This window comes from Glaciecola sp. MF2-115 (assembly GCF_047250385.1).
In the GTDB taxonomy this organism is placed as follows: Bacteria; Pseudomonadota; Gammaproteobacteria; order Enterobacterales; family Alteromonadaceae; genus Glaciecola.
Genome location: NZ_JBLBVM010000055.1, coordinates 115343 through 230685, shown reverse-complemented (window position 1 = coordinate 230685; position 115343 = coordinate 115343). Strand labels below are relative to the sequence as shown.

Annotated in this window: 109 protein-coding genes, 2 tRNA genes, 1 other RNA gene, 1 pseudogene and 1 riboswitch (2 of these 114 running past the window's edge); of the genes and pseudogenes, 38 read left to right on the top strand and 75 right to left on the bottom strand. The window is 41.0% G+C overall.

From position 1 onward, the window contains the following. Window positions 1-664: the 3' end of an asparagine synthase B gene (asnB, locus tag ACKLNX_RS14240; RefSeq protein ID WP_412972848.1), read on the top strand. The gene continues 1013 nt to the left of window position 1, outside the view; only the last 664 of its 1677 coding nucleotides appear in the window; its start codon lies beyond the left edge, outside the window; it ends in the stop codon at window positions 662-664. Between the two features lie 33 nt (window positions 665-697). Here asnB and ACKLNX_RS14235 read toward each other — a convergent pair whose 3' ends face one another. From ACKLNX_RS14235 to queE, 3 genes are read right to left on the bottom strand one after another with little or no spacing between them, the layout of a single operon-like run. Further along, window positions 698-1633 (bottom strand): amino acid ABC transporter substrate-binding protein, encoded by a 936-nt coding sequence (locus tag ACKLNX_RS14235; RefSeq protein ID WP_412972847.1) that lies wholly within the window; start codon window positions 1631-1633, stop codon window positions 698-700. Then, window positions 1623-2006: a hypothetical protein gene (locus tag ACKLNX_RS14230; protein ID WP_411694063.1), complete on the bottom strand. Its 384-nt coding sequence runs from the start codon at window positions 2004-2006 to the stop codon at window positions 1623-1625. The genes ACKLNX_RS14235 and ACKLNX_RS14230 overlap by 11 nt, the downstream gene beginning before the upstream one ends. 44 nt (window positions 2007-2050) lie before the next feature. After that, entirely contained in the window at window positions 2051-2725 is a 675-nt protein-coding gene (gene queE, locus ACKLNX_RS14225; RefSeq protein ID WP_412972846.1) for a 7-carboxy-7-deazaguanine synthase QueE, read from the bottom strand. A gap of 89 nt (window positions 2726-2814) precedes the next feature. Between queE and queC the strand changes: the two genes are divergently transcribed. After that, window positions 2815-3474: a 7-cyano-7-deazaguanine synthase QueC gene (gene queC / locus ACKLNX_RS14220; RefSeq protein WP_412972845.1), complete on the top strand. Its 660-nt coding sequence runs from the start codon at window positions 2815-2817 to the stop codon at window positions 3472-3474. A 94-nt stretch (window positions 3475-3568) separates the two neighbouring features. Here queC and ACKLNX_RS14215 read toward each other — a convergent pair whose 3' ends face one another. From ACKLNX_RS14215 to ACKLNX_RS14205, 3 genes are all read right to left on the bottom strand, one after another. After that, entirely contained in the window at window positions 3569-4498 is a 930-nt protein-coding gene (locus tag ACKLNX_RS14215) for a LysR family transcriptional regulator (RefSeq protein WP_411694066.1), read from the bottom strand. 488 nt (window positions 4499-4986) lie between these two features. After that, window positions 4987-7002: an excinuclease ABC subunit UvrB gene (uvrB, locus tag ACKLNX_RS14210; protein WP_412972844.1), complete on the bottom strand. Its 2016-nt coding sequence runs from the start codon at window positions 7000-7002 to the stop codon at window positions 4987-4989. Further along, on the bottom strand, window positions 6999-8357 hold the full coding sequence (locus ACKLNX_RS14205) for an MATE family efflux transporter (RefSeq protein WP_411694256.1): 1359 nt from the start codon (window positions 8355-8357) through the stop codon (window positions 6999-7001). The genes uvrB and ACKLNX_RS14205 overlap by 4 nt, the downstream gene beginning before the upstream one ends. A gap of 876 nt (window positions 8358-9233) precedes the next feature. On the opposite strand from ACKLNX_RS14205, the gene ACKLNX_RS14200 reads away from it, so the two are divergent. From ACKLNX_RS14200 to nth, 8 genes are all read left to right on the top strand, one after another. After that, window positions 9234-9310 (top strand) — tRNA-Asn (locus ACKLNX_RS14200). Between the two features lie 266 nt (window positions 9311-9576). Beyond that, a complete protein-coding gene (gene rsxA, locus ACKLNX_RS14195; RefSeq protein WP_411694068.1) occupies window positions 9577-10155 on the top strand; it encodes an electron transport complex subunit RsxA in 579 nt (192 codons plus the stop codon). Beyond that, window positions 10152-10724, top strand: a complete 573-nt coding sequence (gene rsxB / locus ACKLNX_RS14190; protein ID WP_411694069.1) for an electron transport complex subunit RsxB — start codon at window positions 10152-10154, stop codon at window positions 10722-10724. Before rsxA ends, rsxB begins: the two co-directional genes overlap by 4 nt. A gap of 4 nt (window positions 10725-10728) precedes the next feature. Further along, complete coding sequence (gene rsxC, locus ACKLNX_RS14185) at window positions 10729-12681, top strand: electron transport complex subunit RsxC (RefSeq protein ID WP_411694070.1); 1953 nt, start codon at window positions 10729-10731, stop codon at window positions 12679-12681. Continuing rightward, on the top strand, window positions 12678-13766 hold the full coding sequence (rsxD, locus tag ACKLNX_RS14180) for an electron transport complex subunit RsxD (protein WP_411694071.1): 1089 nt from the start codon (window positions 12678-12680) through the stop codon (window positions 13764-13766). Before rsxC ends, rsxD begins: the two co-directional genes overlap by 4 nt. Continuing rightward, window positions 13763-14440 (top strand): electron transport complex subunit RsxG, encoded by a 678-nt coding sequence (rsxG, locus tag ACKLNX_RS14175; protein ID WP_411694072.1) that lies wholly within the window; start codon window positions 13763-13765, stop codon window positions 14438-14440. The genes rsxD and rsxG overlap by 4 nt, the downstream gene beginning before the upstream one ends. Further along, window positions 14433-15134, top strand: a complete 702-nt coding sequence (locus tag ACKLNX_RS14170; RefSeq protein WP_411694073.1) for an electron transport complex subunit E — start codon at window positions 14433-14435, stop codon at window positions 15132-15134. Before rsxG ends, ACKLNX_RS14170 begins: the two co-directional genes overlap by 8 nt. Next, entirely contained in the window at window positions 15131-15763 is a 633-nt protein-coding gene (gene nth, locus ACKLNX_RS14165; RefSeq protein WP_411694074.1) for an endonuclease III, read from the top strand. Before ACKLNX_RS14170 ends, nth begins: the two co-directional genes overlap by 4 nt. A 204-nt stretch (window positions 15764-15967) precedes the next feature. Here the strand turns inward: nth and ACKLNX_RS14160 are convergent, their stop codons facing one another. The 4 genes from ACKLNX_RS14160 to ACKLNX_RS14145 form a co-directional block, all read right to left on the bottom strand. Next, window positions 15968-17305, bottom strand: a complete 1338-nt coding sequence (locus ACKLNX_RS14160; protein WP_411694075.1) for a serine hydrolase domain-containing protein — start codon at window positions 17303-17305, stop codon at window positions 15968-15970. Between the two features lie 127 nt (window positions 17306-17432). After that, complete coding sequence (locus ACKLNX_RS14155) at window positions 17433-18029, bottom strand: hypothetical protein (RefSeq protein WP_411694076.1); 597 nt, start codon at window positions 18027-18029, stop codon at window positions 17433-17435. Window position 18030: 1 nt separating this feature from the next. Next, a complete protein-coding gene (locus tag ACKLNX_RS14150) occupies window positions 18031-18486 on the bottom strand; it encodes an RNA polymerase sigma factor (protein ID WP_411694077.1) in 456 nt (151 codons plus the stop codon). Between the two features lie 109 nt (window positions 18487-18595). Then, on the bottom strand, window positions 18596-19090 hold the full coding sequence (locus ACKLNX_RS14145; RefSeq protein ID WP_411694078.1) for a hypothetical protein: 495 nt from the start codon (window positions 19088-19090) through the stop codon (window positions 18596-18598). Between the two features lie 164 nt (window positions 19091-19254). On the opposite strand from ACKLNX_RS14145, the gene ACKLNX_RS14140 reads away from it, so the two are divergent. After that, window positions 19255-20304 (top strand): helix-turn-helix domain-containing protein, encoded by a 1050-nt coding sequence (locus tag ACKLNX_RS14140; RefSeq protein WP_411694079.1) that lies wholly within the window; start codon window positions 19255-19257, stop codon window positions 20302-20304. A gap of 63 nt (window positions 20305-20367) precedes the next feature. On the opposite strand, the gene ACKLNX_RS14135 is transcribed toward ACKLNX_RS14140, so the two are convergent. From ACKLNX_RS14135 to ACKLNX_RS14125, 3 genes are all read right to left on the bottom strand, one after another. Further along, a complete protein-coding gene (locus tag ACKLNX_RS14135; protein ID WP_411694080.1) occupies window positions 20368-21069 on the bottom strand; it encodes a DUF4386 domain-containing protein in 702 nt (233 codons plus the stop codon). A 214-nt stretch (window positions 21070-21283) separates the two neighbouring features. After that, a complete protein-coding gene (locus tag ACKLNX_RS14130) occupies window positions 21284-22138 on the bottom strand; it encodes a CPBP family intramembrane glutamic endopeptidase (RefSeq protein ID WP_411694081.1) in 855 nt (284 codons plus the stop codon). 1 nt (window position 22139) lies between these two features. Next, window positions 22140-22331 (bottom strand): hypothetical protein, encoded by a 192-nt coding sequence (locus tag ACKLNX_RS14125; RefSeq protein WP_411694082.1) that lies wholly within the window; start codon window positions 22329-22331, stop codon window positions 22140-22142. Window positions 22332-22515: 184 nt separating this feature from the next. Between ACKLNX_RS14125 and ACKLNX_RS14120 the strand changes: the two are divergent. Both ACKLNX_RS14120 and gloA read left to right on the top strand, forming a co-directional pair. Then, window positions 22516-22761, top strand: a pseudogene (locus ACKLNX_RS14120) (endonuclease III); the annotation flags it as partial. Window positions 22762-22832: 71 nt separating this feature from the next. Then, the gene (gloA, locus tag ACKLNX_RS14115; protein ID WP_412972843.1) at window positions 22833-23216 is read left to right on the top strand and encodes a lactoylglutathione lyase; all 384 of its coding nucleotides are present in this window, start codon (window positions 22833-22835) and stop codon (window positions 23214-23216) included. A gap of 3 nt (window positions 23217-23219) precedes the next feature. Here gloA and ACKLNX_RS14110 read toward each other — a convergent pair whose 3' ends face one another. Next, window positions 23220-24083: a flagellar protein MotY gene (locus tag ACKLNX_RS14110; protein ID WP_412972842.1), complete on the bottom strand. Its 864-nt coding sequence runs from the start codon at window positions 24081-24083 to the stop codon at window positions 23220-23222. Window positions 24084-24322: 239 nt separating this feature from the next. Here ACKLNX_RS14110 and rnt point away from each other — a divergent pair, with 239 nt between their 5' ends. Then, entirely contained in the window at window positions 24323-24964 is a 642-nt protein-coding gene (gene rnt / locus ACKLNX_RS14105; protein ID WP_411694085.1) for a ribonuclease T, read from the top strand. A gap of 71 nt (window positions 24965-25035) precedes the next feature. Further along, window positions 25036-25230, top strand: a complete 195-nt coding sequence (locus ACKLNX_RS14100) for a bacterioferritin-associated ferredoxin (RefSeq protein WP_412972972.1) — start codon at window positions 25036-25038, stop codon at window positions 25228-25230. 108 nt (window positions 25231-25338) lie between these two features. Here ACKLNX_RS14100 and ACKLNX_RS14095 read toward each other — a convergent pair whose 3' ends face one another. Then, window positions 25339-25665: a Grx4 family monothiol glutaredoxin gene (locus ACKLNX_RS14095; protein ID WP_411694088.1), complete on the bottom strand. Its 327-nt coding sequence runs from the start codon at window positions 25663-25665 to the stop codon at window positions 25339-25341. A gap of 294 nt (window positions 25666-25959) precedes the next feature. Between ACKLNX_RS14095 and ACKLNX_RS14090 the strand changes: the two genes are divergently transcribed. Next, a complete protein-coding gene (locus tag ACKLNX_RS14090; protein ID WP_411694089.1) occupies window positions 25960-26541 on the top strand; it encodes a Fe-Mn family superoxide dismutase in 582 nt (193 codons plus the stop codon). Between the two features lie 189 nt (window positions 26542-26730). On the opposite strand, the gene ACKLNX_RS14085 is transcribed toward ACKLNX_RS14090, so the two are convergent. From ACKLNX_RS14085 to prmB, 4 genes are all read right to left on the bottom strand, one after another. Then, window positions 26731-27699, bottom strand: a complete 969-nt coding sequence (locus ACKLNX_RS14085) for a TolB family protein (RefSeq protein WP_412972841.1) — start codon at window positions 27697-27699, stop codon at window positions 26731-26733. A gap of 21 nt (window positions 27700-27720) precedes the next feature. Next, a complete protein-coding gene (locus ACKLNX_RS14080) occupies window positions 27721-28932 on the bottom strand; it encodes an MFS transporter (RefSeq protein WP_412972840.1) in 1212 nt (403 codons plus the stop codon). A gap of 140 nt (window positions 28933-29072) precedes the next feature. Next, the gene (aroC, locus tag ACKLNX_RS14075) at window positions 29073-30170 is read right to left on the bottom strand and encodes a chorismate synthase (RefSeq protein ID WP_412972839.1); all 1098 of its coding nucleotides are present in this window, start codon (window positions 30168-30170) and stop codon (window positions 29073-29075) included. Between the two features lie 110 nt (window positions 30171-30280). Next, window positions 30281-31210 (bottom strand): 50S ribosomal protein L3 N(5)-glutamine methyltransferase, encoded by a 930-nt coding sequence (gene prmB, locus ACKLNX_RS14070; RefSeq protein WP_412972838.1) that lies wholly within the window; start codon window positions 31208-31210, stop codon window positions 30281-30283. Between the two features lie 99 nt (window positions 31211-31309). Here prmB and smrB point away from each other — a divergent pair, with 99 nt between their 5' ends. Beyond that, window positions 31310-31897 (top strand): endonuclease SmrB, encoded by a 588-nt coding sequence (gene smrB, locus ACKLNX_RS14065; protein WP_412972837.1) that lies wholly within the window; start codon window positions 31310-31312, stop codon window positions 31895-31897. Between the two features lie 2 nt (window positions 31898-31899). On the opposite strand, the gene ACKLNX_RS14060 is transcribed toward smrB, so the two are convergent. The 4 genes from ACKLNX_RS14060 to ACKLNX_RS14045 form a co-directional block, all read right to left on the bottom strand. Beyond that, window positions 31900-32019, bottom strand: a complete 120-nt coding sequence (locus ACKLNX_RS14060) for a DUF3149 domain-containing protein (RefSeq protein WP_412972971.1) — start codon at window positions 32017-32019, stop codon at window positions 31900-31902. A 144-nt stretch (window positions 32020-32163) separates the two neighbouring features. Then, on the bottom strand, window positions 32164-32805 hold the full coding sequence (locus ACKLNX_RS14055) for a hypothetical protein (protein WP_412972836.1): 642 nt from the start codon (window positions 32803-32805) through the stop codon (window positions 32164-32166). A gap of 198 nt (window positions 32806-33003) precedes the next feature. Next, the gene (gene gshA, locus ACKLNX_RS14050) at window positions 33004-34581 is read right to left on the bottom strand and encodes a glutamate--cysteine ligase (protein ID WP_412972835.1); all 1578 of its coding nucleotides are present in this window, start codon (window positions 34579-34581) and stop codon (window positions 33004-33006) included. A 113-nt stretch (window positions 34582-34694) separates the two neighbouring features. Next, window positions 34695-37547, bottom strand: coding sequence for a M16 family metallopeptidase (locus ACKLNX_RS14045; RefSeq protein WP_412972834.1), 2853 nt, complete (start codon window positions 37545-37547; stop codon window positions 34695-34697). Window positions 37548-37782: 235 nt separating this feature from the next. Here ACKLNX_RS14045 and ACKLNX_RS14040 point away from each other — a divergent pair, with 235 nt between their 5' ends. Genes ACKLNX_RS14040 through ACKLNX_RS14030 form a run of 3 tightly spaced genes read left to right on the top strand, consistent with a single transcriptional unit; the run spans window position 37783 to window position 40045 of the window. Then, on the top strand, window positions 37783-38349 hold the full coding sequence (locus tag ACKLNX_RS14040; protein WP_412972833.1) for an Hpt domain-containing protein: 567 nt from the start codon (window positions 37783-37785) through the stop codon (window positions 38347-38349). 8 nt (window positions 38350-38357) lie between these two features. Continuing rightward, a complete protein-coding gene (locus tag ACKLNX_RS14035; protein ID WP_412972832.1) occupies window positions 38358-39089 on the top strand; it encodes a pseudouridine synthase in 732 nt (243 codons plus the stop codon). Continuing rightward, window positions 39071-40045, top strand: coding sequence for a ketopantoate reductase family protein (locus ACKLNX_RS14030; protein WP_412972831.1), 975 nt, complete (start codon window positions 39071-39073; stop codon window positions 40043-40045). Before ACKLNX_RS14035 ends, ACKLNX_RS14030 begins: the two co-directional genes overlap by 19 nt. A gap of 213 nt (window positions 40046-40258) precedes the next feature. Here the strand turns inward: ACKLNX_RS14030 and lysS are convergent, their stop codons facing one another. From lysS to ACKLNX_RS14015, 3 genes are all read right to left on the bottom strand, one after another. Further along, on the bottom strand, window positions 40259-41800 hold the full coding sequence (gene lysS, locus ACKLNX_RS14025; RefSeq protein ID WP_411694101.1) for a lysine--tRNA ligase: 1542 nt from the start codon (window positions 41798-41800) through the stop codon (window positions 40259-40261). 26 nt (window positions 41801-41826) lie between these two features. Beyond that, window positions 41827-42925, bottom strand: a protein-coding gene (prfB, locus tag ACKLNX_RS14020) for a peptide chain release factor 2 (protein WP_412972830.1) whose coding sequence is annotated in 2 segments (ribosomal slippage) — window positions 41827-42849 and window positions 42851-42925 — 1098 coding nt in all. Because the reading frame shifts where the segments join, the coding sequence is not laid out codon by codon here. A gap of 147 nt (window positions 42926-43072) precedes the next feature. Then, complete coding sequence (locus ACKLNX_RS14015; protein WP_412972829.1) at window positions 43073-43645, bottom strand: NADPH-dependent FMN reductase; 573 nt, start codon at window positions 43643-43645, stop codon at window positions 43073-43075. A gap of 327 nt (window positions 43646-43972) precedes the next feature. On the opposite strand from ACKLNX_RS14015, the gene ACKLNX_RS14010 reads away from it, so the two are divergent. Then, window positions 43973-44536: an energy transducer TonB gene (locus ACKLNX_RS14010; protein WP_412972828.1), complete on the top strand. Its 564-nt coding sequence runs from the start codon at window positions 43973-43975 to the stop codon at window positions 44534-44536. Window positions 44537-44653: 117 nt separating this feature from the next. Here ACKLNX_RS14010 and argS read toward each other — a convergent pair whose 3' ends face one another. From argS to ACKLNX_RS13985, 5 genes are all read right to left on the bottom strand, one after another. Beyond that, window positions 44654-46387 carry an arginine--tRNA ligase gene (gene argS / locus ACKLNX_RS14005; protein WP_412972827.1) on the bottom strand — a complete coding sequence of 578 codons (1734 nt, stop codon included), beginning with the start codon at window positions 46385-46387 and terminating at the stop codon, window positions 44654-44656. A gap of 12 nt (window positions 46388-46399) precedes the next feature. After that, window positions 46400-47986 (bottom strand): peptide chain release factor 3, encoded by a 1587-nt coding sequence (gene prfC, locus ACKLNX_RS14000; RefSeq protein ID WP_412972826.1) that lies wholly within the window; start codon window positions 47984-47986, stop codon window positions 46400-46402. Window positions 47987-48149: 163 nt separating this feature from the next. Next, window positions 48150-49064: a nucleotidyl transferase AbiEii/AbiGii toxin family protein gene (locus tag ACKLNX_RS13995; protein ID WP_412972825.1), complete on the bottom strand. Its 915-nt coding sequence runs from the start codon at window positions 49062-49064 to the stop codon at window positions 48150-48152. 2 nt (window positions 49065-49066) lie between these two features. Next, complete coding sequence (locus ACKLNX_RS13990; RefSeq protein ID WP_412972824.1) at window positions 49067-49996, bottom strand: type IV toxin-antitoxin system AbiEi family antitoxin domain-containing protein; 930 nt, start codon at window positions 49994-49996, stop codon at window positions 49067-49069. A 264-nt stretch (window positions 49997-50260) separates the two neighbouring features. After that, window positions 50261-50776, bottom strand: a complete 516-nt coding sequence (locus ACKLNX_RS13985; protein ID WP_412972823.1) for an antirestriction protein ArdA — start codon at window positions 50774-50776, stop codon at window positions 50261-50263. Between the two features lie 529 nt (window positions 50777-51305). Between ACKLNX_RS13985 and ACKLNX_RS13980 the strand changes: the two genes are divergently transcribed. Then, window positions 51306-51479 (top strand): hypothetical protein, encoded by a 174-nt coding sequence (locus ACKLNX_RS13980; RefSeq protein WP_412972822.1) that lies wholly within the window; start codon window positions 51306-51308, stop codon window positions 51477-51479. Between the two features lie 32 nt (window positions 51480-51511). Here the strand turns inward: ACKLNX_RS13980 and ACKLNX_RS13975 are convergent, their stop codons facing one another. The 10 genes from ACKLNX_RS13975 to ACKLNX_RS13930 form a co-directional block, all read right to left on the bottom strand. After that, complete coding sequence (locus tag ACKLNX_RS13975; protein ID WP_412972821.1) at window positions 51512-53062, bottom strand: DNA polymerase; 1551 nt, start codon at window positions 53060-53062, stop codon at window positions 51512-51514. Further along, complete coding sequence (locus tag ACKLNX_RS13970) at window positions 53055-54707, bottom strand: RNA-directed DNA polymerase (RefSeq protein WP_412972820.1); 1653 nt, start codon at window positions 54705-54707, stop codon at window positions 53055-53057. Before ACKLNX_RS13970 ends, ACKLNX_RS13975 begins: the two co-directional genes overlap by 8 nt. A gap of 74 nt (window positions 54708-54781) precedes the next feature. After that, window positions 54782-54994, bottom strand: coding sequence for a hypothetical protein (locus ACKLNX_RS13965; RefSeq protein ID WP_412972819.1), 213 nt, complete (start codon window positions 54992-54994; stop codon window positions 54782-54784). Between the two features lie 38 nt (window positions 54995-55032). Then, on the bottom strand, window positions 55033-58059 hold the full coding sequence (locus ACKLNX_RS13960) for a type I restriction endonuclease subunit R (RefSeq protein WP_412972818.1): 3027 nt from the start codon (window positions 58057-58059) through the stop codon (window positions 55033-55035). An 8-nt stretch (window positions 58060-58067) separates the two neighbouring features. Continuing rightward, window positions 58068-59231: a DUF4268 domain-containing protein gene (locus ACKLNX_RS13955; RefSeq protein ID WP_412972817.1), complete on the bottom strand. Its 1164-nt coding sequence runs from the start codon at window positions 59229-59231 to the stop codon at window positions 58068-58070. Window positions 59232-59243: 12 nt separating this feature from the next. Beyond that, window positions 59244-60533: a restriction endonuclease subunit S gene (locus tag ACKLNX_RS13950; RefSeq protein WP_412972816.1), complete on the bottom strand. Its 1290-nt coding sequence runs from the start codon at window positions 60531-60533 to the stop codon at window positions 59244-59246. Further along, window positions 60533-62920, bottom strand: a complete 2388-nt coding sequence (locus tag ACKLNX_RS13945; protein ID WP_412972815.1) for a type I restriction-modification system subunit M — start codon at window positions 62918-62920, stop codon at window positions 60533-60535. The genes ACKLNX_RS13950 and ACKLNX_RS13945 overlap by 1 nt, the downstream gene beginning before the upstream one ends. Further along, window positions 62920-63099 (bottom strand): methylation-associated defense system helix-turn-helix domain-containing protein MAD1, encoded by a 180-nt coding sequence (mads1, locus tag ACKLNX_RS13940; protein ID WP_412972814.1) that lies wholly within the window; start codon window positions 63097-63099, stop codon window positions 62920-62922. The genes ACKLNX_RS13945 and mads1 overlap by 1 nt, the downstream gene beginning before the upstream one ends. Window positions 63100-63221: 122 nt before the next feature. Next, on the bottom strand, window positions 63222-64574 hold the full coding sequence (locus tag ACKLNX_RS13935) for a relaxase/mobilization nuclease domain-containing protein (RefSeq protein ID WP_412972813.1): 1353 nt from the start codon (window positions 64572-64574) through the stop codon (window positions 63222-63224). Continuing rightward, window positions 64564-65082: a plasmid mobilization protein gene (locus ACKLNX_RS13930; protein WP_412972812.1), complete on the bottom strand. Its 519-nt coding sequence runs from the start codon at window positions 65080-65082 to the stop codon at window positions 64564-64566. The genes ACKLNX_RS13935 and ACKLNX_RS13930 overlap by 11 nt, the downstream gene beginning before the upstream one ends. Window positions 65083-65725: 643 nt before the next feature. On the opposite strand from ACKLNX_RS13930, the gene ACKLNX_RS13925 reads away from it, so the two are divergent. Further along, window positions 65726-65911, top strand: coding sequence for a hypothetical protein (locus ACKLNX_RS13925; protein WP_016390411.1), 186 nt, complete (start codon window positions 65726-65728; stop codon window positions 65909-65911). A gap of 349 nt (window positions 65912-66260) precedes the next feature. Then, window positions 66261-67559, top strand: coding sequence for a DUF6538 domain-containing protein (locus tag ACKLNX_RS13920; RefSeq protein WP_412972811.1), 1299 nt, complete (start codon window positions 66261-66263; stop codon window positions 67557-67559). A 121-nt stretch (window positions 67560-67680) separates the two neighbouring features. On the opposite strand, the gene ACKLNX_RS13915 is transcribed toward ACKLNX_RS13920, so the two are convergent. Both ACKLNX_RS13915 and ACKLNX_RS13910 read right to left on the bottom strand, forming a co-directional pair. After that, window positions 67681-68142, bottom strand: a complete 462-nt coding sequence (locus tag ACKLNX_RS13915; protein WP_412972810.1) for a hypothetical protein — start codon at window positions 68140-68142, stop codon at window positions 67681-67683. 67 nt (window positions 68143-68209) lie between these two features. Then, window positions 68210-68932, bottom strand: coding sequence for a hypothetical protein (locus tag ACKLNX_RS13910; protein ID WP_412972809.1), 723 nt, complete (start codon window positions 68930-68932; stop codon window positions 68210-68212). A gap of 195 nt (window positions 68933-69127) precedes the next feature. Between ACKLNX_RS13910 and ACKLNX_RS13905 the strand changes: the two genes are divergently transcribed. The 5 genes from ACKLNX_RS13905 (at window position 69128) to ACKLNX_RS13885 (ending at window position 72546) form a co-directional block, all read left to right on the top strand. Then, a complete protein-coding gene (locus ACKLNX_RS13905; protein WP_412972808.1) occupies window positions 69128-70813 on the top strand; it encodes a type IV secretory system conjugative DNA transfer family protein in 1686 nt (561 codons plus the stop codon). Between the two features lie 182 nt (window positions 70814-70995). Continuing rightward, window positions 70996-71427 carry a hypothetical protein gene (locus ACKLNX_RS13900; RefSeq protein WP_412972807.1) on the top strand — a complete coding sequence of 144 codons (432 nt, stop codon included), beginning with the start codon at window positions 70996-70998 and terminating at the stop codon, window positions 71425-71427. Window positions 71428-71431: 4 nt separating this feature from the next. Beyond that, a complete protein-coding gene (locus ACKLNX_RS13895) occupies window positions 71432-71827 on the top strand; it encodes a hypothetical protein (RefSeq protein ID WP_412972806.1) in 396 nt (131 codons plus the stop codon). Window positions 71828-71839: 12 nt separating this feature from the next. Then, on the top strand, window positions 71840-72103 hold the full coding sequence (locus tag ACKLNX_RS13890) for a hypothetical protein (protein ID WP_412972805.1): 264 nt from the start codon (window positions 71840-71842) through the stop codon (window positions 72101-72103). A 128-nt stretch (window positions 72104-72231) separates the two neighbouring features. Next, the gene (locus ACKLNX_RS13885; protein ID WP_412972804.1) at window positions 72232-72546 is read left to right on the top strand and encodes a hypothetical protein; all 315 of its coding nucleotides are present in this window, start codon (window positions 72232-72234) and stop codon (window positions 72544-72546) included. 45 nt (window positions 72547-72591) lie between these two features. Here ACKLNX_RS13885 and ACKLNX_RS13880 read toward each other — a convergent pair whose 3' ends face one another. The 9 genes from ACKLNX_RS13880 to ACKLNX_RS13840 form a co-directional block, all read right to left on the bottom strand. Continuing rightward, on the bottom strand, window positions 72592-73866 hold the full coding sequence (locus ACKLNX_RS13880; protein WP_412972803.1) for a tyrosine-type recombinase/integrase: 1275 nt from the start codon (window positions 73864-73866) through the stop codon (window positions 72592-72594). A 346-nt stretch (window positions 73867-74212) separates the two neighbouring features. After that, the gene (gene rimI / locus ACKLNX_RS13875; protein ID WP_412972802.1) at window positions 74213-74707 is read right to left on the bottom strand and encodes a ribosomal protein S18-alanine N-acetyltransferase; all 495 of its coding nucleotides are present in this window, start codon (window positions 74705-74707) and stop codon (window positions 74213-74215) included. Continuing rightward, entirely contained in the window at window positions 74698-75129 is a 432-nt protein-coding gene (locus ACKLNX_RS13870; protein ID WP_412972801.1) for a hypothetical protein, read from the bottom strand. The genes rimI and ACKLNX_RS13870 overlap by 10 nt, the downstream gene beginning before the upstream one ends. A 134-nt stretch (window positions 75130-75263) precedes the next feature. Then, a tRNA-Trp gene (locus ACKLNX_RS13865) sits at window positions 75264-75340 on the bottom strand. A gap of 75 nt (window positions 75341-75415) precedes the next feature. Continuing rightward, window positions 75416-76204 carry a phosphotransferase gene (locus ACKLNX_RS13860; RefSeq protein WP_412972800.1) on the bottom strand — a complete coding sequence of 263 codons (789 nt, stop codon included), beginning with the start codon at window positions 76202-76204 and terminating at the stop codon, window positions 75416-75418. 14 nt (window positions 76205-76218) lie between these two features. Then, window positions 76219-76812 (bottom strand): nicotinamide riboside transporter PnuC, encoded by a 594-nt coding sequence (pnuC, locus tag ACKLNX_RS13855; protein WP_412972799.1) that lies wholly within the window; start codon window positions 76810-76812, stop codon window positions 76219-76221. Between the two features lie 60 nt (window positions 76813-76872). Further along, window positions 76873-77130: a YkoF family thiamine/hydroxymethylpyrimidine-binding protein gene (locus tag ACKLNX_RS13850; RefSeq protein WP_411694111.1), complete on the bottom strand. Its 258-nt coding sequence runs from the start codon at window positions 77128-77130 to the stop codon at window positions 76873-76875. 11 nt (window positions 77131-77141) lie between these two features. After that, complete coding sequence (locus ACKLNX_RS13845; protein ID WP_412972798.1) at window positions 77142-79301, bottom strand: TonB-dependent receptor; 2160 nt, start codon at window positions 79299-79301, stop codon at window positions 77142-77144. 52 nt (window positions 79302-79353) lie between these two features. Continuing rightward, window positions 79354-79456: riboswitch (TPP riboswitch) on the bottom strand. 84 nt (window positions 79457-79540) lie between these two features. Continuing rightward, the gene (locus ACKLNX_RS13840) at window positions 79541-79957 is read right to left on the bottom strand and encodes an acyl-CoA thioesterase (RefSeq protein WP_411694113.1); all 417 of its coding nucleotides are present in this window, start codon (window positions 79955-79957) and stop codon (window positions 79541-79543) included. A 65-nt stretch (window positions 79958-80022) separates the two neighbouring features. Here ACKLNX_RS13840 and ACKLNX_RS13835 point away from each other — a divergent pair, with 65 nt between their 5' ends. Next, window positions 80023-82389 (top strand): GNAT family N-acetyltransferase, encoded by a 2367-nt coding sequence (locus ACKLNX_RS13835; RefSeq protein ID WP_412972797.1) that lies wholly within the window; start codon window positions 80023-80025, stop codon window positions 82387-82389. 61 nt (window positions 82390-82450) lie between these two features. Here ACKLNX_RS13835 and ACKLNX_RS13830 read toward each other — a convergent pair whose 3' ends face one another. The 8 genes from ACKLNX_RS13830 to ACKLNX_RS13795 form a co-directional block, all read right to left on the bottom strand. Further along, window positions 82451-83719, bottom strand: coding sequence for a tetratricopeptide repeat protein (locus ACKLNX_RS13830; RefSeq protein ID WP_412972796.1), 1269 nt, complete (start codon window positions 83717-83719; stop codon window positions 82451-82453). Beyond that, the gene (locus ACKLNX_RS13825; RefSeq protein ID WP_412972795.1) at window positions 83720-84331 is read right to left on the bottom strand and encodes a TonB family protein; all 612 of its coding nucleotides are present in this window, start codon (window positions 84329-84331) and stop codon (window positions 83720-83722) included. A 1-nt stretch (window position 84332) separates the two neighbouring features. Beyond that, window positions 84333-84731, bottom strand: coding sequence for an ExbD/TolR family protein (locus tag ACKLNX_RS13820; protein WP_411694117.1), 399 nt, complete (start codon window positions 84729-84731; stop codon window positions 84333-84335). An 11-nt stretch (window positions 84732-84742) separates the two neighbouring features. Further along, a complete protein-coding gene (locus ACKLNX_RS13815; protein WP_411694118.1) occupies window positions 84743-85267 on the bottom strand; it encodes a MotA/TolQ/ExbB proton channel family protein in 525 nt (174 codons plus the stop codon). A gap of 1 nt (window position 85268) precedes the next feature. Next, window positions 85269-86633 carry a MotA/TolQ/ExbB proton channel family protein gene (locus ACKLNX_RS13810; protein ID WP_412972794.1) on the bottom strand — a complete coding sequence of 455 codons (1365 nt, stop codon included), beginning with the start codon at window positions 86631-86633 and terminating at the stop codon, window positions 85269-85271. Between the two features lie 5 nt (window positions 86634-86638). Beyond that, entirely contained in the window at window positions 86639-87403 is a 765-nt protein-coding gene (locus ACKLNX_RS13805) for a DUF3450 domain-containing protein (protein WP_412972793.1), read from the bottom strand. A 336-nt stretch (window positions 87404-87739) separates the two neighbouring features. Further along, window positions 87740-89395 carry a sulfotransferase gene (locus ACKLNX_RS13800; protein ID WP_412972792.1) on the bottom strand — a complete coding sequence of 552 codons (1656 nt, stop codon included), beginning with the start codon at window positions 89393-89395 and terminating at the stop codon, window positions 87740-87742. 132 nt (window positions 89396-89527) lie between these two features. Further along, the gene (locus ACKLNX_RS13795) at window positions 89528-92386 is read right to left on the bottom strand and encodes a TonB-dependent receptor domain-containing protein (protein WP_412972791.1); all 2859 of its coding nucleotides are present in this window, start codon (window positions 92384-92386) and stop codon (window positions 89528-89530) included. Window positions 92387-92847: 461 nt separating this feature from the next. On the opposite strand from ACKLNX_RS13795, the gene ACKLNX_RS13790 reads away from it, so the two are divergent. Further along, window positions 92848-93120, top strand: a complete 273-nt coding sequence (locus ACKLNX_RS13790; protein ID WP_412972790.1) for a late competence development ComFB family protein — start codon at window positions 92848-92850, stop codon at window positions 93118-93120. Between the two features lie 62 nt (window positions 93121-93182). Here ACKLNX_RS13790 and ffs read toward each other — a convergent pair. Further along, window positions 93183-93279, bottom strand: an RNA gene (ffs, locus tag ACKLNX_RS13785) — signal recognition particle sRNA small type. 82 nt (window positions 93280-93361) lie between these two features. After that, window positions 93362-94408, bottom strand: coding sequence for a Glu/Leu/Phe/Val family dehydrogenase (locus ACKLNX_RS13780; RefSeq protein WP_412972789.1), 1047 nt, complete (start codon window positions 94406-94408; stop codon window positions 93362-93364). A 273-nt stretch (window positions 94409-94681) separates the two neighbouring features. On the opposite strand from ACKLNX_RS13780, the gene ACKLNX_RS13775 reads away from it, so the two are divergent. Then, complete coding sequence (locus tag ACKLNX_RS13775; RefSeq protein ID WP_411694125.1) at window positions 94682-95149, top strand: Lrp/AsnC family transcriptional regulator; 468 nt, start codon at window positions 94682-94684, stop codon at window positions 95147-95149. Window positions 95150-95166: 17 nt separating this feature from the next. Here ACKLNX_RS13775 and maiA read toward each other — a convergent pair whose 3' ends face one another. The 7 genes from maiA to pspA form a co-directional block, all read right to left on the bottom strand. Continuing rightward, window positions 95167-95820: a maleylacetoacetate isomerase gene (gene maiA, locus ACKLNX_RS13770; protein ID WP_412972788.1), complete on the bottom strand. Its 654-nt coding sequence runs from the start codon at window positions 95818-95820 to the stop codon at window positions 95167-95169. A gap of 13 nt (window positions 95821-95833) precedes the next feature. Beyond that, window positions 95834-96850 carry a fumarylacetoacetate hydrolase family protein gene (locus tag ACKLNX_RS13765; protein WP_412972787.1) on the bottom strand — a complete coding sequence of 339 codons (1017 nt, stop codon included), beginning with the start codon at window positions 96848-96850 and terminating at the stop codon, window positions 95834-95836. Window positions 96851-97002: 152 nt separating this feature from the next. Beyond that, on the bottom strand, window positions 97003-98556 hold the full coding sequence (gene tyrR / locus ACKLNX_RS13760) for a transcriptional regulator TyrR (protein ID WP_411694128.1): 1554 nt from the start codon (window positions 98554-98556) through the stop codon (window positions 97003-97005). A 193-nt stretch (window positions 98557-98749) separates the two neighbouring features. Then, window positions 98750-99562, bottom strand: a complete 813-nt coding sequence (gene phhA, locus ACKLNX_RS13755) for a phenylalanine 4-monooxygenase (RefSeq protein WP_411694129.1) — start codon at window positions 99560-99562, stop codon at window positions 98750-98752. Window positions 99563-99778: 216 nt separating this feature from the next. Further along, entirely contained in the window at window positions 99779-100258 is a 480-nt protein-coding gene (locus ACKLNX_RS13750; protein ID WP_411694130.1) for a PspC domain-containing protein, read from the bottom strand. Beyond that, window positions 100255-100494, bottom strand: a complete 240-nt coding sequence (pspB, locus tag ACKLNX_RS13745; protein WP_411694131.1) for an envelope stress response membrane protein PspB — start codon at window positions 100492-100494, stop codon at window positions 100255-100257. The genes ACKLNX_RS13750 and pspB overlap by 4 nt, the downstream gene beginning before the upstream one ends. A gap of 123 nt (window positions 100495-100617) precedes the next feature. Continuing rightward, a complete protein-coding gene (pspA, locus tag ACKLNX_RS13740) occupies window positions 100618-101310 on the bottom strand; it encodes a phage shock protein PspA (protein WP_411694132.1) in 693 nt (230 codons plus the stop codon). A 201-nt stretch (window positions 101311-101511) separates the two neighbouring features. On the opposite strand from pspA, the gene pspF reads away from it, so the two are divergent. The 6 genes from pspF to ACKLNX_RS13710 are packed head-to-tail and all read left to right on the top strand — an operon-like array spanning window position 101512 to window position 107967. Next, window positions 101512-102621: a phage shock protein operon transcriptional activator gene (gene pspF, locus ACKLNX_RS13735; RefSeq protein WP_412972786.1), complete on the top strand. Its 1110-nt coding sequence runs from the start codon at window positions 101512-101514 to the stop codon at window positions 102619-102621. Then, window positions 102621-104252, top strand: coding sequence for an ABC transporter substrate-binding protein (locus tag ACKLNX_RS13730; protein ID WP_412972785.1), 1632 nt, complete (start codon window positions 102621-102623; stop codon window positions 104250-104252). Before pspF ends, ACKLNX_RS13730 begins: the two co-directional genes overlap by 1 nt. After that, entirely contained in the window at window positions 104249-105280 is a 1032-nt protein-coding gene (locus tag ACKLNX_RS13725) for an ABC transporter permease subunit (RefSeq protein ID WP_412972784.1), read from the top strand. The genes ACKLNX_RS13730 and ACKLNX_RS13725 overlap by 4 nt, the downstream gene beginning before the upstream one ends. Then, window positions 105267-106160, top strand: coding sequence for an ABC transporter permease subunit (locus ACKLNX_RS13720; protein ID WP_412972783.1), 894 nt, complete (start codon window positions 105267-105269; stop codon window positions 106158-106160). Before ACKLNX_RS13725 ends, ACKLNX_RS13720 begins: the two co-directional genes overlap by 14 nt. Next, the gene (locus ACKLNX_RS13715) at window positions 106160-107176 is read left to right on the top strand and encodes an oligopeptide/dipeptide ABC transporter ATP-binding protein (RefSeq protein ID WP_412972782.1); all 1017 of its coding nucleotides are present in this window, start codon (window positions 106160-106162) and stop codon (window positions 107174-107176) included. Before ACKLNX_RS13720 ends, ACKLNX_RS13715 begins: the two co-directional genes overlap by 1 nt. Next, the gene (locus tag ACKLNX_RS13710; protein ID WP_412972781.1) at window positions 107173-107967 is read left to right on the top strand and encodes an ATP-binding cassette domain-containing protein; all 795 of its coding nucleotides are present in this window, start codon (window positions 107173-107175) and stop codon (window positions 107965-107967) included. Before ACKLNX_RS13715 ends, ACKLNX_RS13710 begins: the two co-directional genes overlap by 4 nt. A gap of 114 nt (window positions 107968-108081) precedes the next feature. Here the strand turns inward: ACKLNX_RS13710 and ACKLNX_RS13705 are convergent, their stop codons facing one another. The 6 genes from ACKLNX_RS13705 to ACKLNX_RS13680 all read right to left on the bottom strand — a co-directional run. Further along, entirely contained in the window at window positions 108082-108699 is a 618-nt protein-coding gene (locus ACKLNX_RS13705; protein ID WP_412972780.1) for a hypothetical protein, read from the bottom strand. Window positions 108700-109053: 354 nt separating this feature from the next. Next, window positions 109054-109857, bottom strand: coding sequence for a molecular chaperone (locus ACKLNX_RS13700; protein ID WP_412972779.1), 804 nt, complete (start codon window positions 109855-109857; stop codon window positions 109054-109056). 13 nt (window positions 109858-109870) lie between these two features. Further along, window positions 109871-110338 carry a DUF4402 domain-containing protein gene (locus tag ACKLNX_RS13695; protein ID WP_412972778.1) on the bottom strand — a complete coding sequence of 156 codons (468 nt, stop codon included), beginning with the start codon at window positions 110336-110338 and terminating at the stop codon, window positions 109871-109873. Further along, window positions 110338-111300, bottom strand: coding sequence for an SPOR domain-containing protein (locus ACKLNX_RS13690; RefSeq protein WP_412972777.1), 963 nt, complete (start codon window positions 111298-111300; stop codon window positions 110338-110340). The genes ACKLNX_RS13695 and ACKLNX_RS13690 overlap by 1 nt, the downstream gene beginning before the upstream one ends. A gap of 84 nt (window positions 111301-111384) precedes the next feature. Further along, window positions 111385-114297: a hypothetical protein gene (locus ACKLNX_RS13685; RefSeq protein WP_412972776.1), complete on the bottom strand. Its 2913-nt coding sequence runs from the start codon at window positions 114295-114297 to the stop codon at window positions 111385-111387. Between the two features lie 85 nt (window positions 114298-114382). Continuing rightward, window positions 114383-115343: the 3' portion of a sodium ion-translocating decarboxylase subunit beta gene (locus tag ACKLNX_RS13680; protein ID WP_412972775.1), read on the bottom strand. 173 nt of this gene lie beyond the right edge of the window; 961 of the gene's 1134 nt are visible here — the last part of the coding sequence; its start codon lies off the right edge, out of view — the gene reads right to left on this strand; its stop codon occupies window positions 114383-114385.

The following is a 115343-nucleotide window of genomic DNA, read 5'->3' as shown; positions in this document are numbered from 1 at the left end:
AGCCATGGGAATTAAGATGGTGTTATCTGGCGAAGGTGCCGATGAAATATTTGGTGGCTATTTGTATTTCCACAAAGCACCAAACGCTAAAGAATTTCATGAAGAAACTGTTCGTAAATTAGATAGGCTTCACATGTTTGACTGCGCTCGCGCAAATAAATCAACCTCAGCTTGGGGCGTTGAAGCTCGAGTACCATTCCTTGATAAGAATTTCATGGATGTCGCAATGCGATTGAATCCTCAAGATAAGATGTGTCTTGATGGACGCATGGAAAAATGGATATTACGCAAGGCCTTCGATGACGAAACTTATCTTCCTGCGGAAGTTTTGTGGCGCCAGAAAGAACAGTTTGGTGACGGTGTCGGTTATTCATGGATTGATTCAATTCGTGAGTTTGTTGAGCAGGAAGTGTCTGATCAACAAATGGCAACGGCAGAGTTCCGTTTCCCGATAAACACACCTGACACGAAAGAAGGTTACTTCTACCGCACAATCTTTGAAGATTACTTCCCTCAAGAAAGTGCAGCTAAATGCGTACCCGGTGGAAAATCAATTGCATGTAGTACCGTTGAGGCACTCGAGTGGGATGAAAGCTTTAAAGCATCCGCAGACCCCTCTGGTAGATCAATGAAGTCTATCCACAGTGGTGAATTCAAAGCGTAGTATCAGCTCATGGTAGTTTCAATAAAAAAGCGACTATTTGTCGCTTTTTTTACTTGCTTCGTAATCGCCTTTTTTATACCAATACTTAGACTCAAGAATTGGAGTCTTCAAGGGAAGTAAAGGGTTGTCTAACTCATAGTAAGTTATGTTGTCTAAGGAAAGTTGTTCAAAGATATGATTATGATATTGGTAGAATAGCTCATCAAAACTCCCATCCTCGATGGCTCGTTCTAAACCTACTTCAATTAAGCGAGATAGCGTGATATTGCTTTTGTTTACGAAGAAGTACATCGCTGCTTTATATTGTAATGCAATTCCCTGCTTCAATTTAATATCGGGATCGGCTCCCTCTTGCGCTAATTCATGTAGCACTTCAATCACTGAACGTGGGTAAAAATCGGCCTGCTGACGTGATAATAACTTTAGGGCTTCGGAATGATTCTGAGCACCGAGTACATTAAAACCATTGGCTTGAAGTATTTTGGTATCTGGCCAATCAATACCTTGCACGGCAGAATATACAAGTAAGTCTGACAAGTCGCTCATTGTCTTACTAAAAAATGGTTTGTTTTTATGGCTTAGAAATACGCGCCATCCAATTAATCCTTTAGCTAAGGGGATTCGGATAGGTAACAAATCATCTTCGCGTTGACGGTCAGTCATACTCCAAACAACGTTAACTTCAATATTTTCTTTTAACTGGCGCAGTGCTTTCGATTGATATTTCAAACGAGTAGACGCAACCATTTTATAGCGCACACCTGTCTTCTCAAGAGCCAACTTCAATAAAGCCTCTTGGTATGCATGGCTTTGATCACCTTCATACAAAGGACCCGGATAAGTGACTACCCATGTCGCGGCACTCGCAAGCCCATTGAAAGCTAACAGACTTCCAGCCAGTATAAGTAAGGCAAAAGGCTTTACTAAAGAACTTATGTTTCTTTGCGAACAAGTTTTCTTAAATAACATCTATCACCACCACGACTATTTTGAGCGTTTCGTCTACGTCATTAGATAAAGTAAAAGTAATATCTAACTTTTTCATATTTTCAAGCAAACCCAAGCCTAGCAAATTAACTTTAGAAAACTTGACTGTAGATGACATAGTAACTGTTTTATTCAAAGTAAACTTAAGATTCTCACGAGATTCAAGGTGCAGTTTTTTACAATAATTACTTAACCAAAGTTGAAGTTCTTTGTCATTGTTAAAAACAAACTTATGCTGGTTATAAATAACAACACAAGGTAGATGGAAATATGTATTACTTGACTCGAATTTACCTGCGATAAGCGTATCGCACAATTCATTCAAAAACCGGTCTTCATCTGGGTGCATTTCCATAGATTCTCCGCTTTAGTGTCAAAATTACAATTGAAAAGGAAGATTTACTCTAAACCTATATATTTGTGCATCTGCAGTGAAAGTCGCCAATTGCGCTCAATGCAAGTTTTTACAGCTAAATCCGTGGCTCGCTTTTGCTGACTAATTGGTTGCAGGTAAATTAAAGGAAGATTTTTTTCATCCATCTTAGATAATAATGAATCTAACTCATCAACGTGTTTTTGCATAGCGACAGGGTGTTTAATTTCGTTTGCTCTGGCTAAGGCATCATCACGCATTTTGTAACCACCCTGCATATTGACTTTAGGTGAGACTGTCACCCAAGTTTTTTCATTTGTGTGGATTTCAAACGTACCACTGGTCTCAATCTGCGTTGAAAATCCTTTGCTGTGGGCTAAGTCCGTAAAACTATTTAAATCATACATGCACGGCTCGCCGCCTGTTAAAACGATATGCTTCGCCTTATAACCGTGCTTTTCAAAAAGTTCGAATAATGAAGCTTCAGTTGCCGTAAACCACTGTGAAGACTCAAAGTCTTGCTGCATTACGTCATTAGCATCCGTTTCATCATCTAAGCTAATTTCCCATGTATGTTTGGTATCACACCACGAGCAACCAACAGGACAACCTTGAAGCCTGACGAAAATAGAAGGCACACCAGTAAACGAACCTTCCCCTTGAAGTGATTCAAAAACTTCGTTTACTTTTAAGTTCTGCACTATAACAACCTAATTCTTATTCAAATACAGTTGGGATTTTAACAGGGATCGCTTAGAATCAGCACCGTTTTTTTAAAGGAGATTGGCAAATGTCAGCGAAAGTCGTCGTTATCTATTCAGGTGGTATGGATTCATTCACAGTACTCAACAAAGCTATGCAACAGGGATATGACGTTCATGCAGTCTCGTTTAACTATGGGCAACGTCACAGCAAAGAATTGCTTTTCGCTAAACGCGTTTGCGAGCAACACAATATCGAACACAAAATAGTCGACATCAGTTCTATAAATCAGCTTATCGGTGGTTCAGCACTGACAGATGATATTGAGGTACCTGAAGGCGGCTATGAAGAAGAAAGTATGAAAACGACTGTCGTGCCCAATAGGAATATGATCATGCTATCAATGGCTGTAGGTTATGCTGTATCCATTGAGGCTGAAGCAGTATATTTTGGCGCGCATTCAGGTGATCATGCCATTTATCCGGACTGCCGAACAGAATTTGTAGATGCAATGAATGCGGTTTGTAAAATAGCAAACTATCAGTCAGTTGAAATTAGAGCGCCCTATTTAGCGGCTAGTAAAATTGATATTTTAAGAGAGGGTTTAGCTATGGGCCTTGATTACGATGACACTTGGACATGCTACAAAGGACAAGAACAAGCCTGTGGTCGCTGTGGTGCATGCCAAGAAAGGCTTGAAGCATTTACGGAAAACAACGCAACAGACCCTATCAGATACCAAGACTAATGAAAAAACCTCTGCTAGTCACAATTACTAGCAGAGGTTTCGTTTATACTTTTCGTTTCTTTTTATTATGTGTTAAAGCTCTATTCGGCTTTGACTATTTTTGGCTCTCGGAGATGAAATATTCAAGCTCTTTGATACAGTGCCTTAACACTGGGTTAAGTCTCGTATTCTTGCCGTTCATGACAAATAGTTCATGGCTAAACTCGAACAATGAGCCTTTACAAATAGGCACGAGTCCGGTCGCTGCGCCCTGCTCTCTTGCGATGTAGTCGGGTAACAGGCCTACATACTCGCCCGTCATCACTGCAGCCATACAAACATCATATGAATCTGAGAAGGTTTGAATTGCTAATCTTCTTTCATTACTGATGTAATTGACCGACGACAAACCTGACATACCAATTGCTGGGAAGTCCTCAATTCTTACATTATCAGGAAGCGCATCTGCTTCACGATACTTAGCTAGCGGATGTGTAGGCGCGCAATACAGACGACCAGTACAATGTACGCCTGTTGAGTGGAATGTTACCGATTCAGGCTTAACCATGTCGTATGTAGATAAAACTAAATGACATTCGCCCGACAACGCGACATGTTCCACTTCATTATATAAACGGGTTTGAATATTGACGTGAATGTCGTCAAATTTCTTCATCGTGCTTTTTACAGCTTTACTCACTGCTAACTGCATGGAAGTTGCCAAACCAGCCATAAGCACTAGCGTGATATGCCCACTATAATCATCATGCAAACTTTTTAGATTGAAAACAAAGTTATCGAAAGCGTTAAATATACGTTTTGTTTCTTGGAAGACAACTTCGCCTTCCTTCGTCATCTGAAACCCACCTCGACCACGGTGACAGAGTACTAGGTCTAGTCTTTCTTCCAGCTTTTTGATAGCAGCACTGATATTAGGACGTTGCATTCTTAGAACAGGCTCGGCTGCCGTAAAACCATTGCAAGACGCAACAGCATAGAAAACACGTAATAATTTGATATCAGATTCTTGTAAACGATTTAACATATATTCACCGCATTAGGTATATTTGCTCATACTACTTATCGACATACTATTCAAAGTCTGAGAGTTTTACAATCAATTTGTTATCAATTTGTATAACTTCTCTTTTTTGAGAATACTAGTCCGTGTAAATATCGTATAAATATGAGCAAAATCAGCTTATGAGCGACATACTAAGAAGCTCATATTTATCCGTAAAACGCAGTTTTAAGATTCAAAACTGCTTAACATCCTTGGTTTCGCCGACGCACCTTCAATGCTGTTTGTGGCTAGGTGCCAATAACAAGACCTTGATTTGTGACGTTTTAAATAGATACTTTATGAATTATAGTTCGTAGTCTCTATTCGTATTACTTTGGAACCTTAAGTATAATACATCAAACACTTTAAGTTTCAAACGTCTTGCACCTTTAAGCCCTTACTTTGAGATACTTGAAAGCATTCTAAACAACAAAACCACGTCGCAAACTGCGTGAGCGAGAGGTTCGTCGTCATGACAGTTTCAAAATCTCAGCTCTTAATGTTTCTACTTCGTCTCGCAATGATGCCGCTTTTTCAAATTCAAGATCGCGAGCAGATTCAAACATCTGTTTTTCTAGTTCGCTTACTTTTACCATCAATTGCGCCGCATTCATTGTTTGATAGGTTTTCTCTTTTTCCGCAATTTTACGTAAACGCACTTTGCCGGATGCAGGATGATTCGTGTCGCCAAGATCCATAATATCGGTAATAGGCTTGTCAAGGGCCTGAGGAGTGATACCAAATTTCTCGTTGTGCGCTACTTGTTTTGCCCGCCTCCGGTCCGTTTCATCCATTGCTCGTTGCATTGAACCAGTGATCTTATCGGCGTATAAAATTGCCTTACCATTAATATGACGCGCAGCTCGTCCCATTGTCTGAATTAATGATTTTTCAGCGCGCAAGAACCCCTCTTTGTCCGCATCGAAAATAGCGACAAGTGACACTTCAGGCATATCCAAGCCTTCTCTAAGCAAATTGATCCCGACTAGTACATCAAACTTCCCAATACGTAAATCACGAATAATTTCAATTCGTTCAACTGTATCTATATCTGAGTGTAGATAACGGACTTTTACGCCATGCTCATTTAAGTACTCACTCAGGTCCTCTGCCATTCGTTTGGTCAAAGTAGTAATGAGTACCCTTTCGTTCAACGCGACTCTTTTCGCAATTTCAGATAAGACATCGTCAACTTGGGTTGCAACCGGCCTCACTTCAATAGGAGGATCGATCAGTCCCGTCGGTCTGACAACTTGTTCAATGATGTCGCCTTCACACTTCTCTAATTCGTAATTACCTGGTGTCGCCGATACGTAAATCGTTTGCGGGGAAATATGTTCAAATTCTTCAAACTTCAGTGGTCTATTATCCATTGCAGATGGTAAGCGGAATCCGAATTCAACTAATGTTTCCTTCCTTGAACGGTCACCTTTATACATTGCGCCAATTTGCGAGACAGTCACGTGGGATTCATCAATAAAGATTAATCCATCAGACGGAAAGTAATCTAATAAAGTGGGTGGTGGTTCGCCTGGCGCTCTTCCGGACAGATATCGACTGTAGTTCTCAATACCCGAGCAATAACCGAGCTCCAGCATCATTTCAATGTCGAATTGCGTTCGCTGACTTATTCGCTGCTCTTCAATAAGTTTATGGTTCGCTTTTAAATTCTCTCTTCTTTCTTTTAATTCTTCTTTTATACGATCTATTGCAGCGACGATTTTTTCACGTGGCGTTACGTAGTGAGTTTTAGGAAACACAGTAGTACGAGCCACTTTTTTCTCTACAGCGCCAGTGAGTGGATCGAATAAACTGATAGTTTCGATTTCTTCGTCAAATAACTCAACTCGAACAGCTTGCTTCTCAGAGTCAGCTGGAAAAATGTCAATTACGTCACCGCGCACACGAAAACTGCCTCGCTCAAAGGCGATATCATTTCTTTTGTACTGGAGTTCAGCGAGCCGTCTTAGAATGTCGCGCTGGTCCATGATGTCGCCTTGGCGCAAATGTAACAGCATTTTCATGTAGCTTTCAGGGTCACCTAAGCCGTATATAGCAGAAACAGATGCAATAATGATTACGTCGCGGCGCTCCATAAGCGCTTTAGTCGCTGACAATCGCATCTGCTCAATATGGTCATTAATCGATGCATCTTTCTCAATGAAGGTGTCGGTACTTGGAACATAAGCTTCTGGCTGATAATAATCATAATAAGATACAAAATATTCCACTGCATTATTAGGGAAAAACTCTTTCATTTCTCCATACAGCTGCGCCGCAAGCGTTTTATTGTGCGCCATAATTAAAGTAGGACGTTGCACCTGCGATATGACATTGGCCATTGTGAAGGTTTTACCCGAGCCAGTCACACCTAAGAGGACTTGCTTCGCCAGACCTGACTCTAAACCTTCAACAAGCGCGGCAATTGCTGTTGGCTGATCACCCGCAGGTTCGTAATTTGATTCTAAGGTAAAGCCTTTACTCATTCGTTAATACCAACTACTTGCTTACTATCTGCTAATGCCATTTCATTCCTTAAATTCCGAGTGAACCAAACGTAGGCCAAAATACTAGTGACGAGGTTTGCGATAACGCAACCCCAGAATAGACCTTCCAAACCATAAAAGTAACTGCCCAAAGAGGCTATAGGCACATAAAATACAAAAAGCCTAAGAATACTCAGTAGTAATGCGGACATAGGTTTATGCATCGCATTGAAAGATGAGTTTGTTAGGATGATGATTCCTTGAACGCCATAAGCTAAAGGAACAATGTAAAGAAATAATGTAATGTCTCGAACTACACTGGCTTCCTGTGCAAATAAACTCGCAATAAAGTTAGACGACAAGGCCAAAATAACAAAAACGACCAATTGCCAAACCAATACGAATTTCGCAACCAAATTAAACGCCGTCTTTATTCTAATGAGCTTATTCGCTCCATAGTTTTGACTGATGAAAGGAGGCAGTGACATGGACAAAGCAAGCACGACAATACTAGCGATTGATTCTAAGCGATTACCGACACCCCATGCCGCAACGGCCTCAGCACCGTATGTTGCAACAACAGCGGTCATAACACCCCCCGCAATTGGCGTTAACATATTCGCTCCGGCGGCAGGTAAACCTATTTTCAATACTCCGCGAGATGCGGCTATGAATTCAGGCATACTTAACAATCGAGGCTCTATCAATTGTCGTTTCACCGCTAACAAATACAAGATCCATACACAACCGATACCCCAAGCAATTGCTGTTGCTATGGCTGCGCCTTGAATCCCCAAAGCTGGAATAGGACCCCAGCCGAAAATAAGTATTGGGTCTAAGATAGCATTAATGCCACCACAAGCAGCCATAATAATACTTGGCGTACTTGTGTCTCCGAAAGCCCTTAATACTGAATTTCCTACCATAGGCACGGCTAGAAAAACGCCCCCTAAATACCAAGGGATCATATAAGCCGTAATATAAGGCATGAGCGTGTCATCAGCTCCCATCAAGGAAAAAATAAACTCAATCGTAATTATGCCCACGACGGCTAATAAGCCAACCAACAATGCTGAAAGCATCAAGGCGCCAGTGGCAATAGACTTGGCATGTTGCGAATCACCCGAACCAATGTACTTTGCAATAATGGCTGAAGTACCTATTCCTAATCCAATATTCAGGCTAATAAGCGTAAATGTTACGGGAAAGGTAAAACTAATTGCGGCTAATTGCTCTGTTCCGAGCATACTGACAAAAAACGTATCTACAATACTAAACGTCATTAGCATAACCATTCCCAAAATCATTGGAATAGTCATGCTTTTGAGGGTCTGTTTAATATCGCCGTTCAGCATGTCTCGATGCTTATTATTATTTTTGTTCACGAATAGCCGTCATTTAATTCTCAATTGGATCTGCATCATAAAAGATATTTGTATTGTTTACTTAATTTAAGCAACTTTAGTTTGTTTTAAACTACGACTCTTGCAGCACATCAATTAGTGCCATCAAAAAGTAGGTATTAGCTTAATGATAACAAAATTTGCCAAGCTGTTGATTATTGCCTAAAAAACGTCAAAAAACCGTCATATTTTCTAACTAAAGTATAAAAAAAGGAATTAATACACAGGCAATTAAAAATCAACAAGCTGTCAATAAAAAAATCACACGAATGGCATTAATTAATTAAACAATTGTTTTAATTGACTTTATTTATTTTTGCCATTTTAGAGTTATTTCTGTTGACAAAAATTGAACAATCTAATCTTTAAAACTTACAATTTAATTCACATAGTTATCCACAGATCTAGTGGATAACTAGGCGCGCCCTAATAATGACGCTCGTTATGGGCTTTTTAGTAAATTTAAATGTAAGTCACTACTAACCTTGTGAGTATTTCACTTAGGGTTAGCAAGTTAGAAATACTGGTTATAATAACAGTAGTCAAAGTAATTTTAATAACTTTTTGAACTATGAAAACAAACAAAAAACACAATAAGTAATAAAACCTAGCCTCAGTTAAATTCTGACCATAATGCCTGAAGTTTATTCCGATAATTATCATGACTTTAGTGTGTAAGCGTACTATTTTTAAGCGATCACATGGCGGCGAAATAAAACGCAATTACTGCCTACTTTATAAGCAAACAAAAATTAAACGTAAAAAACCATAGATCTTGGTTGACACAAGCGCGTTCGGTCATTAATATCCGCATCCGTTAAAAGCAGGTCCCCCTTAGCTCAGTTGGTTAGAGCGACGGACTGTTAATCCGCAGGTCCCCCGTTCGAGTCGGGGAGGGGGAGCCATCTCCTTCAGGTGTTATCTTTTATTTCCATTAATGCAAATCCAATCTCAAAAACAATTAAACTTTTAAACAGATATCCCCTATAAACCCTTGATTCAAGTTGTTTATTGCGCGGGAAAAAGCGATAATATTTGTCTAATTCATGAAAGTTTTCGTTTTACGACAAGAATCTCCAATTAGAAAGTAAAAACCAGAATAAAAACCACTGATTGGAAATCGAAAAACTTTATTTAAGTCAACTGCATAAGCCGACAGAACGATAGGTAAATGACCGAAATAATACTTTTACTCATTGGAACAGTACTAGTGAACAACTTCGTGCTTGTTCAATTCTTGGGACTCTGCCCTTTTATGGGTGTCTCAGGAAAACTAGAAACAGCAATTGGTATGTCAATGGCAACAACCTTTGTGTTAACCATTGCTTCAATGTCCAGTTATCTAGTCGAGGCTTATATTCTAACTCCATTGGGTATTGAATATTTACGTACATTGAGCTTCATTCTTGTGATCGCTGTGGTAGTTCAGTTTACCGAAATGGTGGTTCACAAAACTAGCCCAACTCTCTATCGCCTGCTTGGCATATTTCTCCCGCTAATTACGACAAACTGTGCGGTTTTAGGTGTTGCCCTTCTGAACATCACTGAGCAACACAATTTCATCGAATCAATCATTTATGGTTTTGGTGCCGCGCTTGGTTTCTCTTTAGCCTTAGTCTTGTTTTCCGCAATGCGAGAAAGATTAGCGGCAGCCGATGTTCCGGCGCCATTTAAAGGTGCCTCTATTGCTATGATTACTGCAGGCCTTATGTCCCTTGCCTTCATGGGCTTTACAGGGCTTGTAAAATGACGCTTACATTTTTTGCTTTAGCTGCAATAGTATTTTTAGCCCTTATATTCGGAGCCTTACTTGGTTTTGCTGCCATTCGCTTTAAAGTGGAAGGCGACCCGCTAGTTGAACAAATTGATGCCATATTACCTCAAACCCAATGTGGTCAGTGTGGTTATCCTGGCTGTAAGCCGTATGCTGAAGCGATCGCTAATGGTGATGACATCAACAAATGCCCTCCAGGTGGAGAGGCTACGATAAAAGAACTTGCCGATCTCATGGGGGTTGAAGCAAAACCTCTAGACGCGGCACACGGTGTAGAAGACATTAAGAAAGTGGCTTACATTCGTGAAGACGAATGTATCGGTTGCACGAAATGCATTCAAGCATGTCCTGTCGACGCTATCTTAGGCGCGGCAAAACAGATGCACACTATCATTATCGACGAATGCACTGGCTGCGACCTATGCGTAGACCCCTGCCCTGTAGATTGTATCGATATGGTCCCCGTTGAAGTGGATTCGAGCCATTGGGAATGGAAATTCAATAAAGTGCCGGTAGGTAACATACCTATCAAGCAAGTGTCCTAGGGGTATGACAATGTTTGCCGATTATGACCAAATACTAGAGCGATTAAGCCTCAATCAATTGTGGAATTTCCCTGGTGGGATTCACCCTCCACAACAGAAGACTTTGTCTAACCAAACCAACATTGAGTTTTCCCCTCTTGACAAAACATACTACGTGCCAGTTAAACAACACATTGGCGTAAATGGTAAAATCTTGGTTTCTGAGGGAGACAAAGTATTAAAGGGTCAAGCCTTAACACGCAGTGAACTTGCTTTTTCCGTGCCCGTTCATGCGCCGACTTCTGGCATAGTGAGCAAAATCACTGAACATGTTTCGGCTCATCCTTCAGGCATACCAGAATTAACAATTATCATCGAGTCTGATGGACTTGATACTTGGACCGAATTACACCCATTCCCCGATTACACCAAAGTAAAAGCATCCGATCTAGTTGAACGGATATGTGATGCAGGTATCAGCGGCATGGGTGGTGCCGGTTTTCCAACTCATATAAAAACCAATAGCAGCAAACCCATCGAGTTCCTCATTATCAATGGCATTGAGTGTGAGCCTTACATTTCCTCTGATGATCGAATCATGCGTGAGCATGCGTGGCAAATCCGACAAGGTATCGATATTCTGGTGCATATCCTTGGCCCCAAACAAGTCATTGTCGCTGTAGAAAACAACAAGCCAGAAGCATTAGAAACAATGTCGATTGCGTGTCAGCAGAAGTCGAATTATCAAGTTGTTAGCGTCCCTACAAAGTATCCTGCAGGCGGTGAAAAACAACTCGTTCAAGTGCTTACATCGAGAGAAGTCCCATCCAACGGATTACCCATTGATGTGGGTTGTATCATGTATAACGTGGGTACTTGTTATGCCATTGCGGATGCCATTGTTGAAGGCAAACCATTGTTAGAACGTGTAGTTACTCTGACTGGTCAAGGGCTGAAATCACCTAAAAATGTGTGGGCTCGGCTTGGTACTCCCATTGAGTCACTTTTGAAATTAGGCAATTACGACAGTTCAAGCCAAAAGACGCCAAGATTCATTATGGGCGGTCCTATGATGGGCTTTACCGTTACTTCAATATTAACTCCAATAGTTAAAATTTCTAATTGCCTGCTTGTTCCAGCAGAAGATGAGCTACCTCATCCAGAAGATGAGCGAGCATGCATAAGATGTTCCGCATGCTCTGATGCGTGTCCGGCCTCTTTGTTACCTCAGCAACTGTTTTGGCATAGTAAAGCGAAGGAACTTGAAAAAGCCGAAGAATACAACCTGTTCGATTGTATTGAATGTGGGGCCTGTGCATACGTTTGCCCAAGCGAGATCCCACTAGTGCATTATTATCGACAAGCCAAAGCAGATATTCGCAATCAAAAAGAAGAAAAAGAAAAGTCAGATAAAGCGAAGATACGTTTTGAAGCGCGAACTGCCCGTTTACAAAGAGAAAAAGAAGAGCGTGAAGAAAAACACAGATTGGCAGCAGAAGCACGCAAAGCATCATTAAGCAAAGATGGCGGTGCCGCAAAAGACAAAATTGCAGCTGCTCTTGCTCGTGCTAAAGCGAAGAAAGCGGCAATGGCAGATAAAAGCGCTTCTTCGACAGGATCAACTCAAACGCAGAAAGACCAAGAGAAACCTGTTTCAAAAGATGAAATTTCAGCAGTGACTGCAAACACTGAGGCTCAACTAGTGGATAAACAGGCTCTTGACGAAGCAAGCAGTGAAGCAGCTATTGAAGCAAGTACGGATAACGCAGAAGCACTCAAAAAGAAACGAGTCGCTGCAGCTTTAGCCAAAGCAAAGGCAAAGAAACAAGCTGCGGAAAACAAAAAAGAAGAAACGAACAGTGCATCTACAGAAAAAGCAGTCACCGCAAAGAAGGAACGCGTAAGCGCTGCAGTGGCCAAAGCGAAAGCCAAGAAACTAGCTGCTGAGAAAGCAAAAAAAGAGAATAACGAATCATGACTATGCTGAGTTTATCTAGCTCGCCTCACAATCACAATCGACGCGATACTGGTCAAGTAATGCGCCTCGTTTGCTATGCGGCCATACCCGGTATCTTATGTAATATCTGGTTTTTTGGTTTCGGCATTCTGATTCAGATTGTGCTGGCTATCATCACCGCGTTAGTTACTGAAGGCGTCATTTCAGAGTTAAGAAAGAAAAAAACCGAACGTATTTTAAAAGACTATAGCGCTGTTCTAGCCGCTTTGCTTTTGGCTATTTCTATTCCTCCACTTGCACCATGGTGGGTAATTGTCATAGGAACATTTTTCGCGATTGCGGTTGTAAAGCAACTATACGGTGGCTTGGGTTATAACATGTTCAATCCAGCAATGGCGGCTTACGTGATGTTATTAATTTCATTCCCTGTACAAATGACTTCTTGGTTGCCACCGCAGTCAATTGCTGAGCAATCCTATTCATTGTGGGATGCTGTGAATACAGTAATGACAGGGTTTACAAACACTGGGTTCAGCGTTGAGCAACTCAAAGTTGGCATAGATGGTACTACAATGGCCACGCCATTGGATGTGGTTAAAACGTCTCTGCTTCAAGGCTACACAGTCACCGAGGCACAATCACATATCATTTTTGATGGTCAGTATGGCAAAGGCTGGTTTTGGGTCGCCATGGCTTATTTGGTAGGTGGTATATTCCTCGTAAAATCTAAAGTAATCAGTTGGCATATACCAGGTAGCATGTTGGCCTCTGCAGCGTTATTAAGCTTAGTTTTATTTTTAGTCGATAGCGATCAGTATGCCTCCCCACTATTTCACTTTTTCAGTGGTAGTTTGATTATTGGTGCCTTCTTTATTGCTACCGACCCGGTTTCGGCATCCACAACAATCAAAGGCAGATTAATATTTGGTGCCGCGATTGGCTTATGGGTCATCATCATACGAAACTGGGGGGGCTACCCTGATGCTGTGGCTTTCGCAGTGTTGATAATGAACATGGCAGTGCCCTTAATTGATTACTACACTCAGCCTCGAACCTATGGTCATAAAAGTAAAGCATCGAAAAAAGAAGCGAGTAAAAATACATGATCGTAAACTACATGGGGAAAAATGGCGCGATTTTAGCCGCATTTGCTTTAGTCACGACGGGGCTGATTGCATTAACCTATGAAGGGACAAAAGAACGCATTCAGTATGCTCAAGAGAAGCAACTGCTGTCCGTTTTGAATAAATTAGTGCCCGAAGACAAGCACGATAACGAATTACATTTAGATTGCCTTGTCGTCAATTCACCAGAATTCCTTGGTTCGAATGCTGACAAACGCGTATTTCGAGCAAGAATGAATGAAGAAAACGTCGCAGCCGTTATCGAAACTAGTGCACCTAATGGATATAGCGGTGAAATTAAAATGGTTGTCGCCGTCGATTACTCTGGAAAATCTCTAGGTGCAAGAGTGATCGAGCATAAAGAAACGCCTGGCTTAGGCGATAAAATTGATACCCGTATCAGTGACTGGATCTTATCATTTAACAACGTCGCACTTACCAGTGAAAATGACAACCGTTGGAAGGTGAAGAAGGATGGCGGTCAATTCGATCAGTTTACCGGTGCAACAATTACGCCACGAGCTGTTGTGCAAGCTGTGAAGAACACTCTTATTTATTACAAAGAAAACCGCGACATGATTTTCTCTAGCGCGAGCAATTGTCCAAGTTCGCTCGAAAGCACGTCCTCTGAAACGGAGGTTCCAAGCGATGAATGAATATCAAAATTTAAGCTTGCAAGGAATTTGGAAAAACAACCCTGCCTTAGTGCAATTACTTGGTTTGTGCCCACTTCTTGCCGTTACCGCCACCGTTATAAATGGCTTAGGCCTAGGTATTGCTACAACCCTAGTATTATTAGGTTCGAACATTACGGTGTCGTTAGTTAGATCATACGTTCCCAACGAAATTCGAATTCCTATTTTCGTGATGATCATTGCTGCATTTGTAACTATTGTGCAATTGCTCATGAATGCATTCACATTTGAGCTATACCAAGCGCTAGGAATTTTTATCCCATTGATCGTAACCAATTGCGCCATTATTGGCCGAGCTGAGGCTTATGCGTCGAAAAACCCCGTTCAGTTAGCGGCATTTGACGGATTAATGATGGGTTTAGGCTTCACTTTGATTTTAGTTGTTTTAGGCGCTATGCGCGAGTTGTTGGGCTATGGCACATTGTTGTCAGGTGCGGACTTACTTTTAGGTGCTTGGGCCAAAGATCTAACCATTATTGTGTTTACTGCAGATAATCCATTTTTATTGGCTATCCTGCCTCCCGGCGCATTTTTAGGAATGGGCTTACTAATTGCCATTAAGAACATGATAGACAAGCTAATTGAACAACGCACAGCCAGCGCTCAACACGAAAAAGTAGTACAAAGAGCAAGAGTAACGGGAACCGACATATGAACAAAGAGAAACGTTATGAGATGCTATCTCGATTGCGCGCCAATAACCCTCACCCCACTACTGAACTAAACTATTCAAATCCGTTTGAATTGCTAATAGCAGTGATTCTTTCAGCTCAAGCTACTGACGTTGGTGTAAATAAAGCAACAGATAAACTTTATCCAGTCGCTAATACGCCAGAAGCGATATACGCGCTTGGCGTTGAAGGCCTTAGCCAATACATTAAAACCATTGGCTTGTATAACTCAAAGGCAAAGAATGTCATTGAAACCTGTCGAATTTTGATCGAAAAGCATAATTCCGCAATACCAGAAAATAGAGAGGCACTTGAGGCCTTGCCTGGTGTTGGAAGAAAGACAGCAAATGTTGTGCTCAACACGGCGTTTGGCTGGCCGACCATTGCTGTCGACACGCATATTTTTCGAGTCAGTAATCGAACAAAATTTGCTATGGGTAAAAATGTGGACAAAGTCGAGGAAAAACTACTAAAAGTGGTACCAAAAGAGTTTAAAGTGGATGTGCACCACTGGCTGATCCTGCATGGACGCTACACCTGTATAGCACGCAAGCCGCGCTGTGGGTCATGTATAATTGAGGATTTGTGTGAGTTTAAAGATAAGACAGAATAGCTCTAGAACTGTCTCAAGCGATAAGCAGAATGTCACAAGCTCAGCTTTGGTAGTCGGCTCCACCGACAACGCTGTCATTCGTCATCCGACATTGATATTACCGAATGCGCGAAATACAACTAGTATTGTCTCACACTAAAAATCCTTTTGGGCGGGCCATTTTCATCCGTACATCAACGGACTTTTTGCTTAATTCAACTAGCGTTAAATAAATGTCGGCAAGACTTTTTCAGTGATAAGTTGTATATATGACTGCATTGCGTGGCCAGTGACAACTACCACTACATCGAGTTCATCAATAACAAGAATAGTGACACCTCCCGCACCTTGCGCTGAGTGCGATGAATACACTTTCTCACCAACCTTCACATCTGTTTGCCACCAAAAATATCCATAAGCAGTAGTTAATACTTTATCGCCGGACGAAAATACCTGCTCTTCCGTTAGTGTGGGGGTATGTTTTTCTGTCATCTTTTCAATATACGCTTTGGGAATTAAATGCTCATTTCCCCACTTACCGTTATTAATAATCAATGTACCAATTTTTAACATATTGCGAGAGGTGACACTTGAACCACTTTCGGGTGTTAGTATACCGACTTCCCTTGTACGCCAGTCGTAATTGGCAATATTCATTTTATGGAATAGTTCATTTTTCGCAAAATCCTCTACTGAGCCTGGTACAGCGGTGCTAAGCACATTCATTATGATAATTGGATTAAAACTTTGATAACTAAATGTCTTCGCTGACTTAACTATTGGCGCGGTATCTTCAAAATAGGCTTGGACTTGAGCTATTCCGTAATACTTTTGTGGATTGCCTCGATAATCGTCCACTTTTTCTTTACTAATTTCCAATCCCGATGACATTGTTAAAGCATCATGCAGCGTAATAGTCTCTACGCCCCTTGCAAATTTGGAATGATCTAAGCCTTTTAAAAGCGTCACTACGGGCTTGTCTAAGTCCTCTAGGGATAGGTAGCCCAATTTAATAGCACGACCAACTAACAAAGCTGTATAGGCCTTAGTAGCTGATGATTGAGGATGAGATAAATTTATTCGGCCTCTTGCGTAGTATGACTCAAATACCATTTTTCCGTTGTGTGCAATGAGTAAACTATCCACTTCTGCATGCTCTTTATTTGCTATTTGCCTTGCTAGCTCCAAAATCACTGTTTTGTTACGACCTTCGTCATCGAGTTTCCCAACAGAAATTCCGTCATCAAGAAAAGCCGGGGCCGTGTTCACATATGCGTTTTTAAGTTTGGCTAGATCCCAGAACTCCTGTTTGGTTTCAGGTATATTCCAGTGCCTAAGGTTTACTTCCTCTTCTGCTGCCATTGGAGGCAAAAGGTTCTCGCTTATAACGTTTTCTAGTTCAGCTCCGGCTATTGCAGCTTCTGAGTTACCAGAGGCTATCGCAATCATTAATGTGATCAAGACGACAATAATCGCCGAAGAAGAAGCCTTCTTATTACTTTGTTGTTTGCTGATTGTTTTTTTGTTGTTTGTTTTCTTGTTGTTTGTTTTTTTGTTGTTCATAGTCTAAATTCCTTAGTAAGTTTTGGCTGCATTTGCCCGAAGCGACTTGCTCAAAAAGTCGCTCAAAGCGCCCTTAAAAGGGGTGTGAATAAAAAGGGTTAGAAACGAATAGGCTGTCTGTGGTTAGTTAGCTCATTTCTGCCAATCGTTGCTCAATGTTCTTTAGCAATGGGGCAAACTTATTTTTGGCCGCGCGTTTATTTAGAAAGTACACCCCAACCATTAGCAAACCAACACTAGCGTAATACCAATACATGCCCGACGATATTTGAGGAATACCTTGTTCGTTCACCTTTGCCCCTAACGTGATGAGGAAAATGGCAACCGTCAGCGGCGCTATGTACCACCATACAACCGACTCCAACATCTGTTTTTGTTGCTGAATTTTTTGTTTTTCTTGGACTAAAAAGTCCTTAACGCTAGCGCTTTTTTTGGCGTCTACTTTTTTCGCAGATATCAGTCGATATGGGATATAAACACAGGCGGCAATCGCAATGACGTAACCGATGCTTTGCATCGTGCTTGCAGAATTTAACCAGCCCCATATCCAAACCGGGATAAGAAATACTGCGATTCCAATTTCGAGAAAATCGCGACGTTTAATCTCTTTATCAATCTTAGTGGTTTGTTGCTCAATCATGTCTATCACCTCAGTTAAATTATCAGGAGTTGATTCGGTTTCAATGGCTTGTTGCCAGTCTTGCTTTAAATCATCTAGCTTCACATCAATCTCCTATGTAGTTGGTTTCAAATTCATTTTTAATGCGCTTAATACGCGACCTAACGGCATTGGAACTAATACCAAGCACTTTGGCGCTGTCATCCGAAGATAGCCCATCTAAGTACATCATCAACAAGCTCGCATCTGTGTCACTTAGCCTATCCATAAAGTGGTCAAGAATGTCTGCTTGGCAGCTTTCCTGCGTAGGCTGAAGCACTTGCATTGGTTGGTGTAATGGAGACTGTTTAATCTCTTTTTGCTTCACTGCTGCCCTTACAAATGTGCAAGCCGTATTCAGTGCTACTTTATAAACCCAAGTTTCTTGTTTCGACTCGCCACTAAACGACTCGAAACTTCTCCAAAGCTGCAGTAATATTTCCTGATACATGTCGTCAAATTCGCCGTCATGACTATATCGGGACGCGATGTAACGTATGCGCCCTTGGTTGTTCATAATCATTTGTTTGAATTCTTTACGCATCTGTATTTGCAAATTGCCAATTGGTTAGATATTTAATTAGTCGGTGATAGAACACGATTGTGTCAAACTGAATAAATTTTTTTATAATTTACTTTTTGCGTCTCCATGGCTCAATAGGTTGTTTAAAGTATCTCCACCAAACGTACTTCCATGGAGTACAAATAATGATTAAACCAACCCCAATAAGCGATCCTTTTACACTTACAATCCCCGGAATTTGCTCTCCTGCCATCCATAGTGGCAATGCGACAGCAGTCAGCCAAACTACTTTCCAAACGATTTCAAATAGCATAATCGGTAGAAATGCTAACGGACGAAACATGCCGCCTATAGCCAATAAAGCAAGTGTGAATAAAAGCGAATGCCCCACACCTCGCCATGCTGTCCACTCAAAAGGACCCTGTAAAATAGACATCAACTGCCATTTACCAATGACAAAAACTAGTCCCGCAAAAAATATTCGAAGTCCCCAAGTTTGCCAAAGTGGTACTAATGGCGCGTCATTTTGCGTTAAATTATCTTCGTTATTCATACTTTCATTTGTAATGACACCGTAATTATTTGTGTTCGACTTTCTGTTCATAGCCATAACCTCATTTTTAAAATTTCACTTCAATACTCCCATGCTGTGCGGCTTTAGGAGAATCGAATTTGAAAATCGATACACGAAAATGAAAATAAAAGTGAATACCATCGAAAAAGAACACGGTTAATGTAAAATAGCGGTAATCACAAGGGGTGTATAAATTGGAACTGCTAGAAGTCGCTCAGTTATTCATCGTATTGCTAAGCTTTGCATTAGGCATCTTTCATTTTCGCCTTAAAGAAAGACACCTTTTGCACTTTATATTTGCGATTTTTTGTGCCTCTAGCTCCATGTATATTGCACATAAATTAGCCAGTAACTATTGGGATCCTTATCACCATTTAATTGGACTATTGGGGGTTGGCATCTCTAGTGGATATTGGTTATTTGCGCGTGCATTTTTTCGAAAAAACAACCCTATTAATCAGCATCACCTTCTCTTTGTAGCCTTACTTTCTGCATGCCTGATATTACGCCACCTATTACTCTTTTCTCAAAAAATATGGTTAGTCGATTCAATTTGGCTGCCTATGCTTTCAAACGTTTTAACGGAAATAATCGCAATATTGTATCCTGGCATGCTTATTCTTATTTTCTGGGAAGGTTATAGGGTTTTACATAGCGCAACTGCCATACAGCGGAAAATGGCTGCTATTTACCTATCGTCATTCATTTTTTGCGTTATCAGTGTCATGTTAATTGGAGCCTCACTTCCTAGTAGTCTAGCAGCTGGCGCTGGGCGAGAATGGCTTTCGGCTTTCGCATTTTTAGTCATACTAATCAGTACACATGGATTAATTATTTTTCGCCAACATCAGTTTGAGCAAAAAGAAAAAAGCACGAATTCAAACGTTCAGGAAGAGAACATACTCGCTAAAAAAATCCATGTAATGTTGGTTGAAGAAAAACGCTTTTTGGAATCCAATTTGCGCGTCGCCGATATTGCTCGAGAGTTAGACGTTCCCGAGTATCGTATCCGCGCCATTATGCTCAATCATTTTAACGCTAAAAACTTTAATCACTACGTTAATCATATGCGAGTCGAATACGCTAAAGCGATATTAAGTGCGCCTGATAAACGTGACTGGCCCATACTTGTTGTTGGTATTGAAAGCGGATTTGCTTCCGTAGCCCCTTTTACCAGAGCCTTTAAGGAATTTTCTGGTTGTACTCCAGGGCAATATCGAAAACAACAGTTGGAAATACAATAGTTCGTTCAATCAAAAACGGCCCTCCCCTCAATCAAGAACAACCCAATCTAAAAACTAGTTAATTTATTTCAGAATTTGAGACATCGGTTTTACAGAACGATCTGTCATCCCCATGATTAAAAGCCACAAACAAGTGCCAAGTTCGCCTAACGAAGCGGGCAAAGAAACAAATGCTGGGAGTTCAACCTCAGGGAATAGAAAATGCTGGAAAAATAGAATCAAATAACCGAAGCATCCTAACATAAGCAAAACACCCAAAAATTTTGGGATGTACGCAGATTTAAAAATTAAATATCCTAAGGGAAATAACCATAAGCCCCAGAAAATTTGAACAACAGATATGCCATTGTTATAGGACCTAAGTAAAAGCATGACATTCGTTTGAATTTGTTCGGTGCTTAACGAATTCAAAAAGTTAGCGTCACTTAGTAAAGTTAAAACATTTACTTTATCCACCATGTTAAATAGTGAAATAGGAACGCTTATTACGGAAAAGGCAACCATTAATAAGGCAAGACACCGATTTACATCCTTAAAAATATCGAAAAAAATAAGCGGTAATAATAGATAAATAACATAACTTAGAATTCCGGCAACAATACCTGATCGATAAAGAAACTCCGATGATGAGATATTGCTCAGCGTTAACGCTGCATCACTCCAAACTATTAATTCAGTTGGTACATACTTTAAGTTGAATATACCTGTTATTACGAGTAGCAAATATAAAATGCCTGCCAATCGGCCTTTAGTATTTAAATTCATATGTGGTCCCTAATTATTACAATACACCGTGAGCGCCGTATATTGGCAGATAAGAGAGGGATTTATGCGCCGAATTCGAAATTCGACGTACATAATATTCAGTAAAATTAAAATATACTACTGTTGGGGGGCGTTTGACGCAGAGTGTCTCTGCATTCCTTGTTTTGAGTTTTTTCTATTGATGCTTTTGCTGACTATATCCATCAACAGAGTTTTAAGTTTTTTGGGCTAATGAAGAAAACTCCTTTACACCTTTCCTCCAATAGACAAACGCGACAACTGTAGCTACCAACGCTAATACAGCTCCAAATTCATCAATGTAATAACTTGAGTTTTCGTTTGTAATGGTAATAGGCGTAAATACCTTTTGAATAAATATATTGGACGCGCCATGATACATAACGGCGGTCCAGACACTGTCTGTTTTTAACCGGATATAAGCCATGATAGTGCCGCTAGAAACAATGAATAAGGTAAAGAAAAACAGTTGATAGTAAATTGATGTATCGGTATTCCCATACAAACCTAAAAAGATCAACGGCCAATGAAACGCAGACCAGAGTATGCCACTCACTAACACGACCCCAGTAAATGATGTGATTTTAGAAAGCTCAGGCACTAATAGTCCTCTCCATCCAATTTCTTCTCCTAAAATAGACGGAATTGACATTATGAAGCTGATACATGCGACTAAAAAGAAATGAAAAAGAAATATACTTAAATCATTCCATTCACTTAAGTTATAGCTTTGCTTTTTGTCCGCTAAGAATTCACTGTTGTATAAGTCACCGCCCCCAAAAGACCAAATAAGTAAATAAGCCACTGACGCAATAGCAAAGGGTATCAGATAGCTTTTCCATTGCACTTTCCAACTCCCCCATTTCCAACCTAGCTCAGATAAGCTCTTCTTTCTAAGTAAACATGTTAAAATCGTAGCTGCTCCTACTGACAACATTAGGGGCGTTGCTTGCCCCATTCTAAATATCAGCCAAAATCCTAGGAAGTAAAAAGCAATAACGAAGGCCAAAAATGTTGCGAGCGTGATATAAGTGTCTTTAGTAGGGTTCATATTAGGCTTCCTCATCTTTTTTTAAAGCAACTCGTTGTTTATAGGATTGCAAGTGTTCAGGAAAACCCATTTCTTTTTCGCTATATAACTCTTCCGACTGGCTTTGTATAAGAAAATGTAAATCAAAAACAGACTTTGCCATAAAAGCATAATTCGATCTTATTTGATTACTAAAATGTGATTCTTTAGTCATGAATTTTACTCCCTTACTCTAAACATAAAATATGCGCTATCACATGCGAAAGCTGTTGCCAAAAATAGATAGGTATTACATATCATGCAAGGAACTATTTGTAACATTATTTAAATTCATAAAGTTCCATGCCGCCTCAAATATGCCAACATGAGAAACACTTCAATATCTAGTTTTATTATCTTTTGTCTGGCCAACCATAGCTGTTGACACGCATATCTTTCGTGTCGGTAACTGTACTAAGCTCGCGATGGGTAAAAATGTCGACAAAGTCGATGAAAAACTACTAAAAGTGGTACCAAAAGAGTTTAAAGTGGATGTTCATCAATGGTTAATTTTGCATGGAAGATATACATGTATTACTCGAAAACCACGATGTGGTAACTGCATTATCCAAGATTTATGTGAGTTTAAAAACAAAACTGAATAAACCTCCTGCAACAAAAAGTGATAACATTTAAAATTCGATTAATTCTTTGAATGAACCACTAAAGGAAAAAAATGAGACTATTACATACTATGTTGCGCGTTGGTGATCTACAAAAATCCATCCAATTCTATACAGAAACACTCGGTATGAAGCTTCTTCGTCAAAGTGACAATAAAGAATACGAATATACTCTGGCATTCCTTGGCTACGGCGATGAAGACAATAACACTGTCATTGAACTCACCTATAACTGGGGTAAGACGGATTATGAGCACGGAGATGCCTTTGGACATTTAGCCATCGGCGTTGATGATATATATGCTGTTTGTGACGAAATCAGCGCTAAAGGTGGTGACGTTTACCGTGCACCAGGGCCAGTGAAAGGCGGTGAAACTATCATTGCCTTTGTTAGGGACCCGAATGGCTACGCTATCGAACTCATCCAAGAGAAGTAAAGCTTATAACTTGGCGAGTTGAATTATCACACGACGGTTTTTCGCTCTCGACAGTTCGTTATCATTTGGTGAGATGTGCCGCTTCTCACCATGCCCTGTCACTTCAATTCGTGTTGTATCAACACCTTGAGAAGCGAAGTAATCACGAATTTCGTTGGCTCTGCGGATCGATAATTGCTCATTGTTCCAAGAGCCGCCATAGCTATCTGAGTAACCATCTAGCAATACTAACTCCAGTTCAATATCTTCTTTTAAATAGTCACCAATCATATCTAAACGTCGTTTTGAATAGTTGGTGAGCTCCACACTGCTCTTTTTATACGTTAATACTGTGTATGCAATATCTTCAAAACTATAGGGTAATAAATTGGCAACGCATTCAGAAAATGCAAAATATGAATTGTCGAAATTGCTAGCATTAAGAGCAACAGCGACCGAATCGTATCGATTACTCCAATCTTGATAATGAATGGTGGGCCAATACCCTTTCTCTAGTTCTGTCAGCATTTCCCAAGCGGATTCTGACGGAAGATCACCATCATATTGCTTGCGTAAACTCATTGTTCCTATCGTTTTTTGAAGAGCACCAGGCATCCACCTCGGCGGCACAGAATAAACCGTCGCACTATCGTATTTATTTGGGAGACGGAGCATATCGAGGACGAATTCTAAATTAAGTTGTTTTGAGGCTTCTGTCACGAAAGAAGCCACTCCATAACCTGGTATGGGATGCTTTAGTTCACACATTAAGCGGGTTTGCTCACCAAGCATCCATTCGGAGTTTTCTACGGACGCGTTGTACTCACGCAAATTTGCTGACGCAAGCATGGGAAGTAAACAAATAAAGCTTAATAAGTATTTTTTCATTGTAGATTCAATCTCCGAGAACTTAGATAAGGTATCGACAATTTGAATAAAATGTTTAGAATTGCTGACAAATCTGGCGTAAATAATCCTATAAAACAAAGTATAGATGAGAGTTTGCGCTTTGATTTCGTAAAAAAGCTTTTGAGTCATGTACTTAGCTTACCTGCTCAATGCTACCAAAGCTTCCTTCTTTTATTTCAATCACATTAATATGCACTCTAGGGATTTATAAGTATTTCATGACAACGACTAAACCTAAGCTTCAAGATCGATTTAGAGGTTATTTCCCCGTCATTATTGATGTAGAGACAGCTGGTTTTAATGCAAGCACGGATGCGCTGCTAGAAATTGCGGCCGTCACATTGAAGTTTGATGCGCAAGGAGACCTCGTTCCTGACACCACCTTTCATGAACATGTGGAACCTTTTGAAGGTGCAAACATTGAACAAGCGGCGATAGAGTTTAACGGTATTGACCCAAACTGTGCTTTACGTGGCGCTCTCGATGAGAACACTGTCATGAAAAACCTATGTAAGCATATTCGTAAACATCAAAAAGAAGCTGAGTGCCAACGTTCGGTTATCGTCGCTCACAATGCGAGTTTCGATCAAGGCTTTGTTAATGCAGCTATTGCCAGGCAGAATATTAAGCGCACACCATTCCACCCTTTCGTTTCATTTGATACAACATCACTAGCGGCATTAGCGCTCGGGCAAACAGTCCTGATTAAGGCATGCCAAGCCGCGGGAATACCTTTTGATCAATCCGAAGCACATTCCGCATTATATGATACAGAGCGCACCGCTGAATTATTTTGTTATATTGTAAATCGCTACAAAAACTTAGGTGGATGGCCACTTCCAAATCTAATTGAGAATTAATCGCAAAAAGCTTGCATTCAATCTAAATGTGAATTATTATCATTTGCATATTGATTAAGAGGTGATTCTTGATGTTCGTTTGTATGTGTTATGGCATAACTGATAAGCAAATTAAAAGCGCGGTGGAAACACATGGCGTGGGTAATATGCGCGAACTAAAGCAAATCATGGAACTTGGTAGTCAGTGCGGAAAATGCGTTGAATTAGCACAAGAAATTATCGATAACACTATTGTAGATGAAACCTTATTCATGGACGTAGGCTAAGCCTTACTTAAAACTCTAGCTACCGTTCAAGTAACACGATTCAATAAAAAAGCCTCTTTCGAGGCTTTTTTATTGTGAAAATTTTATTTTAGAGTACGTAAATAAAAATTAATCTTCAGCTTTAACCGCAGCTTCTTTCAACAATGGCTGCAACTCACCTTGTTGGAACATTTCTAAAATAATGTCACAACCGCCTATTAACTCACCTTTCACCCACAATTGTGGAAATGTTGGCCAGTCAGCATATTTTGGCAATTCAACTCGAATATCTGGATTTTGCAGAATATCAACGTACGCAAACTGCTCACCACAACTCATCAAAGCTTGAACAGTTTGAGCAGAGAAACCACAACTTGGCAGTTTAGGAGAGCCTTTCATGTACAATAAGACTGGGTTTTCTGCAATTTGTTCTTTAATTTTATCTATAGTTTCCATTTGATGACCTTTATCTGAGTAATGCTTAAATGTAATTTGAATATGAGTAGAGATGCGGTTAATCTTGAAAAAAACAACCCATATATATGAATAGCAGTATAATAAATAGATTAGACCGAAAAATCAGTAAAAAATGATCTTCTTTTCATATATTTTCGAACTAGTTATAACTTATTAAGTATTATTTTCGAGTTTATTCTTGGATTAACTATAATTGTCCCAATATTGAGTTAATACCAAGAAAGCGAATTACTAAATTCGAACCTAAATCATTGACCCAAAACGGAGAACAACATGGCTTTTGAATTACCAGCTTTACCTTACGAAAAGAATGCTCTTGAACCGCATATTTCTGCTGAAACACTTGAGTTTCATTATGGTAAGCATCACGCGACATACGTTACAAAGTTAAACGGACTTGTTGAAGGTACAGACCTAGCAAATAAATCGCTTGAAGAAATCGTTAAAAATTCAGAAGGTGGTGTTTTTAACAACGCAGCACAAATCTGGAACCATACGTTCTATTGGAACAGCTTAAGCCCTAACGGTGGCGGTGAAGCAACAGGCGCACTTGCTGATGCAATCAATGCAAAATGGGGTTCATTTGCGGACTTCAAAGCGGCATTTAACGACAAAGCAGTGAATAACTTTGGTTCTAGTTGGACTTGGTTAGTGAAAAACGCTGATGGTAGCCTAGATATCGTTAACACGAGCAACGCAGGCACACCTATCACTGAAGAAGGTGTTACACCGCTACTTACATGTGATTTGTGGGAACATGCTTATTACATTGACTACCGCAACGTACGTCCTAATTACTTAGAAGCATATTGGGCACTTGCGAACTGGGATTTTGCTGCAAGCAACTTCGCATAAGAGCTAAACTTATTGAATAAGTCGTAGCTAATTAAAACAAAAAACCACCAATGAATATTGGTGGTTTTTTTTATCAAAATCTAAAAATGACCGCAATTATCGCTTTACACCAACTGACTATTTAACGGCAATAATCAGTTCACGCCCAATAACTACAAGACCGCAATAATCTCACTTCACACCTGCTAACTATTGGACTGCAGGCCGATTACAAACCATTGCCAATGAATTGCCTTGTTGAGAAAAACTCAATCGGCTTATCCCAGCTGAGCATTGTTGGCTCAAGTCAGCAAACTCGGTCCATTGACCCGTTTCAGTCTCACTGTATCGCCACTGATAAAGTTTATTATCAACTGCAGTAACGGCATATCCTTGAGGAGACCAAGCGTAGTAATAGCTTCCCGTTGGCATATCCACAAGGGCCTTCGTTTTTTTCGTTTTAGTATCAACAGCTCGAAGTTGCCAGTTGGTTTCATCTATTTGCTTGCTGTAACTAAACAAGCTTGTTCCTGGAATCGGCCACAAGCTTGGTCCAATACTCGTATCTAACACCCTTCCTTGGTCCGTTTGTTTGTTTACCGAGGCTAAACGCAGAGTGTGCGGCTCTCCTAATACGAATAGGAGTACTTTATCGGTGCCATCCCATACGTGGTAGCCTACCGGTTCAATAGCAGGTAATAGATTTTGCCTCGCTTCACCACTATCGAGCTGAAGATACCACAACTCCTGCTTTCCTAGCGCATTAACCCGAATAACTGATAAGCCCTTACCATCTGGTGTTGGTGTCGGACTATATTCACTGGTGACAGACTTAGTTAAGTTCTTCGCAGTTTGTGTTTCAAAGTTATAAATAAACGTATCCATTTGAGTGACGTCATCAAGCGTAATACTTTGCGTATAAGCTAATTCTTTGTCCAAATTAATAAAGTAAGGCTGATTGGTATAACTCGCAGTATCCGTTATTTTTTGAAATTTACTTAAGCTAATAAACTCGCCTACGTCTTTGTTTTCATGCGCAGTATAATTGACTGAAGCTACAAGTATGTCAGAGCCTGAATCGGCCTGAGCTTGCACAGCTGCTGAAAATAACGATAAAGACATTCCACTTAAAACACTTATTTTTAACGCTACATTTAAGAGCGTCGATACATTTTTCATTTAGCTACCCTTTTGTCATTTTTATTCTAGTTTTTGACCAGCAAATGCTTTACTACTTACCAAGAGTAATGCGAAAGCACCTATAAAAGCAAAACTTGCTGAAATGATGAAACTGCTTTTTGCTCCATCACCGTCCATCCAAGTAAATCCCGCTATATAGCTTCCCAATGCTCCGCCGATCCCAAACGCAATACTGACATAAAGTGCTTGAGCGCGACTTTGAAAGCCCCCTGAAAAATACGAATGTAAGAAGTGAACAGATGTTGCGTGGCTCATTCCAAAACTAAATGAATGGAGTGTTTGGCTAAGTATAATTGCACTTGCAAATTCTGGTATTAGTGCCAAACATAACCATCTGGCGGCAGTCAGCAGCATTGAAAGAATTAACATCCATTTCACACCGAACTTGGCGATAAGCCTTGATGCGATGAGAAAGATGCCTATTTCGGACAACACTCCAACAGCAATGAACAAGCCTGTTTGTTTCCCAGAATATTCCAAGTCCCCCATATAAAGTGCGAAAAAGCTGTAATAAGTACCAAAGCTAATTTGCAAAAATATAGCCGATAAAATGAATGCAACGAAAACTAAGGAGCGCACTTTATACCACTCATTAATGATGATGCGTTCGCTTTTTGGCGTGATGTGTGGCGAAGCTATAAACATCGAACTGAGATATAGTGCAAACAAACAAAAACTTGAAGTGTAGATAATCACTTCAGTGGAGAAGATATCAAGTAGGAAGCCAACCACAAGGCTTAGTACTATAAAACCTATACTTCCCCATAGTCGAACCGCACCATACCCACCCTTACTGTCTTTGGTTGAGTTAACAGTGATAACTTCAAGCTGAGGTAGTACTGCCGTCCAGAACATCATCATTATGCCGAAGCTAAACGTGAGTGCCCAAAAACTATAGGAGAAATAGACTGCCGTAAAAGTAATAAAAGCCAGGAGGCAACCAAAACGAACAATGTCAGCGCCGCGCCCAGTTTTATCAGCTATAGCAGCCCAGAGGTTGGGTCCTAGTACTCTAGTAAGAGTGACGATAGCCAGCAAGCTTCCAATTTCTTGGGAGCTGAATCCTCGACCATCCAAAAAGACACCAATAAAGGGCGTGACGACACCTAGTTGGCCAAAATAGAAAAAGTAAGTTAAAGAAATTAGCCCCAAATTTAAGGGGCTAGAAATGGCAGCCTTACTTTTCGTCGTAATCAGTTTTGACAATAGCAAAGCTAGTTCTCCCATTCATCAATGGATGCTAAGCACAGTTGCGAGCTTAATTCACGTTGCGTGCTTAATTCGCGTTACGTACATATTTCGCGTTACGCACGTATTTCGCGTCGCGTCTTTAATCAAAGTTTCGCTTTTACTTAGCGCTGTGCTGGTATAACCGGCGTGATTGAAGTCACTAAGCTATTTTGCGCTCGATGTCTTAGCAGGTGATCCATCAATATTATCGCTAACATCGCTTCTGCAATTGGTACTGCTCTGATCCCAACACATGGGTCATGGCGGCCTTTAGTAATCACCTCGGCTGGCTTACCATTGATATCAACCGAATCGCCGGAAATGCTAATGCTTGAAGTGGGCTTTAATGCCATATGCACTAGGATTTCTTGACCACTTGAAATTCCACCCAAGATGCCACCGGCATGATTGGTATGAAAGCCTTCAGGTGACATTTCGTCCCTATGCTCAGTGCCTTTTTGATTCACAACATCGAAACCATCACCAATCTCAACCCCTTTCACCGCATTGATACCCATCATGGCATGGGCAATATCAGCATCAAGTCGATCGAATACTGGTTCGCCTAAGCCCACAGGCACGTTTGTAGCGCTGACACTAACTCTAGCACCTATTGAGTTACCTTCCTTTTTCAAGTCCTTCATATAGGTTTCTAGCGCTTCCAATTTTGTATCATCAGGGCAAAAGAAAGGGTTAGTGTTTGTCACATTGTGATCGACTTTATCTACCGCAATTGGACCCAACTGGCTTAAATACCCTCTAACCTCAATACCGTATTGTTGCTTGAGGTACTTTTTCGCTATACCGCCTGCCGCAACACGCACAGCAGTTTCACGCGCAGAAGAGCGACCACCGCCTCGGTAATCTCTAAAACCAAATTTTTGTTGGTAGGTGTAATCTGCATGACCGGGACGGAAAGAGTCTTTAATTTTCGAGTAGTCTTGACTGCGTTGATCTTTATTATTGATTAACAGGCCAATACTCGTGCCTGTCGTCTTACCTTCAAAAATACCACTGAGAATTTTAACTTCATCGTCTTCTCGTCTTGCTGTCGTAAATCTAGACGTGCCCGGTTTACGTCTGTCCAAGTCGCCTTGCAAATCATCTTCATGCAATTCTAGCCCTGGAGGACAACCATCCACTACACCACCGATCGCTATGCCGTGACTTTCTCCGAAGGTGGTTACGGTAAATATCTTACCTATTGTGTTACCAGACATTTGTTCCTTCCTTATTACTTTTCAAATTACTTTTTTTAGTTTCATGATGCCCAGCATAAACACTGATAAGCGTCGTGTTCAAAAGAAACCAATTTAGTTATAAAACAGTGCTATTGAGCATTTCGAAAATAGCTAAGCAGCGTTTCTTTTTGAATGGCAAAAATACCACTTCCGCCCAGCGTCAGTTCACACCAAGTCACGTCGAGCCCAGGGAATCTCTCTGCCACATGCACTTCACTGTTTCCGACTTCTATAAACAACCATCCCTTATCACACAAATAATCAGGGGCTTGCTGTAACATTAAGTCAACTAAGTCCAAGCCATCATCACCTGCGGCTAAAGCATGCTCCGGCTCATGATGAAACTCATCGGGCAAGTCAGCCATATCTTGTGCGTCAACGTATGGTGGGTTTGAAACAATAAGATTATATTGCTGACCTTCCAAACCGCTGAACAAATCAGATTGAAGAGGAATAATTTGCTCTTCCAATTGATATTCATGAATATTCATAGAGGCGACGTCAAGCGCATCGGTATCGATATCGGCAGCATCCACAATGGAATCAGGAAATTGATTTGCCAAGGCAATTGCTATGCAAGCTCCCCCGGTACAGAGATCTAGTATACGAGCAGGTTCTTCACTTAAGTAAGGTTCAAAGTTTTGAAGAATTAACTCAGCGAACGGTGAACGCGGTATTAATACCCTTTCATCTACATAAAATGGCATACCTGCAAACCATGCTTGGTTAGTGATATAAGGCAATGGTTTTTGCAGTTCAACGCGTTGCTGCAACCAGTCGCTCATTAGTGCTTTTTCAGCTTCCGTTACACGAGCTTGATACAAAGCCTCTTGACGCACCACTGGCATATCTAGTGGCAAATTGAGCGCTTGGAAAACTAAACTACAGGCTTCATCCCACTCGTTATCTGTACCATGACCAAAAAAAATACCGGCTTGATAAAATGACGAGATAGAATAGCGGATCCAGTCTAGTACGGTGACTAGTTCTGGGGGATGAGATGGTTGTTGTATATTCACGGGATCCTCAGGTGAGATAGCAATAATACTGACTCAATATAGAATCAATCCTGATATAATACGCAAAAATTCAATCAAATTCGCTTGTTATCTGCACTTATGAAGAAAAAAACTTCAATTTTATCGAAAGGAAAATTATCCAACAGTGAAGAACTGCAGGATGATATTTCTTTTAGCTCATTATTTGACGGTGTAAAGCCAGTAAAGCACGATCGTCACGAGTTAAGCCATGCCGATCGCATACGCAAATTGAAACAAAGACAGCATTCAAATACGGCTGTTGAGAAAAAGGCGAATGCCTTGTTTGAGTTTTCCGATGGCTTTGAAGCCAGCTTTAGCGCTGGCGGACCTTTAAAGTACGTCGCAGAAGGTGAACGTAGTGATAGAGTGAAGCAACTTAAGAAAGGTGAAATAGCACCAGAGCTGTTGCTAGACTTGCATGGACTCAACGCAGAAGCCGCAAAAAGTGAAATTGCGGCATTATTATACGAAGCTCATCGCAAACATTACACTTGCGTCTGCATAATGCACGGTATTGGCACAGGCACCTTGAAACGTAAAGTACCCAGTTGGCTTATTCAACATCCTTATGTACTAGGATTTCACCAAGCCACCATGGAATGGGGCGGTAAAAGCGCCCTACTTGTTCTTATCAAACAAAATGAAGAACACAACAAATACGATTAAGCTTATTTGTGCTCGTCAGGATCACTATTGTGAATAAACATATAAGTAAAATAAGCACTCATAATTAGCATTATTAATATGCCTAATAGAGAACCCCAGACGACTGCATCGCCGAAAATCATGGATAACATAATTCACCTCATTAAATTGTGTTTTTGTCTATGAGGTAAGCGTAGAAGATTTTTGATAACTCACATATGATCGAGATCAATAATTAGATACGGCAGATATTAAGTTAAATGGAATGTTTGCGCCAGATCAATGTTTCAAGAAATTAGGCGCATGAACCAGTTTTTATCTAAATCAGATTCGCAGGTTTTTAGCTGAGCTGAATAACGCTTCGAGCGCTCTCCCACTTTACTCGCCACCCCTATTAACCAAGACTTTTTTCGGTATGACTTGCGCTTATAACCGCCCCAACCTTCATGATAATTTAGGTACTGAGCGTTAGCATCCCACTTTGATACCTTGTTTATTTTATGCGTTTTTGAAATGAACCAACCCATAAAATCGATGGCATCATCAAAATCCTCTCGACTCGCAAACATTTGCCCGGTTTCTCGCTTGTAATCATCCCAAGTCATCGTTTTTGCTTGCGAATAACCATACGCGGAACTGACTCGTCCCCAAGGTATTAAGCCGAACAAAATATAATCTCTAGGAGGCAAGGCATCATGACGGAAGGAGCTCTCTTGATACATCATAGCCATAGGCACATGAATAGGTACGCCCCATTTTTCACGCATATCTGCGGCGGCGTCAAACCAATCTCGTTTTTCGTAGAAAATATCACAAAGGTTTTCTTTTTCTTTGGGTGGTTGGGTCACGCAACCACCTAATAATGCGAGAATTAATGCGATAAAAATCGAATATGAAAATTTGATTTTAAAAAAATTGAACTTTTGCATAACAACCCACTCTTACTAACATATACGAATTAACATGTTTCCCTGTTAAATCCCTATTAGCCCGAATTTCTTATTGAATATTCGGGTTTTTTTTTGCCTTGTGAATAGTAAGCAGTGTCATTCCTCCTACCCTTAATCTTATATATTGCCGCTCAATTTTATTCTGTAAGCAGAAGCGATAATGAATAAAAATACATTTTATCGCGCAAAATAATCTTTAATAAACTCCGAAAACGCTTTCGTGTCAGCTTGTTCAATTTTAACACGAGACTCAATAGACTCTTTCGCCTGCTGATGGAACATTTCCTCTGTTAAATGAAGGTAGTTTAAGCCTGAAGCGTACTTTTTATATTCCAACGCTAACTCTAGCCCCATTGTACTGTTATCAATATCATGCTCTAACAAGGTGTTTAGCCACTTCGCTGATGGTGTTTGATTTGGATCTTTCACCTTTTCAAACTCACGCTCCACTGCCGCAGTATATTTTGTGTTTGCGTTGGCTTCGTCGAGAGTTTTGGCAACCTCACTGAATTCCTTAAATAACTCAGTCGACCACTGCTGTAGCGATATAGACTCACCATCATGGCTTAACATTAAGCCGGGTTTGCGACCTTCAATAACAACTAAATCAAGGTTCTGCTCACTTTCATCGTATGCAACTTGTGTAAAGTTAGGCGACTCTTTCAATAAACAATGCAACAAAAACACATCCAAGAAATAGAACTGGTTTTCGTCTATTCCTAAAGGTGAGAAAGGATTGACGTCTAAAGCGCGCACCTCAATGTAACTCACGCCTCTACTTTCGAGAGCATCACTTGGTTTCTCCATAGACTTAGCGACTTGTTTTGGTCGAATTGGAGAATAAAGTTCGTTTTCAATTTGCAGAACATTGCTATTCAGTTGCTCCCAACCATCTTCGTCATTCGAAGGAAATGCAGCATACTGTTCCGAAGGCGTGTTGATCGCCTCTCGAACCGTTCTTACATATGAATTTAAGTCGTTATAACAAATGTTTAATGAAGATTGCTCAGAGTTGGTATAGCCTAAATCACTCATTCTCAAAGACGTGGCATAAGGGAGATATAAAGTGCCTTTACCCAAGCGCTGAAACGGGAATTTATTCTCTTTGCCGGCTAAAAACGAACTACAAAGTGCAGGTGAAGCACCATACAGATATGGAATGAGCCATGCAAGTGAACGGAAGTTTCTTATTAAATCGAAGTGAAAAGTAGAGCGATTATCAATGCTGTTCTCTACTTCATGTAAGTCACACCAAGCTTGCCAAAACTCATCTGAAAACGAAAAATTAAAATGTACGCCAGCAATCGCCTGCATCATGCTGCCATAACGATTATGTAAGCCCTTTCTGTACACTTCTTTCATCTTCGCTACATTGCTGCTGCCGTATCGTGCGATGGGTATGGCTGTTTCTTTACTGACGAAACAAGGCATACTCATTGGCCACAAGCGCTCTTCTCCGATATTTTCATAAACAAACTTATGAATATCAGCAAGTTGTGCCAGTGTCGTTCTAGGTTGTTTTTCAGGCGGCGTAATAAATTCCATTAAACTTTCAGAAAAATCAGTAGTAATAGAATCGTGAGTTAAGGTTGAGCCGAGTGCTTCCGGATGCTTCGTGTAGGCTAAACCGCCAGTTGGATTAACTCTGAGCGCTTCTCTCTCGATACCGTGTTTGATATCCGGCAAGGCCGTTTGAAACTTAGTTTGAGAAAGTGCTGCGAGGCGATTTGAAAAGTTAAGCGAGTGATTAGCCAAATTATTATTCCATTACTGATTTAAAAAACCCTTGTAGATACTCTCTACAAGGGTGTTTATTTCGTATGTCACTAGTATAGTGTGTAAATTATAAAATCACACCAAAGATTTACCTACTTTGGCACTTCTAAATCTACAATTTCTCTATCTAGCACTTCGAGTTTTTCTCGCAAAGTTGCAGCGTCACCAACCACGATGATATCCATTGAGTCAGTATCTAACCACTTCTTAGCCAAAGCATTAAGCTCTTCAACAGTTGCGTTGTTGATAATTTCTTTCTGACGCTCTCGATATTCCTTATCTAAGTCATAACCCAACATTCTAATAAGAATACCAGCTTTCCTAGTTGGCGTTTCTGAGCTTAAGGCATCACGTTGCGTGTAAGCTTTCTTCATTAGCTCAAGCTCATCTTGCGTCATTCCTGACTCACGAAAGGTATCCATTTCCTTCAAGAACTCTTGAATACTGGCTACGGTATGTTGTCCTGCAACATCAGCACCTGCGCTGAATGTGCCGGTTACTTTACCGCCACTGAAACCACTTCGAGCACCATAGGTATAGCCTTTATCTTCACGCAAGTTCAAGTTGATACGACTATTAAACATGCCACCCAATGGGAAGTTCATTAAACCAGCTTTAAAATATTCACCCTCAGCATCAAACACCAAGGCATGCTTTAAAATTGAAATAACGGACTGAACGCCGCCTGGATTATCGACAAGGTATATCTTACCTTTTGCTGCATTTTCAAATTCACCGAATTTAGGTAAGTTGTAGTCTTTGCCTTCCCAAGCAGATAACAGTGATACTGCTGCTACAGCTTGCTGTTTAGGCAAGTCACCAACAATTACCATATCGACAAAGTTTGGACGATAGTAGCTATCATAATAAGCCTTCAGATCATCGAGGGTAATTGCCTGCACGCTCTCGGTCGTGCCACCACTTGGCATACCTAAGATACTGTCTTCACCATAAAGTACGATATCTCTCGCTCGACTGGCCAAAGTTGATGGGTTTTTCAGTGCCTGCTGTAAACCTTGTAAGGTGTTCTGTTTCAAGCGCGCAAAATCATCTTCTTTGAAACCGGGTGAAAATAGTTTTTCTTTTAAAAGCACTAGGGTTTCATCAAGGTTTTTAGTCAGTGAGGATAAATAGATATTTGTATAGCGACCCGATGAGCGGAAGCTTATGCTACTACCTAACAATGCTAGACGATTCGCCATTTCCACATTGCTAGAAAGTGCGGTACTTTCATTCATCATTTGTGCTGTCATTGTAGCAACACCTGGTTTTTCAACAGAATCTAGCAGTACACCACCTTCCATCGCTATATTGATAAAAACGGTAGGTGTCTCGTCGGTGTCCACGCCAAGTATGTCAATTCCGTTTTCGAAGGAATGCTTCCAATAATCTGGAATGCCTACGATAGGGTTAACACCCGCTGTAGGCTGAACACTGCGGTCGAAATCATCTTTTATATCTGCTTGTTTGATATCATCAACAGAAGCCGTGCTTTCCTCGAACTTACGTTCTGGTAATGAGAAGTTTTGTTCGGCGACCGCAAGCTCAGCTTTGCCTTTTGGCACAATGCTCAAAACCACGGCAGGTTTGTTTTTAACATACTGATTGTAGACGCGCATGACATCAGCTTTTGTAACTGAATTATAACGTTCGATGTCAGCCTGTATGCCGTCTGGTTCATTATAGAAAATTTCACCACTGGCTAATTGACGAACTTTACCTGCGACACTTTGCAAACCGAAAATAGTGCTACTCTCGATACCAGCTTTAGTGCGCTGTAAATCATCATCTTGGACACCACGAGTTTCAAATTCGGCTAGTGTCTCATCAATGATGGTTTGCATTTGCTTTAAGCTTTGTACTTTCTGTGGGTTAACCAATGCTAGTAATTGAAATTCACACGCAAGTTCACGACAAGGGTGGCCAGCAAACGCCTGTAAAGCTAAGCCATTTTGCACCATATTTTTATACAACAAAGAGGTTTTTCCACCGCCGAGAATATTTGCTAATACGTCCAAAGCTGCTTCGTCTGGATGTTGCGCATAAACAGTGGGCATAGTGATTTGCAGCAATGGCAAATGCACTTTATCTTCTAAAGTAATATAACGCGTCTCATCTAAAGTCGCAGGCGCTTTAGGCGCTTTCTTTACTTCTGGACCGCGAGGAATGCTTCCAAAATATTTTTCAATCCAAGCTTTAGTTTGTGCTTTGTCAATTGCCCCACCAATGGTTAACACCGCATTATTTGGGCCATACCATTTTTGGAAGAATTTCTTTAGGTCATTTACGTTTACGCGATCTAAATCTTCAACATAGCCAATTGTTGACCATGAATAAGGGTGACCTACAGGATAGAGAGCTTCCCCAGTGCGTTCAAAACGTAAGCCGTACGGTTGATTGTCAACTCGCTGACCACGCTCGTTTTTGACGGTTTCTCGTTGATTTTCAAATTTTTCTTGTGTCACGGCGTCTAGTAAAAATCCCATTCGATCTGATTCTAACCAAAGGATTTTTTCTAGCTGATTCACCGGCACAGTTTGGTAATAGTTAGTGATGTCACTATTCGTCGAACCATTCATGGTTCCACCAGCTTCGGTGACTATTTTGAAGTGTTCTTCATCGTCTACGTTTTCAGAACCCTGAAACATCATATGTTCGAAAAAGTGAGCAAAACCAGAGCGTCCTAACTCCTCGCGAGCAGAGCCAACATGATAGGTGATGTTAACTTCTACCAAAGGATCCGATTGGTCTTCGTGCAAAATCACGGTTAGACCATTATCTAGCTCATATTTTTCATATTTGATTATCGAGCCCGATAAATTGTCGGTATCTTTATTTTTAGCCGTTGCCACATTGTCGGTGCTGATCGTTTCGCAACCACCTAGCACGATCGCTGAAGCGGCAAATGCACCTAGCAACGCTTTTCTTCCAAAATTTTTAATCATGTTTCGCCTATTTAAATTATTGTTTTAGTCGGTGTAATCCTTACACCTTGGTAATGCTAGTCTGCTTAATTCAAGCTCAGTGAATATTAGGGCAATAATTGGCCTCAATGTAGACTAGTATTTTTGTTGTATAAGCAATATATTGTATGTAGGTTTATAAAAACCAACACAATATCGTATTATGCATTACCTCATTGCATCATGTATAGCCATTCACTAAATACTGGACCTAAATATGTCAACTAATTTGCCCATTCTTAATTATGACTTCGCGCTAAATCAGCTAGGCGGCAACGAGGCACTTTTGAGTAAAATGCTGGGTAGATTTGTTTCGGAATTCGCTGATGTTTCGAACGAAGTAATGGCATTAATCGAAGATAATGATTTCCATAATGCGAAAATGAAGGTGCATACTGTAAAGGGCATATCAGGCAATTTAGGGCTTCAAGCACTGTACGATTGCTCAACTCGTTTTGATGCCTTGTTAAGAGTTAGCGAAACTAATCAAACCATCGCAGATGAGTTTAGTCGTTTAGTTACGGATACTTGCACTGAAATACGCAATAAAGATTTGAAAGATACTAGCCAAGCAAATTTATCAGAATCCACTCACTCTCGTGAGCAGAGCAAAACTGAACTAATTAATCGTTTAGATAAAAACGAGTTCATTGACGATGAAACTTTAACAAACTTAATTGCAGGCTTGGGTATTGAAGAAGCAGCTGCCCTTGATTTAATTCAACTAATAGAAGAGCTGCAATACCCCAAAGCAATTGACGTCCTTAAGAAGATACCTAATTAAGCACACTGATGCTTGAACTTGTGATGGAAAACCAAAACTTTATGGTGGTAAACAAGCCTATCGGAATGCCTATGCATGATTCTGAAAAGGCGATTATACCGATTGCTGAATCTCAGTTTAATTGCGAAAAACTTTGGTTAATTCATAGACTTGACACTGATACATCCGGCTGTCTACTTTTAGCAAAAAACCAACAAGCTGCTTCCAACTTATCACAACAGTTTGCAGCGAAAACGATTCAAAAATACTATATTGCTTTAATTGATCATAAACCTAAAAAGAAACAAGGCATGATCAAGGGAGATATGAAAAAAGTACGAAATGGCGATTGGAAATTAACGACAGGTCAAGAAAACCCAGCGATTACGCAATTCTTCAGTTTCTCGTTGCAAGTTGAAAGCGCTAAAAACGCTACTTCTATAAGCAATGATAACAGTCGCGATAAGCATTTGCTTCCACCAGCTATGCGCATATGTTTGCTTAAACCACTAACGGGAAAAACACATCAAATCAGAGTCGCACTGAGATCTCTTGGCTCACCCATCGTCGGCGATAAGCGCTATAAAGGTAGTGAATCAGATCGCATGTATCTACATAGCTATGCCATGAAGTTTCATTACCAGAATGAGCCTTTTGAGATATCATGTTTACCAAAAAGTGGTGCACTCATTGGTCATATCCATGCATTTCTCGCAAAACAACCACTCCCTTGGTTAATGCAATGGCCGACTGCAACGTGATAAAACGCATAGGCATAATTGGTAGAGGGGCTATTGGCGTTAACTTAGCCTATCATCTTCAAAATGTGCAAGGTATGCAGAATGTGCAAGGCATACAGAATGTGAAAAGTATACAAAACGCCGAAAATATTGAAACTGAACTGCTGATTAGAGATCACTACGATCCCTCTCAAACACTTACCATACATACGGAAAATGGTGAAACACAAACCTTAAAGTGTAAACAATGTTTCATCAATGAAAACACGCTTTCAAAATTAGATCTCATCGTCATACCGGTTAAACACTATCAGCTAGAAAGTGTCATGAAAACGATTGCTCCTATTTTACCGAATCACACAAGCGTAATGCTCTTGCATAATGGTATGGGCGGCATTGAATTAGCAGAAAAGTACCTACCGAACAACTTTTTGCTTGCAGCAACAACGACTGATGGTGTTTATAAAACATCAGCAAATTCGTTTGTTCAAACTGCAATCGGTCAACTTGAAATGGGCTTTGCAAATACCGATGAAGCACATCTAATAACACCCGATTTGAATATAGACTATGTGAAAAAACTACACCCTAACTTTCACTGGCGCGAGGACATTGTTTTCGCTCTTTATCAAAAACTAGCAGTAAATGCCGTGATAAACCCACTAACTGCGTTGAAAAACTGCAAAAACGGTGAATTAGAAAATTACCCTGAAGAGGTCAAAAAAGTAAAAGACGAAGTATTCGATCTTTACGAATTTATGAACTTACCGATAGATAATCATGCCTTATCAGCACATATAGATAATGTGATACAACTCACTAAATTAAACTACTCGTCCATGCATCAAGATTTCCATCATGGTCGCGAAACCGAAGTTGAAGGAATACTGGGTTTTTTACTTCAGAAAGGAGAAGAAACGGGTATGAAAATGGACTTTATTCGTCAACTTTATACTCAAATAAGTACTGCAAAATAATTACGACTTAAGTCTTTAGAAAGAATAAATAACTGCAACACAGCCTTCAATGCGACAGAAACGGCAAACTCAATAATCACAAAAAAGCCCGATATAATTCAATATCGGGCTTTCTAATTTAACTACCAATTTTCTTTAGTGAGCTTCGTGATGGCTCTTTCAATTGGTATTTTAATTGCGCTTTTACTTCTACCCTCGTATTTGCTCTTGCACTTATTCTTGTGATTGAGGCTTCATATGCGGGAATAAAATTACGTCCTTTATCGTTGGGCTGTCGGTAAACAACATAACCAAGCGATCGATACCAATGCCTTCACCAGCCGTTGGCGGTAAACCGTATTCCAATGCTGTGATGTAATCATCATCGAAGTGCATTGCTTCATCGTCACCCGCGTCTTTTTCTTCGACTTGCTTCTTGAAGCGACTTGCTTGGTCTTCAGAATCATTTAGCTCCGAGAAACCATTAGCTAGCTCTCTGCCACCTACGAAAAACTCGAATCGATCTGTCACGAATGGGTTTTTATCATTACGACGCGCTAGAGGCGACACTTCCCAAGGATATTGGGTGATAAAAGTAGGTTGATCTAATTGCTCTTCAGCAGTCGCTTCGAATATCTCACAAAGATACTTGCCCGCTCCCCATATGCCATCAACTTCAGGCTCTTTAATATGTAGCTGTTTTGCCATAGCTTTCATTTCTGGTAAATGGTTTTCAGGATCATTTATCGCTGTTGCGTTCGCTTCAGGCCAGTATTTAAGAACGGCATCGCCCATGCTCAGACGTTGGAAAGGCTTAGCAAAATCGTACTCTTTAGTTTCAACAACTTCGCCTTCAGCATTTTTAACTGTATTCGTGATAATTGACGTGCCCATTACCGTATTGGCTAAGTAACGCAACATTTCCTCTGTTAGGTTCATCAAGTCATTATAATCCGCATAAGCTTGGTAAAACTCTAGCATAGTGAATTCAGGGTTGTGACGCGTCGACAAACCTTCATTTCGGAAGTTACGATTAATTTCAAATACTCGCTCGAAACCACCTACAACAAGGCGTTTCAAGTAAAGCTCCGGTGCGATTCGCAAGTACATATCGATATCGAGTGCATTGTGGTGCGTTGTAAACGGCTTGGCTGTTGCGCCGCCTGGAATCACTTGCAACATTGGAGTTTCAACTTCCATAAAATGACGCTCAGTCAGAAAACTACGAATACCGTTCACAATTTGGCTACGAATTTTGAAAGTATTGCGCGTGTCAGGGTTCGTGATTAAGTCGACGTAACGCTGGCGATACTTTGTTTCCTGATCCGCTAAACCATGAAATTTCTCAGGTAAAGGGCGCAAGGCTTTTGTTAATAACTGATACTCAGCCATATCAACATATAGGTCACCTTTACCTGACTTGTGCAGATCACCTGTCACACCAATGATATCGCCGATATCCAGTGTGCCGTATTTTTCTTTAATGTCTTTCTGTGCATCTTTTGAAGCATATGACTGTATTTGTCCTGTCATATCCTGAAGCAACATGAATGGACCACGTTTTGCCATAATTCGACCGGCAATACTAACCTTGTTAGCTTCGTTCGCGAGTGTCTCTTTGTCTTTTTCACCAAAAGTCGCCTGCAAATCTTGGGCGTAATGCTCACGGTTGAATTGATTTGGAAAGCCATTTGAAGGGCAGTTTTCGCGTATTTGCGCTAACTTACCACGACGCTCTGCAATCAATTTATTTTCGTCTTGCTGATGGTCACTCATGTGTAGTCCTGTATATTGCTTCGTTTCTAAAGGCCAGACTTCAAGCTGGCTTCAATGAATTTATCTAAGTCGCCATCTAAAACGGCTTGTGTATTTCGTGTTTCAACACCGGTTCGCAAATCTTTAATACGAGAATCATCTAGCACGTATGAACGAATTTGACTTCCCCAACCTATATCCGATTTACCATCTTCCATAGCTTGTTTCTCGGCATTCTGTTTCTGTAATTCGTATTCATATAATTTGGCTTTTAATTGCTTAAATGCCTGATCTTTGTTTTTGTGTTGCGAACGATCATTTTGACATTGCACCACAATATTTGTGGGTAAATGCGTTATACGAACCGCTGAGTCTGTTCGGTTGACGTGCTGGCCACCGGCGCCTGAAGCGCGATAGGTATCAATTCGAATGTCAGCTGGGTTTATCTCTATTTCAATATCATCACTTACTTCTGGATATACAAATGCCGATGCAAACGAAGTATGTCTGCGACTTCCAGAATCGAAAGGTGATTTTCGAACTAAACGATGAACACCAGTTTCAGTTCGTAACCAACCAAATGCATACTCACCACCAAAACGAATTGTCGCACTCTTAATTCCGGCGACATCACCTTCTGAGACTTCAATTAGCTCTGTTTTAAAACCATGAGCTTCACCCCAACGCAAGTACATGCGAAGAAGTATGTTCGCCCAATCTTGCGCTTCAGTGCCGCCAGATCCGGACTGAATATCGATATAGCTGTCGTTGGCATCATTAGGCCCTGAAAACATTCTTCTGAACTCAAGTTTTTCAAGATCAGCAATCAGCTCATCTAACTCGGCTTGAGCATCATTCAAGGTTTCTTCATCTTCAGCCTCGACCGCTAGTTCGAGTAAACCTTCAACATCATCTGTACCTTGCGTTAACTTTTGAATAGTTAACACAATTTCTTCCAACATCACTTTTTCTTTGCCTAAAGCTTGTGCCTGTTCAGGATTATTCCAAATATCAGGATTTTCAAGCTCTCTCGATACTTCTTCTAAACGCTCGGTTTTAACATCGAGGTCAAAGGTACCCCCGAAGCGATTCAGTTCTTTGACGAACGTCTGCAATAGCGGTTTGGATGGGATTAATTTCGAACATATGCCAATATTATAAGTAAAAATTTAAGAGCGTGAATATTACAGAATTTATGATGATTTTAATAGATGGTAAGGCCTGCAAATAGCCAGAAAATATAGATTTTTATTCTCTAAGCTATTAGCAAGCTTGTTTAACTCTTAAATTAGGCTATTTAGCAGCTTGTAAGACGGCTTCGGCAAGACTTCGACCTAAGTTATGTAGTTTCTTTTGTGTCTTTTCATCAGAAACATTGTGTTGCTCATCGACAAGCTTATCGATGCCACCAATTGCTACCTGATTTGGGAGCACGTTCATTCCAATATTGCCCAATAACATGCGTAAAGGAACTAAGCCTCTAATTCCGCCTAAAGCCCCTGGTGAAGCTGCAATAAGTGCCGCGTATTTACCTTTGAATGCTTGTAGCGGTTTTTCGCCCTCTTCCATTCTTGAAGCCCAATCAATAGCATTTTTTATTAGCGCACTATAGCCGCTGTTATATTCCGGATTGCCAATTAGAAATCCGTCATGGGACATGAGTAATTGCTTAAACTTTTTCGCATTTTCTGGCAGTCCTACCTCTGCTTCTAAATCTTCATTGAAAATGGGCATATCAAACTCTGACATATCGATAACAGTCACTTCTACTCCCTCAATCTGTGCACCTTGTGCAGCACATTTAGCGATACTGAAATTGTATGAATGTTTGCGACCACTGCCGGCAAATGCGAGTATTTTTTGCATATTGTTCCCTTAATTTAATAATTGTTGCGGCACTCTTAGCGTTTTGGCTTATGGCGCTTGACTGAGAGATACCTTGATTTGTTTCTTGTTACTCTTCTATTGAATAAAAAGCTCAAACTCTTTTAGCTCACTTGCTTAGTTTAGCAATCTAATAGAACTAGTTAAACACAAAGCGAAAATGGCTTGGGATGGGATTGGCTGAGGTGAGATGCAGCGCACTTGTCGTACCAGATATAAGGCACTAAAGAGGTTGACAGTATAAAATTCGACCTCTATATTTAAGCCACATCAATAATGGAATGTGATGTTTCTTCTAAGGACAGTGTTATGAAAAACAATTTATTTGTCAAAGCAATTGGAATTGCCGCATTAGTCACCGTGACACAGTTCTCGGTAATACAATCATCAAGTGCTGCTGAATCTATTAGTACATCCACAAATGCCGATAAACCTATAAAAACTTCCCGAGAATTCGTTTCGCTTTCAGCGAGCACGTGGCAAAGCATCGACAGATCAACGGCAAGATACCCTTCTGAGGCTTCAACTAGGAAAATATCAGGGTGTGCGACCGTCAAATATACGTTAAGTCCTGAAAACCAAATCAGCAACATAAACGTTGTAGCAGCAAGTCATAAAAGTTTTGCACGAGAAGCTCATAAAGCAGTAAAAAGTTGGAATTTTGAGTCTATTAAAACATCGATAACTGATAAAGAAATTGAAACTCAAACACGCTTTCAATTTTGTACTAACAAACGTAAAGATTGTGCTTCTGTCACTCAAAACGTTTGCAATGGTGATGATGTGATTGCTGTTATCGCTAGTGACAAGAGAACCAGCGGACTAACGAGCAAAGGAACAAGTTTAAATTCTACCTATCGCTTAGTTGATTAAGACAGTTAAAACAAAAACCCCCGAAAGTTCAGTCAAACATTCGAGGGTCAATTCAATTAGCACTTTGTTGCTCAGAGATACTTTTTAGCTTAAACCTTACTTTTCTTTAAGACAAAATCACATAGACTCTAAGGTTTCAATGCCAAGTATTTCAAGACCTGTTTTGAGCGTCTTTGCAGTTAAAGCACATAAACCTAAGCGACTATTTCTATCGGCCTCACTTACTTCAGCTTTCAATACTGGGTTCGCCTCGTAGAATCGCATAAACAAACTTGCCAGCTCATATAAATAACTGCACATAATATGGGGCGTAGCTTCTTTACTTACTGACTCTAGCACTTCGTCAAATTGCATGAGTTTAACGACTAAGTCGTGCTCTTGCGGAGAAGCGACTGCTACCTTGGCGTGATAAGTATCCATATCTTGTTTTGCGTTGCGGAAAATACTTTTCACTCGAGTATACGCATATTGCAAATACGGCGCTGTATTCCCCTCAAAGCTTAGCATTGTGTCCCAATCAAAAATATAATCCGTGGTTCTATTCTTACTCAAGTCGGCATATTTTACCGCACCAATTCCGACAGTTTTCGCAACTTGCTGCTTTTCACTCTCGCTCAAACTTGATTCACGCTGGCCGATAAGCACTGCCGCACGTTCAATAGCTTCATCTAACAAGTCTGAGAGCTTAATTGTTTCACCTGAACGAGTTTTGAAGGGTTTGTTGTCCTTGCCCAACATCATGCCAAATGGGCAATGCTCATAACTGTCTGTTTCTGCCAAATAACCAGCACGACGTGCGACAATTTCGGTTTGCTTAAAGTGAAGTGCTTGTCGAGCGTCTGTAAATATAAGCGTTCTGTCTGCTTTGAGAGTATTTGCGCGATATCTGATTGCAGCTAAGTCAGTCGTTGCGTATAAATAACCACCGCCTGATTTCTGCACTATATAAACCGCTGGGTCGCCGTCTTTGTTGGACATTTCAGGGATAAATACAAGTTTCGCACCTTGATCTTCTACTAAGATATTTTTCTCAGTTAAGTCTTTAATCACATTGGCTAGATCGTGGTTGTAACTACTCTCACCCATTACATGCTCACGCTCTAGGCTAACGTTTAGCTTTTTATAAACTTCTTCACTGTGCTGAATTGAAATGTCGATAAACTGTTGCCAGAGTCTCAAACAATCCAGATCTCCACCTTGAAGTTTAACCACATACTCACGAGCTCGGTCGGCAAAACCATCTTCATTATCGAATCGTACTTTTGCTGCGCGGTAGAAGTCTTCGAGATCGGACAGTGCCGTCTCGGCTACAGATGACTTAGCTAACTGGTCATTTAGATGTGCCAGCAACATGCCGAACTGCGTTCCCCAATCCCCCATGTGGTTCTGGCGAATAACATTGTGACCTAAATACTCAAGGACATTAACAACAGCATCGCCGATAATAGTACTTCTCAGATGGCCTACATGCATTTCTTTGGCTAAGTTAGGTGAAGAATAATCAACGACAATCGTTTTGCTTTCATGCGCTTCAACGGTCAACTTACTATCCTGCAATGCGCGCTCACACCACTGGGATAACCAATCATTTTTTAAATGAATATTGATAAAACCAGGGCCAGCAACTTCGAGTTTGCTTGCAATATCATCTAGTTCCACGTTGGCCAAAATTTGTTCTGCAATGTCACGAGGCTTTTGTTTTAATTGTTTCGCTAATGCCATTGCGCCGTTGAATTGGTATTCACCAAAGTCTGGTCTTGTGCTTCTGCTCAATGGAATAGGTGCATCTTCAATACCCATTGCTTGAATAGCTTGGGAAAATCTAGCGCTGAGTAAATGATGAATATTCATGTCGTAATAAACCTAGTGTTCTCTTGTGGTTTTAAATTCAATATCGGGATAACGTTCTTGTGAGAGAGATAAATTAACCATAGTCGGTGCTATATAAGCTAGGTTATCTCCACCATCTAAGGCTAAATTCACCTCTGATTTGCGTCTAAATTCGTCTAACTTGCGTGCATCGTCGCAGTAAACCCAGCGTGCGGTAGCAACACCTACACCTTCATAAATTGCGTCTACATTGTATTCGGCTTTCAGCCTAGCGACAACAACATCAAATTGTAGGACACCGACGGCGCCAACGATTAAATCGTTATTCTGTAAAGGCCTGAATACCTGCACAGCACCTTCTTCTGATAACTGGATCAAGCCTTTAAGCAATTGTTTTTGCTTTAAAGGATCACGCAGGCGAATACGTTTAAATAGTTCTGGCGCAAAGTTTGGAATGCCCGAGAAACGATATTTTTCACCAGACGTAAATGTATCGCCAATCTTTATAGAGCCGTGGTTATGCAAGCCAATTATATCTCCTGCATAAGCGTCTTGTAGCAAACTTCTATCACCAGCCAAGAAGGTAACCGCATCTGCTATACGAACATCTTTACCGATGCGAGTATGGTGCATCTTCATGCCCTTTTCATACTTGCCTGAAACGACACGGCAGAATGCTATCCTATCACGATGCTTCGGATCCATATTTGCTTGAATTTTGAAAACAAAACCACTGAAATTAGCGTCTGTACTTTCAACGGAGCCTAAATCATGCTCACGACCTTGAGGCATAGGCGCCCACTCGATAAGTCCGTCAAGCATATGGTCAACGCCAAAGTTACCCAGGGCTGTACCAAAATAAACGGGAGTTAATTCACCCGCTAAAAAAGCTTCAAGCTCGAATTCGTGGGATGCGCCCTGCACCAATTCCAGCATATCTCGTAATTCTTCAGCATACGTACCAATTGCATCATCAAGCTCTGGATTATTTAAGCCTTTGATGATTTTAGTTTCTTGAATAGTATGGCCTTGTCCTGTTTTATACAGAATTGTCTCATCACGCAGGAGGTGATAAACGCCTTTAAATTCTTTACCCATGCCAATTGGCCAAGTAATTGGAGCACACTTTATATTCAAGATTTCTTCAACTTCATCAAGCAAGTCAATAGGATCTCGTGTATCTCGATCCAATTTATTCATGAAGGTAATAATAGGAGTATCACGTAATCGAGTAACTTCCATCAACTTGATAGTACGCGCTTCAACACCTTTTGCCGCGTCAATCACCATTAAACAGCTATCAACGGCGGTTAACGTTCTGTAGGTATCTTCAGAAAAGTCTTCGTGCCCTGGAGTATCGAGGAGGTTTACCAAGTGATCTTTGTAGGGAAATTGCATCACAGAGGTTGTGACTGAGATGCCACGCTCTTTTTCCATTTCCATCCAATCAGATTTCGCATGCTGCCCAGATTTTTTGCCTTTTACAGTTCCAGCTTTCTGTAAGGCATTTCCGAACAATAATACTTTTTCGGTGATAGTGGTTTTACCCGCATCGGGGTGAGAGATGATAGCGAAAGTTCTTCGCTTATTGATTTCATTAAGAAAATCGGCGTTTGCCATGTATCTAAATTCCCGTTTTGTACAACTATTTGTACAAAAAAATAAAGTTAACTCTAAGCCCTGATCTTCAAGCAGATTGCCACGGCCTACAGCCAGCAAAACCTCCCATCAAAGCATTGAAAAATTTGAGCGCTATTCTAGCAAAATAACTAAGTACTATAAATCAAACACTCAGTACTTCTTTTAGCTTGTTTAACGCCAGCTTATGTTTGTCATCTGGCATTTTGGCCAGATTAATCTGTTTCCATTTAATGGCCGGAAGTTCACTAACAGCATCAAGACCAAGCAACGCCCAATCCGGCTCACGGTTTTTAAACGACAGTAAAAAGCCTTTTTCACTATCGGTTAGCCCTTGGTGAATAAGCTCTACCAAACGCTCTCTCACGGCCACCAGCTCTTCAAGCGGTACGTCCGTCTCGGCCATATTTGCAAATTCACCTGCATAAATGGCCGCTATATCTTTAAATTGCGGCCTTAACAATTCGGCCATTGGCCGATTGTGACTTGAGAGATAGATTATTAGTGCCTTTCTTATCTCATCCGTCAGGCCTTCATTTTCCAAGAGCCACTTCACATCGAATAAGTCTCTTGGGTGCTGCCTATCTAATGCCGCGCATATTTTGCCAGCATAAAGATCAGCCAAGGCCACCACAGGCACTTCTGCATAACCAAATTCATCTTCTACGGCGGCGCATACTTCCATCAACTGCGGCTCGTAAACCGTGCCACGTAGCACGGGTGAGAGCTCAACCTTTATCTGCACACCATTACGGCCAACAATTAGCCTCAGAGCATCGCGTTTTGACTTATAAGCTTCTGTTAGCTCAACATCTTTAAACGCGACTTTTAAATCTGCGCTAATGGCATCTAATGCTGCGCATATTTCCTGTAATGCGTCATCACGGCCTTTCATGGGCAGATAAACCAAATCAATATCAACCGACAAGCGCGGAAACTCTCTAACAAAGAGATTGATCGCCGTTCCGCCTTTAAGCGCGAAACATTCCTGCTTGGCGACAAAGGGCAAAACCTGCATCAATAACTGCACTTGCTTGTAATAAATACTGTTTCTATCCATAGCTAACTTTCGCTTTCCATTGCCATATGTGACGGCACAGTGATCAAATAATCCGTATCCAATTTGCCGCCTTTAGCCACAACACGCTTGCCAGAGCCTAAATCGTAATCCTCGACATTCAGCTTGTTAAACCAAGGGTAAGCTTGACGTTTAGCTAACCAGAAAAACAAACGTTTCACCTTCACGCTTTTGCACGCTTTTAAAAGTGTATCGAGTTTTCTGGGTGATAAATTCACTAGCCCTTGCATAAGCTCGTCGGCATGCTCAAAGCTAACCGCGTCTGGCAAATCTACCAGTAACTCCAACAACGCTTTTTCAGGACATGAAAAATACACAGGGGGCAGATCCGCCTCCCATTCATGCTGCCTGATAAAGCTTTTGTCTTTTATCAGCCATTCAGGCCACAACGTATTGGTACTATGCCCATCACATTCAACGGGCAGCGATAAACGCCCCAGCCATGATGGCAACTTGCCTTGTGCATATAAATGTATATGTGGCGTACTGCCTAACGACAGATACTGCGACAACCCCGATAATGACAATGCTGACAACCCGCCAACGATAACGGAAGGCAGATTATCCGAGCTATTCACATCCATACGCTGCATAGAGGCAACCACGCCTTCCCAGCTCAATGAGCGGGAATACTGGCTATATACGCCAGTAGCCAGTAATAACAAAGTTTCTGTTTTCACTGCGTTATCGATGGCATGGGCACTTAAGCCTTGTTCAGCTAGCCACTTTTTAGTCGCCAGCATGCCATAAGGTAGAAGCGCTTTAAGTGACTGTTTATAAGCCCCTTTTGCTACATCATCATGTGAAGTAGTGCTGTTAACCAAGCGTACAACCCTTTTTAGTTTACCATTAGCTTTATTTGCGGCGATAAACGCCGTAAAAAACAATATGTATAAACTAACATAATCAAACATGGTTTACCACCATTAAGTTTCACGGCGGTAAGCGCCGCGAAATACACAAAATATAAACCAGAACAGTTTAAAACAAAGGCGCTATCGGTATTAATAATACCGATAGCCAGCATTATTTAAACTTTTGGGGCTCAGCTTGACGACAGCGGAGACAAGACAAGCGAAATATGAGCGATATAGGCTGCAAGGCCTCTGAGCCCCAAAAGTGCGCCGCCAAAAGCAAGCTCCCGCCCCTTCAACAAGAAAGGGCAGAAGCTCGCCTGTTTAATGGTTCCAAAAAATATGAACTTCTTGATAACCTATTTCGATGGTGAATACATCGCCGCCTAGCTCCATATCACGCCCCATTTTTTCATAGTCGATATAAAATGCTAAATGCTCTGGGATCTGTGTGGTTTCTTCGGTCAGCTCTTCGGCATAGTCAGCCAGTGAGGCATAACAACCACAATAATTATCTTCAATGGCTTTTTGCGCATCGTCGATACTATCGCCAAAGTGAGATAATAAATCGCCTGCAATTTCGCCATGTTCCTCAATAAAACAAGCTACTTCGTGCGCGCGCTCAATTCCTTCATACTCAGACACTGAATAACCTGCAAAGCCTTCATAATCATGAATAGCATATTCTTCAGCATCGTCTTCTGGGCTGTTGGCTAACAACTCGTTAATTTGCTCTTGAATATCGTCCAGCGCTTGCGTGGCATCAATCCAAACACCATGTAACTTGCCGTTGTTGTATGCGGCTAGGTCTGCAACATAAATTCTAATTTCTTCGCTCATTTCTTTTGCTCCTTAATCTTAAAAACACACCCCCTTTTGGGGTTGAAAACCCCAGAAAAAGAAGCGAGCTGGCGAGCGAAGATCACATGTTTTGGCGCAATCCAGACAGGGGGGACCACCCAGCCTGCACAAACCTGAACTTGAGAAGGTGCGGAAGGTTGGGGGATGTCTTGATGAAGACAAGTTATGTGATATTTTTACGTCTACCCAAAAGGGGAAACTAGAACAGAAGATGCGAACACGAACGTGTTCTGCCTTTTTTCAGCGCAGCGAAACTCTTTTTAAACAAAAGCAGCAGCGCTTTAGTGCTGATCCAAATAACCAATCAATCTTTACCACCAAATTTGAAAACGCGTGAACCCACGCGGCCTTTTTAGCATCCACATTAACGTGAATAGCGGTTTATTCCTGCAAGCATAAAATGCTTCTCCATTGTATTGCGACCAAAGGTGCAGGCAACCACATATTCTCGACCACGCGGCTTTACAAAGGCCGTGGTTGTCACGGCCTCCAAATATAGGAGGTTACAATGAGATTAGTAACAAAATTTGAATTAGCAGCCAAAAACACATATCAGCTTCACGGCTTACATAAAGACGTTTTTATCGAGCTGATAAAAAGTAATGCCAATACGCTTCAGCGTACAAATGCTTTGGCTTCACTGCAAAATATCGAGAATGAACTTTCATTACGATGCCTTTAACTTTAATATTAATTCTATGCTGACCAATTTAATTATTCGGCATAGAAGCTTTCAATTGAAGCTTTTCCTTTTACCTTCTGATGTAACTCATCCGTCATTACCTTTTCAAATATTCTAACTACATTTGCAGGATCAACTAGCGCAGTATGTTGAAACAAAATGGCATCATGCATTGGTATCAAGACTTGAACATTATCAAGTCTTGAAAGCTCTAATAGCGCTCTCTTAAATATATAAGTAGCAGTGCCTTGAATAACATGATTAACAGATGTTCGTTTCTCTTTATCCGTTAACTCTTTATCAGAATTCCTATTCAAATAATTAGCCGAGATTGTTCCAACTCGCCCGCTTTCAAAAAACTCATTATTTATCGACTTTTTCCAATCCTCAAACACCGAAAATCCAGAAAAGTACTCACGTGCTATTATTTGATTGCCTCCCAATTCTTTAACAGAGCTAATAATATTCTCTAACGACATCCCATACGTATATGATAAAAAAAGGACTTTGGCCTTCTTTCTCATGCTTGTATCATTGAAAACCTGAACTGCAAAGTCTCTATAAGCATCACTGTTTTCGTAAATGTTCTTCATTTTTGGATCAGATGACAGTGCCGCCATTATACCAACCTCAAACTGATCATAATCTACATAGCAAAGAGACATCTCCTCATCGGCAACAAATATATTTCGGTATCTTTTAGATATATTCTGAAGGTTTGGTGATTTATGGTAGATTCTGGAAGTAGAAGTCCAGTGTGACTCGACTATTGGCCTTAACCTTCTAGAACTAGAAGAGATAGAATTAAATATTCTATAACTCTTGTTAGTTTTTTGAAGACTTCGTAAATCGTCAGTATAGCCATCACGCGAAGGCAAAAAATCAATCAAAAATTCAAGACTATAATCCTGAACGTCATACCCTAGAGCGGACATCTTCTCCCTAACCTCTCCCTCGACCGGAAGTTCATACATCACCTTGTGCTTTTCCGCAAACAATTTAAGTTGTCGGTAGAAGTCTAACTTAAGATTATCTTTGTGTTCCCTCACCATATCGTTATTCACTCGAATACCTTTGCAAGCTGAAACAACCAGCTCATTGAAGATGGGCACCTCCAAAGAATAAAACCTTTCTATTTCTCCTGCTTTCGAAGCTAATGCTGACAATTGCTCAAAACACTCCGCAAGCTTATGTGAAATTAGCATGTAAATATCTACAACTAACTCTTTACGTCGGTAATACATGTCCATGTAATAATCAAAATCGTCACTTTCCTTAAGTAGCGGCTTAATAGTTTTGGACACATCCCAAGGCTGAACATCTCCGCCTATCGATTTAACTCCCGCAACGACCTTTGACATCAATACAATATCGATAACCTTTGGGGGTAAGCTGCCGTGTTTTTTAAATAACGAACTGGAGATTAACCAAAAGTCATGAGTTACTATAAAGCAATCAAGGGCAACAACTTCTTCTGAACGAGCCTCAGAGAAAGCATCACCATCATATATAAAATATCGATCCGCTCCGCCTTCAGAAAAGTCTTTCTGATAAACAAGATAGACTGTCTTCCCTCTACTCATATGGCGATATCTCATCATAAATTTCGTCAATAAGTGTCGTATTAAAATCCCTTAAATACACTGTATCACCTTTAAAACTTCCATTTTCTTGCATTCTAGCTACTGTCCCACGCAGTCGATAGTCAACTTTCCCAAACATTGGCTTCAACTTTTCTTTAGACGTATTCTGAAGCGCAATCAAAAAATACCGCTGATGCTGATATGGCCAAGTTTCCTTGAAATCTTCTATAAACTCTTCAAGTTCAATTTCAAGCCCAATGGATGCAAGATATATGAAACAAGCGGGGACTTCTGGGGTCTCGACACTCTGTCTTACTAAAGACTTACAATGCTCTACTAGTTCCGGAGCGTTGAATTTCTTATACGCCATAAGCAAAATAAGATGATAATTCTGCCAACCATGTATAGCTATATCCTTATTTACTATGAAACTTGCTATTGATTGATTTTGCTCGTCAGACAAATCTAAATCCATTAATAATTTACAAAATTGATCAGAAGAGACAGGCTGCCTTGCAAACTCACCAATCAAAGCATCGGCAATTTCACTAGCTAGAATAGATTTCGAGTCAAAGAGATTTGAAGATATCAATGTTTTAAATCTATTTATACAATAACGAAAAGGGCGGCTTTGCGTTTCTCCTTCTTCTATTTGTTTTTGTAGAAATTCAAATAAAATTGGTATTGAGCGAGCAATTACCTTCCTGCTTTTGGATCGCCACATCGTATCGATAAGTGTCATCGTGTCGTCAGAGCTTGGAAAGAACTCTTGGAGATTCTCACTGCTCTTATCAAGTATTACAGTTTTCTTCGAATTAATGTTTAAACCGAGTTTTCGCAGCTCGAAAATAAGGTCGTTTAGGGCTCTTTTAGCTTCATACTCATCTGAACAAATAATTCTAATATCATCGACATAGCGAAAATAATCATATCCCTTGCCAACCATGCTCTTATCGACAGTATCAAGCACTATATTTGCAATAAAAGAAGACGCATCTCGATTTTGCGGCAATCCATGTCTTTCGCTATAGCACCATTTTTCTAACAATGCCCTCAATGTACTAACTGCACTTCTTATATTATTTTTTTCAGCGCCAGTTGCATCTATTTTTGAAATCATTCCAACAAATGCGTTTTCAACAGTATCTATTGAGATTTGCTCAAAGTAATTTAGAAGGTCAGTTACAAGAAGAGTCTTATCATCAGCAAAGGATAGATAACTTATATTCTCAAACGTATTCCACAATTCAATTCGATGTTTAAAAAGATACTTTTCCTTACCAAATTTATTATATCGATGACTAAAAACACGGTTTGATAAAAGTGGATCAAAATATGGAATCAGGTAGCTACAGATCGCCTGATATAAAAACCTATCATAAAAATCAATTTCTAATGTATATCGCAGACCAAGCGCTCGTTTTGGAACATCATATATAGTCTTGCGGCCAGACTTATATTCACCATGGTTAATCTCAAGGTTTTGCGAAAGAATTTTTCTTAGATTTTTATAATTAGAAAGAAGATCTTGATACCTCACAGCATCATAGAACCAATCATCTTTCATATCCTGACGAAGGTGCTTTAAGGTAGCCCGTTCATTAATGGGGAACGCCAGTAAACTTTCCTTATCCGTACTACCCATTACGTGCGCCTCTTAGAGGTAACGTCAAACTGAGTTCGAAATATTAGCACTAAATTCCTTTTCACCCCCCCCTCCTAATTAAAATTTTTATTATTGCTAGTAACCAGCGATAGGATATCTTCAGACCTAGTCATAAGTACTGGCTCTTTCTCAAGTACAATCATTTGCTCAGTAGTTAGCACAGTGGTTATTACCTGCGACTTTCCATCTACGCGAATTTTTAAAATAACCAAAGAGCTATTTTGTAGCAGACGAGAATTTTCAACCTTTATATTTTTTATTTTCATCGTTCCCTCAATGGCTTACGCCTACTCACGATCTAAAATTACATATCCACAATACGCTGAATACTCTGTTTCCATGACGACTTAAACGCATCGTCACCAGCAAACAGTTTGTATAGCTCTAGCTCATCTTTGCGGCGCTGAAGCATTATTTCTTTTAATATTTTCTCGAATGCCAGTTCACGGTTATGTGGATCAGCATTGTTTTTATATTTATCTTCGTAGTCTGGGTGGGCTTTGACGCTATCAGCAATGTTTACAAACTTAATGCGCTGCTCTTCGGGTGTTGCACTCCAGCCTTGGAACCAGCGTTCATTGAACGTATATATGATGTCATCCAATGGGTTAGTTTCTTTGTCGCCACCGTGCGCCCCACGTGGGTTAGGGTTTTGCGGGTCTAATTCTGTTTCTTCTCCGTCCAAACCAATAGTGTGGCTTAGCTTCACTCTCTGAAGACCGTATGAGCTGAGATCAACTGAATCCAGTAATTCATCTAATAATTCAGCGTCAGGATCTTGAACTTTAAGCTTGGGGATCAGGAACTTTAAGAACCAGAATAACTTTTCCCATACGGCTATTTCATAGGACATGATTGAAGCCATCTGGCCGTAGATTTTTACAAACTGCTTGGCTTTGATTTTGAAGTCAATTTTGGCTTCATTTTCTAGCTCTAACTCAACATTGAATCGAGCTGCGGCAATATCGATTATTGGGCTTAGCCGTTGAGCATCTTCATTGTCAAAATAACGTTTTACAAACTCTTCAACTTCTGTCCATTCATAAACACCGACATCATCCATTTCATCTTTTAATTCATGGAGTACGTTGACATCAGTCGCCTCAGACAATGAGGTTGCTGTATAGAATGGATCAAATGCTGTTTTAATTTCTTCGATAGAATTGAAGAAATCTAGCACAAAGAGGTCTTCGGTTTTCTTGCCTAGTTTCGGAGCTGACCTGTTTAAACGCGACAGCGCCTGCACACATAAAACACTCGCCAGCTTTTTATCTACATACATCGCGCAGAGTTTAGGCTGGTCAAAGCCAGTCAGATATTTGTTGGCGACAACAAGTAGGCGATATTCGTCAGTATCAAACTTGTCTTTCGTATCGCTTTCACCAAAACCATTCATATCGGCTTCGGTATATTCGATACCATCAACTTCCTTAGTTCCGGAAAAGGCTATAGCAGCCTTAAAGGGGGTGCCTTGGGCTTCCAGTAATCGCGTTATTGCCTTGTAATAACGAATGGCTGCTTCAATATTTTGAGTGACAACCATACCTTTACCTTTGCCTTTTAGCTTCTTGGCGTTGACGACATGCGGCACAAAATGCTCCAGCATTATTTCGGCTTTGGTATCTATCGTATGTTGGCTACTCTCTACGTAAGCCCTGAGTCTCTTCTGAGCTTTCTTAGTATCAAACTCAGGGTTATCTTGAATCGACTTTTCGATTTCGTAATAGCTTTTGTAAGTCGTGTAATTAGCCAGCACATCAAGAATGAAACCTTCTTCAATCGCTTGCTTCATAGAGTACAAGTGAAATGGTTCAAAGCTGCCATCAGGCTGCTGCTGTCCGAACTTTTCTAGGGTCGTATTTTTAGGCGTAGCGGTAAACGCTAAATATGAAGCATTACCACGCATCTTGCGTGATTTCATCGCCTGTAGAATCTTGTCTTGAGCGTCTTCCGCCTCTTCTACCTCAGATTTACCCATTGCACGGTTCATGTTGTCGTGCGCTGATCCTGACTGCGAACTGTGCGCCTCATCAATAATAACAGCAAAGCGCTTATCGCTAAGATCCGCAATACCATCAATAATAAATGGGAATTTTTGAATGGTAGTAATGATAATCTTCTTGCCGTTCTCCAGTGCAGACTTAAGCTCTGACGATTTGTGAGCTGGCGCAACAATATTCTTCACTTCCGAGAAGTCTTTGATGTTATCGCGAAGCTGCTTATCGAGTAAGCGTCTGTCAGTAACAACAATCACCGAGTCAAACAGCGGCTGATCTAAACCTCTGCTGCCTTGCACAGCCTCACTGGCTGGATAAGTTTCAATAAGCTGATACGCAGCCCAAGTGATTGAATTAGACTTACCAGAACCCGCCGAATGCTGAATTAAGTATGTTTGCCCAACACCATTCTCAGAAGCATCGTTGACTAACTTTCGTACCACATCCATTTGATGATAACGCGGGAAAAACAAAGTACGCTTGTTAAGCGGGTCTTTGCTGCTACCGTCCAGTCTTACAAAGTGCTGAATGATATTGGCAAGGCTATCTTTGCTAAATACTTCTTCCCAAAGATAAGCGGTTTTATGTCCTGATACATTGGGCGGGTTGCCTTGCCCATGGTTATGGCCTTTATTAAATGGCAGAAAGAAGGTGCTTTTTCCAGCCAACTTGGTCGTCATATAGACTTCATCGGTATCCACCGCCATATGCACCAGACAGCGACCAAAGTTAAGAAGTGGCTGGTTGGTATCTCGGTCTTCACGGTACTGTTTTTGTCCGTGGTAGCGGGCAGTTTGATTTGTCCAAGCGTTCTTCAGTTCTAGCGTTATCAATGGAACGCCGTTGATAAACAGCACCATATCAATTTCTTGCAGCGGATTAGCTTGCGAATAACGTAATTGGCGGGTAGAGCTAAACAGGTTTTCAGAAAAGTTCTGTTTAACCTTCTCGCTACTGCTAGCCAGCGGTGCTGGATACATCAAGTTGAAGTGGGCATCGTCAACGCTCAAACCTTTCTTAAGCAGGTGCAAAATGCCATGTTTTTTGATGAGTCTGTCAAAGCGTTCGTAAATTTTACGTTGCCAATCATTGGGGTTATTACGCCTGATTTTTTCAAGCTCATCTTCCTGCGTTTTTTTTAAAAACGCCCAGAAGTAGCGCTCATCTAGTGCATACTGCGCGTTAAAATCAGACGGCTGACCAACCTTATAGAACTTGCTACCAAAGTCTTGGGCTACTTCTTGTATTTGATTTTTAAGCTCTTCCAAGCAAGTGCCCGTTAATGACTTCTCAATTGCCGATTCTAGTGCCTGTTCATTCGTTTGACTGACCATTCTAACCCCTATCCCTGTACTTGATTCTTATTCTTCAATGCTTCGGATGCTTTCTGTAGTGGTGCTTTTAGTGCCTTCTCAAATTTTGTCATTTGATTAAGATGCCATTGTATCCACTCTGGCCAATGATCCTTATTAAAGCCATCAGCATTGCAGCTATATTGAATGCGGCTAGATTTTTTATCTTCTAGCCTTAACCACTCCAGCGTATCACCAAAACTTTCTTCAATTTGATCTTTTCTTTCATAAAGAAAGTCGAAAACAAATTTATTATCCTCTTTAGATGTTCTGGCTTGTTGTAACCAAATACGGACTTCTTTTTGAAGGAAAACCAAAGCATATGGACATCCGCTGAGGCCAGAACCAGCGGAAAGCCAATGATCCTTGCTGGGGCTTATATTATTGAATAATTTGCATGAGCTGTTTTGGAATACTTCGAGTGCTTGCTCCCAATATTGGTGTCGTACATTGTGGCGATTTTTAAGTACTACTTCAGTCGTTTTTTCTTCGGCTTCCTTGGCACTAATACCAATCATTAACTCTTTAGCTTCAGGCGTAGGAATAATCTGGTCGATATTAATGAATAACTGTTCACCGAGGGAGTGCGGTGTAACTTTAAAACATTGAATATTTATACCTTGGCCTAGTAGCCAGAGCGCCGTGCTGGTCACTTCTTTACGGAAGTTAGCTGCCACCATCATCAAACGCTGGCTGTTGCCCAAATTCAGCTTTACTTCATCAAGGTCAGGTGCATCGAGAAATTCACAGATTTGAGAAGAAGCATCTGCCAGAGCGCCCTCACTGTCATTAGCATTTTTTTCGTATCGATTGATGTACTGCTGGAATATCTCAACAATTTGTAATTTGGTTAAGCTGGCGCAGTAGGAGGCATATTTAAGAGATTGCCAAACTACATCGCGACCACTATCATCCAACTTGTTCTCAATAATGACCAAATTGCCGTCTTTATCAAGCGCCAACAGGTCAAGACGTTCACGGGTATCATCAAAGCCGTCAAACTCCTTTTGAATTATCAACAACTCCTCACCCAAGGCTGAAGGTTCATGTGCAAGCCACTCTTGCAGGTGTTTGCGCTCAGTAAAGCCAAGCTCACTGAAAGTCTTGGTTTTTACTGCTTTTATACGATTGCTTTGGTAATCGACTGTAAACATTTCACTTCCTTGTTAAGCCACTTTTATTTTGCCCGTAACGGCACTATTGATGAGAGTGGTTTTGTATTCTTTTAGTTTTTCAATTTGACGTTGCTGCAAACCAACTACTTGATCAAATGTTTTTGATTGCTTTTCGATATGAGCTAATATTTCTAATTGCTCATTTTCAGGTGCGATCGGAACAGATATATCAAATAGATCACCTGTATATAGCCGAATTAACCCTTCTACAATTCCTGTTGCTCTGATAATAAACTGTTCGATGTATGATGGGTGTCTAAAAAGAAGCTCTAATAGCTTGGCATCAACGATATGGGCTTTGCATCTGTAGACAGCATAATCAGGACTGACTAAGCCTTTAAAATCAATGTTGCTTTTAAAGAAAACGCCTAAATGAGCTTTCAGCTTGTTGAAAACCAAGTCATTCTTATGAACTATTTTATTATCTATATTACTAGCTGCCACCTCAGACTTGTCATGATAATCAGCGCGAACAACTAGGCCATGCACTTGGCTAACCATAAACAAGGGCTCTTCACCAGTTTTTGAGCGCTCACTACTTTCTTCTAAAACATATTTAAGTCGCTTCACGTCCCAATGTTCAGGAACCTGCCCAATCCACTCCACACCTGAATCTTTCATTGGCACTTCTGGATCAAGCCCTTGAGTGACGGCTTTTTGGATAATGATTTGCTTCCGTTCTTTCAGCAGTGTGATTTGCTTTTCTTTGATAGCAATCGCTTCATCAATTTGCGCTGTTTTTTTGTCTAGAAAATTAGTAATCGCAGTCTGTTCGTCAATTGAAGGGAAAAGTGTGCGATATTGATACAAATCCTCCATACGAAAAGATGCCTGCATATGGTCAGGTATTTGATTACGATAAAATTGAAACATTGGCTGAAAAGCGTAATAAAAGTACTTAAGGTTAATTCCGCTTGCAATTCTTGGCACAATAATCATGCAATTTTGCGAAAGACTAAATTTGGACTTCAAATATTTAACGGTCATAGCTTTAGCGCCAACAGTGGTAGAAAAAAGGCATCCGTTAGCTGAGTAGTCAAATTCATAACGGTTTATCTTTCCCATTACGCCATCATTTTCAGTTTGGCCACTATAAACTGGAAAATCCCCTTCATTAGCTCCACAATATTCTTTAGTAAGCCTTGCTGCGTCGCCTCCTTTTTTAGCAGTAAAGAAATAGAAAACCTTCTTCATTTCCCACTGTTCGGGTATTTCGACAAGCCAATCCGTTCCACTATTTTTATAGGTATCATATTTAGGCATTGCCGCTAAAGCATCCATCAAATATCTCCCTGAACTTCAGCCACATCAACACCCAATATTTGCGCAATTAAGCCTTCAGCTTTCTGCTCTAAGTCAATAATATCGTTTGCCACTTCACTCAGTTCTCGAAGTGGTTTATGGCGATAAAAGTATTTATTAAAGCTGATCTCGTAACCAATCTTGGTGCTATCTAAGTTGATCCAAGCTTCTTCAACGTGCGGCTTAACCTCTTTAAGAAAGTACTCATGAATTTCTTGAGCTAGGGGAACAGATTCTGAATCGCGTAGATCTGAGCTTGGCTCAAAAGTAATATATTCGCCTGATTTCCCTGAAGAGTAATAACCAAAGTCAGCTAATTGATCTTGCGAACATCCTAAATGGCTTAACAGCTCTTCCAACTTGACGCCTGAAAGCTTCACGGTTTTCTTTACGACCTTTTCTGCACTTTCGTCATACCAACTAACGGCATTTAAAATAGCGTTTTTCTCTGGTGCAGAAAGCTTGATCTTTTGTTCTTTGAGTACAGCATCAACTTTGACTTTGAAAAGGTTGAAGTCGTCAAATTCATCACTGCCAATTTCTTGCATGAGCAGATTAGCAGCTTCAAGAATGGCGCGCAGCTTCTGCCAATATTTTTCATCTAACAATTTAGTCTTGGCTTTGGCATTAACACTAATATCTTTGTCTTCGCACCATTCTAAAATATCTTTGCTTATGCCTTTTAGAAAGCCTTTGCCGTAGACTTTATCGCCATGCTCTTCAAACAAGTATTCCATCACTTCTAGTAATGATTTATCAAAGCGTAGTGGCGCAATGGCTTCTGGCGTGAACTTGGCCTTTCTGCGATCAGGGCGTTCGATATTGACTTTGTGATAACCGAAATCTTCGTTGTTAAATACTTGGCTAGCTATGCCAACAGCATCGTTATTAGCACCTAATGTCCGTTCTATATCAGCACAATCAAGGTAAGCTTGTGTGATTTCAGCAATATGTTCCGGCGCAAATTCACAGTTCTTATTGCCTAGGTTTTTGCGTAGCTTTCGGAATAGCAAACTAGCATCAATAAGCTGAACTTTTCCTGTGCGAGACTCTGGCTTGTTGTTATTCAATAGCCATATATAGGTTGTAATACCTGTGTTGTAGAACAAGTTGTTAGGTAGCTGCACAATCGCGTCGAGCATGTCGTTTTCAATGATAAAACGACGAATATTACTTTCACCACCGCCGGCATCACCAGTGAACAGGCTAGAGCCGTTATGGACTGAGGCAATTCGCGTTCCCATCGGACTTGTAGATGGTGATTTCATCTTGCTCACCATTTCCATGAGGAACAGAAGCTGCCCATCGCTAGAGCGCGGTGTTGCATCAACGGTTTCTTTATTATTCCAATAGTCAGTCAGCTCGACTTTAAAACGTGGGTCGATAACTTCGCCGCTGTCTTTGATATTCTTTTGCTCAGAAGCCCAACTTTTTCCGTATGGTGGGTTTGAAAGCATGAAGTCAAAACGATCTGAGGCAAACTCATCCGTTGAGAGCGTTGAGCCTACTTTGATGTTTTCAGGGTTGTTACCCTTAATCATCATATCCGACTTACAGATAGCGTAAGTCTCATCGTTGATTTCTTTACCATAGAGGTAAATATCACGATTGGCGGCGGGATATCTTTCTTCGATAAAGTTTTGAGATTCCGTGAGCATACCGCCGCTACCGCAAGCAGGGTCATAAACAGACATTGTTAGCGGTAAATCATCTTTGATCGGGTCAAAGACAAGGTGCGTCATTAACTCAATGACTTCACGCGGCGTGAAGTGCTCACCAGCCTCTTCGTTGTTTTCTTCATTAAACTTACGAATAAGCTCTTCAAACACATACCCCATGCCCAAGTTTGTTAGGGCTGGTAGTTTGTTGCCGTCTGGATCTTCTACTTGGTTAGGAGTGAGGTTTATATGCGGAGAAACAAATTTCTCAAGCACATCAAGCAATACATCTTTACCTGCCATATGGCGAACTTTTGAAAGCAGCTCGAAACGCTCTATGATCTCTTTAACGTTTTCACTAAAGCCATTGAGGTATTCTTCAAAGTTAGCCAGTAGAATTTGCTGGTTGTTGGTGGCTGTACTGAATAGGCTTTTTAACGTCCATTTAGAAACATTGTAAAACACCTGACCTGATGCCGCCTTTAGTGGCTCATCATCAAGTTCTGTGGCATTCATATCCTCTTTCTGGAATTTAACTTCGTCCAATACTGCCTGCTTGCTTGGCTCTAGCAATGTATCCAAGCGACGAAGTACCACCATAGGCAAAATTACATCACGGTATTTACCACGCACATACACATCGCGAAGACAGTCGTCCGCAATGTTCCAAACGAAAGATATAAGTTTATTGTGTACAGAATGATCCATTATTTAGCCTTGTTTTTTTGTTCTTCGATCCATTTAAGGACATCTTCTCGCTTAAACCGCCAACTGCCACCCACTTTAAATCCGGGCAATTTACTCTCTGCGGCCAGTCGATACGCGGTTTTCTCTGCCAACTTGAGATAGTCGGCCACCTCTTTCAAGGTCATAATTTCATCGGACATAGTTTTACCTACCATGAGACTATAGGTGAGAATATGAGAAAATCGGGGAATGAGCAAGGTAAAGCTGATACTTTTGGATAGTTTTCTACACAGGGTTGTAATCAAATAAATGTATGGCGTGATCAATCCAAATCACGCCTTCTACGGTTTTTGCGGGCTCTATTGATAGCTTGGCCGTCTTTATCTTGTTTTGGCTTGTCTTGGCCTTTGTCTAGCGTAGAATCCTCAAAGCCTTGGCGCAATTTATCGTGTTTCTGCTCAGCCCGTTGCTCGGCACGAATTTGCAGTATGCTTTTAGCCAGTTGTCTGCGCTCATCTAGATGGCGTTCTTTGTTCTGGCGAATGTGTTTTTGCAGCTCAGCGCGTTCGCGATTGTGCTGGAATATCATTTTATGGCGCGCCTCTGAATGCTCAGCTTTTACGGCATAGAGTTCTTTACGACCAATCAGGCGTAAGCGCTCGGCTTTACCTGTTACTTTGTCGAAAAAGCCCATTACGCCTTTTCTGAAACGGCCACGTACTGCTTTCATAGTGGCTTTGCGCTTCAAGCGGTGGCGCTCTTGCTGCTCGCGCCGCTCTTGGCGCTGCTTCTTTATTAATGCAGCTTTCTGATCTTCATAAGGCCGCATCTGCGCCTTATGCTGGTTTTTCAGTGAATTTATCTTGCCGAGCATTTCTTTGGTGTAGATGTTGCGAATACGCACATTGGTAAGCGCTATAGATGGCAAATCTTCGGGCGAGCCCAAGCGCGTTTTCAGTTCTTTGGCTTTAATGCCACCATGGCGGGAAAGTGAATAAACTTTCTCGGTATGGTCAACCACCACAAAACCACGTTTGTCGCCTCTTGCGAGAAACAAGCCAGAATCTTTCAAAGCCTGCTTAAAGCTTTCGCCATTATCTGAGCTTTGCCATGCTTTCTGGATGAGTGATTTAATCTCTTTTGGATCAACACCATGGCGTTTAAGCTTTTGCCATTCGCTGTTGGCAAGCTGAAATGTATCGCGCTCAGCTTTATTTTGTAAGCCTTGGGGCATCGCCCAGCCGTTATCCAAATAAAGCTCGCGGCTTATTTCTGTACATTTATTTTTGAAATGCGACATGTTGATTGCACGCATATTGTCTACATCAATGCGCGACCAAACCACATGGCAATGCCGCCGTCCCTCTTTCTCATGGAACACTACGACGCGAGGCTGGTCCGTGAGCCCAAGCTTTTGTTCAAGCTTGGCGAAGGCGGCATCAAATTGGCCTTGTTTCACATCCGCATCTTGTGGCGGATTAAAGGACACAGAAAACAAGGGCTGCTGGCACTGCGTACCTTTAGAGACCGCATCGATCTCTAATAAGGCCGCATGCAAAGACTGGCCAGCCAGCCCTCGTATTTCATGTAACGTGACATGATCATTGTCTTGTGTATTCGCAAGGTGGTTAGCCAGATTTCTGGCACCACTTCGTTGCGAGGCCTTAATGATCATTTCGTTGCATTCCACTGTCAGGATAAACCGGTGCTGAGTCATCCTCTGCATATCCTAGCGCTTTCATGACAGATTCACGGATTCGTGTCAGATCTTCCAGCGCTTGCTGAAGCTCTGGCACTTCTATTGAGCCGTGTACATTGAGCTGGCGTGCGATTTGGTTAAGGTTGTTACCAATCTTACCCACAGAGCCCAGAAGTTTCGCCAGCTCAGCTTTATCGCGCACAGGTCGTTTTGCGCGACGCGGAGGAGGAATATCAAAAATGGCATACTTGCAATAACTCCCCATGGAGATGCCTGCATCTTCAGAACGCTGCTCCAGTTCTTGACGTTCGTTAAAACTGAGCCGCAGAGAAAACGGTGCCTGCCGTTTTTTCTTGGGAGTTGGTGCCTCGCCATTTTTTGCAAGAATGAGATGATTGGGATCACTTGCCGCATTAAAAATGCCGGACAAGTTATCAGGTGGCAAATTGCTATTGCCGCCTAAATTATTGAATTCGTTTTTCATGGATTTCCCCTCCGCTATTTACGATGGGGATGCAACGGGGGTTATGTAATACAACCCCTTGCCCAGACCGTGTGGTACTACCACACACATCTGGCGTAATCGGCAACTTCAAGTTTATGGCAAATTCCTTACCATTCCGTTAACGCTAACCAATCGGGTTATACAGACTTAGCCCTGCACTTTAAGGTAAAAACTACCCGTAAAAATTGCATCCCAAAATTAAGTTAAGGACATCCTATAAAGTAATAAAGGGGTGCGTAAATAGCTGAGCATCAAGTAATTTTAATCAGCAATGACAGGCGAAGACAAGCCCAGACGGTACGTTAAAAATAATTTTCAGAATAAGTATTCAGGCTGTATGAATTTCAAATAATTGCGGCATAAGAATATGAAGAACAACCTATAGTTAAGCGTTTTTTAACCAAAATATGATCTAATAGACATGTTGCAGTAGCCCGACTTTACAGGGGTTATATACCCCAAGTCAGGCTGCTTTTTGTAATCGGGGATGCAACAGGGGGAGTGTTTACTTTTAGGGTTGACACTTCCCTCATTGCATCTTCATTTATTACTCTATCACAGGAAGATTTAACAAAGGTTTAAGTTGTTAAATCGAGTGGCTAACAACAAAAGGAGTAATACCATGTCACAACGTGTTTCTGACGAAGAACTGAAAAAAGCTTATGAGGTTGCGGCTAAAGTTGTCGCTATTCATGGCGAAACGTACCTGCCTATTTTTGAACGATTAGAGCGTGAATACGAAGCCAGAATGCAAACGAAGAAAGCTTTGGCACGCGCGCAAGCCGTTGCCGAAAATGTGAGCATCTAAACTTACCCAAAGGCGAGTTTCTCGCTTTACGGTTTTTCATTGACTTAATCGGTCATGATCTTTACTTGTAACTCAAAATCGCTGGGATACTAAAACAGGCATAAAACGGGATACATTTTAAAGTATCACTTAAGGGTTAAACACCAAGGCATTGAAATTGCTAATAAAACCAATTTCACACTTGCCACATAGGCAGACACCGTGTCCGCCATTTCCCTTAACAATATTTTAAATAATTATCCGGTAACATATTGTATAAGCACGATTTTGCTTTTCACTAAGCAGTGCTCCGTCTGTTGCATCCCCGATTTGAGTTACATTTTGGGATACAAATTGGGATACATGGACGATGACCGATTACTTGATGCAAAGAAATGGCGTGTATTATTACCGCCGCAGAGTGCCAGAATATGTGGCACATTTTGACCCTAGAAAATTTGTGCGCAGCTCGCTTCAAACGCGAGATCGCCGCGAGGCAATGCGCAAAGCAATGATTCACAATGATTTTATTGAAGAATACTGGCGTAGCCTTGTGCTTCAGCATGGCGAGCCCAGCCCTAAAACTGACTATAAACTGGCAGTAAAACGCGCAAGAACCTTTAACCTTAATTACCGCAGCGCCGTTGAAATCAGCGAAGCGCCCATTGATCGCATCGTTGGGCGAATTACTCATATAAGCAAAGAATTAGACAGCACAGATACGGTAAAAGCCGTGCTTGGCGGTATCGACAAACCCAATGTTTTGCTTAAAGACTGTTTAAAACAGTATTGGGAAATCACAAAAATTCGGCTCGTTAACAAATCATCCAACCAAATCAGAAAATGGCGCAATCCCAGACAAGCTGGTTTTATGTTTTTTATTGATGTACTGGGTAAAGATAAAGCGGTACAGGACTTACAGCGCTCAGACATCCTTAAATTCCACACGGCATTAAGAGACCGCATTGCCAAGCGGGAAATATTGGCCAATACGGCCAATAAGAACCTTGGCTATGTGAAAGACATTCTCGCCACTATTGCCCTAGATAATGAAATAGATATAAATTTTCGTCGCCTCTTTGAGGAGCTTAAATTTAAAATGGATAAAAATTCGCGTCAGCCTTTTGAGGCCAGCTATGTTCAAAATACTTTGCTCAAGGGCGATGCTCTTGCTGGGCTAAATGATGAAGCGAGAATGCTGATATTCGCGATGAGCGACACAGGCGCGCGCGAATCAGAGCTGATTGGGCTGCGCAAAGAGGATATTATCCTTACTGGAGAAATTCCGTTCATTTGGATTCAGGCTTATGAAGGCCATGCATTAAAAACACCACATTCTGATCGCAAGATCCCGCTTGTCGGTGCATCTTTGCATGCATTCCAAAAACAGCCACATGGCTTTCACCGCTATAGCAACTCAGATACTGCATCCACAGCGATTAACAAATATCTACGTGAGAACGAATTACGGCCAACGCCGAAACAAACACTTTATTCACTGCGGCACACCTTCAAAGACCGCTTGCGCGATATTGGTGCGCCAGAAGAAGTGATTGATGAATTAATGGGGCATAAAAGCCGAGGCCCGAAATATGGCCGTGGGCATCTGTTAGAGAAAAAGCATGAATGGTTGGAGAAAATCGCTTTTGATGTATGTTTGGCAAGATAACCTAAATATAGGTTGACAGAATAACCTAAATATAAGCTGAAACTATTTCGCAAGACTAAAATCATGCAAAACGCACAGACAATAAATACTTCTCAACGCCCCAGAGTAACTTTTGACATATCTAAGGTTCGCCAACCGCCGTCTTATTTAATTCTTCAATAACCAACTGAAGGTATGTTGTCACCCGATCAACATAAAAGTTGAGCACATTCTGGCTATTGTTATCGAAAGTATTCAGTAATTGCTCGTATTGTTTTCGCGTCATCTTAAAATCAAAATGCTTTTCACCATGTTTTTTATGCGTCAACCAAACCGATGTACTAACGACTTGGGGTAAGGCTAGGTTGAAGCAACGGTCAACTTCAGGATAAGTGAGTAATTCACTTTCAAGATCCTTCAAGAAAGCTCTGGTAAATTGCTCATTAAGCTGGACGCGGAACCGTCCTAAGTCACTGGTACTTGAATGTCCTGTTTTTTGTTTATGCAGGGCTAGGCAGCGATAACATTCCGTGCGTCCACATTCACAGTTATCTAAGTTTTCGTCAGAAAAACTTTCACCACACCCAGAACAAATCGCTCTCATTTTCGTAGTCCACAAAACCTATTTAATTGAAAGTATAACGGGACTCAGAAAAAAGACTCAATAGCGCTTATATAGCCTCTTCATGTAATGAAAAAATAAGCAGCATACACAACACCATATTGCACTTGGCTTCAAATATCATTGACTCTAGCTTATTGCGTTTATCTTCATCGACTTGCGATAGCATTTTTTCATGCATCTGTGCGTGGGTAACGCCAGTTGCATTACTCCCATTAATCGTCTGCGACATCATCACGGTTAACACCAGATAATAAAGCTTACAAAACGCATAGTGCCTTGGGTATTGCGCCTCGCGAATACCATAGTTTTTCTCAGACAAACGAATCAGTAAATTTAAAATACGATAACGGAAAAAATGATGAGTAGCCGTTTTTTCCTGACCTTGCTGGCCATTTACAGTGATTGCCCCCGTATCTCTGTAATTCTTAAAATCTTCATAGCTTATTTCTGAGCCATACTGGCTTAGGATTTCACCTGATTTGTCTTTCAGTAATTCCAGCATTTGATTAAACACTGCGACATCTCCGAACTTGGTGAGGAAGTCGCCCATTTTATTATTGCTGGTTGGAAAGTGGCCATCTAATAGCCAAGCAACGCGTCCACCGATATCGGTAAATATTTTTTGCACGGATTGGCGTGATATGCCAACTTGATCAGCACATTTTTGAGCACTCATTCCCATTGTGTATCCGGCAACCACTTTAAAGACCGTCGCTTGCGGGATTTTTGACGCTTCATAAAACGGCTTCTTTTTATATCGCCTGACCATATTCCCGCTCTCAAAACTTTATTTAAAAAGCCCTAGATCATACCTGAATTTACAAGCGGGGCAATTTGCTTGGCAAGCTTCGGCGAAGCGCTGGCATGCTGTCGCCGCTTCGTTATTATCGTCTTAGCTTTGCAAAGCCTTCAAAAATTATTTTAACCAGATAGCTCCTGAGTCATCAGGGGCATGGAGGCTTATATGATCCGTAGAGAAGATCTATCCAAAATTCTAAAACCTGTCAGTTGGGCAGTGTTTTGGGGCTTATCAGCCAGTGCTTGTGTTTATCACCGCGCTGAGCTGCCAATACTTGCTGAATTAACAGCCGCATTTTGCGCCTATCGTAGCTGGAAGAACATCACAGAATCATGGCCATTATGGCTGCATGGCCGTTATCAGTACCTACTTTTAAAAGCGGCGGAAACGCCGTCTGAAAAGTTTGGTAAAGCTGGCTTTGCGAGTGAAAAAGACATCGAAACGGCTGGCTTGTTTGATCCGAATAATGGGGTACCTATTGGCTGCTTCAATGGTCGCCCGATGTTTTACTCATTTACCCATGCCTTATGCGTAGCGCCTGCTGGCTCAGGCAAGTCTATTTCAATTGCTTTGCCGTCAAAGCTGCACGGTTATCGTGTAAGCGATGAGAAAGGCCACAGCGAGGCGGCCTCGGTAGTTGTTACTGACATTAAAGGCGAGATTGCCGCGATGACTGCGCGAATGAGTGAGGCGCAGCATAAACACAAAGTGTTTTACCTCAATCCAGATCAGCTATTTGGCTTTCCTAATAGCTGCTTTAACCCGCTGCAAATGGTGATTGATGATATGGCGTACCCGCCAATGAATCAAAACGCCTTAGCAGACGCGCAAGAGTTAGTGCACCAGCTTTTGCCTGAGCCTGCTGAAGGCGATAAGAACAAGTTCTTTCGTAGTGGTTCTCGCAATATGATTTTGACCGCCATGCTATTTCTGGCGGCTGAAAATCCAGCGTGCTGCACCTTGCCTGAATTGTTTCGCATTGTCAGTAGCGCCAAGCGTTTAAAAGCGCTGCTTGAAGAAGCGGCAAACTCTACTGCGCTATCTGGTGATATTGCGCTACTTACCTCTGGCCTGCTGGATGCAGAAGAAGATTACTTTGCTGATTTTCTAACGGGTGCATTGCAGGTGCTTATGCCGTTTAGCCCTTCTACACCGCTGGCGCAGTCAGTGAGTAAAAGTGACTTTACCTTTGAAGCGCTAAAACAGGAAAAAACCAGCGTGTACATTATGTCGCGCTATGACCGCCGCGCAGCCTATGCGCCGTGGATTGGCCTTGTCACTAAAGCGGCAATCAAGTCATTGATCCGCACTGAAGGCAATGTGCCTGTGCATTTCTTACTGGATGAGGCGACGAACATTCCATTGCCTGGTCTTGCGAATGACTTAACCGCTTTGCGCGGTTATGGGTTGCGCTGCCAGTTTATCTGTCAGGCAAAAAGTGAAGTGTCACGCATCTACGGTAAGGAAGCGACACAGACCTTTTACTCGCAAACTGATCTCAAGCAATTTTTTGGTGTTTCATCGCTTGAAGAAGCAAAAGAAATATCAGACATGCTGGGCAACCACACTATTAAAACCCATAGCTTTGGTACGTCGGCAACCAGCCCTGATGCAGATCTAAAAGACTCTATTGCTGAAACGACCCGCGCCTTAATGCGACCAGAAGAAGTGCTGCGCATGCCCAATACCGATCAAATCATTTTGGTCGGTGGCGTAGCCCCAATATACGCAGAGCGGCTGCCATACAACCTAGTGAAGTCTTGGAATGCCGCGCTGGATGAAAACCCGCTAGAGGGTGGAAAGCTGCCCCCTAATACGCAAATGAATATTCGATATAAGGAGGTGCACTAATGCAAAAGCTGACTGTGCGCTTTCGAAAGAAAAAGCGTTATCGCTTTTCGCTGTCGTGGTTTTTGGGCTCGATATTGAAGCTGGTGCTTTGGATATGGGCGCTAAGAGTGACCGTTATACCCAGCATTTTTATTTACCTGCTGTATCAGTGCAGCACTTAACAGAGATAAAGGAGAACAACCATGTTTAACGTATTACTCGAAAAATGTGCAGATTGGCTACTACCCATCATTGGCGGCTGCCTTGTGTGGTATAGCGTGCACTATTTTGCATTAACGCCGCGCATTATCACTATTGATAGCAAACGTTTCTACGTGCAGGACAGTTCACTGCCAAACCAAGTAAACAACTGTCTGCGCGAACGTTTAGGGCGGCAAGTATTGCAAACTGGATTAATGGAGGCGGCTTTATACACCGCAACATTGAAACATTTAGCAGAGCCATATCAAGACGTATTAGCCAATGCTTATGTGTCTTTAGATGAAACCTGCGGCGTGAGTTACGCAAGACGCAAAGCACTAGAGAAAAAGCGTAGCGAAGCTGAAGCAATTAACACCATTAAAAATGTGACTGAAAAAATTAAATTCTGGCGCAAACTACTAACGGGGAAATAACACCATGCAAAAAATAATTTATAGCAAAGACGACATTATTGTAAGCACAGCGCTGTTTAAAACAGCGCGCCGCACCTATCGCATAAGCGATATTGAAAAAATCGCCATCAAGCGGCCACTGCTTTGGTTCTCACTGCCCATAGCACTCGGTAGCTTTGCATTACTCAGTAACTTTCAAAGCTACCTCTATGTGCATGAGCGCTGGTTTTGTATGGCTGGCTTTATATTGCTGCCTTTAATTGGCTGGTTTATCGCGACCTTAAATGTGACATCCAGAGCTTACACCAATGACTTAGCGGCCATTGGCTGGATGCCGACATTATCAGCGGCCAGAAATGCGCTGGATACGGTTATTTTTAAAACGAATTACAGGGCTGATGTTGTCAGCCATGAAGACTAAAGGGGAATAATCATGGTTAGAGAATATTTATCAACCAAGGATCTATGCCAGCGTTTTCGCTGTTCATCACGCACCATTTTTCGGCGTATGACTCGCGAAGAAAACCCATTCCCGCAACCGCTTATCAGGCAAGCAGGTAGCTTTAACTTATGGTGCGCTGACTCTGTGAAAGAATGGGAAGCACTTGAAATAGAACGATCAGAGAACAGCCGCTGGGGCGGCATTAACGCCAGCCTGCCAGTGCCAGAAAAAACGGCAGTTCGACGCTGGCATTAACAACAGATGTCACAAGGAAGTGGCATCAGTTCAGTTCTTTTCTCTCTTTAATTTTAGTCATTAATACCTTTACACATTTTCTTTACCTCATTAAGTTTCTATCAATAGAACAGACATGGATTAGTGCTATGGCAAACAATTGGAATATACCAAACTGGTTAGAAGAAGAAATAATTCAACGAGATACTAACTGCGTTTATTGTAGGTGTGACTTCACTCCCACTAAAGTATCGAAACGAACAGCCTCCAGCTGGGAACACATTATTAACGATGCAAGCATCATTACGCGAGAGAACATTGCACTTTGCTGCTGCGGTTGTAATTCTAGCAAAGGACAAAAGAAACTTTCTGATTGGATTGACAGTAAATACTGCATCGAAAAAGGGATAACCAGAGAGAATGTTGCTGAAGTTATAAAAACAGCTTTGTCTAAAGGACTTTAAGTATGTAATTGACTAAAAAATGGGCGCTGAAATAGCGCCCATTTTTTACGCTCTCTTTTTCGCGGTAAAAGCTAAAACGTTGTCTTGTTCAGGAGTTGGATTTTCTGGCTTGTCATCAACAAGCTTAAATAGCTTCTCACACCATGCCTCATAAGCTTCGGCTTGTTCTGCCAAATAATCATAATGATCATAAACCCGTGCCACCTGACTACCCACAGCATGGCCGAGCATAACTTCGGCAACATGGAAACTGGTGAGCGTCGAGAAGCGTGAACGCGCGGTACGGCGCAGGTCGTGCATTGAGAAATGCGTCATTTCATAGCCTTCATAACGGCGTAGGTGCTGCATGATGTTATATGGCAGCGCCAATGGCGCACGAATGCCCATAACTTCGTCTGAACCATCATTGGTAAAGGCATATTGGCTATCATGGCTCAGTGCAAAAGCTTGTTTTAAATAGACTACGATAGCGGGCGTAATTGGCCGCAATAACGGCTTGCCACTTTTCTTACCAAGCTTGTGATTTTCCGGTGGGATCGTCCAGATCCCAGCATTAAAATCAAAGTGCTGTTTTTCGGCCTGTCGCAGCTCACCATTGCGGCAACCATAGATAAGGCAGAGCTTTACAAACAGCTTGTTCTTTGGCTTGATACGGGAATTATTGACCGCCAGCCAAAGCATTTTGATTTCTTCATCATCCAGAACGCGATCGGTAGAGCGTTTCTGGATTTGTAAATCTTCTTTAGCATAGATGTCAGACAGCGGGTTGATTGGCACCAGCTTACGTTTCATCGCGAATTTATAAAGCTGTTTAGCATTCACCAAAATTCGCTCAGAGATTGCAGGTTTGGTTTTAGCGAGGGCTTCTAAGATTTCCAGCCAAGCGTGTAATGTGATTTTCTCAGCTGGCAATTTTCCTAGCTTTGGAAATACATGAATTTCAAAGCTACGTTTTATTTCTGTGTGGCCTTTTTTGTTATGAATGCAATATGCCTCATACCACAAGTCGAACAGCCCTGTGAGCGATTCAGCGGCGATAATGGCTTGCTTCTCAAGCAAGCGCACCACTTTGGGGTCATGTCCCTGCTCAAGCTGTTTTTTAAGTCGCTGTGCTTCTGTTCTGGCCTCCTTTAAGCTCATCAATGGGTATGAGCCTAAATCTACTCGACCAGCTTTACCAAAATACTGGTAACGCAGCGTATAGGTAATTTTGCCTTTTGGAGACAACCTAGCGCTCAGACCGTCTCGATCTGTTTTCTCTGCGGCTTTGTCTCTCAGCTTTCTATTGTTGGCTTTTAGCCATGTTTCAGTCAGTGCCACCTTTCAGTCCTTAGCCCGCTTTGCGGATCTGTTTGTACAAATTTTTTAAGGAAGGTTTGTACAACAAAATTTGTACGAGAATTTGTACAAATTTCTTCTGACTGAGGATGACATAGACTGTCTTGAGATGGTGATAGGACAACCAAAGACGTGTTATAACATTTTGTTTTTAATAGAAAATGTGTCTTTTGTTGTCTTAACTTGGCTTAGGCAACTTTATTCGGGTGCGAAATAATCGCAAACGTACGACGTTTCTCAATCTCACTTTGGTAACTCATAATATCTCGTTAAATTGGCGCAAATTCAAAGGCGCGAATTGTACCCTCTTCGGGGCAAAAATTGAATGCTAATTAGCAGATAAAGGTGATAAGACTTTTTTCATGATCAGGGCGTTTTCTCTAGGAGAGCTTTTATTACTAACCAATTCCGGATGCTGCCGGTCTAATTCAGCCTCATAGTAATTCTTGCGCTCACCAATCAACTCAAAACCAGAGGAGCGATACAAGTGAATAGCCGACGCATTGCTTTCTCTTACTTCAAGAAAAACATGCTCCTGTCCTGCCGCTCGCGCATTATCAAAAGAGGAAGCAATCAATATCCTAGCTATACCTTTTCTGCGTTGTGTTGAGTCGACAGTAATATCCTCAATGGTCGTTTCATCTAAAACACTGGAAAGCAAGATATAGCCAACGATGGCATCGTTAGACTTTGCTACGAGGGAAATATCATTGAGGGCGCTTTTTTCAAATGTCTCCAAGGACCAAGGGTTTATTCGTTCTTGCTTGAAAATTGAGTATGCTGCTTCAACATCAGCATTCGAAAAAGGAGAAACTACGACCATTTCTGTGCATTGAAACGGGGGCTTAATGCTTTCCACAACTGTCTTTTTAAATTTGCTGAGCTTAATTTTTGGGCTTTGGGGGTCATTAAAACATCATCATTAAGAATGAGCGTTTCACTGTCATGAACTTGCCACTGAATGCCGAGTTCAGCAATCTGTTTTACGTCGAGCGCGTTTAATACTTGTTGCACAAATGCGTGACTCTCATCGATAAGTTGTACTTGAGTTGCCACCTCATTACTCGTTGCGTCCGATACACGCTCAGGTGACGAATTTGCGCTCTCTTGTATGGCGGATTCAAGTTCCGGAATGTCATCGTGCAAGGTATACAAGGGAATATTCATTGCTTGTAAAACAGCCCTTTGGTAATCGCTTAAAGCATTGTGTTTAGACTGCTGCGAGTTCGATTTAGGCGACGACAAAATAAGTACCTTTTAAATATGTAGACAGTTTTAGCTTACACTAATATTAAGACAATATCAGGATTTGGAGAAAGGTTTCTATTGAATTTATTAAGATGTTTACCTGACACTAAACTCGCTTCTAACGAGAAAAGTGGCAGGGGTGGAGGGACTCGAACCCCCAGCCATCGGTTTTGGAGACCGCTGTTCTACCAATTGGAACTACACCCCTGAAGTGCCGAGCATTATACGTTGCAGAACGAAAAAGAAAAGAATTTTATAACAAGAATTGTAAATTCATTGCATTTTAAGGCTCTATACCGACTGCTTCATACCACAATCGATAAGTTAACTCCAAGAAACTCGCCTGCTGAGAGCATGCATCGTACACTTTGTTAATAGGAATGTTATTCAGCTTCGCATAAGCACTTAACAAAAAATCATGTTGTTGAGTATTTAAACCATTCACTTTTGCACAAGAAAGAATATCGAAATAGCGATTTCCTATACCAGCATACTCCCAATCGAGAATGATTTTTGTTGGAATGCACAAATGTGCCCACGATAAATCGTTGTGGCAAAAAACCTCATCCTCTTGAGTCGTCTCCGTAATCTCAATCCACTTTTCAGTTGCCTGTGTCACTTCTTCGACTAAATAACTTGGGGGATTGGGTAAGGTTGTTAGGTACTGATGCCATTCTCTTGGCAAATTCACCCTGGAAGTTTTAATTTTTGCTTTATGTATACGAGTTAACGCGCTAGCCAAAGAGTTAATATGTAATTCATCAAAAAATAGTAAGAGTTGGCTTCTGTGCTGTTTAATCCACTCTTCAACATACACACCCTTCTCTGTTGACAAGTATATTGGCTTTGGCGCTAAACGTTTTTTAGCTAACTGTAGTTGCAGTTCGAAACGTTCTTGACGATCGATACCCAGAGATTGCTCACCTTGGAAACGCTTAACCATGAACTCTTTTGAATCATCGTTTAAATAGAAAGAGCAATTAATAGCACCGCCTGACAAGGGATACAGAATTGCATCATCGCTTAAGCCAAGAGGTTCTAGTAATAAACTGACTAGCTCATTGTTTTGCAATACAATTCCTAATCTTATTTAAGTTCTTTGTGCCAATTCAAAAAGCCATAAACCGACATAGCCGTGTATAAACCATTTAATAAACAGGTTAAGTAGAAACCACTCTGAAACATTAAATACGCAATTGCTGGATTGATAATAAACCAATACAACCAGCTATCAATTTTCTTGCGTGCCGTCATAACCGTTGCTATGACTGAAAAAACAGCCGTACCAGCATCTAACCAAACCCACTCACCAGAAAACCAATGGTTGCCTAGTTCAGATAATACTAGGGTAATCGCTAGACCAACTCCAAGCAAAAGAAAGTGCATTCTAAAGTCTAATCTGGTGACTTTTAATTGAGGTCCATCATCCGTCACTTTCCAACTCAAATAGCCAATCACTGCCATGATAATAAAATAAAAGTTGAGAAGCGTTTGGAAAACGAGTGACCCTTCCCAGAACAAATACATGAAAATAGCGGTGCTGACGAATGCACAAGGCCAGCACCAAATATTTTGTCGTGCTGCTAACACAACGTACAAGACAGAAAGGAATACTGCAAGTATCTCTAGCAAACTTTGCTGTTGAAACTGTTGTAGCGCGACTTCAAGAAATTCAGTCACTCTTCTGATTCCTCATTTGCCTGAGACCTCATTTTCCTGTGACCTCATATTTCGGAACCATCACTCTCCAGACCCCATTTTGTCACCGTTTAAGAATTTACACACAAACACAGCTTGCCCTGTTTCCTCATAGCTGCGCTTCATTTCTCGGCTAAGTACTGACATCAAATGATCATATTCCCCACTGACGATCGTGCTAGTGGCAGAGGTGCTTGTCTCAAGCGAATCATCATCGTTTAGCCTTTCAATAAATCCTTTGATTGGCGCAATGTACTTTTCATTCAACGGGTATAGAGAAATATCAACGACTAGTTTCATTTTAGTAATCCTTAAAATCGATATGTTGCAGTCACACCAAACTGGCGCTCTTGGCCGAATTGGTAATAAGGCTTAGCAGGGAAATAACCATCACGAGGATCGTTATTAAAACCACCAAAACCACGAGTAGGCAAAACACGATCAAACAGGTTTTTAGCCCACAATTGCACTTGCATATTACCTTGCTGCCAACTTAGCTCTGAATTAAACACAGCGGTGAATGGCGCGCGCTCATCATGCCCGACTGAAAAGCGGTGACGGTCTTTACCTTCAAATTCAACAAGCCATGTTAGATTCTCGGTAACATCGTAGCTCGTTGAAGTATAGAAAGTGATTTTAGGTGCTTGTGCTTGCTCCTGCTTATTAACAAAACTGCCATTAGCTAATTGATAATTACCGAAGGTCGCATCAAGGTAACCTACATTAACAACGGCACGCACTTTGTCGTTTAGTTGCCAGCGAGTTTGAATTTCCATGCCTTTATTAATGCCGGTATCAGCATTTCCAATCACATCGATAAACTCGACAGCACCACTGCCGTCCTCTCTATTAAGGACTGAAAAGTCATTAACTTGTGCATCTTCACGTTGCATGTAGAAGAAGGTAAGAGAAAGATTGCCTGTAATTCCAGTAGATGAATCTATGCTGCCTTTAATACCCAGCTCATAATTCCAGTTATATTCTGGCTCATACAATCTGTCTTTCGCTGTTACACGTTCATCAGCATTAAAACCGCCCGCTTTATAAGAACGCGAAATGCTTGAGTAGAACGTTGTTTTTTGAAGTGCATAACTTGCACTGATTTTCGCTGCGACTAAGTTGTCGTCTAAAGATTCAAGGAAACCATTGCTGTCGATGTAATCGGCATCAAACTTTTCGAAACGTGCTCCGGCGGTAAAGGACAATGGCTCAGACACTTGCCAGCTATGTTCTCCATAGATTGCTTGAGAACTAGGCTCGTATAAACTTGTGAAATTTGAACTTGCGTAGGTGTAGAATCGAGTAAGGTCTTGTTCACCCTGCTGCATGTAAAAACCCAGAACCCAAGGTGACTCTGTGCTTTTTGAGGCATATCGAGCATCTAAAGTATGATTTGTTACATCCCGCTTATAACGGTCAAATGAAGAGTATTCATCAGGGTGAAAGCCAACGAAAGTCCAGTCTTCATCGTAAGCATAATCTAGTTCGGCATTCAGCTTAGTCAATGAAATTGATAGTGCGTAATCACCTAAGTCATGATTATATTTGATACTAGCCGCTTGGGTATCTGTGCGGTCATAACCTGGCTCGTCTGAACGTGTTTTGTTGTCATTGTCTAAAGCAAAAGCATCATAGCCATTATCGATATCGAAGTGATATAACTTTAATTCAAGATTGGCGGACTCGTTAATATGATAGTCCATTGCGAGCTTTGCATTGAATTCGTCAATATTGTTTGTGTCGTTGCGATTTAAGAATATATTTTCAACATATCCATCACTTTTCACTTGCTGTAAGGCTACTCGAGCATTTATATTTTGCGTTAATTTGGATGAATAAGCCGCGCTATACCTTTGCGTATCATATTCGGCAAAACTGCCCTGCAAGTAACCTTCTTTAACATCGCTAGGCCCATTACTAACGATTTTAATCATACCCGCTAAACCTGATGCGCCAAAACCAGTTGATTGCGGCCCAGATAATACTTCTACCTGTTGCACATCAAAGAGCGCGCCTAAACCACCTAAGCCAGAAAAATTGATTTCATCAACAACGAGTGCGACTGAAGCATTGATGGGTTCAGCAAATAAACTACGCTCACCGATGCCGCGAATTTGAATAAACTTCCCTCTAGAAGCGCCACTGCTGAAGTTTAGGTTTGGAACAATACCAACAATGTCTTCTAATTGTGCTGCTTGACGTATTTCTAATAATTGCTCATCGATCAGCGCCACACTGCTAGCCAGATTGTCTGGACTGCGTTGACTGAAATCAGATGTCACTACGATACGCTCTAGCGTCTGCTCAGTATTGCGTTCATCTTCAGTTTGGGCATTTATATTGAAAGCGATACTTAGACCAAACAAAGTCAGTGACAGCGGCTTAATTGCGGGCGAAAAAGCGCTTAAGCTTCGGCCTGTGCATGACACTGCATTAAGTGGTTTATTTAACTTTAGATTTGTATTTTGCATTTGGTTCTCTTCAAAAACGATAGAAAAGAGCCGGTGTTGGAGCAGGTAATTGATGTGTTTATACAACCATTCCTACGCCGGTACTAACCGGATCAGGTAAATAAGGGTTTTCTATAGAATCTCAGCAGCGAAACACTGCACCCCTTGGCTTTTCGAGCTTACGAGTAAACTCTAGCGCGCATGATAACAATAAAAAATGAAATGTAAATCAATCATTTGACGGAAAAGTGATTTTCACTTTAGTCACTGACTTTTAAGTTCTGAATATCTTCTTTTGCTTTTTTTCGCAGGCCTTCCATAGTTTTACCGTGCTCAACAGGTAACCTCGTAACCGGATCAACACGCACGAACACAATATCATCAGCTAAACATATCGTTTTTTTACTCGCTTTATTACGCACCAAGCAAGTGACTGTTATGGAAGTTCGTCCCACTTTTTTAGTTGCCAAACCAAACTCCACTATATCGCCCTGTGTTGCAGGTGATTCAAATGAAATTTCACCAATGTGCTTGGTCACCAAACAATTTGTCTCTAGTTGACAGATTGCATATATGGCCGCCTCTTCATCGATCCATTCGAGTGCCCTACCACCGAACAGAGCATTGGCATAATTTAAATCATTTGGCATTACTAAACGTCTGGATAAAAAACGCATTTTTTTCCTTATCAATGTAGAATAAACAGTCTGCTATAACCCCATTATAAGAGAGAGCACAGAGATTGACAGGCAAATTACTTATTGAGTGGCTAAATGACCGTCAAGAAAAAATAAGTCATCGACAAATACTGTTAGTTTCTGGTGATGCTCATTGGTGTGAACAGCAACTATCAACATTAATAGGTCAGCTCAATACATCTTCACTTTTACTCAGTGATAGTGCCATTTTCAATGAAGAACCCAATAAGTTTGAAATCTCTAAAACTTTGACGAATCAAGCGACTGGGAGCTCAGCTAAGCAAACCCGTGGGCAACGCCAGTGCAAGATATCACAATACAAGCAACACCTGGGAACGGAGTATGGTGTAGTCATTTACAATGCTTTTGACGGTTTAAAACCGAATGCTCTTTATGCTATCGAGGGTACAATTGGGATGTCTGGCTTACTTGTAATGTTATGTCCAAAACTAGAATCTTGGGCGGAATATGAAGCAAAAGCTCAAGGGATTGCATTCTCGTATCAAAGCCAACATAAAAAAAGTCTCTTTATTTCAAGAATGATTAATTGTTTTATGCAAGATGAGTCTGTCGCATTACTTACTTCGCAATCTAGTCATCTCCCCTTTACGTTCTTACAAAGCACAGTTAAGCATGATCTCGTTAATAAGGGTTTAAATGAGGATCAGCAAGCAGCGTTCAATGGCTTATTAACAGCGGCGCAATCTAAACATTCAGTTGGCCTTATTAGAGCAATGCGTGGAAGGGGGAAATCTACACTTTTGGGTCGTTTGGCGTTTGACTTAGCGTCGTCAAATAGCGAAAGGCCTGTCTATATTTCAGCGCCTCACTTCAACAATGCGCAAAGAGCGATACAAGAGTATCGAGCGCTAGTAAAAAACATAGAAACTGAATCTAAATCTAAATCTAAAAATGCCTCGCAGGATTCGGATATAAATGAACTAAAGTATATTGCACCAGATCAAATATTCAATTTACCCCAGAACTCAATATTACTTTTAGATGAGGCAGCAGCTATTGCACCTTCGATATTACTGTACGCATGCCAAAATTTTAAAAGCACGGTAATGGCTACGACAGTGGCAGGATATGAGGGCAGCGGTTTAGGCTTTAATCTACGCGTTTTACCAAAGCTTGAGAAGCTTGGATTACCGCTTTTTCCCTATGAGCTTTCAATTCCAATGCGTTGGCACGAAGATGACAAACTAGAACACTTATTTGCAAAAATATTTGCCCCCTATCCTCATGATTCAGCTTCACATTCCGCTTCACATTCCGTTCAAAGGGGTGGATCAGAACTTATTCAGAAAAACCGTAAAAGCCCAGCACAACAAAGCTCTCACTTTATACATGTCGACAAAATTTGGCTTGTTCAGCATGAAGCAATACTTACACAAGTATTTGGCTTGCTTATTCAGAGCCACTATCAAACGACACCCGACGACCTTATGAGAATACTAGATGCTGAGGATTATTTTATTTTTGTTCTCGCTAACACCAAGCAATTAAGCCATTTAGAATGTTGCGTAGAAGCGGTGGCAGTTGTCGTTGAAGAAGGTGGCTGGGAGCAAGATATAGATAAAATAGTTATAGAAGGCGTGCTGAGTGCAGAACGCAGAGTTAAGGGCCATCTTGTGCCACAAAATTTGGCGACAGCATTATGCGATGAATGGTTTATTCGAGCTAAAAGTTGGCGTATAAACAGAATAGCAGTTTTGCCCGAAATTCGTCTTTTGGGTCGCGGCAAGAAGTTACTCCAGCATATTAAATTAGTAGCTCAGCAAAATGAACTTGAATACCTATCGACGTCCTTTGGTTTGACAAGCGAATTATTTAATTTTTGGCATTCTCAAGCTTATTCATTAAATAAAATCGGTGCAAGGCGAGATACTTCGAGTGGTGAGCACAGTGGCATTATGATATGTCCTCTGACGAATAAAGCACTTGAAAAATTCAGTGCTTGTACCGAAATATTTTCTAATGATATGAGTTATCTTTTGGACTACGTGATTCAAGGGAATGCAAAGGATGATTCTGCCGTTTTTATTCGTGAACTCATTAAGCAACATATCATTTTTAGTAAAAGTAGTTTAGATAATGAAGCACAATCTGCAAGTATCAATGGGCATTTACAGCAAGTAAAGACGCAAACTAGCACATATTATTGTAAAGAATCGTCACCTCGAAGCATTACTGAGAAAGCACACCTCTTAAGAGTAGAGCAGTTTTTAAACGGAAGACGCAGTTTTAGTAACGCAGCAGCAAGCATTTACTTTTATACTCGTCACGATTCTGAAAATGAACTTCTACAAATCTTCAATTCTGCCCACCAAAAGCATCGCTCCAAAGAACATAAGTTAGCAACAATGAAAGACCTTAGAAGCAAGTTAAAACAATTACTACAGGTTTAGTGTTTTTATTAAAGGCAAAAAAAAAGCTCCCAAAGAGGAGCTTTATATTCGGTGAATCACCTTAGATACGAATGCCTTTATTTGAGGCCTTCGTTTTTATGTAAGGTTCCCAAGCTTCTGCATTCTTGCGAATGGTTGAATCTTTCTTAGCTTCTTTCGCCGCAGCCATCGCCGCTTTGTAATCACCAAGATAGAAGTGTGCTTCAATCATTGCGTAATGCACTTTACCTTCATTACCGTCATTGTCTTCAAGTGCCAACTTTAATGCTTCAATAGCACCTCTGTAGTCACCTATTGTCAACAACATAGAACCTTTACGACGGTAAAGCTCTGGATCATTAGCAACTTTCGCTGCCTCACCAAAGTATTTTGCTGCCGTTCTGAATTCACGAGCTTGAAACGCAGAGTTTGCTACTGACGACAATGTGTCCTTATCAGTAGGAATCAAACCAGACTTCATATGCTTTTCCATTAAGGCAGTTGCACGATGAGGCATGCCATTCACGCTGTATAACTGAGCAAGCTGTTTATGTTGAGTCGCTGTGGTTAAGTGACCTCTATAATAGGCTAGCTCTAACATCGTTAGTGCCATCGAATAGTTTTCAGTAATCTGGTAAAACAAACCAGCGTTCTTAAACCATGCGTTTGATTCTGGAAACACTTTGATAGCTGTTTCGATTACATCGATAGCTTCTTGGTATTTCTTCTGATCGTAATAAACACTCATTTTAATTGCATAAGGTGTTTCTTTCGGCGGATCTAACAAGGCAATAGCTTTATCTGCAGCTGGAATAACTTTATCTAATTGCTTCATCTCTTTATAAGCGTTAGCAATTTTCAAATAAGTCATACCGTCTTCTTTACAGGTAAACTTCATCCACTTTTCAAACCAAGCGATTGCTTCTTCATATTTACCGGCTTCGTATTTTAAGTCGCCGACTAATTTGATGATAGGAGCATGATCGTTGTCGTTCAGTATTTTAGTTTTTACTGCACGCTCCAAATAATCGGCTGCTTCAGCACGCTTACCTGGCTCAGAAACCAATAACTGACCTAAAAACCTATCGACAGATGCTCTGTCAAATGGGTCGTCAGCTTCGATTTCATACAACAAATCAATCGCTTCTTTAACCAAATCTTGGTTATAAGCTTCAAAAGCTTTATTCAGCTTTTTACCTACTTTTTGACCTAACAATTTTGTCTTAGCCGGCTGGTAACCTGGGCATTGAATTGCCAGGTTAGCCTGAGCCATTGATAGCGTCGAATACGACCCCATCAACAGTGTAGAACCGATTAACACCGAAGCCTTGAGAGATTTAAATTTCATCATCTATCCTTCTCCTAGCTTAAAGTCTAATTGTACTTCGAGTCCGTATTGTTTCTGAGCTACGCCATCAACAATCTTAGGACGATATTTCCACTTACGAAGTGCACGTTTTGCGTTTCGGTCAAATATTCGTTTTGGATCCGCGTCGATAACTTCAACATCTTCAACTCCACCAACTTCGTTGATAGTAAATGAAAGACGAACCCAACCTTCTTTACCGTCACGCGATGCTTGTGGCGGGTAATCAGGTGGAATACGGACGATAGGAGCAGCATCACCGTCACGCATTGCGCCAATACCACCAACAGAGGCGGAAATACCACCTGTATCAACGGCTGGAATTGCCAAACTAAAACCAGAGTTATCTGGATCAGCCTGGTCAGGCTCAACCAACTCGATTTTAGGTGGCTCTTCTGGCGGCGGAGGCGGCGGTGGTGGCTTTCTCACACGCGTCTGTATTTCATCATCAGGTTTCTGCATGACAATATCAATAACAGGTGGCGGTGGAAGCGCTTCCATTTCCTTCCCGTCGTTTTCGACTAACTTAGCCATTACAACGAACAAACCAAAAGCAATTGATGCACCAAGCAATATGGAAACAATAAATCTAACCATGTTAACTCCTCACCGCAATTGCTACGCGGTCAATACCGGCTTCCTTCACTTGATCCATTACTTTCACGACAATGCCATGTTTGGCTTTCGCGTCAGCTTGGATGAAGACTATTTCTGAAGGTTGCTCTGACAATAATTTTTCAAGATTCGCCGCGACAGCTTCCACTGAAATCTCGCGTCTATCCATCCAAATATCGCCTTTTTCGGTTATCGCAATAAATATATTCGCCTTCTTCTTCAAGACTGCTGTTTCGCCTTCAGGTTTGTTTACATCCATACCTGCTTGCTTAACAAAAACAGTCGTTACAATGAAGAATATTAGCATTATGAAGACGACGTCCAACATCGGCGTCATGTCGATTTGAGCATCTTCTTCTTCAATTCTTACTTTACGACCCATGATAATCTCTCTTAATGATGTGGCAGGCTATCAACTAATGTCTCTCTCGCCATTTTAGCTTTCGCTTCTAGGCGTGAACTGAAAAACAGTCCAGAAAGAGCTGCAACCATTCCAGCCATTGTCGGAATTGTTGCCATTGAAATACCAGCAGCCATTATTCTTGGGTTACCAGTGCCTTGTGTTGCCATACTCTCGAATACACCGATCATGCCGGTTACCGTACCTAACAATCCGATTAGTGGGCACATTGCCACTAACGTACGGATAATTAGCATTCTAGCATTCAAAGAATCTGACGCCTGTGAAATCCACGTGTCACGAATTCTATGCGCATACCATGAAGTAGTATCTTTTCTAGCATCCCAATCGGCGATAATTTGTTTCTTCACCTTTGGAAAAACTGAACTCAAATACCAATAACGCTCAACCATCAAAACCCACATTAGGAAAAGCGCGGCAGCAACGAAATACAACACGTCACCGCCGGTAGCGATAAAGTCCCTGACAGATTCCCATAATCCAATCAGGTGCAACATATTAAGCTTTCTCCGACTCTGCGCTAGTAGCAATGAAGCCAGCAGTTTGCTCATCTAAGATATGAACAATTGACTTCGCTTTTGCAGCAACAATACTGTGTACCAAAATTAATGGTAGCGCTGCAATAATACCTTGAGCTGTCGTTACAAGTGCCATTGAGATTGAACCAGCCATGATTCTTGGGTCGCCTGTACCGAACAATGTAATTTGTTGGAAAGTCTCAATCATACCAAGTACCGTACCTAGTAGACCTAGTAGAGGTGCAATAGCTGCGAAAATCTTAATAAGATTGATGCCTCTATCGACACTTGGTAATTCACGTAAAATAGCTTCATCTAGTTTAAGTTCTAGAGTCTCAACGTCAGCAGCTTTGTTTGCTTGATAAACCGTTAGGATACGACCCAGTGGGTTCTTAACGTTAGGCTGATCAATGTTCTTAAGCTGAGACTTCATTTTAGCGCCAACTGCAGAAAGTGTAAGGAACTTATACAAACCTACTAGCAAGCCAATAGCTAACATGACCGTGATTGTGTAACCAACTGGTCCACCTGCATGGTATCTTTCCATCATAGTCGCTTTTTGCTTGAATAAATTCAAGATTGCGCCACGAGAAGGATCCACATAAACAGGAATGAAACCGGCAGAAGCACTCGCATTTAATATATCTTGTGTCGTGCTTACTTGGAAACCATCTGGTTGACGGCCCAATGGTTGTACGCTGTTGTCTTCGTCATTATAAACTAAGTAGCCTTGCTCACCGATCAAGTTAAAAGAACCGATACGCAAAACAGTTTGCTTCTCTTTACCGCCATCTAAGTTTAGTACGTCTGTCTCAAATTTCTCAACTTGGCCAGAAGCAGTCATCTCAGTTTGTAAAGAAACCCATAACTCTCTTAATTCTTTAATGTTTGGAAGACCTTTAGAATCTTTTGACATTTCAGCTAAGAACGCATCACGGCCAGGGTACTGAGCGCTTACGATTGAAGTTGAGATTCGACCAAATGCATCAGCAGAAGCTTGACGCACAACACCAAACATTTCACCAAGGTCACCTTGAGCTGTGTCTAGTTCAATTTCTTTATCTACTAAAGTTTGCTCGTTTGCAGCAAACTGCTTAGCTAGACGATCACCACGAGCTTCTTCAGCACGTAAATCGGCTTGAGCTTGACGCAACATACCTTGTTTATCAGCGCGGTCCTTACGGAACTCAGCTTCACGTTGCTGATTCACATTAGATTGAACCGAACCTTCTTGTTTTACTTTTTGTAGCAAATCTTGCAATGTTGTCGACGACTGTGCTTGTGCAAATGAACTGACACAAACCATAGCCACTGCAGCAACAAGTGTTTTCATTGTTGTTTTCATTATACTTACTCCGCAGCTTTAATTGGTAATTTGATAAGATCTTCAGGTACTAAGCCCTGAGCCATACGAACGGCTTGAATGATTGAGCTAAGGTACTCATCACCCAACTTCTTATAACTACGTGCATCGTTGTCCCACACCCAAGCACTTTTCTGGTCTTTGGATAAAGCTAGAAGCGCAGTACGACCTAGGTTAAAGAAATCAACTGATACTTCCTGGCCACCATCTTCGATAGTACCTGTGTAAGTTTCAATTTTAGAACCGTATTCGTTTTCAGTTTGATATGCTTCTAGAACAACACGGAAACGTTCTGCAACAGTTACGCTTGAGTTGGTCATCACATCACGAAGTCTTTGAACTCGTTCTGTGCGCTCTTCGATATTGATTGGAATGTCTAGCTTAATAAATTCTTCTAGGCTATCAATCATATTGAACATCAATGGCACGATGTTTTGACGTGTTTCATCAATTGAATCGATTTGGCGCTGTAGTGAATCAATACCACGCTGTTGGTCTGCCACTAGATTAGCCAAGTAATCATTGTAAACTTTTAAGCTTTCCGTCGAATCGATGACATTTCTATATTCAGCCAATAATTCTTGAGATTGCTCGAAAAGGTTATTGATTTTTTCTTGAGATTGCGCTGCTGCTTTATGGATCTTAGCTTCTTCAGTTTTTAAGTCTTGAAGCTGATCTGCAGAGACGATCGAAGCATTCCCTAGTGCTAATGCACCCAGAACGCATGATGCTATTTGAGTTCTCTTGCTCATTTTGGACATATTCCCAACCATAGTTTTGAAGTTCACGCCGCTAACAATAAAGGGCGTCGAAATTATAATTATCATAGTCGTGCATTCAAAAGACCGATGCACTCCCCTAAGATAGTCACAGGATGTTATCTAAATGTCAAGAAAACGCATGGTTGAAGTGTTAATTATTTGTATGATTTTTTTCATGCTAAAGGGAAAAAAGAAATGATGAATAAAAATCAACAAAAAATGCATATTTTGTGAAAAACTTCTTGATTTATTAGCTATGTTGGAGTTGAAAAGTAGGCTTAGAATTCGAAATAGAATAGTTCAATCAGCTGATTGCTAGCATAAGAGCTAGATATCTAACCATTTCTTAAAGGGTTCGACCCGATTTAATGACTTTTTGTGCAATGGTTTTCTAATTTGCGCCATAGACGCCGTGCTAACAAGATGCTTTGATTCATTGAACTTTCTGTAATTATTATCTTTTTCTATCTGCAAAAAATGATAAATTTCGCTTATTGTTTGTTCAGGAGAGCTGACAAGTTGCTCATAATCAACCACTTTAATATCTTCATTAAAATAATTCTGCCAAAAGGCCAGCAAGCCGAGATGTTGTTCATAAAATGTGCTGATATCTGACACTTTACTTGAATAGGCCTGATAGAATCCGAAGTGCTGGGCGTACATTGAAAAAACACTATTTTGTTTTTCACGTAAAGTCCAAATGAACTTCGCTTTCGGAAATAGCTTTTTGATGTAGCCCACAAGAAGAAAGTTTTCTGGATTTTTATCTAAAACTAAGTGTCGGATATTCGATTGCTTAGGGCCTTTATTTTGTGTATCAAGCTCATCTAAATTAACATTCGCGTGCATTTTTAAACGTGATAAATACTCACTTATTATCTCACTGGCTTTCGTATCATTTAATTGAATTGGTGCCGAAAAATAATCTTGTTCATCAAAAAAGCGTTTTCTGAATACGTCTATTTCACCGCCAGATACTAGTCTAGGATGGGTTGATAACATCGTTTCTAATAAGGTACTTCCCGATCGATACAGCCCACAAATAAACACTAAATCACTTTGGTTCTGACTCACTTGTATGTCAGGGTTGAATTCACGCTTTATCAAGTCGCATTGCTTCAAGCTTTTTTCAATCGACTCAGGGCTTCGTTGTTTTAGGTCTAAGTTATTTGCTTCAACAAAGCAGGCCCATGATTTTTCATATTGTTTAGCTTCTTCATAAAAGCGGCCTAGACTAAAAAGCGCATCTACGTCTTCAATGACGTTTTCGGTTCGCTTTCCACCCTTTAGTAACAGTTGTATTTTATCAGCAATTCGAAGCTTACTATTAGCATTTGATTCTAATTCAAGCGCCCTGCTCAAGCTTTTTAAACAAAAACTTGGAGACTTAGCACAATCAAGGAACGCGGCACAGGCCTCTTCTAGCTTCCCCTCTCGCTCTAATAAACCAGCTAAGTTGAACTTTGCCTGAACATATGACTTATTGCACTCTAAGGCTTTTTCATAGCTTTCAGTCGCTTTCTGCGCATCCAAAAGCTCTTGGGAGTATATATTGCCAATATTACAATAGACTTCTTCAGGAGAATCGACCTTTAGTAATAGGGCCTTCTTATAAGCTTCGATAGCTGCCTTATATTCCCCCGCTAACTTCGACATAAACCCAAGATTGAACCATGCTGAAGCGTTCTGAGACTCGATACTTGTATACTGCCTTAACAGTTTAACCGCCTTGTGGAAATGCTGAGCGTGGTAATAAATGACGGAGAGCTGATTTACCCATCTGTAATTATTCGCTTGTTTTTGTAATAGCAATATTAAAGATTGCTCTTGCCAAGCTATTTCTTTTGCCAACAATGCAATATCAAGCATTAAATGCAATTCTCTTAGACCAAGAGAGCTTGTATTTAATGCTAATGTATTCCACGCTTTTTCTAATTGGCCTGACTGAGCTTGTTGTAAAGCAATGTCATATGGACTGTTCAAGGGACTGTCTGCCTCTTCTAGTGACTGTGTGAAAATAGGTAGAACGCTAGTTTAGATAAACTACAACGATTACACAAAAAAAAAGCAGCAGGTAAAAACCTGCTGCTAATCTATTTTTCTAGCTAAATTAGCTTAGAACTTGAATGTTACACTTGCATGCAAGTAACGACCTAATGTGTCGTAGAAACCAGCAATTGCGTTACCATTCTCAGATAGTGAACCACCAACCAATGGCGGCTCTTTATCTAGTACGTTGTTAACACCAACTAGTACTGCAGTGTTGTCATTAACTTCGAACGATGCTTTAAGATCTAAGTAGCTGTTTGAACCGATTCCGCCTTCTTTAACAAGAAGTAAATCTGCAGTGCCATCATAATCTACAGCACCAAAGTAACGCCACTTAGCAGATACTGACCAGAAGCTATCTGTAGAGTAAGTTACCGTTGCAGTGTGTCTCCAGTTAGGCTGCGCGAAACAGTCTGTGCTTACGTTGCCAGCACAATCGTACTTAGCAGATTCGTCACCTGGAATCGCATCATACTCTTTAGTCATCATGTAAGAACCGATAACTTTAGTAGTAAGTGTGCCTTCACCAATTTCGTAAGTGTGGTTAACACTCAAGTCAATACCTTCCCAGGCACGACCGGCAAGGTTAATAGATGTTGCTTGTACGAAACCGTTTTGACCAACCCATAAGCTACCAGAAGAGTTACGAGTGATGTTGTTACAATATGCAGCAGAACCTGTTGCAGCACACTGTCTCACGGTTAGTTCAGCACCAACAGAACCAATTACGTCTTCCATCTCAATGTTCCAGTAGTCGATTGAGAAGTTAAGATTGTCCATTGGTTGACCAACTAAACCTAGAGTATAAGTATCAGCTACTTCTACTTGTAGATCTGGGTTACCACCAGTTACTTGGTTGTATTGTGAAGCAGGGCTTGCAGCAATGTTACCGTACTGAGCAGCAGTTACGCCAGTGTTAGCACATGCAGCAGCACTTAACTCTGGAACACCCGTTGTTGTATCGTTTGAACATGGATCAACACCAGACCAAAGGCCTAGAGACTGAGGAGAGAACAACTCAGCAACGTTTGGCGCTCTTACAGCACGGTTGTATGAAGCACGTAGCTTATAGTTATCAACAACATCCCAGTCTGCGGCTAGTTTATAAGTAGTTTCGCCACCAGAAGTGCTGTAGTCAGAATAACGAAGACCCGCTTCAATATTCAAGTTTTCTAATACAGGAACGCTAAGTTCTGAGAAGATTTCTTTAACGCTATATTCACCAGAGATAGAGGTAGTTGGACCACCTTGACCTAGCAATAGACCTCTTTCAAAAACTTCATCAGAAAGTCTTTCGAACTCTTCTTTTCTGTATTCAGCACCTAAAACGATAGCCACTGGAGCGTCAGCTGAAGGTAAAGTAAAGTCTAAGTCACCAGTTACATAACCAGTTAATACTGTTTGCGTTGTTTCACCGTTAAGGATACCAACACCTGTTAGTGCACCAGCAGACTCAGCAGTTACACCGTTAAGAGTGAAAACTTCATAAGGGATACAAGCACTGTCAGCAGCACACGCTTCTGAATCTACAGCTGTAGCAATTCGTGGACCGAAGAAGTCGTTAATGTAAGCAGCAGATGAACCTGTAGTACCATACTGGAATGAAGTATCGTAGTACCAGTTATCATTTACGTCGCCTTTAGTACCAAGAACGATTCTTAGAGAGTTATGCTCTAAGTTTGAAGCACGTGGGCCACCTTCAACGTTACGCTTACCGATGTAAGTTACGAAGTTTTCACCTGAAACCACACCTAGCTCAGAAGTCAATTGACCTCTTTGTACGTCATTCAATAACGGGCTATCATAAGCAATTTCATAAGCTTCGTTAAAGAAAGTACCTGACTCAGCGATTTGTGCTTTTGTCACGTCTCTCATGAATGAAGTTTCTAAGTAAGGATTAAAGTGATCGTTGATTTCGTAGTTTACAAAAGTACCAACACTGAAACGCTCATCTGGACGCATGAAATGGTTAACAGGCGCGTAGTTGTAAATATTGCCAGAAGACGGTACTTGGAAACCAGTTGAGTTAAGCGTCCAATAGTCGTTAAATCCGTTAAAGTCATAAGAACCGTCGTCGTTGATAGTACCCATGTAGAAGTTTGGAACGATAGCGTTACCAGAACCACCACATGCTGTACCACCAGCATTAAGTGCACAAGAAGAGTAATCGCGAGCTTCTTGTCTCAATTCGTTATCTTTTCTGTAAGTAGCGTAAGCAACTGCATGACCACGGCCACCGTCGAACGCGCCACCAAGAGTCACGTCAAAGTTAAATGAAGTACCGTCGATACCGCTGTTACCGTCTGGGTATTCGAAGTTTCTTGCGTCCATCAAACCTTGGATATATTCGTTGTCATTGTTATGTTGATAACCGCCAGCACCTGCTGTGATTTCAAGACCTTCAAAATCAGTATCCATAACAAAGTTAACAACACCAGCTACGGCATCAGCACCATAAACTGTTGAACCACCACCAGTTAATACTTCAACACGCTTAACAAGCGATGCTGGAATTTGGTTGATATCTGGTGACTGTGAGTAAACACCGCCTGGCTGTAAACGACGACCATTCACAAGAACCAAAGTTCTTGAAGAACCTAGACCGCGTAAATCAAGACTCGCTGTACCAGAAGCACCGTTAGAGATGAAACTAGTTTGGCCAGCTTCGATTTGCGGCAAGCTGTTCAACAAATCTTCGATACGTGTGAAACCAGAAAGTTTGATTTCTACGTCAGAAGTGATTTGTACTGGACTTGCAGTTTCCATATCAGTTCTTTGGAAACGCGAACCAGTTACCTGAATTTTTTCTACTACGTCAGCACTATCTTCTTGAGCTGCAGCATTACCTGCAACACCAACCAAAGAGGCGGCGCTGAATAAACAAGCCAGTTTAACTGACTTTGCTAATTTTGAATTTGTAAACATTTATGTCTCCCTAGACACGTTGAACCCGGAGGTTCTTGTGAAATAATCGTTTAGACGATTTTTTATATTGTATGAGATTATATTCCCATACCGACAATAATATACACAGCATACAAGTATGGTCAACACTTGAAGCATTTTATTCAGTAATAATAAGTGCTTCAGGTCTAATTGATGTTGAGCAAATGTAAACTCAGCACAGGTAAAAGCAAACAAAGCGTCCTAATAACAAGGAAATATTAGGACAAAAACACCGATTAGAGTAATAAAGGCTAGTTTAAAGGACTGTTTTGTAAACTTTTTGCGATAAAATGAGGGAATAGATATAGGGCATACTGTTGCTTATTTAATACACAAAAAGACCTTTAATAATAAATAAGAAGGGTTTTACCATTCTGTTTTCGTATTTTTTGCCGATATATTCTAAGATGTAAATGAATTTAACTGGTCAAGGGATAAAAATGAAACTCGATGATGACATTCATAACTATTATGAGCATTTAGTCTTAGAGAAAATCGAAGCCTTAGGTTTCAACCAAAGCAAATCTGCAGACTTCTTAGCAGATCTTACATGCTTAGTGCTTAACCAATTGCCACCTAGATACATTAGACACGAAGTGGATATGGCATTTTATCTACCAGCGTCTGAGAGAAGACAGATGGAAATGAACGTATCTCACGCCGTTAACAATGCAAGTAAATACTTAGAAGCACATCCAAAAACTGAAGAGTAAAGCGAGAGAGAGTAGAATTACAGCTAGATAAATCTGTTGGAGCGTTAATGGAATTGGGTGGCAAGCCCTAGCCACATCTCGGCACATGAGTCCTTTGGTACGGCTGCTCCCTTCCGGGCCTGACCGGGTTTCCAAATTATCATTGCGAGAGAACCAGAGCTCACCATAGAAACCGTCTTGCAATCAAGACGGCGTGGAGTATGCCGATTTCTGCGATTACTTGCAACCGCTTCAATCCAATTTATTTAAATTTTAATTCAGCTAGTTTATCAGCCACCTTTGCAGTAGCGTGCCCGCTCTTATCAGACTCCGCAAAAATAGTAGTCAAAGTTTCACCTATTTGATTTAAATGCTTGCGCAATTTATCTGCATTGCTGTCTGTTCGTTGATGATAGATATCAATGATACCACCCGCATTTATCACATAATCAGGCGCGTATAAAATGCCTCTTTGGGTGAGCTCTTCACCAATTGAGCTAGACGCGAGTTGATTGTTCGCCGCACCAGCGATAATACGTGCTTTAATCGAGTGTATATTTTGCGCATTAATCGCATTGCCCAAAGCACAAGGTGCAAAAACGTCAACATCTAACGAGTCAATATCGGCTACATCAACCTCAGTCGCGCCAAATTCTGCTACCGCTTTATTTACACCATCAGGAAAAATATCAGCAACGTATAATATGGCCCCTTCCCTAGAAAGATGTTCAGCCAGTCTAATACCCACATGACCAATACCTTTTATAGCGATCTTTTTGCCGCGTAAATCAGACTGAAATACGTGTTGCACGGCTGCCTTAATTCCTACAAATACACCATAGGCTGTAGCCGGCGCCGGATTCCCATCAGCCAAGCTCCCATCAAAACTGTACTTCGAAAAAGTCCCACTCACATGCTCGGTACTTTCGCCCATTAAGCAAATATCTGAAACTGCTATACCGGAATCCTCTGCAGTAATGTATTGGCCTTTGAAAGTGTCTACAAAACGTCCCATTGCTTTCATCATTTCAGGAGTTTTATCTTTGCGAGGATCACCAAAAATGACCGCTTTACCGCCACCTTGCTTCAAGCCCGCCATAGCTGCTTTATAGGTCATACCTTTTGACAGTCGCAAAACATCGGTTAGGGCATCTTCAGAATTCGCATAATTGAACATTCTGCAGCCACCTAAACCTGGGCCAAGATTTGTATTGTGTACAGCAATAATAGCCTTCAAACCTGTTTCTTTATCATGATAGAAAGAAACATGTTCATGCTCTGCAAACTCTGGGTGGTCAAAAACTGACATAAATACCTTATTGTTAGAATTGTTGTTATTTAATTTGGCTATTTTTTATGCATTCAATCGTCACTGCGCAGTATACGTTAAACATTCGTCAACCATACATTAAACGCAGTGTTACAAGAGCGATTGTAGCCGATGATGTCGAGGACGTATCTTGCGATTTACACTTGTGATTAAAAAACTTGTTAAATAAATGTATTTATTATTTTCTATTTCTAGGATATCTATCCTATAATGGCGAAGACTTAAGTGATACATCTCACACACGGATAAAAAATGAAGTTAGATAAGTTTGATCGTGAAATTCTAAGAGTAATGCAAAAAGACGCTACCGTATCTATGGCAGAATTAAGCCAATACGTAGGTTTATCTCATACACCATGTTGGCGCAGAGTTAAACGCATGGAAGCAGATGGCGTCATTCGTCAAAAAGTAACCTTGCTCGATAGCAAAAAGCTTAACCTTGGCGTGTCTGTTTTTATATATGTCACCCTGAAAAACCATGACGGTGACTCGCTAGTTGATTTTGAAACAGCTGTTCAAGAAATTGAAGAAATCGTTGAATGTCATACAACAAGCGGTGATAAAGACTATCTCTTAAAAGTAATCGTTGAAAGTATTGAAGAGTATGAACAGCTACTTAAAACTAAATTGACCCACCTACCTTTAGTTGATCACTTGAGCTCGACTTTCGCTTTAAAACAAGTAAAAAACACGACAGAGCTACCTATTAAAAATATATAAGCTCTGTCGCTAACGAATTAGATAGCGTCAATTTGCGCTTCAGGCATCGCCTTTTGAAACGCTTCTAATTCGTTACAGTTATCGTAAATTTTCTGAATGAGCGGGAATTGCTGCATATCAACCTTAAAACGCAGTGCATTATAAACCTGCGGTACAAGGCATATATCAGCTAAGGTCACATCATAGCCATAACAATACTTACCTGAACGTGTTGCTAAACGCTTTTCCAGTGCATTAAATCCTTTCTCTATCCATTTTACACACCAAGCCTGTTTTTGCTCGCTACTGGCATCGTAATCCGATTGCAGGCTTTGTAGGATGCGTAAATTCGTAATGGGTTGAATATCACAGGCTATATCCTGCGCAAACGCTCGAATTCTAGCCCTATCAAGTGTATGAGAAGGTAGCAAAGGAGGAGTATCTGGATATTTTTCATCCAAATACTCAACAATTGCCAGAGACTGGTTTAACACAATATCTGCGTCGTCATCCACAAAAGTAGGCACTAGCATCGACGGGTTCATACTGCTATATGCAGAGCTTTTTTGCTCTCCACCGTCTTTCACTAAATGCACTGGTACATAATCAAAATCTAGTTGCTTGTAGTGCATCGCAATTCTGACTCGATAAGTCGCAGAAGAGCGCCAGTAGCCGTGTAATTTCAGACTCATGCTATCTCCCAGCCTATTTTGCTATTGATGATTTAACTACTTGGTCAATCGCGCCAAAAATGCTTTTTCCATCACGATCAAACATTTCGATGCGAATTGAATCACCAAACGACATGAATGGTGTGGCTGGCTTCCCATCTCTAATGGTCTCAATCATGCGCACTTCAGCGATACATGAGTAACCTACACCACCTTCTTCAATAGACGAACCATGTTCAGTACCTTGTTTATTCGAAACAGTACCAGAACCGATAATTGCCCCAGCACCAAGATTGCGAGATTTAGCCGCATGAGCAACTAATTGTGCAAAATCGAAGGTCATATCTTCGCCTGCTTCAGGCTTACCAAATAAGGCGCTGTTGTAATGTGACACTAGTGGTAGATGTACCTTGTTTTCTTTCCAAGCGTCGTTTAGCTCGTCAGGAGTGACTGCAACTGGAGAAAACACAGAAGAAGGCTTAGATTGAAAGAAGCCAAAACCTTTTGCTAATTCACCCGGAATTAATCCACGCAATGACACATCATTAACCAACATCAACAACTTAATATGGTCACCCGCTTTGTCTGCTGCTACACCCATTGGCACATCATCTGTAATTACCGCTACTTCGCCTTCGAAGTCAATTCCCCATTCGTCAGAAGGTAATAAAACCTCATCACGAGGGCCGATGAAATCGTCAGAGCCACCTTGGTACATCAAAGGATCAGTCCAAAAAGATGCTGGAATTTCAGCTCCGCGAGCCTTTCTAACCAATTCAACATGATTTACGTAAGCGCTACCATCGGCCCATTGAAATGCACGAGGTAATGGGCTTTCACACAGAGATTCATCAAATGTCTCTGCTTTGAGGCTACCAGCGTTGAGTTGTTCGTAACGATCTTGCAGCGCAGGTTGAATTTGCGCCCAATCATCTAATGCTTGCTGCATGGTTGAAGCAATATCTGCCACTTCAATTGTTTGAGTTAGGTCACGGCTAACGAGCATTAACTTGCCGTCTCGTGTGTTATTTTTGTAAGTCGCTAATTTCATTCATTCAACCTTTTTATTATTTCGCGCTGCTTTTAGGATTGTCTTATTATAACGTTGAAAACAGATTGAGACATCTGCATTTTTTGACTTTGGCTGAGTAAATGAATCAAAAAAAAAGCCCCTAAAATAGGGGCTACAGTCATTATTTGTAATTAATACTTTACAGTTGCTTTGCTAATACCATAATCACGGAGCTTATTTGCAATAGCTGTGTGACTCAGGCCCAGCTTTTTGGCTAGTTGCCTTGTGCTTGGGTATGACGGATAAAGCCGTTTCAGTAGGTCTTTTTCAAACTTCTTCACTTCTTGATCTAAAGTACCTTCAAAGTTTTCGTCTATGTAATTAACCGTTGTACTGCAACTAGGCAATTGAATAGCCTCTTTGGTTATTTCATTACCATCCATTAATGCCATTGCGCGATATAACGCGTTTTTAAGCTGACGAACGTTGCCAGGCCATGGGTAAGCTTGTAAATAAGTCACGCAAGATTTACTTAACTTGGGCGAACGAATACCTAATTTATTGCTGTGGTTTCGTACGATGTTTTCAGAGAGCGGTATGATATCGTTTTTACGCTCTCGTAAAGGTGGCAACACTAACGCTAAAACATTCAAGCGATAGTATAAATCCTCTCTAAATGTGCCAAGTTCAACTGCTTCTGCAAGATCTTTGCAGGTAGTGCAGATTATCCGCAAATCTACCTTGAGGGCGCGTGTTTGTCCTGCCTTGCGATATTGTCCATCTTCGATCACGCGTAATAACTTGGATTGCAACTGTTGTGACATTTCTGAAATTTCATCTAGGACTAAGGTTCCGCCAGATGCCAGCTCAATTAATCCTATTTTTGTTTCGAGTCCATTAAATTCATCTTGCTCGATACCAAACAATTCGGTTTCTGCAACATCATCTGGCAAAGATGCACAATTTAATACATGAAATTGACCCTCGGCTCTTGGGCTGCTGTCATGGCATGCTTTAGCAATACTTTGTTTGCCTGTTCCTGATTCTCCGTATATCAGCATGTGGCCTTCCAACTCAGCCATGCGCTTCGCATCGCGAATCACTTTTTTCATCGAAGGGCTAACGGCTTGGAAGGTGTCAAAACAATTGGATGTTGTTTTATTGAATACGGTCACTTGTTGCCCTAAACGCGATTCCGATTTCAATATGACAACCGCCCCAGCCAAAACTGTTTTGTCATTATCGGGAACGTCAACGGGTAAAATATCAGCAATGTAATCTTGCTCAATAAACTTCACTCGGTGAGTCTGTGCAGCAATATCCTTGCGCTCTAACCATTTCGAAATATTGAAACCACTGAGTACTTCGTCTATGTTCAGTTGCAGAATCTGCTCCGGCTCCAGCTCAAGCCCGCTAGCAACAGCATCATTGAACAGGATAATTTTTCCAGAGGTGTCGGTAGAAAAACAAGGATCAGGTAAGGTTTGAAGCAACGCACGCAATTGATTCCGCTCACGCTGAATGGGCATGAAAGGTGTCGTTTTCACATCAGCAATGCCTTTTATCCGGCGGATCTTCGGCATTAAATGTTGAAAGTTTTCAAACTCTATTGTTGGGAAATCGAGAAATATTTTACCCACTTCATCAATTTCTATTCCACGCAGGTCAATGTCATATTCAGTTAGAATATCCAAAACGTCTTGCGTAATTCCAAGCCTATCTTGACAATCTATTTCCAATCGCATGAGTGTATTAGCTACCTGATAAGTCACCGCAGGGTGATAAAAGATTCATTTAATGAAATTTTATACGTGTTTATCTCTTCCAAGATCAGTATAAAGCGAGCGCACTTGTCCAGTCTATTTATTCGTTGCTAAAACAAATAAAACTTGCCCTGCCTTACCAATTAGACAGACAAAGTGCGCAATAGATTTCAACTTAACTTGCTAGTTTATTCTTTGGTGGGAATTTAGGTTCAAACAAACCTAATTTTTTAGCTTCTTCGACAAGTGCCATAATATCCATTTGTGAAATATCAAACAGATTGTCGAAGTCTTCAAGCACATAATACAAAGGTTGCATGATATCTATTCTGTATGGCGTACGTAATACGTCGATAGGGTTTAAAGGGTGCCTTTCCGGAATATCACTTTCAAGCGCGTAATGAGTCTCACCTGGTGAAGATAATATCCCTCCACCGTAAATACGCAATCCATCTGGTGTTTTTAATAGTCCAAACTCAACTGTAAACCAGTACAGTCTTGCTAAATAGGCCCTATCTTCTTTATTCGCCGCTAAACCTAATTTACCATATGTATGTGTAAACTCTGCAAACGCCGGATTTGTTAATAGCGGACAATGGCCAAAAATCTCGTGGAAAATATCGGGTTCTTGTAAGTAATCAAACTCTTCTTTGCTTCGAATGAAGGTTGCAACAGGAAATTGTTTATTCGCCAACAAGGTAAAAAACTCGGTAAAATTGATAAGTGCAGGTACTTCAGCCGTCTTCCAACCCGTTTCACGCATAAGCACTTCGTCAATATCTTTCAACTGTGGGATGCGATCTTTTGTTAAATTTATAAGATCTAGACCCTGCATGTATTGGTCGCACGCTCTACCGGGCAACAAGGTAACTTGACGCTCATATAATTGCTGCCAAATTTGATTTTCTTCATCTGACCATTGAATTATGCCATTTTCGTCTGATTGACGGGAAATGTACTTCGTTTTCTTTGGCGGTGAACTTATCATAACAATTTATCATTCAGTTAATTTCGACAGGAGAATGTTAACTAATTTTTAAGGAACTAGAATGATCTAGCTCATTCTAATCCATATGAAAAATACACACTTTGTAATCTAAAGTTTACACAACTACCATCGGAAGCCACTAAAATAAAAAAATGCCGCACAAAGTGCAGCATTAAAAAGGGAGGGTTGTCTGATATGTATCGGGAGTGACTATGCTTATAGTCTGCTAATTTCTCTATTAATTTGATATTCTCTTGAGGTCACATAACCTTCTAACTTGCGTAATTTAAGTTCCGCGACTCTAAAACGTTCCTGAATATCAAAAAATGCTTCTCTAGGTGGTTCACCTGCTTGCCAAATACGTTTCTTCACTTCTATTTTACGTTCTTGGTTTTTACTCGCTTTGCCCGATGAACGAGAGTACCAGCTTGAATCCCCCCATCGGCTACTTGATGCGGTAGTGCTTTGTTCTTCACCGAAGTGAATGTCGTCAGCATTAGCGGGCTTTTTGTCTAAAATAAACCAAGCCGCAATGTATGTAACAACAACAAATGGACCCGCCATTAAGAAGAAAGCCGTCACGGTTAATATTCTCACCAACCATGTTTCTAACTTAAAGTATTCAGCAATGCCGGCACATACGCCTGCTATTTTACCATTCTCTGGGTCGCGATAAAGTGAGGTTCCGGTGTTCATGCTCTTTCCCTCCATTTCGGTGCTTCTTCGTCTAAAATTGTTTCTAAAGTATGAATTCGTTCTGACATTAACTCTGCTTTCTCAGCTAGCTTCTGCAGTGTTGCAAACTCTTCCTCTGACAAGCCCTGGCTAACTTGTTTTTTACTGCGATAATGCAGAATTAACCAAATTGGGGCGACAAACAAAGTAAATAAAATTAACGGAACGCCGGCAAAAATAACTAATAATTCGTCCACGATATTTCTCCTAGTGGTAGCTTTTTAATGAGAACGTTGCGGCATTCCGTTCGCCGCAACCTTTCTGTTTTTTACCAAGTGTAAACAGGGTTCTCTAATAATGATATTAAGTTTATAACAGATTTACGCTTTCTTTGCTTTCGCAGTTGGCTTCTCTGTTTTCGCCTGCATCTTTTTCTTCAATGCTTCCAATTCATTATCAATCTTGCCACCCGCTTCTAGCTCTGCAAACTCGTCTTTCAGCGTTTTCTTACCAATATCATAAGCTTCTACTTGAGATTCTAAATCATCAATTTTGCGCTCGAATTGTTCGAATTTACCCATCGCAGCGTCAACAGTATTGCTGTCTAAACGCTTCTTTACTTCTAAACGCGAACTTACCGTCTTTTGGCGCATTAGAATCGTTTTTTGACGTGTTTTCGCGTCAGCTAACTTTTCTTGAAGTTGACCTGTTTCACTTTGTAGCTTTTCGAGTTCGCTCTCTATCAAGCTAAGCTCATGCTTCAAAGATTCAACAGATTCTGATGTTTTCTGCTTTTCATGCAATGCTGCTCTAGCTAAGTCTTCACGATCCTTGCTTAGTGCTAACTCTGCTTTTTCCTGCCATTCTGCGACTTCTCGGTTTAAGCGAGAAACTTGGTTGCTGACGTCTTTCTTATTAGCTATCGTTTTGGCAGAAGCCGAACGAACTTCAACTAAAGTGTCTTCCATTTCTTGAATAATCAAGCGAACCATTTTTTCAGGATCTTCAGCCTTGTCTAATAACGCATTAATGTTAGAGTTAATAATATCTGTAAAACGTGAAAATATACCCATCGTCATTTACCTCTGTTGTTTAATCTAAAAATTTATTATTGAACTTGGTATTTACTATTCAATATGCTTGCCAACTTATCAAAACCATCTAACACACTGTTTTAAATAACAAATAATATAATTCAAAGAAATTTAGGATTTTTGTTTTTTTTCAAGTAGACTACATTTTAGTGAAATTGACTAATTTTCAAGGGAATCACAATGAGTCGCTTCAAGCAGCAGGATAATTTACTCGGTCAGGCCAATAGTTTTATGGAAGTGTTGGAGCAAGTCTCCGCTATTGCACCATTGAATAAACCCGTGCTCGTAATAGGAGAACGTGGCACAGGTAAAGAACTAATAGCAGCAAGACTCCACTACTTATCTAAACGTTGGGAGCAGAATTACGTCAAACTCAATTGTGCAGCGCTGAGCGATAGTTTGCTAGAAAGTGAACTGTTTGGTTATGAAGCAGGTGCATTTACTGGTGCCGCAAAAAGACGTGAAGGACGATTTGAATATGCCGACAACGGCACCATGTTTCTCGACGAGTTAGCCAATACTTCAGCGCTTGTACAAGAAAAGCTATTGCGTGTTATCGAATATGGCGAATTTGAACGTGTGGGCGGTACTCGTTCAGTTAAGGTTGATGTGCGCCTGGTTGCAGCGACAAATGAAGACTTACCGTCACTTGCTGCACAAGGCGAATTCAGGGCCGACTTACTTGATCGTCTAGCCTTCGATGTCATCACCATTCCCCCTCTAAGGCATCGACAAGAAGATATTATGATGCTTGCTGAACATTTCGCGATTAGTATGGCACGAGAGCTGGAGATGGATTTATTCAGCGGATTTACATCTAAGGCTAAAAAAACCTTACTTGAGTACGAATGGCCAGGTAACGTTCGAGAATTGAAGAATGTTGTGGAAAGAGCTGTTTATCGCAACAACCCTAATTTACCCGTACATGACATCGTAGTTGATCCCTTTCTATCTGAGTTCCGCCCTCTAAAACGAACGAAAGCGCCGACTACAATTAGCCCTTCATCAACAAACTCAGCACCTATTGATAACAGTGATGTATTGAGTGCTATCGATCAATCCAGTGATGAACAAAGCAAAATTGACGTAACATCGCCAAGTGAACAAACATTTAATTTTCCTATCGATTTGAAAGAGCAATCACAAGACTTCGAAATACACATGATCAACAGTGCATTAAAAGATGCACAATTTAACCAGAAAAAAACTGCAGAAAAGCTCTCATTGACGTATCATCAATTAAGAGGATATTTAAAGAAATACAACTTGTTAGATAAAACCGACGAATAATGACTCTAAACAAACAACCTAGCCTACTAAAAAACACAATATTGCTGAGTGTCAGTTTAATGTTGATGTTAGGTTGCTCAAAACAAAAGACGGAAATAACAAGAGCTGGAATTACGTTTTGTTCTGAGGGTAGCCCGGCTACCTTTAACCCGCAATTAGACACCTCAAGCACCACCGCAGATGCTTCATCGCATCAAGTGTATGACCGCTTGCTCGAATTCAACCCAGAAAACGGTGAGATTGTACCGGGATTAGCCAGTAGCTGGTTAGTTAGCGACGACGGACTTACCTATACTTTCCAACTGCGCAAAGGGGTAAGCTTTCACACAACGAGTTACTTTGCGCCAAAACGCAACTTCAATGCTGACGACGTCATTTTTAGTATCGACAGGTGGCGTGTAGCTTCGCATCCTTTTCACGATGTATCGGGTGGCACCTATCCCTATTTCCAAAGCTTGGGCCTAAGAGGCACCATTAAAGACGTCGCAAGAATTAACGGTTATAGAGTAGAAATATCATTATACAAACCTGATAGTTCGTTCTTAGCTAATTTAGCGACTGATTTTTCGGTTATCTTATCTGCTGAATATGCGATGAATTTGCTAAAGGAGGGTATTCCAAGCAACCTCGACAAATACCCTATTGGGACAGGTCCATACAAGTTTATCAGCTACCGAAAAGACCAATTTATTCGTTATCAACGTCATCAAGATTACTTTTTGGACACAAACGGCCCAAAAAAGTTAGTCTTTGATATTACGCCCAAAAGCTCTTTGCGTGTGGCAAAATTAATTACCGGTGAATGCGATGCTGTTGCCTTCCCTTCACAAAATGATCTTGAAGTTATTCGAGAAAGAGAAGATTTAACCTTATTAGAAAAGCCAGGTTTGAATGTTGGCTTTTGGGCATTTAATACAAGTAAACCGCCGTTTGATAACCCTAAAGTGCGTCGTGCTTTAGCGCTCGCCATAGACAAAACCTCATTACTTGAAGCCATATACTTAGGCCAAGCAACGCGTGCTAAAAGCCTAGTTCCTTCAGCGTCGTGGGCTCATCAATCAAATATGCAAGATATTGGCTATAATCCTATAACCGCAAGGAAACTATTGGACGAAGCAGGTATTCCCTATAATTTCACTATGAACATTTGGGCCATGCCGGTACAACGAGCATATAACCCGAACGCAATGAAAATGGCCCAATTAATGAGTAGTTATTTAGCCGACGTAGGCGTCACTGTCAACATTGTGAGCTATGACTGGACTCGCTTCAGAGAGAATCTGACCTCTGGTATGCATGACTCAGTACTTATTGGCTGGTCGGCTGATAACGGTGACCCAGATAATTTCTATAGGCCACTTCTTACTTGCGCTGCAATTCCTTCTGGCACCAATAGAGCCCGTTGGTGCAATCCTGAATATGATGCTTTGATAGAGAATGCCTTAAAAACAGATGATTCAAATGAACGACGAATTTTCTACCATCGCGCAAACCAAATAATATTCAGAGAAACACCTTTAGTCCCAATTGCGCACGCTTTCCATTACCAAGCCGTCAACAATCAAATTGAAGGTATGACAATAAATCCATTCGGTGGAATTCGATTTGATGATGTGGTGCGCAAACCATGATTAACTTATTACTGCGTTATACAAACCTGATGGTGTTAACTATTGCGGTATTGGTCGTTATCTCCTTTTCACTGGCGTACATGTTTCCCGGTGATACTTTAACAAATATATCGGGAATAGTGCCAGAAACGGACGAGCAGAGAGCAGCGCTAGAAGTAGCATTTAAATTAGATCGTTCGGTATTCGTTCAATTTTGGTATTTTTTAGAAAACTTGGTCAACGGTAACTGGGGCGTCAGTTTTGACTCTCAGGTAAGTTTATTTGATGAAATTAGCATCGCGTTTCCAGCAACCATAGAACTCACAATTTACGCTCTCTTTGTGTCGGTTTTTGTCGGTATCCCATTGGGATTTATTGGTGGTATTTGGCATCATAAACCGTTCGACTTTGGCGTCGTTACCTTCAGTGTGGTCAGTTATTCATTTCCGGTTTTTTGGCTAGCCTTGATATTTATCACCATCTTTTGTTTACAACTGGGTTATTTGCCGCTTTCGGGTCGTGTAAATCTATTGTATGAAATACCTCATAGCAGTGGTTTTATTCTTTGGGATATTCTCGTTGCTGATATACCAAATAAAAATGACGCTTTTCTCGATGCAATTCGACACCTTATACTGCCAACCCTTTCAATTGCGTTAGTAACGACAGCTATTTTCATCCGCTTCACGCGCCGCTCTATTATGGATGAAATGAATAAGGGTTACATTGACGCGGCCAAATCAAGAGGCTTCACGACTAAGCAGATTTTCTTTAAACACGGTTTAAGAAACTCATTACTACCTATATTACCTTTGATGGCGATGCAAATATCAACACTGATCACCAACGCAATGGTAGTAGAAACTATTTTTTCATGGCCGGGCATTGGCAACTGGCTTATTCAAGCGATTTATCAGCGAGACTACCCTGCAATACGAATAGGAATGTTGGTTGTGTCAGTTTTTGTTGTTACCTTAACCATTACCATTGTGTTTATTAGTCGAGCCATCGACCCAGCTAGGGATAAATTCGAACGTGCCGCAGTTTAATCTCTATCAAGAGGAATTCCATCCCTCCCCAATTAAACACATATGGCTTGAATTCAAAAGAAGCCACTTTGCACTGGTTGGTTTCGCTATTCTATTGTTGTTCTGCGCTATCGCAATTTTAGCGCCTTTGTTGGCTCCTTATGATCCCAATGTACAGAACACTAACGCGATATTGTTGCCTCCAGCTTGGGAAGGGAATGGCAGTATTGCGCATATCTTTGGCACTGACACATTAGGGCGTGATGTGTTCTCACGGACCCTGTATGGCTGCCGAGTAACGTTTGGTTCAAGTGTTTTCCTCGTGCTTATCGCTGGTACCATCGGGGTCGTCTTAGGAACCATTGCGGGCATGAATAAAGGGATCAAATCTAGCGTACTGAATCACTTATTTGACTCATTAATGGCCGTTCCTACTCTTCTGATTGCGATTATTATTGTCGCGATATTGGGGACTGGCTTATGGAACAGTATGTGGGCAATTATCTTAGCGCTTATCCCGCAGTTTGTTCATCAAACACGCAGCTTCGTGCGTGAAGAAATGAAAAAAGAGTTTATATTATTAGACAGGCTTGATGGTGCAAGTTCAGTACAGATATTTTGGCATTCCGTATTGCCGGGCATGTTCGAACTGCTCGCTGTGCAAAGCACATTAGCACTGTCAGTTGCGATTATTGATATCTCAGCTTTAGGCTTTTTAAACCTTGGCTCTCAAAGTCCCTTAGTCGAACTAGGCGCAAGTTTGTCGCAAAGCTTAGATGTTGCTTACTCTGCACCTTGGCTAATAGCACTCCCTGGATTCTGTATATTCTTAATGGTGCTTTCTATTAATATTGTAGGCGAAGGTCTTCGTACTGCATTGCGCAACAGGTTGATTCACTAATGCCTCTTCTCGATGTGAAAAATCTAACCCTTGAAATAGACACTGGTTCTGAGTTTGTTAAAGCATTGGATAAAGTCAGTATAACTGTTGAAAAAGGCGAAATAAGAGCCCTTGTAGGTGAGTCTGGTTCGGGAAAGAGTTTAATTGTTAGAGCGATTATTGGCGCCGTCCCTGACCACTGGATTATTACAGCCGACAGATTAACTTGGAAAGGTCAAAACCTACTGTCCATGTCGAACGAGCAACGACGTATCATTATGCGCCGAGAAATTGCCGTTGTTTTCCAAGACCCAACATCATCACTTGATCCTTCGGCTACATTACGTGAGCAACTTGAAGAGAGTATTCCGGAAGAACTTTTAGAAAAAGGCATGTTTTGGCAACGCAATAAACAACGCAGAGAGATTGCAATTGGCCTAATGCACAAAGTCGGAATAAAGGATCACGAAGCTTGCATGCAACGATATCCGCATGAAATAGCCGCTGATATTGCACAGAAGTTCATGATTGCAATGGCATTAGTATCAGAACCTGAATTACTCATCGCCGATGATCCGACAAGAAGTATGGAAAGCACTACCAAAAATCAAATCCTGCGTTTGCTCTCCGGACTAAACGAGACTAAAAAACTGGCGATTTTATTTGTTAGCCATGATCTTTTGGCCATTTCGAGTATGGCTCACACCATGACGGTTCTTTATTGCGGTCAAACCGTCGAGTCTGGAAAAGTGCAACATTTGCATAGTCGACCACTCCACCCTTACACGAAAGCCCTACTTGATAGCGCACCTAGTTTTCAAATTAACTTGCCACCAAAATCTCATTTAGTGGCGCTAGAAGGCACTATACCTACTTTACAGCATCTTCCTATTGGCTGCCGCTTAGGACCCAGATGTCCAAATGCGCGCAAAGAGTGCGTAAAAGTGCCCGAAGAAAAAGCGATGAATCATCATTTATATAGCTGCCATTTCCCTCTTTATTTGCCAGACAAGAATCACTCGGGGAGTAAAGAATGAGTGCAGTATTAGAAGTAAAAGATCTTATTTATCACCACCGTGTTAAGCGCTCTATTTTCAAACCCGCGGATGAATTCATTCTTGGGCCAATTAATTTTGAACTGAATGCAAGAGAAACACTGGCGCTTACAGGTCATAACGGCTCTGGGAAAACACTCTTAGCGAAATCTTTAGTTGGGATCATTAAACCACAAGAAGGCAGCATTCTTCTTGAAGGTGAAGAAGTAGAGCAAAGTGATAAGAAAACTAGAAATCATGATATTAGGCTCATTTTACAACACGGTAAATATAGCCTAAATCCAGCAGTCACTGTGGGCGCGATTCTTAATCAAACCTTACGATTAAATACCGAGTTAAATGAGGAAGAGCGAAAAGTCAAAATTACACAAACACTCTTAAAAGTCGGCTTGTTGCGTGAGCATTACTACTTTTACAGACACATGCTTTCAGATGGGCAACAACAACGTGTATCGCTTGCTCGTGCCATGATACTTGATCCGAAGGTGATTGTGGCAGACGAACCCTTTGCTGCCCTAGATCCATCTGTACGCTCTCAAACGGTTAATTTAATCTTGGACATTCAACAAGAGCTTGGCATGGCATTTGTGTTTATCTCGCAGAACCTCGGCATAGTGCGTCATATTAGCGACAAAGTGATGGTTCTAGATAAAGGAAAAGTGATTGAAGCTGGGGCAACCCAAGATGTATTCAAAAAGCCGCAACATGAATTGACGAAGCGTTTATTTGATTCTCACTTTACTTTGGTAGATAAGCATTTCGAGCAGTTTTAGTTGGTCAATAATCAATAAATACGAATACTTAAAAACGTAAACATAAAAAAGCCAGCTCAAAGCTGGCTTTTTAATGACGTCTAGCTAACGCATTTAAACGTTTAAATGCGGATTTTAGTACTGTACTGTTAAAGTATAGTTACCCGTATAAGAACCATCGATGTATGGGTCAATATCAGCTGGCTCTGTAGAAAGTACACCGCCTAAAATAAAGCCGACCTCACCGTTTACGTCTGTTTGTAAGTCAGTAGTACCTGCGTCCAATGTTTCACCATCGTTGATACCGCCAACAATTTGAGTAGTAGCGTCATCGAAAAGTACTGTAAAACCAGGCGCAGTTGATGGTGCGCTAGCATTGACAAGTCTTACGCCACCTACATCATAATCACTGATAGTCAAAACAGTAAATGGTGCAGCGTTGGTTACGGCATATTGACCAGGCGTACCTGCGACTAGAGCAGTTATTTCAGCTTCACCGGTTGTGTTACTAGTAGTGGCTGGTGAACCGTCAGCTGGAACGGTATATGTAGCCGCAGTCGTAGTAGTCGCTACAGCATCCTGAGAAACTCTTAATGTTCCAAAGTTAATGGCTGCGACTTCAGTTAATGTAAATGCGTTTTGAACAGTCACAGTTGCTGTTGACGTTACGTTTTCTTGAGCCACTACTGCCGTTGAACCAACTGCAAGCGTAGCTGCAAGTACTGCTGTGGATAAATGATTGCGTTTAAACATGGGATATCTCCGATTGTTTTTAAATAAATCTGACATTGTAACGCAAGAAAACTCGCGACAACTCTGTCCAACCAAAACAGCTACCTTTAGCCGTTTTGTATTAGGGTAATTATTGCCCTTCAAAGTATCTATCGGCGCTCCAAAATATTTCTATAATCTTTTTTTTAAAAAACTTAAAAAAAAGTGTGTAGTCCCAGTAAAAACATACGGTAAAGAATAGGTTGCTGATAAGTATTATGTCCTTCTGAGCCATTAACACAGCATCCAGCCATCTATTTTAGTTGTCTGATAGAGCTTTCGACATAAAAAAACCAGCCCATTGGGCTGGTTTTTGTTTTATTTAGTCTGTTTTAGCTAGATGCTGCGCTCAGCCAGTGTTTTACCAAAAAATTCTTGTATACCTAAAAACCTTACCGTTATAGGTTTATTGCTCATGTACTTGCTGGTTTGTAATTCGATGCTCACATTCCTTTCTTTTAATTCATGAAAAATATTCACACCATTTACAACACCAACTTCAATTTCTTCTCCGCTGTCATTTTTCTGATAGGCCACTATTCTGCCAGCAACACTTTGCTGGTTTGTTTTCAGAACTCTTAAATCTAGCATCAGTTTGCCGTTCTTGTGTGTTCTTCTTTCAAGATTGCTAATAGCTATATTTGGCTCTTGTTGCGAGTTTCTTAGAAAAACAGGAATAGTGTAACTTAGGAATACGTCTAACTTTAAGGACATACCCTCTCGGTTTTCATTAGCTTTTTCGTCGACTTCAGGTAGCACAGTGAATTTCAAGTGTGAACGATACTCTGGTGCGTTCATACCTGACTTGCGGCGTGCTAGTAACTTAATCGTTTGTCTTTGTCCGGGTTCAAGGGATACTTGCCTAGGTGAAAACCTAATAAACGGACTTGCAATATTAAAAGTAGACGCTTCGCTCTCAGTGAGTTTAATATAACCTCCCTCAGTCACTGCTTTCTGTTCAACAAACTCAACACGATAGGTTCTGCGTTTATTGCTAGTATTTATCAATTGAACTTCTTTTACACGCTCTCTCTCGCCAAAAGCGATTCTAGTTGGCGAAATTAACAAATCCGCATAAGCCTGAGTAATAGGGCATAACAATAAAACTACCATTGCTAACTGAGTGACTCTATTCAACATGTTTTAATACCTCTTAATAATTTAAATCTATTCTTAACTGCCCTGCATACTGAGCATCTACAAATTGAATACTGCCAGAGCCTGATGTTTGAATCGTGCCTCCGAAAGTAAACTCTTCTTCGCCCAAACTATTGGTACGCACCGTAGGCGGCACATTTACCGATGTAAAAACAAAGTATTCTTGAGAAATTTGACCTGGATTAAGTACTGCTGTAATGACCACTCCGTTTACGAACACTTCAATATTCCCAGGATAATTACTGAGTCTAATAGCACCCGGGTTTCCCGGTGCAATAATTGCAAACCCTCCTGAGATCGAAATATTACCACTCTCATCTATTGCATAAGTATGCGCTGAAGTATTATCTAAAACAGCCACAATGCCAAAATTAAGCGCTTGCGTAACTTCAACATCCGCTTTAATTTTTGTACTAAAGAGAGAAATACTCACAGCAATGATTAAACAAACAATGAAATTCATTATAGCTGCTCTATATTTTTGCCCGCGAATTTTGTTACTGCGCAATACTGACCAGAGTCACGTAATTTTTTACACGCGCTTTGAGCTTCAGATACGTTTATATATGGCCCAACGCGCAAGCTTTGATAATCAACGCCCTTTACTGTGACACTTGCAACTAATGGCTGTTTTCCACAGAGTACTTCCTTATGTTTGCTCATTAACTCCTGCCAACCTTTTTCAACATAATTTTTGCTTTTGTAAGATACTAAGTGAATGGCATTGTCCCCAACACTATTTAAGTTAACCGAACATTCATCGGTGCTTCCAACTAGATTTGCAACACTTGTCTCTTGAAATTTCGATATCGAAGCTCCTTGCTCTTGAGTTGAGTTGTTGCTGAGTCGCTGTGCGATATTGGCATTGCTTTTGAACGTTGTTGGTTGCGCATTGTTAGGGCTCGATGTGGATGCATAGCCAACGATCTGGTTTCTGTTTACGGAAGAACTTACCGGTGCAGATTGGCTGGAAAATTTATTACTGCTTGTCAGATTTCTTTGGATTGGCCTAGCACTCGCCACCTCTACCTCTTGTGACTGCGCAGGCTTTGCCTCTGATGATTTAGCTAATGCCCTCAGTTCTGGCGGCTGCATGGAAACATTAGGTTGCCCCGTCAGTGAACGACCACTTATATCGACGTAATCATTAGTAAAAGTTTGAACATTCGACATATTTTCAAGCTCGCTGAGTAGGAAGCTTAACTCACTCTCTTGTTTAATTAAGCGGATAAGACCAGGTTTTAGCTCTTCCCATTCCTGCATTTGTTTGACCATATCGTTTAGTGTCGCCTGATTGCCATTGTATTTATCATTATCATTACTCACATTGCTACTTGAGGTGAAGTCACTAATAGAGGAGCAACCTGAAAGCAAGAGTGCTGAAATAACGATTCCGGATGCAAGCTTACTGTGTCTTATATTCATGGTGCTTTCCTCAATTTATTGACTGCCAATTTTTTAACGCTCGATGATATATGCCTATACTCAAGCATTTATAATGCCAATTCTTTATTTGTAACTATTAAATGCCGAGACTTCACAATTAATACCAAGCATTTGCGCTTTTTTGCATTCAGATTGTGCCAACTCGATATTTGGTAAGTAAGCTAAAGCTAAGGTTTGTTTGTTATCTTTTTCAATAATAAACGGCGCCACTTTCTCAAAATAACGGGTTTTGTATTTTCTAGTTACTAACAATGCATATGCATGTAAAAACTCACTCTTAGTAAACTGGCCAAGTGAGACTAAATACCCTGTCGTTTTTTTCTTCTGTCGTATCGACATTTGCACGTCCGAAACCACCATGCCACCGTTTTTAAGATCAATAGTTTTGTTCGACTGATCATAAAGGTTATTACTTTCCATGGACTCCTCGGCAACTCGCAATTTATATTTACCTGGCTTTATGGCCGTGAACAGAAAATATCCATCAAATTCTGTTTTAGTTTTCTTTACAACCCGTCCATAAGAATTCACTAACTCTAACTCGATATATTTACCAACAATATCATCACCATCCGCTGTCAATATATTCAGACTGCCGTCAACTTCACTGCCATGAAGGATTGGATAATCAATTGAATCTATGAAACCTGCCCTAGGAGTAATCGATATACCTTCTATAGCGGGGATCATAAATGGGTCAGGTAAACTATCTTGCTTAATAATGATGTCTGTTGTTTTCTGATCTTGTAAAGACGTTAGTGTTGCCAGACCGTTTATATTTGATACAGCATTAGAACGGGATTGAACTGAATCAACTTTAACCCCTTCAAGTAAAGGTTCACCTGGGTCATAACGTAAGTTGGCATTTTGGTCTTCAAATATTCTAATAACGAAGCTACCTGAATTCGCTAAACTACGATTTGAATTAAAGGTATCTAGGGCTGTAGGCACAGCTCCAATACTAAAACGAGCAAAGAGACTAGCAAACCAATTTTCATTAGAATCATATGAAACTCTAGTCGCGAGGTTAAATTGGCGTTTTGACCAGTCGAAGTCTAAAGTCGCTCGATCGATATCAGAGATAACAGAATGGTCTAAAGTCAATTTAGTTCGCATACTTTCGCCAATGTTCATACTAAACTGACCAGAATAATTTGTGGGCTCAAAACTCTCAGTTGCGTCATAAAGTGCCTGTACTCTAGCAAACACAGGCCCAATATTTCGCTGCATCGCAAGAGTTCCAGTTAAGGTATCTACAGCGTTATTTGCAGACTCTACTTTAGAATAATTCAGTGAGTGATTGGCCGACATACCTAGAAAGTTTAATCCTATAGAATTCTTTAAATCATAAACCTTAGTCCCTAAACCATTGTCAGTGGCGCTCAAGACGTTCTGATAAGATGCTCTAAAGCTTTTACTTGAAACTAATGGACCGTTATTTAACAAACTTAGTCGATGCGAAAGGGTATTATCTAAAATCGTATCTGGTTTCTGCTGATATGCTTGATATGCCAAACGTATTGCATGCTTCCCAATTGCTGTTCGCGCGTTTATGTCGAAACGAAACTCATCATCAGTGTCACCAGAAAGATCAAACCCCAAAAGGACGCTATCACTAGCTCGATAGTTACCGCCCACGGCCAATATATTGAGTGAATCATCACCAAAAATAGTAGAATGGCCAAAGCGAATCCCAAAATCTCTCGATAAACCTTTACTGTATTCTCCAGTTAACGCATAGCCAGTGTATTCTGGCTCTGCAATTGTACTTTGGGAAAACAATGTTTCACCTAAATCAACGAGAGACAAATCATAAGTCCACTCTTTATCTAAGCTTGTGCTGCTATCGATTAATTTTTCATAGGTGTTACTAATAACTTGTCCTTGAGGACCATATTGAATTATTTCAAAACTGTTTTGACCGTAATTTAGAGGTACATCATCAAATTCATACCTTCCATCCATAACATTTAGTTCTTTGTCGATTAAAACGCCATTTCTATAGAGTTCTACATCCCAACCTGGCAATATAGCGTCCGAAAAGGATGTGACTTCTAAATCTTTAATCGTATTAAGACTGCCATTAGTAATGTAGATACCACGAGATTGTGCAGAAATACTTCGACTGCCGAGGCGAACTGGTGTGACATCGCCAAATTGAAATCTACTTGCATTCAAAGGCCCAAGTAAGCCTTTTGCTTGAGAAGACCGACCAGCAGTAAACCTAGCATCCGTTAAACCATTTTGATCATTTCCAGCAACAAAAAAGCGCGTCTCAAGCAAAGCAATGTCGCGTGAGCCAAGAACACTGTAGCCTGTTGAATTGATATTTTCTGAAAAGTTGGAGTTTATTTGAATATCTAGTGCTTGGCCTGACAACAATTCTACTGATGAACGTCTGTAGGGCATAACTGGATATGGAGAAGCTCTATCTCTAATTGTTCGGGACTCGCGGGCTAAACGCACTTCGAACGGAAATTGATAGTCGGCGGAAATAAGTAAGCTCTGATTCGTTTCATCCACTGAAAAACTAATGCCAAACCACCTACCTACCTCGTCAATTTCAACCTGAAGTAATCCATCGACTATGCTGTAGTTGTCTTGGTTTAGTTGAAATGATTTGTCAGTAGTTTGAACAGTAAATTCATTTGAATTTTCAGAATTACTCAATAAAAATAGATTGCTGTCCTTAAGGTACCAGCCTTCATAAGCGTAGCCACTGCCGACTTGTTCAATCGGGAACTCAAGTACCTCAAATAAAGCATCTAATTCGGTTTGATAGCCTGTGTTACTTTTGGTGATTAATATTTCAGAAAATTTGTATTTACCAATCCTGACGGTAACAATAAGTTCTTCACCAACTTCAAATCGTGATTCAGTTGCTTGTGCTTCTTGAGAGGTAGAACTAAGTTCTTGAGCTGTCGAGCTCAAGCTTAGAAAGCTAAGAAAAAATAATATTATTAAATATCGAATCATGAGAACACCAATCAAGACTAATCAGTGTTCTCTCAGCAAGGATTATGCCAAGAGGGTAAGGCCCTCAGCGTTATAAAAAACCTCTCTAAGGGCCAACAAGCGCCAACAATATTCCAGCAGCAACGGCAGAACCTAGCACACCGGCAACATTTGGCCCCATAGCATGCATTAACAGGAAGTTATGTGGGTTTGATTCTAATCCCACTTTATTGACCACGCGGGCAGCCATAGGAACGGCTGAAACTCCGGCAGCACCGATTAGAGGATTGATATTATCTTTGCTGAATTTATTCATCACTTTGGCCATTAGGACACCAGATGCTGTGCCAATTGAGAAAGCCACCGCTCCCAAAGCCAAAATACCGAGTGTTTCAACCGTCAAAAATTTATCGGCACTTAATTTAGACCCAACGGCTAAACCAAGAAAAATAGTCACAATATTGATGAGTTCATTTTGTGCAGTATTGCTAAGGCGTTCTACCACACCGCACTCTTTCAACAAATTACCAAAGCAAAACATGCCCACTAGAGGCGTTGCTGCAGGTAGGAATATTAAGGTTAATACCAACACAGCTAAAGGAAAGATAATCTTTTCTTTCTTTGATACAGCTCTAAGCTGGGCCATCGGTAACTTGCGTTCTTCAGGTGTCGTGAGTGCTTTCATAATCGGCGGCTGAATAATAGGCACCAATGCCATATAAGAATAAGCGGCAACCGCAATTGCCCCTAATAATTCAGGTGCGAGTTTAGACGCCAAAAATATGGCAGTCGGACCGTCAGCACCACCAATAATGGCGATCGCAGACGCATCTTGCAATGTAAACTCGAAACCAGGAAGTCCATTCAATAAAATAGCGCCGAACAAGGTGGCAAAAATACCGAATTGCGCTGCAGCACCTAACAACAACATACGAGGATTAGCGATCAGCGCGCTAAAGTCTGTCATTGCGCCAACACCCATGAATATCAATAAAGGGAAAACTCCCGTATCAACACCAATGTAGTAAATATAGTGAAGTAAGCCTCCCGCTTCGCTAAAGCCTGCT

Coding starts and splice junctions, on each gene's coding strand:
- ACKLNX_RS14235 (WP_412972847.1), bottom strand. CDS start 1,633: ATGTTATTTAAGAAAACTTGTTCGCAAAGAAACATAAGTTCTTTAGTA.
- ACKLNX_RS14230 (WP_411694063.1), bottom strand. CDS start 2,006: ATGGAAATGCACCCAGATGAAGACCGGTTTTTGAATGAATTGTGCGAT.
- queC (WP_412972845.1), top strand. CDS start 2,815: ATGTCAGCGAAAGTCGTCGTTATCTATTCAGGTGGTATGGATTCATTC.
- ACKLNX_RS14215 (WP_411694066.1), bottom strand. CDS start 4,498: ATGTTAAATCGTTTACAAGAATCTGATATCAAATTATTACGTGTTTTC.
- uvrB (WP_412972844.1), bottom strand. CDS start 7,002: ATGAGTAAAGGCTTTACCTTAGAATCAAATTACGAACCTGCGGGTGAT.
- ACKLNX_RS14205 (WP_411694256.1), bottom strand. CDS start 8,357: ATGCTGAACGGCGATATTAAACAGACCCTCAAAAGCATGACTATTCCA.
- rsxA (WP_411694068.1), top strand. CDS start 9,577: ATGACCGAAATAATACTTTTACTCATTGGAACAGTACTAGTGAACAAC.
- rsxB (WP_411694069.1), top strand. CDS start 10,152: ATGACGCTTACATTTTTTGCTTTAGCTGCAATAGTATTTTTAGCCCTT.
- rsxC (WP_411694070.1), top strand. CDS start 10,729: ATGACAATGTTTGCCGATTATGACCAAATACTAGAGCGATTAAGCCTC.
- rsxD (WP_411694071.1), top strand. CDS start 12,678: ATGACTATGCTGAGTTTATCTAGCTCGCCTCACAATCACAATCGACGC.
- rsxG (WP_411694072.1), top strand. CDS start 13,763: ATGATCGTAAACTACATGGGGAAAAATGGCGCGATTTTAGCCGCATTT.
- ACKLNX_RS14170 (WP_411694073.1), top strand. CDS start 14,433: ATGAATGAATATCAAAATTTAAGCTTGCAAGGAATTTGGAAAAACAAC.
- nth (WP_411694074.1), top strand. CDS start 15,131: ATGAACAAAGAGAAACGTTATGAGATGCTATCTCGATTGCGCGCCAAT.
- ACKLNX_RS14160 (WP_411694075.1), bottom strand. CDS start 17,305: ATGAACAACAAAAAAACAAACAACAAGAAAACAAACAACAAAAAAACA.
- ACKLNX_RS14150 (WP_411694077.1), bottom strand. CDS start 18,486: ATGATTATGAACAACCAAGGGCGCATACGTTACATCGCGTCCCGATAT.
- ACKLNX_RS14145 (WP_411694078.1), bottom strand. CDS start 19,090: ATGAACAGAAAGTCGAACACAAATAATTACGGTGTCATTACAAATGAA.
- ACKLNX_RS14135 (WP_411694080.1), bottom strand. CDS start 21,069: ATGAATTTAAATACTAAAGGCCGATTGGCAGGCATTTTATATTTGCTA.
- ACKLNX_RS14130 (WP_411694081.1), bottom strand. CDS start 22,138: ATGAACCCTACTAAAGACACTTATATCACGCTCGCAACATTTTTGGCC.
- ACKLNX_RS14125 (WP_411694082.1), bottom strand. CDS start 22,331: ATGACTAAAGAATCACATTTTAGTAATCAAATAAGATCGAATTATGCT.
- gloA (WP_412972843.1), top strand. CDS start 22,833: ATGAGACTATTACATACTATGTTGCGCGTTGGTGATCTACAAAAATCC.
- ACKLNX_RS14110 (WP_412972842.1), bottom strand. CDS start 24,083: ATGAAAAAATACTTATTAAGCTTTATTTGTTTACTTCCCATGCTTGCG.
- rnt (WP_411694085.1), top strand. CDS start 24,323: ATGACAACGACTAAACCTAAGCTTCAAGATCGATTTAGAGGTTATTTC.
- ACKLNX_RS14100 (WP_412972972.1), top strand. CDS start 25,036: ATGTTCGTTTGTATGTGTTATGGCATAACTGATAAGCAAATTAAAAGC.
- ACKLNX_RS14095 (WP_411694088.1), bottom strand. CDS start 25,665: ATGGAAACTATAGATAAAATTAAAGAACAAATTGCAGAAAACCCAGTC.
- ACKLNX_RS14090 (WP_411694089.1), top strand. CDS start 25,960: ATGGCTTTTGAATTACCAGCTTTACCTTACGAAAAGAATGCTCTTGAA.
- ACKLNX_RS14085 (WP_412972841.1), bottom strand. CDS start 27,699: ATGAAAAATGTATCGACGCTCTTAAATGTAGCGTTAAAAATAAGTGTT.
- aroC (WP_412972839.1), bottom strand. CDS start 30,170: ATGTCTGGTAACACAATAGGTAAGATATTTACCGTAACCACCTTCGGA.
- smrB (WP_412972837.1), top strand. CDS start 31,310: ATGAAGAAAAAAACTTCAATTTTATCGAAAGGAAAATTATCCAACAGT.
- ACKLNX_RS14060 (WP_412972971.1), bottom strand. CDS start 32,019: ATGATTTTCGGCGATGCAGTCGTCTGGGGTTCTCTATTAGGCATATTA.
- ACKLNX_RS14055 (WP_412972836.1), bottom strand. CDS start 32,805: ATGCAAAAGTTCAATTTTTTTAAAATCAAATTTTCATATTCGATTTTT.
- ACKLNX_RS14045 (WP_412972834.1), bottom strand. CDS start 37,547: ATGATTAAAAATTTTGGAAGAAAAGCGTTGCTAGGTGCATTTGCCGCT.
- ACKLNX_RS14040 (WP_412972833.1), top strand. CDS start 37,783: ATGTCAACTAATTTGCCCATTCTTAATTATGACTTCGCGCTAAATCAG.
- ACKLNX_RS14035 (WP_412972832.1), top strand. CDS start 38,358: ATGCTTGAACTTGTGATGGAAAACCAAAACTTTATGGTGGTAAACAAG.
- ACKLNX_RS14030 (WP_412972831.1), top strand. CDS start 39,071: ATGGCCGACTGCAACGTGATAAAACGCATAGGCATAATTGGTAGAGGG.
- lysS (WP_411694101.1), bottom strand. CDS start 41,800: ATGAGTGACCATCAGCAAGACGAAAATAAATTGATTGCAGAGCGTCGT.
- ACKLNX_RS14015 (WP_412972829.1), bottom strand. CDS start 43,645: ATGCAAAAAATACTCGCATTTGCCGGCAGTGGTCGCAAACATTCATAC.
- ACKLNX_RS14010 (WP_412972828.1), top strand. CDS start 43,973: ATGAAAAACAATTTATTTGTCAAAGCAATTGGAATTGCCGCATTAGTC.
- argS (WP_412972827.1), bottom strand. CDS start 46,387: ATGAATATTCATCATTTACTCAGCGCTAGATTTTCCCAAGCTATTCAA.
- prfC (WP_412972826.1), bottom strand. CDS start 47,986: ATGGCAAACGCCGATTTTCTTAATGAAATCAATAAGCGAAGAACTTTC.
- ACKLNX_RS13995 (WP_412972825.1), bottom strand. CDS start 49,064: ATGGATAGAAACAGTATTTATTACAAGCAAGTGCAGTTATTGATGCAG.
- ACKLNX_RS13990 (WP_412972824.1), bottom strand. CDS start 49,996: ATGTTTGATTATGTTAGTTTATACATATTGTTTTTTACGGCGTTTATC.
- ACKLNX_RS13985 (WP_412972823.1), bottom strand. CDS start 50,776: ATGAGCGAAGAAATTAGAATTTATGTTGCAGACCTAGCCGCATACAAC.
- ACKLNX_RS13980 (WP_412972822.1), top strand. CDS start 51,306: ATGAGATTAGTAACAAAATTTGAATTAGCAGCCAAAAACACATATCAG.
- ACKLNX_RS13975 (WP_412972821.1), bottom strand. CDS start 53,062: ATGAGTAGAGGGAAGACAGTCTATCTTGTTTATCAGAAAGACTTTTCT.
- ACKLNX_RS13970 (WP_412972820.1), bottom strand. CDS start 54,707: ATGGGTAGTACGGATAAGGAAAGTTTACTGGCGTTCCCCATTAATGAA.
- ACKLNX_RS13965 (WP_412972819.1), bottom strand. CDS start 54,994: ATGAAAATAAAAAATATAAAGGTTGAAAATTCTCGTCTGCTACAAAAT.
- ACKLNX_RS13960 (WP_412972818.1), bottom strand. CDS start 58,059: ATGGTCAGTCAAACGAATGAACAGGCACTAGAATCGGCAATTGAGAAG.
- ACKLNX_RS13955 (WP_412972817.1), bottom strand. CDS start 59,231: ATGTTTACAGTCGATTACCAAAGCAATCGTATAAAAGCAGTAAAAACC.
- ACKLNX_RS13950 (WP_412972816.1), bottom strand. CDS start 60,533: ATGGATGCTTTAGCGGCAATGCCTAAATATGATACCTATAAAAATAGT.
- ACKLNX_RS13945 (WP_412972815.1), bottom strand. CDS start 62,920: ATGGATCATTCTGTACACAATAAACTTATATCTTTCGTTTGGAACATT.
- mads1 (WP_412972814.1), bottom strand. CDS start 63,099: ATGTCCGATGAAATTATGACCTTGAAAGAGGTGGCCGACTATCTCAAG.
- ACKLNX_RS13935 (WP_412972813.1), bottom strand. CDS start 64,574: ATGATCATTAAGGCCTCGCAACGAAGTGGTGCCAGAAATCTGGCTAAC.
- ACKLNX_RS13930 (WP_412972812.1), bottom strand. CDS start 65,082: ATGAAAAACGAATTCAATAATTTAGGCGGCAATAGCAATTTGCCACCT.
- ACKLNX_RS13925 (WP_016390411.1), top strand. CDS start 65,726: ATGTCACAACGTGTTTCTGACGAAGAACTGAAAAAAGCTTATGAGGTT.
- ACKLNX_RS13920 (WP_412972811.1), top strand. CDS start 66,261: ATGACCGATTACTTGATGCAAAGAAATGGCGTGTATTATTACCGCCGC.
- ACKLNX_RS13915 (WP_412972810.1), bottom strand. CDS start 68,142: ATGAGAGCGATTTGTTCTGGGTGTGGTGAAAGTTTTTCTGACGAAAAC.
- ACKLNX_RS13910 (WP_412972809.1), bottom strand. CDS start 68,932: ATGGTCAGGCGATATAAAAAGAAGCCGTTTTATGAAGCGTCAAAAATC.
- ACKLNX_RS13905 (WP_412972808.1), top strand. CDS start 69,128: ATGATCCGTAGAGAAGATCTATCCAAAATTCTAAAACCTGTCAGTTGG.
- ACKLNX_RS13900 (WP_412972807.1), top strand. CDS start 70,996: ATGTTTAACGTATTACTCGAAAAATGTGCAGATTGGCTACTACCCATC.
- ACKLNX_RS13895 (WP_412972806.1), top strand. CDS start 71,432: ATGCAAAAAATAATTTATAGCAAAGACGACATTATTGTAAGCACAGCG.
- ACKLNX_RS13890 (WP_412972805.1), top strand. CDS start 71,840: ATGGTTAGAGAATATTTATCAACCAAGGATCTATGCCAGCGTTTTCGC.
- ACKLNX_RS13885 (WP_412972804.1), top strand. CDS start 72,232: ATGGCAAACAATTGGAATATACCAAACTGGTTAGAAGAAGAAATAATT.
- rimI (WP_412972802.1), bottom strand. CDS start 74,707: ATGGTCGTAGTTTCTCCTTTTTCGAATGCTGATGTTGAAGCAGCATAC.
- ACKLNX_RS13850 (WP_411694111.1), bottom strand. CDS start 77,130: ATGAAACTAGTCGTTGATATTTCTCTATACCCGTTGAATGAAAAGTAC.
- ACKLNX_RS13845 (WP_412972798.1), bottom strand. CDS start 79,301: ATGCAAAATACAAATCTAAAGTTAAATAAACCACTTAATGCAGTGTCA.
- ACKLNX_RS13840 (WP_411694113.1), bottom strand. CDS start 79,957: ATGCGTTTTTTATCCAGACGTTTAGTAATGCCAAATGATTTAAATTAT.
- ACKLNX_RS13830 (WP_412972796.1), bottom strand. CDS start 83,719: ATGATGAAATTTAAATCTCTCAAGGCTTCGGTGTTAATCGGTTCTACA.
- ACKLNX_RS13825 (WP_412972795.1), bottom strand. CDS start 84,331: ATGGTTAGATTTATTGTTTCCATATTGCTTGGTGCATCAATTGCTTTT.
- ACKLNX_RS13820 (WP_411694117.1), bottom strand. CDS start 84,731: ATGGGTCGTAAAGTAAGAATTGAAGAAGAAGATGCTCAAATCGACATG.
- ACKLNX_RS13815 (WP_411694118.1), bottom strand. CDS start 85,267: ATGTTGCACCTGATTGGATTATGGGAATCTGTCAGGGACTTTATCGCT.
- ACKLNX_RS13810 (WP_412972794.1), bottom strand. CDS start 86,633: ATGAAAACAACAATGAAAACACTTGTTGCTGCAGTGGCTATGGTTTGT.
- ACKLNX_RS13805 (WP_412972793.1), bottom strand. CDS start 87,403: ATGAGCAAGAGAACTCAAATAGCATCATGCGTTCTGGGTGCATTAGCA.
- ACKLNX_RS13795 (WP_412972791.1), bottom strand. CDS start 92,386: ATGTTTACAAATTCAAAATTAGCAAAGTCAGTTAAACTGGCTTGTTTA.
- ACKLNX_RS13790 (WP_412972790.1), top strand. CDS start 92,848: ATGAAACTCGATGATGACATTCATAACTATTATGAGCATTTAGTCTTA.
- ACKLNX_RS13780 (WP_412972789.1), bottom strand. CDS start 94,408: ATGTCAGTTTTTGACCACCCAGAGTTTGCAGAGCATGAACATGTTTCT.
- ACKLNX_RS13775 (WP_411694125.1), top strand. CDS start 94,682: ATGAAGTTAGATAAGTTTGATCGTGAAATTCTAAGAGTAATGCAAAAA.
- maiA (WP_412972788.1), bottom strand. CDS start 95,820: ATGAGTCTGAAATTACACGGCTACTGGCGCTCTTCTGCGACTTATCGA.
- ACKLNX_RS13765 (WP_412972787.1), bottom strand. CDS start 96,850: ATGAAATTAGCGACTTACAAAAATAACACACGAGACGGCAAGTTAATG.
- tyrR (WP_411694128.1), bottom strand. CDS start 98,556: ATGCGATTGGAAATAGATTGTCAAGATAGGCTTGGAATTACGCAAGAC.
- phhA (WP_411694129.1), bottom strand. CDS start 99,562: ATGATAAGTTCACCGCCAAAGAAAACGAAGTACATTTCCCGTCAATCA.
- ACKLNX_RS13750 (WP_411694130.1), bottom strand. CDS start 100,258: ATGAACACCGGAACCTCACTTTATCGCGACCCAGAGAATGGTAAAATA.
- pspA (WP_411694132.1), bottom strand. CDS start 101,310: ATGGGTATATTTTCACGTTTTACAGATATTATTAACTCTAACATTAAT.
- pspF (WP_412972786.1), top strand. CDS start 101,512: ATGAGTCGCTTCAAGCAGCAGGATAATTTACTCGGTCAGGCCAATAGT.
- ACKLNX_RS13730 (WP_412972785.1), top strand. CDS start 102,621: ATGACTCTAAACAAACAACCTAGCCTACTAAAAAACACAATATTGCTG.
- ACKLNX_RS13725 (WP_412972784.1), top strand. CDS start 104,249: ATGATTAACTTATTACTGCGTTATACAAACCTGATGGTGTTAACTATT.
- ACKLNX_RS13715 (WP_412972782.1), top strand. CDS start 106,160: ATGCCTCTTCTCGATGTGAAAAATCTAACCCTTGAAATAGACACTGGT.
- ACKLNX_RS13710 (WP_412972781.1), top strand. CDS start 107,173: ATGAGTGCAGTATTAGAAGTAAAAGATCTTATTTATCACCACCGTGTT.
- ACKLNX_RS13705 (WP_412972780.1), bottom strand. CDS start 108,699: ATGTTTAAACGCAATCATTTATCCACAGCAGTACTTGCAGCTACGCTT.
- ACKLNX_RS13700 (WP_412972779.1), bottom strand. CDS start 109,857: ATGTTGAATAGAGTCACTCAGTTAGCAATGGTAGTTTTATTGTTATGC.
- ACKLNX_RS13695 (WP_412972778.1), bottom strand. CDS start 110,338: ATGAATTTCATTGTTTGTTTAATCATTGCTGTGAGTATTTCTCTCTTT.
- ACKLNX_RS13690 (WP_412972777.1), bottom strand. CDS start 111,300: ATGAATATAAGACACAGTAAGCTTGCATCCGGAATCGTTATTTCAGCA.
- ACKLNX_RS13685 (WP_412972776.1), bottom strand. CDS start 114,297: ATGATTCGATATTTAATAATATTATTTTTTCTTAGCTTTCTAAGCTTG.